This window comes from Micrococcus endophyticus (assembly GCF_014205115.1).
GTDB lineage: Bacteria > Actinomycetota > Actinomycetes > Actinomycetales > Micrococcaceae > Micrococcus > Micrococcus endophyticus.
The window spans coordinates 1,532,403-1,645,891 of record NZ_JACHMW010000001.1; the positions used below are offsets into that span (position 1 = coordinate 1,532,403).

General features: G+C 73.7%; 103 protein-coding genes and 1 tRNA gene (2 of these 104 cut by a window edge). 41 read left to right on the plus strand and 63 right to left on the minus strand.

Annotation, left to right across the window (positions count from 1 at the left end; all coding sequences use genetic code 11):
- Window positions 1–1,600 carry the 3' portion of a dolichyl-phosphate-mannose--protein mannosyltransferase gene (locus HDA33_RS06990; protein ID WP_184172103.1) on the plus strand. It extends 8 nt beyond the left edge of the window, so 1,600 of the gene's 1,608 nt are visible here — the last part of the coding sequence; its start codon lies beyond the left edge, outside the window; it ends in the stop codon at window positions 1,598–1,600.
- 55 nt (window positions 1,601–1,655) lie between these two features.
- Window positions 1,656–3,500, plus strand: coding sequence for an AMP-binding protein (locus HDA33_RS06995; protein WP_184172105.1), 1,845 nt, complete (start codon window positions 1,656–1,658; stop codon window positions 3,498–3,500).
- Window positions 3,501–3,630: 130 nt separating this feature from the next.
- Here HDA33_RS06995 and HDA33_RS07000 read toward each other — a convergent pair whose 3' ends face one another.
- Together HDA33_RS07000 and ahcY are read right to left on the minus strand one after the other, a co-directional pair.
- Window positions 3,631–4,866, minus strand: coding sequence for a TIGR01906 family membrane protein (locus HDA33_RS07000; RefSeq protein WP_184172107.1), 1,236 nt, complete (start codon window positions 4,864–4,866; stop codon window positions 3,631–3,633).
- Between the two features lie 43 nt (window positions 4,867–4,909).
- Window positions 4,910–6,469 carry an adenosylhomocysteinase gene (ahcY, locus tag HDA33_RS07005; protein ID WP_221432971.1) on the minus strand — a complete coding sequence of 520 codons (1,560 nt, stop codon included), beginning with the start codon at window positions 6,467–6,469 and terminating at the stop codon, window positions 4,910–4,912.
- A 203-nt stretch (window positions 6,470–6,672) separates the two neighbouring features.
- Between ahcY and HDA33_RS07010 the strand changes: the two genes are divergently transcribed.
- From HDA33_RS07010 to HDA33_RS07020, 3 genes are all read left to right on the plus strand, one after another.
- The gene (locus tag HDA33_RS07010) at window positions 6,673–7,914 is read left to right on the plus strand and encodes an ammonium transporter (protein WP_184172109.1); all 1,242 of its coding nucleotides are present in this window, start codon (window positions 6,673–6,675) and stop codon (window positions 7,912–7,914) included.
- 38 nt (window positions 7,915–7,952) lie between these two features.
- The gene (locus HDA33_RS07015; RefSeq protein ID WP_017487971.1) at window positions 7,953–8,300 is read left to right on the plus strand and encodes a P-II family nitrogen regulator; all 348 of its coding nucleotides are present in this window, start codon (window positions 7,953–7,955) and stop codon (window positions 8,298–8,300) included.
- A gap of 77 nt (window positions 8,301–8,377) precedes the next feature.
- Window positions 8,378–9,514, plus strand: coding sequence for a tyramine oxidase subunit B (locus HDA33_RS07020; protein ID WP_184172111.1), 1,137 nt, complete (start codon window positions 8,378–8,380; stop codon window positions 9,512–9,514).
- 59 nt (window positions 9,515–9,573) lie between these two features.
- Here HDA33_RS07020 and HDA33_RS07025 read toward each other — a convergent pair whose 3' ends face one another.
- Window positions 9,574–10,119, minus strand: coding sequence for a HutD family protein (locus tag HDA33_RS07025; RefSeq protein WP_184172113.1), 546 nt, complete (start codon window positions 10,117–10,119; stop codon window positions 9,574–9,576).
- Between the two features lie 37 nt (window positions 10,120–10,156).
- Window positions 10,157–11,056 (minus strand): LysR substrate-binding domain-containing protein, encoded by a 900-nt coding sequence (locus HDA33_RS07030; RefSeq protein ID WP_184172115.1) that lies wholly within the window; start codon window positions 11,054–11,056, stop codon window positions 10,157–10,159.
- 113 nt (window positions 11,057–11,169) lie between these two features.
- Here HDA33_RS07030 and HDA33_RS07035 point away from each other — a divergent pair, with 113 nt between their 5' ends.
- The 3 genes from HDA33_RS07035 to HDA33_RS07045 all read left to right on the plus strand — a co-directional run bounded on the left by HDA33_RS07035 (window position 11,170) and on the right by HDA33_RS07045 (window position 14,484).
- On the plus strand, window positions 11,170–12,330 hold the full coding sequence (locus HDA33_RS07035) for an FAD-dependent oxidoreductase (RefSeq protein WP_184172117.1): 1,161 nt from the start codon (window positions 11,170–11,172) through the stop codon (window positions 12,328–12,330).
- Window positions 12,327–13,559, plus strand: coding sequence for an allantoate amidohydrolase (locus HDA33_RS07040; protein WP_184172119.1), 1,233 nt, complete (start codon window positions 12,327–12,329; stop codon window positions 13,557–13,559). The genes HDA33_RS07035 and HDA33_RS07040 overlap by 4 nt, the downstream gene beginning before the upstream one ends.
- 106 nt (window positions 13,560–13,665) lie before the next feature.
- A complete protein-coding gene (locus HDA33_RS07045; protein WP_017487977.1) occupies window positions 13,666–14,484 on the plus strand; it encodes a FadR/GntR family transcriptional regulator in 819 nt (272 codons plus the stop codon).
- Window positions 14,485–14,508: 24 nt separating this feature from the next.
- Here HDA33_RS07045 and HDA33_RS07050 read toward each other — a convergent pair whose 3' ends face one another.
- A complete protein-coding gene (locus HDA33_RS07050; protein ID WP_221432972.1) occupies window positions 14,509–14,916 on the minus strand; it encodes a DUF3499 family protein in 408 nt (135 codons plus the stop codon).
- Between the two features lie 63 nt (window positions 14,917–14,979).
- Here HDA33_RS07050 and HDA33_RS07055 point away from each other — a divergent pair, with 63 nt between their 5' ends.
- Complete coding sequence (locus HDA33_RS07055; protein WP_246416903.1) at window positions 14,980–15,555, plus strand: hypothetical protein; 576 nt, start codon at window positions 14,980–14,982, stop codon at window positions 15,553–15,555.
- A 54-nt stretch (window positions 15,556–15,609) separates the two neighbouring features.
- On the opposite strand, the gene HDA33_RS07060 is transcribed toward HDA33_RS07055, so the two are convergent.
- Window positions 15,610–16,140, minus strand: a complete 531-nt coding sequence (locus HDA33_RS07060) for a WhiB family transcriptional regulator (RefSeq protein WP_184172125.1) — start codon at window positions 16,138–16,140, stop codon at window positions 15,610–15,612.
- Between the two features lie 242 nt (window positions 16,141–16,382).
- Here HDA33_RS07060 and HDA33_RS07065 point away from each other — a divergent pair, with 242 nt between their 5' ends.
- Window positions 16,383–17,036, plus strand: coding sequence for a TIGR03089 family protein (locus HDA33_RS07065; protein ID WP_184172127.1), 654 nt, complete (start codon window positions 16,383–16,385; stop codon window positions 17,034–17,036).
- A 32-nt stretch (window positions 17,037–17,068) separates the two neighbouring features.
- Here HDA33_RS07065 and HDA33_RS07070 read toward each other — a convergent pair whose 3' ends face one another.
- Entirely contained in the window at window positions 17,069–17,677 is a 609-nt protein-coding gene (locus HDA33_RS07070) for a GtrA family protein (RefSeq protein ID WP_158492217.1), read from the minus strand.
- A 191-nt stretch (window positions 17,678–17,868) separates the two neighbouring features.
- On the opposite strand from HDA33_RS07070, the gene HDA33_RS07075 reads away from it, so the two are divergent.
- The 4 genes from HDA33_RS07075 (at window position 17,869) to manA (ending at window position 22,706) form a co-directional block, all read left to right on the plus strand.
- Window positions 17,869–19,107: a 5-(carboxyamino)imidazole ribonucleotide synthase gene (locus HDA33_RS07075; protein WP_338104281.1), complete on the plus strand. Its 1,239-nt coding sequence runs from the start codon at window positions 17,869–17,871 to the stop codon at window positions 19,105–19,107.
- Entirely contained in the window at window positions 19,104–19,661 is a 558-nt protein-coding gene (gene purE, locus HDA33_RS07080) for a 5-(carboxyamino)imidazole ribonucleotide mutase (RefSeq protein WP_184172129.1), read from the plus strand. Before HDA33_RS07075 ends, purE begins: the two co-directional genes overlap by 4 nt.
- Entirely contained in the window at window positions 19,661–21,307 is a 1,647-nt protein-coding gene (locus HDA33_RS07085; protein ID WP_184172131.1) for an LCP family glycopolymer transferase, read from the plus strand. The genes purE and HDA33_RS07085 overlap by 1 nt, the downstream gene beginning before the upstream one ends.
- 154 nt (window positions 21,308–21,461) lie before the next feature.
- Window positions 21,462–22,706, plus strand: a complete 1,245-nt coding sequence (gene manA, locus HDA33_RS07090) for a mannose-6-phosphate isomerase, class I (protein WP_158492219.1) — start codon at window positions 21,462–21,464, stop codon at window positions 22,704–22,706.
- 123 nt (window positions 22,707–22,829) lie between these two features.
- On the opposite strand, the gene glpX is transcribed toward manA, so the two are convergent.
- A complete protein-coding gene (gene glpX / locus HDA33_RS07095; protein ID WP_184172133.1) occupies window positions 22,830–23,861 on the minus strand; it encodes a class II fructose-bisphosphatase in 1,032 nt (343 codons plus the stop codon).
- Between the two features lie 110 nt (window positions 23,862–23,971).
- Here glpX and HDA33_RS07100 point away from each other — a divergent pair, with 110 nt between their 5' ends.
- From HDA33_RS07100 to HDA33_RS07110, 3 genes are read left to right on the plus strand one after another with little or no spacing between them, the layout of a single operon-like run.
- Window positions 23,972–24,580 (plus strand): DUF4245 domain-containing protein, encoded by a 609-nt coding sequence (locus tag HDA33_RS07100; protein ID WP_158492221.1) that lies wholly within the window; start codon window positions 23,972–23,974, stop codon window positions 24,578–24,580.
- Entirely contained in the window at window positions 24,577–25,251 is a 675-nt protein-coding gene (locus tag HDA33_RS07105; protein ID WP_246416905.1) for a carbonic anhydrase, read from the plus strand. Before HDA33_RS07100 ends, HDA33_RS07105 begins: the two co-directional genes overlap by 4 nt.
- A 55-nt stretch (window positions 25,252–25,306) precedes the next feature.
- Entirely contained in the window at window positions 25,307–26,728 is a 1,422-nt protein-coding gene (locus HDA33_RS07110) for a class II fumarate hydratase (protein ID WP_158492223.1), read from the plus strand.
- Between the two features lie 120 nt (window positions 26,729–26,848).
- Here the strand turns inward: HDA33_RS07110 and HDA33_RS07115 are convergent, their stop codons facing one another.
- Window positions 26,849–27,364 carry a prepilin peptidase gene (locus tag HDA33_RS07115; protein ID WP_158492224.1) on the minus strand — a complete coding sequence of 172 codons (516 nt, stop codon included), beginning with the start codon at window positions 27,362–27,364 and terminating at the stop codon, window positions 26,849–26,851.
- A gap of 315 nt (window positions 27,365–27,679) precedes the next feature.
- On the minus strand, window positions 27,680–29,221 hold the full coding sequence (locus HDA33_RS07120) for a PhoH family protein (RefSeq protein ID WP_184172135.1): 1,542 nt from the start codon (window positions 29,219–29,221) through the stop codon (window positions 27,680–27,682).
- Window positions 29,222–29,445: 224 nt separating this feature from the next.
- Here HDA33_RS07120 and HDA33_RS07125 point away from each other — a divergent pair, with 224 nt between their 5' ends.
- Entirely contained in the window at window positions 29,446–30,102 is a 657-nt protein-coding gene (locus tag HDA33_RS07125; protein WP_184172137.1) for a rhomboid family intramembrane serine protease, read from the plus strand.
- Between the two features lie 41 nt (window positions 30,103–30,143).
- On the opposite strand, the gene HDA33_RS07130 is transcribed toward HDA33_RS07125, so the two are convergent.
- Window positions 30,144–30,917 carry an isoprenyl transferase gene (locus HDA33_RS07130; RefSeq protein WP_017488462.1) on the minus strand — a complete coding sequence of 258 codons (774 nt, stop codon included), beginning with the start codon at window positions 30,915–30,917 and terminating at the stop codon, window positions 30,144–30,146.
- Between the two features lie 104 nt (window positions 30,918–31,021).
- Here HDA33_RS07130 and trhA point away from each other — a divergent pair, with 104 nt between their 5' ends.
- A complete protein-coding gene (gene trhA, locus HDA33_RS07135; RefSeq protein ID WP_158492227.1) occupies window positions 31,022–31,741 on the plus strand; it encodes a PAQR family membrane homeostasis protein TrhA in 720 nt (239 codons plus the stop codon).
- A gap of 31 nt (window positions 31,742–31,772) precedes the next feature.
- Here the strand turns inward: trhA and HDA33_RS07140 are convergent, their stop codons facing one another.
- Both HDA33_RS07140 and mca read right to left on the minus strand, forming a co-directional pair.
- Window positions 31,773–32,180: a hypothetical protein gene (locus HDA33_RS07140; RefSeq protein ID WP_158492228.1), complete on the minus strand. Its 408-nt coding sequence runs from the start codon at window positions 32,178–32,180 to the stop codon at window positions 31,773–31,775.
- Window positions 32,181–32,229: 49 nt separating this feature from the next.
- Complete coding sequence (gene mca, locus HDA33_RS07145; RefSeq protein WP_158492229.1) at window positions 32,230–33,219, minus strand: mycothiol conjugate amidase Mca; 990 nt, start codon at window positions 33,217–33,219, stop codon at window positions 32,230–32,232.
- A gap of 99 nt (window positions 33,220–33,318) precedes the next feature.
- On the opposite strand from mca, the gene HDA33_RS07150 reads away from it, so the two are divergent.
- From HDA33_RS07150 to HDA33_RS07160, 3 genes are all read left to right on the plus strand, one after another.
- The gene (locus HDA33_RS07150) at window positions 33,319–33,765 is read left to right on the plus strand and encodes a DUF4307 domain-containing protein (protein ID WP_158495095.1); all 447 of its coding nucleotides are present in this window, start codon (window positions 33,319–33,321) and stop codon (window positions 33,763–33,765) included.
- 272 nt (window positions 33,766–34,037) lie between these two features.
- Entirely contained in the window at window positions 34,038–34,532 is a 495-nt protein-coding gene (gene greA, locus HDA33_RS07155; protein ID WP_158492231.1) for a transcription elongation factor GreA, read from the plus strand.
- Window positions 34,533–34,659: 127 nt separating this feature from the next.
- Window positions 34,660–35,298 carry a GPP34 family phosphoprotein gene (locus HDA33_RS07160; RefSeq protein WP_184172138.1) on the plus strand — a complete coding sequence of 213 codons (639 nt, stop codon included), beginning with the start codon at window positions 34,660–34,662 and terminating at the stop codon, window positions 35,296–35,298.
- Window positions 35,299–35,380: 82 nt separating this feature from the next.
- Here HDA33_RS07160 and ilvA read toward each other — a convergent pair whose 3' ends face one another.
- The 5 genes from ilvA to HDA33_RS07185 form a co-directional block, all read right to left on the minus strand.
- Window positions 35,381–36,730: a threonine ammonia-lyase gene (ilvA, locus tag HDA33_RS07165; RefSeq protein WP_246416908.1), complete on the minus strand. Its 1,350-nt coding sequence runs from the start codon at window positions 36,728–36,730 to the stop codon at window positions 35,381–35,383.
- Entirely contained in the window at window positions 36,727–37,941 is a 1,215-nt protein-coding gene (locus HDA33_RS07170) for an AI-2E family transporter (RefSeq protein ID WP_184172140.1), read from the minus strand. Before HDA33_RS07170 ends, ilvA begins: the two co-directional genes overlap by 4 nt.
- Window positions 37,938–38,909: an aldose epimerase family protein gene (locus HDA33_RS07175; protein ID WP_184172142.1), complete on the minus strand. Its 972-nt coding sequence runs from the start codon at window positions 38,907–38,909 to the stop codon at window positions 37,938–37,940. Before HDA33_RS07175 ends, HDA33_RS07170 begins: the two co-directional genes overlap by 4 nt.
- Window positions 38,910–39,034: 125 nt before the next feature.
- Window positions 39,035–39,910, minus strand: coding sequence for a Bax inhibitor-1/YccA family protein (locus tag HDA33_RS07180; protein WP_158492235.1), 876 nt, complete (start codon window positions 39,908–39,910; stop codon window positions 39,035–39,037).
- Between the two features lie 235 nt (window positions 39,911–40,145).
- Window positions 40,146–40,499 (minus strand): winged helix-turn-helix transcriptional regulator, encoded by a 354-nt coding sequence (locus tag HDA33_RS07185; protein WP_158492240.1) that lies wholly within the window; start codon window positions 40,497–40,499, stop codon window positions 40,146–40,148.
- Between the two features lie 107 nt (window positions 40,500–40,606).
- Here HDA33_RS07185 and HDA33_RS07190 point away from each other — a divergent pair, with 107 nt between their 5' ends.
- On the plus strand, window positions 40,607–41,242 hold the full coding sequence (locus HDA33_RS07190; RefSeq protein ID WP_184172144.1) for an NAD(P)-dependent oxidoreductase: 636 nt from the start codon (window positions 40,607–40,609) through the stop codon (window positions 41,240–41,242).
- Between the two features lie 123 nt (window positions 41,243–41,365).
- Here HDA33_RS07190 and HDA33_RS07195 read toward each other — a convergent pair.
- The 16 genes from HDA33_RS07195 to HDA33_RS07275 form a co-directional block, all read right to left on the minus strand.
- Window positions 41,366–41,439 (minus strand) — tRNA-Leu (locus tag HDA33_RS07195).
- Window positions 41,440–41,530: 91 nt separating this feature from the next.
- Window positions 41,531–42,946 (minus strand): NAD(P)/FAD-dependent oxidoreductase, encoded by a 1,416-nt coding sequence (locus HDA33_RS07200; RefSeq protein WP_184172146.1) that lies wholly within the window; start codon window positions 42,944–42,946, stop codon window positions 41,531–41,533.
- Between the two features lie 53 nt (window positions 42,947–42,999).
- On the minus strand, window positions 43,000–44,598 hold the full coding sequence (locus HDA33_RS12885) for a DUF501 domain-containing protein (protein WP_184172148.1): 1,599 nt from the start codon (window positions 44,596–44,598) through the stop codon (window positions 43,000–43,002).
- Window positions 44,599–44,671: 73 nt separating this feature from the next.
- Window positions 44,672–45,562, minus strand: coding sequence for a septum formation initiator family protein (locus HDA33_RS07210; protein ID WP_184172150.1), 891 nt, complete (start codon window positions 45,560–45,562; stop codon window positions 44,672–44,674).
- A gap of 137 nt (window positions 45,563–45,699) precedes the next feature.
- On the minus strand, window positions 45,700–46,977 hold the full coding sequence (eno, locus tag HDA33_RS07215) for a phosphopyruvate hydratase (protein WP_184172152.1): 1,278 nt from the start codon (window positions 46,975–46,977) through the stop codon (window positions 45,700–45,702).
- Window positions 46,978–47,172: 195 nt separating this feature from the next.
- A complete protein-coding gene (locus HDA33_RS12710) occupies window positions 47,173–48,147 on the minus strand; it encodes a MazG nucleotide pyrophosphohydrolase domain-containing protein (protein WP_338104283.1) in 975 nt (324 codons plus the stop codon).
- 7 nt (window positions 48,148–48,154) lie between these two features.
- Window positions 48,155–49,378: an adenosine deaminase gene (locus HDA33_RS07230; protein ID WP_184172154.1), complete on the minus strand. Its 1,224-nt coding sequence runs from the start codon at window positions 49,376–49,378 to the stop codon at window positions 48,155–48,157.
- A 24-nt stretch (window positions 49,379–49,402) separates the two neighbouring features.
- Window positions 49,403–50,050 carry a VTT domain-containing protein gene (locus HDA33_RS07235; RefSeq protein WP_184172156.1) on the minus strand — a complete coding sequence of 216 codons (648 nt, stop codon included), beginning with the start codon at window positions 50,048–50,050 and terminating at the stop codon, window positions 49,403–49,405.
- 4 nt (window positions 50,051–50,054) lie between these two features.
- Window positions 50,055–51,386 (minus strand): thymidine phosphorylase, encoded by a 1,332-nt coding sequence (locus HDA33_RS07240; protein ID WP_184172158.1) that lies wholly within the window; start codon window positions 51,384–51,386, stop codon window positions 50,055–50,057.
- 75 nt (window positions 51,387–51,461) lie between these two features.
- Window positions 51,462–51,890 (minus strand): cytidine deaminase, encoded by a 429-nt coding sequence (locus tag HDA33_RS07245; RefSeq protein WP_184172160.1) that lies wholly within the window; start codon window positions 51,888–51,890, stop codon window positions 51,462–51,464.
- Window positions 51,891–51,893: 3 nt separating this feature from the next.
- Window positions 51,894–53,228 carry an ABC transporter permease gene (locus HDA33_RS07250; RefSeq protein WP_184172162.1) on the minus strand — a complete coding sequence of 445 codons (1,335 nt, stop codon included), beginning with the start codon at window positions 53,226–53,228 and terminating at the stop codon, window positions 51,894–51,896.
- Entirely contained in the window at window positions 53,225–54,619 is a 1,395-nt protein-coding gene (locus tag HDA33_RS07255) for an ABC transporter permease (protein WP_420826914.1), read from the minus strand. Before HDA33_RS07255 ends, HDA33_RS07250 begins: the two co-directional genes overlap by 4 nt.
- On the minus strand, window positions 54,616–56,160 hold the full coding sequence (locus tag HDA33_RS07260; protein WP_184172164.1) for an ABC transporter ATP-binding protein: 1,545 nt from the start codon (window positions 56,158–56,160) through the stop codon (window positions 54,616–54,618). Before HDA33_RS07260 ends, HDA33_RS07255 begins: the two co-directional genes overlap by 4 nt.
- Before the next feature lie 126 nt (window positions 56,161–56,286).
- Entirely contained in the window at window positions 56,287–57,441 is a 1,155-nt protein-coding gene (locus HDA33_RS07265) for a BMP family lipoprotein (RefSeq protein WP_184172166.1), read from the minus strand.
- A 151-nt stretch (window positions 57,442–57,592) separates the two neighbouring features.
- The gene (locus tag HDA33_RS07270) at window positions 57,593–58,849 is read right to left on the minus strand and encodes an amidohydrolase (protein ID WP_184172168.1); all 1,257 of its coding nucleotides are present in this window, start codon (window positions 58,847–58,849) and stop codon (window positions 57,593–57,595) included.
- A 52-nt stretch (window positions 58,850–58,901) separates the two neighbouring features.
- Window positions 58,902–60,053, minus strand: a complete 1,152-nt coding sequence (locus HDA33_RS07275; RefSeq protein WP_017487999.1) for a mannose-1-phosphate guanylyltransferase — start codon at window positions 60,051–60,053, stop codon at window positions 58,902–58,904.
- A gap of 265 nt (window positions 60,054–60,318) precedes the next feature.
- Between HDA33_RS07275 and sdhC the strand changes: the two genes are divergently transcribed.
- The 4 genes from sdhC (at window position 60,319) to HDA33_RS07295 (ending at window position 63,864) form a co-directional block, all read left to right on the plus strand.
- Window positions 60,319–60,723, plus strand: a complete 405-nt coding sequence (sdhC, locus tag HDA33_RS07280; protein ID WP_017487998.1) for a succinate dehydrogenase, cytochrome b556 subunit — start codon at window positions 60,319–60,321, stop codon at window positions 60,721–60,723.
- Window positions 60,724–60,726: 3 nt separating this feature from the next.
- Complete coding sequence (locus HDA33_RS07285; RefSeq protein ID WP_017487997.1) at window positions 60,727–61,206, plus strand: succinate dehydrogenase hydrophobic membrane anchor subunit; 480 nt, start codon at window positions 60,727–60,729, stop codon at window positions 61,204–61,206.
- Between the two features lie 79 nt (window positions 61,207–61,285).
- The gene (gene sdhA, locus HDA33_RS07290) at window positions 61,286–63,073 is read left to right on the plus strand and encodes a succinate dehydrogenase flavoprotein subunit (RefSeq protein ID WP_184172170.1); all 1,788 of its coding nucleotides are present in this window, start codon (window positions 61,286–61,288) and stop codon (window positions 63,071–63,073) included.
- Window positions 63,073–63,864 carry a succinate dehydrogenase iron-sulfur subunit gene (locus HDA33_RS07295; RefSeq protein WP_184172172.1) on the plus strand — a complete coding sequence of 264 codons (792 nt, stop codon included), beginning with the start codon at window positions 63,073–63,075 and terminating at the stop codon, window positions 63,862–63,864. Before sdhA ends, HDA33_RS07295 begins: the two co-directional genes overlap by 1 nt.
- Window positions 63,865–63,991: 127 nt before the next feature.
- Here the strand turns inward: HDA33_RS07295 and HDA33_RS07300 are convergent, their stop codons facing one another.
- The 8 genes from HDA33_RS07300 to HDA33_RS07335 form a co-directional block, all read right to left on the minus strand.
- Complete coding sequence (locus HDA33_RS07300; protein WP_184172174.1) at window positions 63,992–64,528, minus strand: hypothetical protein; 537 nt, start codon at window positions 64,526–64,528, stop codon at window positions 63,992–63,994.
- 7 nt (window positions 64,529–64,535) lie between these two features.
- Window positions 64,536–65,162 carry a hypothetical protein gene (locus tag HDA33_RS07305; protein ID WP_184172175.1) on the minus strand — a complete coding sequence of 209 codons (627 nt, stop codon included), beginning with the start codon at window positions 65,160–65,162 and terminating at the stop codon, window positions 64,536–64,538.
- A gap of 61 nt (window positions 65,163–65,223) precedes the next feature.
- The gene (locus HDA33_RS07310; RefSeq protein ID WP_184172177.1) at window positions 65,224–65,949 is read right to left on the minus strand and encodes a hypothetical protein; all 726 of its coding nucleotides are present in this window, start codon (window positions 65,947–65,949) and stop codon (window positions 65,224–65,226) included.
- A gap of 58 nt (window positions 65,950–66,007) precedes the next feature.
- Window positions 66,008–67,288 (minus strand): ABC transporter permease, encoded by a 1,281-nt coding sequence (locus HDA33_RS07315; protein WP_184172179.1) that lies wholly within the window; start codon window positions 67,286–67,288, stop codon window positions 66,008–66,010.
- Window positions 67,285–68,031 carry an ABC transporter ATP-binding protein gene (locus tag HDA33_RS07320; RefSeq protein ID WP_184172181.1) on the minus strand — a complete coding sequence of 249 codons (747 nt, stop codon included), beginning with the start codon at window positions 68,029–68,031 and terminating at the stop codon, window positions 67,285–67,287. Before HDA33_RS07320 ends, HDA33_RS07315 begins: the two co-directional genes overlap by 4 nt.
- Before the next feature lie 204 nt (window positions 68,032–68,235).
- Window positions 68,236–69,312 (minus strand): tryptophan--tRNA ligase, encoded by a 1,077-nt coding sequence (gene trpS, locus HDA33_RS07325; protein WP_184172184.1) that lies wholly within the window; start codon window positions 69,310–69,312, stop codon window positions 68,236–68,238.
- A 32-nt stretch (window positions 69,313–69,344) separates the two neighbouring features.
- Entirely contained in the window at window positions 69,345–70,271 is a 927-nt protein-coding gene (locus HDA33_RS07330) for an exodeoxyribonuclease III (RefSeq protein ID WP_184172186.1), read from the minus strand.
- A complete protein-coding gene (locus tag HDA33_RS07335) occupies window positions 70,271–70,834 on the minus strand; it encodes a phage holin family protein (RefSeq protein WP_158493247.1) in 564 nt (187 codons plus the stop codon). Before HDA33_RS07335 ends, HDA33_RS07330 begins: the two co-directional genes overlap by 1 nt.
- Before the next feature lie 401 nt (window positions 70,835–71,235).
- Between HDA33_RS07335 and HDA33_RS07340 the strand changes: the two genes are divergently transcribed.
- Entirely contained in the window at window positions 71,236–72,741 is a 1,506-nt protein-coding gene (locus HDA33_RS07340; protein ID WP_338104284.1) for an MFS transporter, read from the plus strand.
- A gap of 16 nt (window positions 72,742–72,757) precedes the next feature.
- Here the strand turns inward: HDA33_RS07340 and HDA33_RS13010 are convergent, their stop codons facing one another.
- From HDA33_RS13010 to glyA, 5 genes are all read right to left on the minus strand, one after another.
- Window positions 72,758–74,686 (minus strand): ABC transporter permease, encoded by a 1,929-nt coding sequence (locus tag HDA33_RS13010; protein ID WP_184172188.1) that lies wholly within the window; start codon window positions 74,684–74,686, stop codon window positions 72,758–72,760.
- Window positions 74,687–74,689: 3 nt separating this feature from the next.
- Window positions 74,690–75,709, minus strand: coding sequence for an ABC transporter ATP-binding protein (locus HDA33_RS07350; protein WP_017489279.1), 1,020 nt, complete (start codon window positions 75,707–75,709; stop codon window positions 74,690–74,692).
- Window positions 75,710–75,749: 40 nt separating this feature from the next.
- Window positions 75,750–76,166 (minus strand): MmcQ/YjbR family DNA-binding protein, encoded by a 417-nt coding sequence (locus HDA33_RS07355; protein WP_017489280.1) that lies wholly within the window; start codon window positions 76,164–76,166, stop codon window positions 75,750–75,752.
- Between the two features lie 171 nt (window positions 76,167–76,337).
- On the minus strand, window positions 76,338–77,249 hold the full coding sequence (locus HDA33_RS07360; protein ID WP_017489281.1) for a bifunctional methylenetetrahydrofolate dehydrogenase/methenyltetrahydrofolate cyclohydrolase: 912 nt from the start codon (window positions 77,247–77,249) through the stop codon (window positions 76,338–76,340).
- Between the two features lie 7 nt (window positions 77,250–77,256).
- Window positions 77,257–78,537, minus strand: a complete 1,281-nt coding sequence (glyA, locus tag HDA33_RS07365) for a serine hydroxymethyltransferase (RefSeq protein WP_017489282.1) — start codon at window positions 78,535–78,537, stop codon at window positions 77,257–77,259.
- Window positions 78,538–78,749: 212 nt separating this feature from the next.
- Between glyA and HDA33_RS07370 the strand changes: the two genes are divergently transcribed.
- Entirely contained in the window at window positions 78,750–80,264 is a 1,515-nt protein-coding gene (locus HDA33_RS07370) for a catalase (RefSeq protein ID WP_184172190.1), read from the plus strand.
- Between the two features lie 208 nt (window positions 80,265–80,472).
- On the opposite strand, the gene HDA33_RS07375 is transcribed toward HDA33_RS07370, so the two are convergent.
- Window positions 80,473–82,317 carry a hypothetical protein gene (locus HDA33_RS07375; protein WP_184172192.1) on the minus strand — a complete coding sequence of 615 codons (1,845 nt, stop codon included), beginning with the start codon at window positions 82,315–82,317 and terminating at the stop codon, window positions 80,473–80,475.
- Window positions 82,318–82,501: 184 nt separating this feature from the next.
- Here HDA33_RS07375 and HDA33_RS07380 point away from each other — a divergent pair, with 184 nt between their 5' ends.
- The 3 genes from HDA33_RS07380 (at window position 82,502) to HDA33_RS07390 (ending at window position 85,019) form a co-directional block, all read left to right on the plus strand.
- Window positions 82,502–83,407: a formyltetrahydrofolate deformylase gene (locus HDA33_RS07380; RefSeq protein WP_184172194.1), complete on the plus strand. Its 906-nt coding sequence runs from the start codon at window positions 82,502–82,504 to the stop codon at window positions 83,405–83,407.
- Between the two features lie 61 nt (window positions 83,408–83,468).
- The gene (locus HDA33_RS07385) at window positions 83,469–83,990 is read left to right on the plus strand and encodes a gamma carbonic anhydrase family protein (RefSeq protein ID WP_184172196.1); all 522 of its coding nucleotides are present in this window, start codon (window positions 83,469–83,471) and stop codon (window positions 83,988–83,990) included.
- Window positions 83,991–84,023: 33 nt separating this feature from the next.
- Complete coding sequence (locus HDA33_RS07390) at window positions 84,024–85,019, plus strand: D-isomer specific 2-hydroxyacid dehydrogenase family protein (RefSeq protein ID WP_221432976.1); 996 nt, start codon at window positions 84,024–84,026, stop codon at window positions 85,017–85,019.
- Window positions 85,020–85,046: 27 nt separating this feature from the next.
- Here HDA33_RS07390 and HDA33_RS07395 read toward each other — a convergent pair whose 3' ends face one another.
- The 5 genes from HDA33_RS07395 to HDA33_RS07415 all read right to left on the minus strand — a co-directional run bounded on the left by HDA33_RS07395 (window position 85,047) and on the right by HDA33_RS07415 (window position 92,348).
- On the minus strand, window positions 85,047–86,342 hold the full coding sequence (locus HDA33_RS07395; protein ID WP_184172200.1) for an ABC transporter ATP-binding protein: 1,296 nt from the start codon (window positions 86,340–86,342) through the stop codon (window positions 85,047–85,049).
- 37 nt (window positions 86,343–86,379) lie between these two features.
- Window positions 86,380–87,297 carry a carbohydrate ABC transporter permease gene (locus tag HDA33_RS07400; RefSeq protein WP_420826915.1) on the minus strand — a complete coding sequence of 306 codons (918 nt, stop codon included), beginning with the start codon at window positions 87,295–87,297 and terminating at the stop codon, window positions 86,380–86,382.
- On the minus strand, window positions 87,294–88,265 hold the full coding sequence (locus tag HDA33_RS07405; RefSeq protein WP_184172202.1) for an ABC transporter permease subunit: 972 nt from the start codon (window positions 88,263–88,265) through the stop codon (window positions 87,294–87,296). Before HDA33_RS07405 ends, HDA33_RS07400 begins: the two co-directional genes overlap by 4 nt.
- Entirely contained in the window at window positions 88,262–89,566 is a 1,305-nt protein-coding gene (locus tag HDA33_RS07410; RefSeq protein ID WP_184172204.1) for an extracellular solute-binding protein, read from the minus strand. The genes HDA33_RS07405 and HDA33_RS07410 overlap by 4 nt, the downstream gene beginning before the upstream one ends.
- A gap of 88 nt (window positions 89,567–89,654) precedes the next feature.
- Window positions 89,655–92,348, minus strand: coding sequence for an ATP-dependent RNA helicase (locus HDA33_RS07415; protein WP_184172206.1), 2,694 nt, complete (start codon window positions 92,346–92,348; stop codon window positions 89,655–89,657).
- A gap of 118 nt (window positions 92,349–92,466) precedes the next feature.
- Here HDA33_RS07415 and HDA33_RS07420 point away from each other — a divergent pair, with 118 nt between their 5' ends.
- Entirely contained in the window at window positions 92,467–93,582 is a 1,116-nt protein-coding gene (locus HDA33_RS07420) for a hypothetical protein (protein ID WP_184172208.1), read from the plus strand.
- A gap of 62 nt (window positions 93,583–93,644) precedes the next feature.
- A complete protein-coding gene (locus HDA33_RS07425; protein WP_184172210.1) occupies window positions 93,645–95,492 on the plus strand; it encodes a glutaminase in 1,848 nt (615 codons plus the stop codon).
- A gap of 46 nt (window positions 95,493–95,538) precedes the next feature.
- Here HDA33_RS07425 and HDA33_RS07430 read toward each other — a convergent pair whose 3' ends face one another.
- Complete coding sequence (locus tag HDA33_RS07430) at window positions 95,539–97,137, minus strand: TIGR01777 family oxidoreductase (protein ID WP_184172212.1); 1,599 nt, start codon at window positions 97,135–97,137, stop codon at window positions 95,539–95,541.
- A 73-nt stretch (window positions 97,138–97,210) separates the two neighbouring features.
- Between HDA33_RS07430 and HDA33_RS12890 the strand changes: the two genes are divergently transcribed.
- Window positions 97,211–97,804 carry a methylated-DNA--[protein]-cysteine S-methyltransferase gene (locus HDA33_RS12890; RefSeq protein WP_184172213.1) on the plus strand — a complete coding sequence of 198 codons (594 nt, stop codon included), beginning with the start codon at window positions 97,211–97,213 and terminating at the stop codon, window positions 97,802–97,804.
- A 126-nt stretch (window positions 97,805–97,930) separates the two neighbouring features.
- On the opposite strand, the gene HDA33_RS07440 is transcribed toward HDA33_RS12890, so the two are convergent.
- From HDA33_RS07440 to purH, 3 genes are all read right to left on the minus strand, one after another.
- On the minus strand, window positions 97,931–100,153 hold the full coding sequence (locus HDA33_RS07440) for an NADP-dependent isocitrate dehydrogenase (RefSeq protein ID WP_184172215.1): 2,223 nt from the start codon (window positions 100,151–100,153) through the stop codon (window positions 97,931–97,933).
- A 137-nt stretch (window positions 100,154–100,290) separates the two neighbouring features.
- Window positions 100,291–100,746 carry a hypothetical protein gene (locus HDA33_RS07445; protein WP_184172217.1) on the minus strand — a complete coding sequence of 152 codons (456 nt, stop codon included), beginning with the start codon at window positions 100,744–100,746 and terminating at the stop codon, window positions 100,291–100,293.
- Between the two features lie 136 nt (window positions 100,747–100,882).
- On the minus strand, window positions 100,883–102,589 hold the full coding sequence (gene purH / locus HDA33_RS07450) for a bifunctional phosphoribosylaminoimidazolecarboxamide formyltransferase/IMP cyclohydrolase (RefSeq protein WP_184172219.1): 1,707 nt from the start codon (window positions 102,587–102,589) through the stop codon (window positions 100,883–100,885).
- Between the two features lie 136 nt (window positions 102,590–102,725).
- On the opposite strand from purH, the gene HDA33_RS07455 reads away from it, so the two are divergent.
- Entirely contained in the window at window positions 102,726–104,150 is a 1,425-nt protein-coding gene (locus HDA33_RS07455) for an MFS transporter (protein WP_184172221.1), read from the plus strand.
- On the opposite strand, the gene purN is transcribed toward HDA33_RS07455, so the two are convergent.
- The gene (gene purN, locus HDA33_RS07460; protein WP_184172223.1) at window positions 104,137–104,700 is read right to left on the minus strand and encodes a phosphoribosylglycinamide formyltransferase; all 564 of its coding nucleotides are present in this window, start codon (window positions 104,698–104,700) and stop codon (window positions 104,137–104,139) included. The genes HDA33_RS07455 and purN overlap by 14 nt on opposite strands.
- A gap of 22 nt (window positions 104,701–104,722) precedes the next feature.
- Here purN and HDA33_RS07465 point away from each other — a divergent pair, with 22 nt between their 5' ends.
- Window positions 104,723–105,163: a hypothetical protein gene (locus tag HDA33_RS07465; RefSeq protein ID WP_017488577.1), complete on the plus strand. Its 441-nt coding sequence runs from the start codon at window positions 104,723–104,725 to the stop codon at window positions 105,161–105,163.
- A gap of 98 nt (window positions 105,164–105,261) precedes the next feature.
- Here HDA33_RS07465 and HDA33_RS07475 read toward each other — a convergent pair whose 3' ends face one another.
- Complete coding sequence (locus tag HDA33_RS07475) at window positions 105,262–106,608, minus strand: cell division protein PerM (RefSeq protein WP_184172225.1); 1,347 nt, start codon at window positions 106,606–106,608, stop codon at window positions 105,262–105,264.
- A 130-nt stretch (window positions 106,609–106,738) separates the two neighbouring features.
- On the opposite strand from HDA33_RS07475, the gene HDA33_RS07480 reads away from it, so the two are divergent.
- Both HDA33_RS07480 and gdhA read left to right on the plus strand, forming a co-directional pair.
- Window positions 106,739–107,956 carry a glycosyltransferase gene (locus HDA33_RS07480; RefSeq protein ID WP_184172226.1) on the plus strand — a complete coding sequence of 406 codons (1,218 nt, stop codon included), beginning with the start codon at window positions 106,739–106,741 and terminating at the stop codon, window positions 107,954–107,956.
- A 247-nt stretch (window positions 107,957–108,203) separates the two neighbouring features.
- Window positions 108,204–109,544, plus strand: a complete 1,341-nt coding sequence (gene gdhA, locus HDA33_RS07485) for an NADP-specific glutamate dehydrogenase (protein ID WP_184172228.1) — start codon at window positions 108,204–108,206, stop codon at window positions 109,542–109,544.
- Between the two features lie 89 nt (window positions 109,545–109,633).
- On the opposite strand, the gene HDA33_RS07490 is transcribed toward gdhA, so the two are convergent.
- Window positions 109,634–110,050 (minus strand): hypothetical protein, encoded by a 417-nt coding sequence (locus HDA33_RS07490; RefSeq protein ID WP_184172230.1) that lies wholly within the window; start codon window positions 110,048–110,050, stop codon window positions 109,634–109,636.
- A 261-nt stretch (window positions 110,051–110,311) separates the two neighbouring features.
- Here HDA33_RS07490 and HDA33_RS12730 point away from each other — a divergent pair, with 261 nt between their 5' ends.
- Both HDA33_RS12730 and HDA33_RS12735 read left to right on the plus strand, forming a co-directional pair.
- The gene (locus HDA33_RS12730; RefSeq protein ID WP_246416909.1) at window positions 110,312–110,920 is read left to right on the plus strand and encodes a hypothetical protein; all 609 of its coding nucleotides are present in this window, start codon (window positions 110,312–110,314) and stop codon (window positions 110,918–110,920) included.
- A gap of 123 nt (window positions 110,921–111,043) precedes the next feature.
- Window positions 111,044–111,409 (plus strand): hypothetical protein, encoded by a 366-nt coding sequence (locus tag HDA33_RS12735; protein ID WP_246416910.1) that lies wholly within the window; start codon window positions 111,044–111,046, stop codon window positions 111,407–111,409.
- A 54-nt stretch (window positions 111,410–111,463) separates the two neighbouring features.
- Here HDA33_RS12735 and HDA33_RS07500 read toward each other — a convergent pair whose 3' ends face one another.
- The 3 genes in view from HDA33_RS07500 to HDA33_RS07510 are tightly spaced (at most 28 nt apart) and all read right to left on the minus strand, a layout consistent with a single transcriptional unit that may run on beyond the window.
- On the minus strand, window positions 111,464–111,910 hold the full coding sequence (locus HDA33_RS07500; RefSeq protein WP_184172232.1) for an acyl-CoA thioesterase: 447 nt from the start codon (window positions 111,908–111,910) through the stop codon (window positions 111,464–111,466).
- A complete protein-coding gene (locus tag HDA33_RS07505) occupies window positions 111,907–113,226 on the minus strand; it encodes an App1 family protein (RefSeq protein ID WP_221432978.1) in 1,320 nt (439 codons plus the stop codon). Before HDA33_RS07505 ends, HDA33_RS07500 begins: the two co-directional genes overlap by 4 nt.
- Window positions 113,227–113,254: 28 nt before the next feature.
- A protein-coding gene (locus HDA33_RS07510) for a DUF6508 domain-containing protein (protein WP_184172234.1) crosses the window boundary here: on the minus strand, window positions 113,255–113,489 show its 3' portion. 191 nt of this gene lie beyond the right edge of the window; only the last 235 of its 426 coding nucleotides appear in the window; the start codon falls outside the window, past its right edge; its stop codon occupies window positions 113,255–113,257.

Consider the following 113,489-nt stretch of genomic DNA (forward strand, 5'->3'; position numbering starts at 1 on the left):
CACCGCCCTCGCCACCCGCCCCGCCGCCGTCGACGACGGCCCCTACGGCGCGGCCACGCTGCGTGCGCGCCTGGGCGTGGCCACGGCGCCCCTCACGCGGTGGCACTGGATCCTGCCGCTGCTGGTCACCGCGCTGGCCGGCGTCCTGCGGTTCACGAACCTGGCCCACCCGGATCAGCTGATCTTCGACGAGACCTACTACCCCAAGGACGCCTACTCGCTCCTGCAGTCCGGCTACGAGCGCCGGTGGGAGGAGGACGTCAACGACGCGTTCGTCCGCGGCGAGGCGGAGCCGCTCGAGTCCGCCGCCTACGTGGTGCACCCGCCGCTGGGCAAGTGGCTGATCGGCCTGGGCATGCTCGCCTTCGGCACGGACAACGGGGTGGGCTGGCGGTTCAGCGCCGCCGTGGCCGGCACCCTGTCTGTGCTGCTGGTGGCCCTCGTGGCCCAGCACCTGCTGCGCTCCGTGTCCCTGGGCGCCGTCGCCGGACTGCTGCTGGCCGTGGAGGGCCACCACCTGGTGATGTCCCGCATCGGGCTGCTGGACATCTTCCTCTCGTTCTTCGTCCTCGCGGCCTTCGCCGCGCTCCTGGCGGACCGCGCCCACGGGCGGCGACTGCTGGCCGAACGCCTGGCCCGCGACGCCGCCCGGCGCGGCTACGACGCCCTGGCCACCGGGCCGTGGCTCGGCTGGCGGCCGTGGCGGCTGCTCGCCGGCGTGCTGCTCGGCGCCGGCTGCGCCGTGAAGCTCTCCGGGCTGGCCTTCATGGCGGCCTTCGGCCTGCTCACGGTGCTGTGGGACATGGCCGCGCGCCGGGACGCGGGCGTCCGCGACTGGGCGCGGGCCGGCGTCGTGAAGGACGGCCTGCTCGCCTTCGTGGCCGTGGTGGGCGGCGGCCTGGTCGCCTATCTCGCGTCCTGGACCGGCTGGTTCGCCACCGAGGGCGGCTACTACCGGATGTGGCACCGGGACAACCTGCCCGAGGGCCCGCTGGCGGGGCTCGTGCCCGGCCCCCTGCGGTCGCTGTGGCACTACCACGTGGAGTCCACGACCTTCCACGAGGGCCTCACCAGCCCCCACGACTACGCCGCCAGCCCGTGGACCTGGCCCTTCATGGGCCGGCCCGTGAGCTACTACTACCGCGGCGGCGAGCCCGGGCAGGAGGTCTGCCCCGCCGACGCCCCGAGCGCCTGCTCCGCCGCCATCACGGACATCGCCAACCCGCTGCTGTGGTGGACCGGCCTGATCGCGGTCCTCGTGTGCCTGTGGCTGCTGATCCGCCACCGGGACTGGCGCGCCGGCGCCCTCCTCGGCGCCTACCTCGCCGGGCAGGTCGTGTGGTTCCTGTGGCCCGAGCGCACCATGTTCTTCTTCTACACGGTCGCCTACGAGCCCTTCCTCATCCTGATGATCGTGCTGGCCCTGTCCCTGCTGCTGCGCCCCGGCCGCCGGCCCGGGCCCCGCTGGGGCTCGGCACTGGTGCTGGCGTACGCGGCCGCCGTCGTCGGGGTGTCCCTGTTCTTCCTGCCCGTGTGGATCGGGGACGTCATCCCCTACGACCAGTGGCGCTGGCGCATGTGGTTCAACAGCTGGATCTGAGCGCCCCGGGCCGCAGGGCCGCGCGTCTCGGCCACGTTCTCGATACGCTCAGGGAGTGCAGAACCAGATCCCCATCACCGAGTCCGCCACCGAGCTCGACTGGATGCCGCCCGCGGACTCCAACATCACGGACCTCATCCTGTCCTCCCTCCAGCAGGACCCGATGGCGCCCGTGTACGCCCTGCGCAACGGCACCGGGGGCTGGACGGACGTGCGCTTCGAGGCCTTCATCGACCAGGTCCGCGCCGCCGCGCGCGGCCTGATCGCCCACGGCGTGGCCCCCGGCGACCGCGTGGGCCTGTTCGCCGCCACCTCCTACGAGTGGGCCGTACTGGACCAGGCCGTGTGGTTCGCCGGGGCCGTCTCCGTGCCGATCTACGAGACCTCCTCCGTCCACCAGGTGGAGCACATCCTCACCGACTCCGGCGCCCGCGCGGTGGCCTGCGGGACCGAGGCGCTCGCCGCCCGCGTGAAGGAGGCCGCCGCGGCCCAGGGCCTGGACGTGGCCACGTTCCCCATGACCGCGGACGGGCTGGCCGAGCTCGCCGAGGCCGGTGCCTTCGTGGCCGAGGACGCGGTGGAGCACGCCCGCTCGCTGGCCACGCTCGCCGACCCCGCCTCGATCGTCTACACGTCCGGCACCACCGGCCGGCCCAAGGGCGCCGTCATCACCCACGGCAACCTCGCCGGCGCCTCGATCAACGTGCTCTCCTTCGCCCGCGAGGTGGTCCAGTGGACCCCCGCCGGCACCGCCTCCCGCACCCTGATGTTCCTCCCCCTGGCCCACGTGCTCGCGCACGCCGTCCAGGTCATCTGCCTGTACGCGCGGATCCAGGTGGCCCACGCCCCCTCCCCCGCCACCCTGCTGCGGGACCTGGCCTCCTTCCACCCCACCTGGCTGCTGGCCGTGCCGCGCGTGTTCGAGAAGGTCGAGTCCGGCGTCGCCACCAAGGCGCAGAAGGCCGGCACCGGCACGGTGTACCAGGCGGCCCGCAGCACCGCCATCGCCTGGTCCAAGGCCCTCGAGGAGAAGAAGTTCGGCTCCGGGCGCGGGCCCTCCCCCGCGCTGCGCGCCCGCCACGCCCTGTTCGACCGGCTCGTCTACCGCAAGATCCGCGAGGCCCTCGGCGGCGAGGTGCGCACCTGCGTGTCCGGCGCGTCCGCGCTCTCCGAGGAGCTCGTGCACTTCTTCCGCGGCGCCGGCGTGCCCATCGTGGAGGGCTACGGCCTCACCGAGAGCACCGCCCCCGCCACCGTGAACATCCCCGGCGCCCACCGCGTGGGCACCGTGGGCCTGCCCGTGCCCGGCGTCACCGTGAAGATCGCCGAGGACGGCGAGGTCCTGCTGCGCGGCCCCGTGATGTTCAGCGGCTACCACGGCATGCCCGAGGCCTCCGCCGAGTCCCACGCCGATGACGGGTTCTTCCGCACCGGGGACATCGGATCCCTGGACGAGCACGGCTACCTGCGCATCACCGGCCGCAAGAAGGACGTCATCATCACCGCCGGCGGCAAGAACGTGTACCCCACCCCCATGGAGGAGGCGCTGCGCCAGCACCGGCTGATCGAGCACGTGGTGGTGGTCGGTGAGAACCGCCCGTTCGTGGGCGCCCTCGTGACCCTGGACGAGGAGGAGCTCACCCGCTGGAGCCTGGACCGCGAGCGCAGCCTCACCCCCGCCGAGGCCGCCCAGGACCCCGCCGTGCTGGAGACCATCCAGGAGGCCGTGGACCGCGTGAACGAGGACGTCTCCCGCGCCGAGTCCATCCGCCGCATCCGCATCCTGGACCACGCCTTCACCGAGGACTCCGGCTACGTCACTCCGTCCCAGAAGCTCAAGCGCGCGAAGGTCATCGAGGACTACGCCGAGGACGTGGACGCGCTCTACCGCGGACGCTGACGAGGACGCGCCCCACCGCGGACGCGGACGACGACGGCCCGCCACCGTGGAGAGGTGGCGGGCCGTCGTGCTCCCGGCCGCAGGGCCGGCGCGGCTCGGCGCCGGTTCGGCTCGGCGCAGCGCGGTCGGATCAGCGCACCTGCGAGTCCTCCTCGCGGGCCCAGCGCAGGCGGGTGTCCAACAGCTGGCCGCGGCGGTCCGCGGACATCTCCCGACGCCGGCGGGTGGGCCACGTGAACACGAGCGTCACCAGCGAGGCGATCAGGGCGATCGCCCCGACCACGAGGGCCGCGTCCACCCAGAACTGCTCCGGGTAGAGGCGGATGAGGGCGTCGCGCGCGGAGAACGTCCAGGTGCCGTCCGCGAAGAACAGCGAGTGGAAGCCGGCGAAGAAGGTCTCCCAGCCGAGCACCGCCAGCACCGCGAGCGCGATCAGCGCGAGCGGCAGCCACAGGGCGCCGGCGAACAGGGCGCGGCGCACCCCGCCGGGGCTGGTCCGCAGCAGGTGGGCGATCAGCAGGGCGCAGACCACCACGAGCGCCACGAGCGCCGCCAGGGCGATCCACAGGACCACCTTGACGTCCGTCATGTGCGAGACCTCGGCCTCGGTGAACAGCGGCTCGCCCTGGTGGGTGAGGCTGCTCAGGTACCGCGACCCGGCCAGGTTGGTCACGTAGTCCAGCCCGGCGGAGCCGTAGTGCATGCGGTCGCCCGTGTCGAAGCCGAACCGGTCCGCGGGGAAGCCGGGCCGGTGGTACTCGAGCCACAGGAAGGCCGGGCTCGCCACGAACCGCACGGCGGTCAGCAGCAGGGCCAGCGGGGCCAGGATCGCCAGCAGCACCTGGGCGACGCGCGGGCCCGCCTTGGGCAGGCGCGCCCGCTCCTCGGGGGTGGGGCCCTGCAGGGCCACGGACGAGCTCGCCGCGTAGGCCGCCGAGGCGTCCTGCGGGTAGCGGTCCGCCGGGTCGGCCGCGCTGGAGCCCGAGGCGGAGCGGGCGCCCACGGCCGCGCTCAGCGGGCCGAGCTCGTCGGCCCCGGGCAGCGGGCGCCGGTCCGAGGACGGCACCGCGCGCGAGGCCACGATGTCCCGCTCCCGCGCGTCGGGCATCCCCCGCTCGGCCGGCCGCTCGGCGCGGCCGTCCGCCGCGGCGGCGTCCCCGCCGCGCAGCGCGGCGAGGTCCTCCGGACTGAGCGCGGAGGTGTGCTGCACCCCGGCGTCGTCGCGCCCGGAAGCGGGCAGCGCCTGGGTGCGGTTCGGGTCCTCCGCGGCGTCGTCCTCCGCGAACGCGCCGTAGTCCAGTCCGGACTCGAAGTCCTCTGCCCCGGCGCGCTCCTCGCGCCCGCGGCCGGCCTGATGCGAAGCCATGCTCGTCCCTCCTCGGGTGGGTCCGTCCGCGGGTGCGCGGCGGTCAGTAGCGGTAGTGGTCGGCCTTGTACGGGCCGGCCACGTCCACGCCGAGGTACTCGGCCTGGGACTTGGTCAGCTCGGTCAGGCCCACGCCCAGGGCGTCCAGGTGCAGGCGGGCGACCTTCTCGTCCAGCACCTTCGGCAGCGTGTAGACAAGCTTCTCGTAGTGCTCGCCGGTGAGGGCGCCGGTGCCGGTGGAGCCGCCGAACAGCTCGATCTGCGCCATCACCTGGTTGGTGAAGGACGCGCTCATCACGAACGACGGGTGGCCGGTGGCGTTGCCGAGGTTCAGCAGGCGGCCCTCGGAGAGCACGATGATGCTGCGCTCGGAGTCCGTGCCCGCATCCAGGGTCCACTCGTGGACCTGCGGCTTGATCTCCGTCTTCACCACGCCGGGGATGCGGGCGAGACCGGCCATGTCGATCTCGTTGTCGAAGTGGCCCACGTTGCCCACGATCGCCTTGTCCTTCATCGCGGCCATGTGCTCGGCCATGATGATGTCCTTGCCGCCGGTGGTGGTGACGAACAGGTCGCCCTGCCCCACGACGTCCTCGAGGCGGGCCACCTGGTAGCCGTCCATGGCGGCCTGCAGCGCGCAGATCGGGTCGATCTCGGTGACGATCACGCGGGCGCCCTGGCCGCGCAGCGCCTCGGCGGCGCCCTTGCCCACGTCCCCGTAGCCGCAGACCACGGCCACCTTGCCGCCGATCAGCACGTCCGTGGCGCGCATGATGCCGTCCGGCAGGGAGTGGCGGATGCCGTACTTGTTGTCGAACTTGGACTTGGTCACGGCGTCGTTGACGTTGATCGCGGGGAACAGCAGGCGGCCCTCCTGGGCCAGCTGGTAGAGGCGCAGCACGCCGGTGGTGGTCTCCTCGGAGACCCCGCGCAGGGTGGAGGCGGTGCGGGTCCAGCGTTGCGGATCCTCGGCGAGGGAGCGGCGCAGGGTCTCGAGGATGATCCGGTACTCCTCGGGATCGTCCTCGGTGGCGCTCGGCACGGCGCCGGCGGCCTCGAACTCCACGCCCTTGTGCACCAGCAGGGTGGCGTCGCCGCCGTCATCCAGGATCATGTTGGGGCCGAGCTCGGGGTCCTCGGCCGCGCCGGGCCAGGTGAGGATCTGCGAGGCGGTCCACCAGTAGTCCTCGAGGGTCTCGTTCTTCCACGCGAACACGGGCACGCCCTGCGGGTCCTCCGGGGTGCCGGAGCCCACGACGACGGCGGCCGCGGCCTCGTCCTGCGTGGAGAAGATGTTGCAGGAGGCCCAGCGGACCTCGGCGCCCAGGGCGGTGAGGGTCTCGATCAGCACGGCGGTCTGCACGGTCATGTGCAGCGAGCCGGCGATCCGGGCGCCCGCCAGCGGCTGGGACTCCCCGTACTCCTCGCGCAGGGACATCAGGCCCGGCATCTCGTGCTCGGCCAGGCGGATCTGGTGGCGGCCCGCCTCGGCCAGGGAGAGGTCCCGGACCGTGAAGTCGAACGCGGCGCCGGGCACGGTGGCGCGGTTGGCGTAGGCCGGGTCGACGTCGGGCGTGCGGGACTCTGCGGGGGTCTCAGTCATGCGCCCCAGCCTACCGATGCCGCCCGTCGGGAACGCGGCCCGCGGTCCCCGGGCGACCCGGTCCGGTCCCGGCCCCCGCTCGGCCGGGGTCCCGTAACGCGTGCGTCACGAACGTGGACACCCTCACGTCACCGTGCAATCTATCTTCTAGAGGTTAGGTGTTACCGATCCTCCCCCCATCCCCCCACACAGAGGAGACGCGCATGCAACCGGCAGACATCGCCTGGATACTCGCGGCGGCGGCCATGGTGCTGCTCATGTTCCCCGGACTGGCATTCCTGTACGGCGGAATGCTCGACGACCGCAACGTCCTCAACATGCTCATGATGGTGATGAGCGGCCTCGCGGTCGGCGGCGTGGCCTACGTCGTCCTGGGCCACGGCCTGGTGTTCGGCGACTCGGTGGGCGGGCTCCGCCTGATCGGCAACCCCGCGGAGTTCGCCTTCTTCGACGCCTTCGTCGCCGACGACGGGGCCGGCGGGACGATCTCCGCCGCCTTCTTCATCCTCTTCGCCGCCATCAGCGTCTCGCTCGTCGCCTCGGGCGCGGCCGGGCGCATGAAGTTCGGCGCCTGGCTCGTGTTCGCCGCCCTCTGGGTGCTCCTGGTCTACAGCCCGCTGGCCCACTGGGTGTTCGCGTTCGACGACGAGGAGACCGGCGTCGTCGGCGGCTGGATGGCCAACGTCCTCGGCCTGCACGACTACGCCGGCGGCACCGCCATCCACATGAACGCCGGCGCCGCGGGCCTCGCCCTGGCGATGGTGCTGGGCCGGCGGCACACGGGCACCGCGATGCGCCCGCACAACCTGCCGCTGATGCTCATCGGCGTCGGCATGCTCATGATGGGCTGGATCGGCTTCAACGGCGGCACCGCCGCCGGGGCGAACCACGTCGCGGAGTACGCCGTGATGACCACCATCCTCGCCACGTGCGGAGGCATGCTCGGCTTCATCGCCGTCGAACGGGTCCGTGACGGCCACGCCACCCTCCTGGGCATGGGCACCGGCATCATCGCCAGCCTCGTGGCCATCACCCCGGTGGCCGACGCCGTGCACCCCATCGGCGCGATCCTCGTCGGCTTCCTCGGCGCCGCGGCCGCCGCGTGGGCCATCACCTGGAAGCGCCGGCACCGGATCGACGACTCCATGGACGTGTTCGCCGTGCACGGGATCGCCGGCATCGCCGGGGCCATGTTCGCCGTCTTCTTCGCCACCGCGGCGGCCCCGGCCGGGATGGCGGGCGTCGTGTTCGGCGGCGATCCGAGCATGATCTGGCGCGAAGCGCTCGCGATCGTCGTGACGCTCGTGTACTCGTTCGGCATGACCTACGCCATCGCCTGGGTCATGGACCGGATCCACCCCATCCGCGTCCCCGAGGAGGGCGAGGAGCTCGGGCTCGACCGGGCCCTGCACGCCGAGTCCGCGTACGACGGCGGCATCATCTGACCACCCCGCACATCCGCGGCAGCAGCAGGAGGAACACCATGAAGCTCATCACCGCCGTCATCCGACCGAGCCGGCTCAAGAAGGTCGGCAACGCCCTCGAGGCCGCCGGCCTCACCGGCCTCACGGCCACCGAGGTCCAGGGACGGGGCGCCCAGGGCGGCCGCACCGAGTACTACCGCGGAGAGGCCCACGACGTCGTCTTCCGCACCAAGGTCCGCCTCGAGATGGTCGTCGCCGACGAACAGCTGGAGGACGCCATCGACGTGCTGGTCGCCGCGGCGCGCTCCGACGACGAGGGAACGATCGGCGACGGCAAGGTCTGGGTGACCGACGTCGTCCGCGTCGTCCGCGTCCGCACCGGCGAGACCGGCCCCGAGGCCGTCTGAGCCGGCCCCGAAGCCGTCCGACCCGACTCCGACCGCCCACCCCCGCGACCACCTCACCCCCAAGAAAGAGGAGCCCCATGTCCACCGAGATCAACTTCCGCTACCTCAGCGAGCCCGACATGATCGAGGCCGGCGTCGGCGACCTCGTGCGCTGCACCGACGTCATGGAGGAGGCCCTCGTGCTGATGCGCAAGGGCGACTACATGATGGCCGGAGAGAACGGCAACTCGCACGGCGCCATGATCACCTTCCCCGGCGATCCCGAGCACGAGGGCATGCCCAAGGACGGCCCGGACCGCCGCTTCATGGCCATGCCCGCCTACCTCGGCGGGCGCTTCGGCACCACCGGCGTGAAGTGGTACGGCTCGAACGCGGAGAACCGCGCCAAGGGCCTGCCCCGCTCCATCCACGTGTTCGTCCTCAACGACCGTGACACGGGCGCCCCGCTGGCGATCATGAGCGCGAACCTGCTCAGCGCGTACCGCACCGGCTCCGTGCCCGGCGTGGGGGTCAAGCACCTCGCCAAGGAGGACGCGAAGACCGTGGCGGTGGTGGGCCCCGGCGTCATCGCCCGCTCCACGCTGGAGACCACGCTCGCTCTGCGCCCGTCCATCGACACCCTCACCGTGAAGGGCCGGGGCGCGGCCAGCACCCAGGCGTTCGTCGACTGGGCCACCGCGACGTTCCCGCAGCTCACGAGCGCCACGGTCTGCGAGAGCATCGAGGAGGCCATCGCGGACGCCGACATCGTCATGGCGACCACCACCACCGACGCCGCCGGCAGCTCCGCCTTCCCCTACTTCCCGAAGTCGGCGATCAAGCCCGGCGCGCTGCTGCTGCTGCCCGCCGCGGCCCGCTTCGACGACGACTTCCTCGCCGGCGACGACGCCCGCCTCGTGATCGACGCCCAGGGCCTCTACGACGCGTGGCTCGAGGAGTACGGCGCGCAGGCGTACCAGATCCTCGGCATCCCCGGCTCGCACTGGTTCGGCCTGGTGGAGCAGGGCGTGCTACCCGCGGAGAAGATCGAGGAGATCGCGGACATCGCCACCGGCGCCCTGCCCGCCCGCCGGAACGACGAGGAGATCATCCTCTACTCCGTGGGCGGCATGCCGATCGAGGACGTCGCGTGGGCCACGGACCTCTACCGCACGGCCGAGGAGAAGGGCATCGGCACGGTGCTGAACCTCTGGGAGACCCCGGCCCTGGCCTGAGCCCTCCCGGGACGGGCCCCGCGCCCCAGGACGGCGCGCGGCCCGTCCGCGCGCCGGCGTCAGGACAGCACGAGCAGCGCCCACGTCCCCGCCCGCGCGGCCGTCCACGCGTCGGCCTCGGAGCACCTGAGCAGGTCGAAGGGCCCGACGTCGCCCGCCGGCTCGAGCGCCACCGCGAGCGTCTCGCCCGCGGGGGCGGGCGACCCGGACGTCGGCGACCACAGCCGAGGGAGCGGCGGGGCAGGCTCCCCGGTCCGCTCCACCATGAGGTTCACCGCGTGGCAGGGCGTCGGCAGGTCCACAAGGTCGACGGTCGCGCCGCCGTCGAACTCGCACACGGTCCCGGCCTGCACTGGGGTGCGCATCCCGTCCACGGTCAGGACCACGTCCCCGCCGACGGGCAGGAACCGGCGGTGGCGGCCGGGCAGTGGCGAGAACGGCGCCGCCCGCTCGAGCGAGGCCACGCTGAGGCGCCAGCGGGGCAGGCCCGGCGTGAGGATCGCGGACTCCTGAGGGGAGACCAGCTCCACCGTGGTGCCGGCTCCGTTCGCCCACCGCACCGACGGCCGGTCCCGGTGTCGCGCGATCAGCGTTCCGATGCCCATCGGCCCAGCGTAGCCAGGCCGCGCCGGCGGATCGGCATCACGTCGCCTCGCTCGGCGGGGGCTCCGCGCCGGCTTCGAGGACGTGGTCGGCGAAGGCGCGGGCCGCGGCGCCCATCGTCCCGTGCCAGACCACGGAGAGCTCCGTGGTCGGTCGGGCGTCCAGCGGCCGCGCGACCACGCCCGGCATGCGCAGGCGGGCGACGGACTCGGGCAGGATCGACAGCCCCACGCCCGCCGCGACGAGGCCCAGCACGGTCTCCTGGTGCACGGTGCGCTGCACCACGTCCATCGTCGCGCCGCCGGACTCGAGGGCCTCGGTGATCCGTGCGAGGTAGCCGGGCATGAGCTCGGCGGGGAAGAGGACGAGGGGCTCCCCCACGAGCTCGGCGATCGGCACCTCCGCGTGGGAGGCCAGCCGGTGCCGCTCCGGCAGCACCGCGACCAGCCCCTCGCTGAGGACGTGCTCGCGACGCACTCCGGGCGTGGGGACGAGGTCCCTGACGATCCCGACGTCGAGCCTCCCCTCCGCCAGCCCGGCCAGCTGCTCGGCGCTCGTGAGAGGGCTCAGCGTCAGCTCCACCTGCGGGAAGCGGCCCTGGAAGGCGTGGACGGCCCGCGGGAGGATCGAGTAGCTCGCGGAGCTGACGTAGCCGATCCGCAGCCGCCCCCGGATCCCCCGGTGCACCTCGGAGAGCTCCGCGACGGCCGCGTCGAGCCCCTCGAGCAGCTCCCGCACCTGGGCGCGGAACGCCTCGCCCTCGGGGGTGAGCCCGACCCGGCGCGAGGTGCGCTCGAACAGGGTGACGCCCAGCTCCTTCTCGAGGGACTTGACCGCCACGGACAGCGGGGGCTGGGAGACGTGGAGCCGAGCGGCGGCCCGGCCGAAGTGCAGCTCCTCGGCGACCGCGAGGAAGTAGCGCAGCTGACGCAGTTCCATAGGGCGACCCTATCGCTTCCCCCGCATTCGATATTGGACCGCACCACGGATCGCGGGTGGACTGGAGTCGTGCCGGACCCCGGGCACGCACCATCACGAACCCAGGAGCGCACATGTCTTCCTCCGACTTCATCGTCATCGGCGCCGGACTCGCCGGGGCGGCCGCCGCCTGGCACCTCGCCGAGGCCGGCCACCACGTGAGCGTCCTCGAGCGCACGACCCCCGGCAACCACGAGGGCAGCTCCCACGGCTCCGCCCGCATCTTCCGCTACGCCTACCCCGAGAAGGCCTACACGGACCTCGTGGTGCGCGCCCGGCAGGGCTGGGACCAGCTGGAGGCCGCGAGCGGCCGCCGGCTCATCACCCCCACCGGCTCCGTGGACTTCGGAGACCTGCGCGATCCCAGGGGCCTCGCCGCGGTGCTCGAGGCCTCGGGCGTGGCGCACGAGCTGCTCTCCGCCGACGCGGCCCGGGAGCGCTTCCCGCAGATCGCCTTCGACACCGAGGTGCTCTACCACCCCGACGCGGGGGTCCTCGACGCGCTGGGCACGATCGAAGCGATGCTCGAGCTCGCGCAGGCCACCGGCCGCGCCGAGGTCCACACCCACTGGGAGGCGGCCGGCATCCGCCGCACCGCCGGCGGCTTCGAGGTGCGCTCGGCGGACGGGCGCAGCGTGACCGGGGCGAAGGTCATCGTGGCCGCCGGCGGCTGGCTGCCGGCCCTGCTCGGCGACCTGGCCCTGCCCGCGGGCTTCCTGGAGTCCGTCCCCGCGTTCGAGGTGCGCGAGGAGCAGGCCTTCCACCTGCCGTGGCGCGAGGCCGACGAGTCCGGCGCCGCCTACCCGGCCTGGCCCACGTTCATCCACAAGCGCTCCGAGATGCAGACCTACGGCCTGCCCGGGGGCCGGGACGCGGGATTCAGCGGGCAGAAGATGGCGCAGTACAAGGGCGGGCCGGTCCTGCCCTCCGCCCGGGACCAGTCCGGGCTCATCACCGAGGAGATGCGCCGCAGGGTCCAGGACTACGCCATGCGGTACCTGCCCGGCGTCGTGCCCGAGCCCTACGCCGAGGCCACGTGCCTGTTCACCATGACCCCGAACGAGGACTTCGTGATCGACGAGGCCGACGGCGTCGTCCTCCTCTCCGCCTGCTCCGGCCACGGAGGCAAGTTCGCCCCGCTGCTGGGCGAGCTGGCCGCGGGCCTGGCCACGGGCGCGGGAACCGTGCCCGACCGGTTCCGCGTCGCCCACCACCGGGCGGAGGCCCAGCGGTGACCGCGCCCGCGACCCGCCGGGTCACCTCCCTGATGGCCGCCATCGCGGACACGGGCCGGGACAGGACGCGCGGCGGCTACACCCGCCCCGTCTACTCCACGGCCGAGCTCGACCTGCGCGGCTGGTTCGTCGCAGAGGCGCAGGCCCGCGGTCTGGACGTGGAGACCGACCGCAACGGCGTGATCTGGGCCTGGTGGGACCTGCCCTCGCGGGACCGTGCCGGGGCGATCGTCACCGGCAGCCACCTGGACTCGGTCCCCGGCGGCGGCGCCTTCGACGGGCCGCTGGGCGTGGCCTCGGCCCTGGCCGCCGTCGACGTGCTGCGCGAGCAGGGCCGCCGGCCGGACCGCGCGCTGGCGATCGCGGTCTTCCCCGAGGAGGAGGGCTCCCGCTACGGCATCGCCTGCCTCGGCTCCCGGATCCTCACGGGCGCCATCGCCGTCGAGAAGGCCCTGGCCCTCAAGGACGAGGACGGCGGCACCTTCGCCGAGCACTCGCGCGCGGCGGGCCTCGACCCGGAGCGCATGGGCCCGGACGCCGAGCGCCTGGCGCAGATCGGCGCGTTCATCGAGCTCCACGTCGAGCAAGGCCGGGGGCTGATCGACCTCGGGCAGCCGGTCGCCATCGGGTCATCGATCCTCGGCCACGGCCGGTGGCGGCTCACCTTCACCGGCCAGGGCAACCACGCCGGCACCACGCTCATGCGCGACCGGCACGACCCGCTCGTCGCCGCGGCGGGCGTGATCGCCCAGATCCCGGGCATCGCGGCCCGGCACGAGGGCGCCCGCGCCACCGTGGGGCGCCTGCAGCCGGTCCCCGGCGGCACCAACGTGATCGCCTCGCGCGTGGACGTGTGGCTGGACGTGCGCCACCCCGAGGACGCCGTCACGGCCCTCGTGGTGGAGCAGATCGCCGCGCTCGCCCGGGACCTGGCGGCAGGCCAGGGATGCGGGGTCGACCTCCGCGAGGAGTCGCTCTCCCCGACCACGCACTTCGACCCGGGGCTGCGCCGCCGCCTGGAGGACGCCCTGCCGGACGCCCCCGTGCTCGACACGGGCGCGGGACACGACGCCGGCATCCTCGCCGCGCACGTCCCGACGGCGATGCTGTTCGTGCGCAACCCCACCGGCGTCTCCCACGCACACGAGGAGCACGTCGAGGACGACGATGCGGAGACCGGCGCCGAGGTGCTGGCCGACGCGCTGATGGGCGACCTGGGCATCGCCTGACGAGGGGCCGCCGACGCCGGGAGGGACCCTCCCTCCCGGCCTCGGGGCGGTCGGACCGTCCGGGTCCGAGCAGGATCCCAAAAATACCTATAGGGTCTGCATGTATATGGACACCATCGATCTCCCCCTCCCCCCGGCCGCCCTGCGGATCGGCGCCGACGAGGTGTACGCCGCGCTCATCGAGGCCATCTCCACCGGGCGCATCCCGGCCGGCGAGCGGCTGCCCTCCGAGGAGGCGATGGCCGCGCACTTCAAGGTGGCCGCCATGACGCTGCGCCAGGCCCTGGCCCGGCTGCGCGGCGACGGATACGTGGCGACGAGCCGCGGGCGCCACGGCGGCACGCGCGTGGTCGCGGACATCGCGGAGAAGCTCGAGGCCGAGGCGCTGCGCCACCACGTCACCATCGACGAGCTGCGCGTCCTCACGGACTGGCGCCGGGCTGTCTCGGGCGAGGCCTCCCACCTCGCGGCGCTGCGCGCCCGCGAGACCGAGATCGCCGACCTGCGCCGCCTCGAGGACGAGTACCTGCAGGTCATCGAGAGCACCAGCGGCCGGCGGTTCGCCGACGCGCGGCTGCACATCCACGTGGCGAAGATGTCCGGCAATCCCCGGCTGGTCCAGGCCGAGCGCGAGATCCAGGAGCAGCTCACCCGGTTCATCCGCGTCACGTCCCTGCCGGAGGTCAAGGCCGCCCACGAGGACATGGACCACCGCGAGCTCCTGGGCGCGATCCTCGCCGGCGATGCCGAGGCGGCCCGGACCGCGCTCCTGCACCACGTGGAGGTCACGTACTTCTGGGGCACCCTGCAGCCACACATCGTGGGCGGGGACCACGGCGCCACCGTGCTGCGGATCGAGCCGGGGGCCCTGGAGGCCGGCGTGGCACGGCGCCCGGACCCCGACGCCGCGGCCTCCGGGAGCTGACGGCCGCGCAGGACCGGCGGCCCCTCAGTCGTCGTCGCGGACCAGGCGCAGGCCGGGGCGGGCCGGCGGACGGGGCACCGCGGGCTCGTCGTCTCCGGCGGCGGAGGCGGACAGGACGACGCGCGGCGCCGTGCGGGCGGGCCGGGGGGCGACGTCGGAGGGCTCCGCCGCCGGGACGGCGCGCGGAGCGGTGGGCACCGTGTGCACGGTGCCGTCCGGCGCGGTCGTCTCGTAGTGCTCGGGCAGCTCCAGGCGCAGCACCTCCCAGCCGCGGGGGGCCGTGGTGCGGCGCGCGTGCTCGGCGCAGAGGTCGTAGGTGTGCGGCTCGGCGCGCTGCGCCAGGGGGCCGATCACCACCTGGGAGTCGGCGTAGTTGTACGTCAGCGTGGCCAGGGCCGGGCTCTGGCATCCGGTCTTGCTGCAGCGTCGCATGGGTCCCACGGCAGACCACCCTACTCGGCCCTCCCGCCCGCGCGGTGGCCTACCATGGCGCGCATGACCGCGCCCGCCTCCCCCGACCCCCTCGCCCCCCTGCCCGCCGGGGAGGGCGACGCGGCGGGGGCCGAGCCGGGCGCGTCCGGCGGCCCGGCCGAGACGGGAGCCGCCAGGCCGGGCGCCGCCGCGTCCGGCGCGGGCGACCACGGCGCGCGGCGCACGCGCGACCGCCGGGGCCGCGGGCTGCGCCACCCCCGTCCCTTCGGGATGCGTTCGGAGCGGGGCCGCGGCGAGGCGCTGCTCACCGCCGTGGAGAAGGCCGTGGACCGGCTGGCCGCCCTCGAGGCGCCCGGGCTGCGGCACGTGACCGCGCGCGTGGAGCGGATCCCGGACCGCCTGGACGAGCGGCTGCATGCGCTGCGCGCCGGGGCGGAGCGGGACGAGGAGACGCTGTTCGCCCGGGCCGAGCGCCAGGGCGGGGACGGGGTGGTGATCACCCTCTTCGAGCGGCCCCTGCGGGAGGCCGCCGAGCCGGACGACCTCGAGGGGGCCGTCTACGGGGTCGCGCTGAGCCGCTGCGCCGACGCGCTCGGGGTGGACCCGCGCGTGCTGGACCCGGAATGGGGCCGCGGCTGAGCCGGGGCCGTTGACGCCGCCGTCGTCCCCCGCCGGGAGGGCAGGGCCGAGGCGTCAGGCGCGGGCGCGGCGCAGCCGGCGGCGCTCCCGCTCCGAGAGGCCGCCCCAGATGCCGAAGCGCTCGTCGTTCTCCATGGCGTACTCGAGGCACTGGTCCTTGACCACGCAGGCCTCGCACACGCGCTTGGCGTCCCGCGTGGAGCCGCCCTTCTCCGGGAAGAACGCCTCGGGGTCCGTCTGGGCGCACAGCGCGTCCACCTGCCAGGCCAGCTCGCCCTCGACGGGCTCGGTGACCAGGCCCGCGATCGCGACCCAGTCGTCCGCGACGGGCGCGGCCTCGACCGGCCGGCCGGCGTCGCCCGGGAAGAGGGCGGTGACGGTGGCGGACGGGGTGCCGGCCTCGTCCTCGAGGTCGTGGGCGGAGAGCAGGGCGGTGGCCTGGTCCTCCAGGGTGGCGGCGTCGGCGCCGGCCAGCGGATCGGCCGGGTCCAGGAACCAGTCACTGGGGACTCCGCGCGGGCGAGGCGCCGCCGCCTGCGCCGACTCGGCGCGGTGCGTGTCCTCGACTCGCTGCGTGTGCTCCATGTGAGACGCCTCTTCCCAGGCTCGACGTGGCTGACGCGGGATCCCGTTCTCCTGCCGGTCCGCGCGGGCCCCGGACAAGCCGGTGCGGCGCCTGTGAGAGGCCGCTGACCCGGCCTTCATTACATCGGTGTGATTCGTGTCCCGTCAAGCCGAGCACGGGCCCGCCGGGGCCCCGGACCTCGGCCCCGGGGCCGACCCCGGGGGGCCGCCGCGGCGCGGGATCGGGGTGCCAGACTGGGTGCATGGTCTCCCTCTCCGCGCCCCGCTCCACCGGCCCCCTCGTGCTGCGCCTGGCCTCCTCGCCGCGCCCCGCGCTCGTGCAGGAGCCGGGCGCCCCCGGCGAGCACGGCGCCGTGGACCAGCGCATCGAGCTCTCCGGTCGCGTCACCGTGAACTGGGCGGCCAAAACGGCCGGCCTGCTGGCGGACGAGGGCGTCGGCCCCGGCGACCCGGTGGCCCTGGACCTGCCCGCCCACTGGCTCTCCCACGCCCTGGCCCTCGGCGTACTCTGCGCCGGCGCCGAGCCCGCCGAGGACGGCGCCGCCCCCGCGGCCGTCCTGACCGACCGCCCGGAGCGCTGGACCGACCCGGCCACTGCGGTGTTCGTCGTCGCGCTGCCCCGCGGGCTCGAGCTCCCGACCGGCGGCGCCGTGGCCGACCCGCCCGCGGTGGACGTGGCCGCCGAGATCCTCGGCCAGCCCGACGCCCTGCCCGGCCCCGTGGACCACGTGCGCCCCGAGGCCCTGCCGGCCGCCGACGTCGCCGCGGCGGACGGGGACGCCCGAACTGACGAAGACCAGGACGACGACGGCCCGCGCCCCCGCCTCACGTGGGCGGGGATGCGGGCCGTGCTGGAGGCGTGGGACGCCGGGCGGGCGGTACAGGTGCGCCCCTGACCGGGCGCAGCCTGCGGACCCGCGAGCCGGGCTCAGGAGGCGCGGTGGCGGGCCGGGCCGTCGTCCCGGCGGACGTGGCGCTCGGCCGGGCGGCCCCGCGCCTCGTGGCGGCCGTGCGGGTGCAGCTGCTCGTCGCGCAGCACGGGCATCTGGCCGGTGATGATCGCGATGTCGTTGGCGAAGCCGGGCTCCACGTCCAGCTCCTCCTTGAACACCCAGAACCGGTAGGCGAAGTAGCGGAACACGGTGCCGAAGAACAGGCCCACCACGTTGCCGGCGATGAACAGGCCGCCCGGGTCAGTCACGCCCATGAAGTACTGCGCGATGAACACGCAGCCCGCCTGGATGCCCAGGCCGATCGCGTTCATCAGCAGGAACATGACGAGCTCGCGGGTCTTGTTGGACGAGCGCTTCTCGCGGAACGTCCAGTAGCGGTTGGCGACCCAGCTGAACAGGGTGGCCACCACGCCGGCCACGATCTTGGCCTTGACGTTCGAGCCCTCGAGCGGGCCCGTCATCATCCACCAGAACACCAGGGAGTCGATGACGAACGCGGCCGCGCCGACGGTGCCGAACTTGGCGACCTCACGCCACAGCATCGACACCAGGCCGGTCAGACGGCTCCAGAGATCGGACAGCATGGGCGGGAGACCTCGGTTCGGGACGGGAACGGGGACCGCGCGGACGCGGGGCGTGCGGGGCCGCCCGAAGGGGCCGGGCCCGCAACGGGCTGGGAACACTGTAGCCCCGGGGACCCCCGATTCCGGGCGGGTCCCGGGACTCGTCAGGGATCCGTGACCGAGTTCTCAGGCGACGCGACTAGCCTGGACCGGTGACTTCCCCTCGACTCGGTGTGATCGGCGGCGGGCAGCTGGCCCGCATGATGGCGGGCCCCGCCGCGGAGCTCGGCGTGCCCTTCCGCGTGCTCGCGGAGGCCCCGGACGCGTCCGCGGCCCAGGTGGCCCCGCATGTGGTCGGCGACCACACGGACCTGGCGGACCTGCGCGCCTTCGCCGCCACGGTGGACGTGGTGACCTTCGACCACGAGCACGTGCCCACCGAGCACCTGCGCGTGCTGCAGGAGGCCGGCGTCGCCGTGCGCCCCGGCCCCGAGGCCCTGCAGCACGCCCAGGACAAGCTGGTGATGCGCGCCGCCGTCGAGCGCCTCGGCCTGCCGAACCCGGCCTGGGCCGCGGTGCGGGACCTCGACGAGGTCCTCGCGTTCGGCGACGAGCACGGCTGGCCCATGATCCTGAAGACCCCGCGCGGCGGCTACGACGGCAAGGGCGTCCTGAAGCTCGACGACGCCGACGACGCCCGCGCCTCCGCCGCGGATGGCACCCTGGGCACGTGGCTGGGCGCCGGCATCGCCCCGCTGCTCGCCGAGGCCCTCGTGCCGTTCGCCCGCGAGCTCTCCGCTCAGGTGGCCCGCACCCCCTTCGGGCGGGTCGCGGCCTACCCCGTGGTGGACTCCGTGCAGGTGGCCGGGGTCTGCGACCTCGTGGTCGCCCCCGCCCGGGACCTGGACCCGGCCGTTGCCGAGGCCGCCACCGCCGCCGCCGTGCTGCTGGCCGAGGAGCTGGACGTCACCGGCATGCTCGCCGTCGAGCTCTTCGAGACCCCCGGCGTGGGCCCCGGCTTCCAGGTCAACGAGCTGGCCATGCGCCCGCACAACTCCGGGCACTGGTCCATGGACGGGGCCGTCACCGGACAGTTCGAGCAGCACGTGCGCGCCGTCCTGGACCTGCCGCTGGGCGAGACCGCCCCGCGCGGGGCCGGCGTCGTCATGAAGAACCTGCTCGGCGGCGCCCGCGAGGACCTGCACGCCGGCCTCTCCGACGCCCTCGCCGCCCACCCGCAGGCCAAGGTCCACCTCTACGGCAAGGCCGTGCGGCCCGGCCGCAAGGTGGGCCACGTCAACGTCGTCGCCGACCACGGACTCACCCTCGAGCAGGCCGTGCGGGCCGCCGAGTCCGCCGCCGCCGTGCTGCGCGACGGCGCCGCCCCGGACGCCGTCGGCGCGTCCCCCTCCTCCCCCGCCACCCCCACCCCGCCGGAGGCCCGCCCATGACCGCCACGCCCCAGAACCCCGCCCAGCCCCTGCAGGACGACGCGCCCGTCGTCTCCGTGGTGATGGGCTCCGACTCCGACTGGCCCGTGATGAGCGCCGCCGCCGAGGCGCTGCGCGAGCTCGACGTGCCCGTGGAGGTCGGCGTCGTCTCCGCCCACCGCATGCCCCACGAGATGGTGGAGTTCGGGGCCCGCGCCCACGAGCGCGGCATCCGGGTGATCGTGGCCGGCGCCGGCGGCGCCGCGCACCTGCCCGGCATGCTCGCCTCCGTCACGCCGCTGCCCGTGATCGGCGTGCCCGTGAAGCTCAAGAGCCTCGACGGCCTGGACTCCCTGCTCTCCATCGTGCAGATGCCCGCCGGCGTCCCCGTGGCCACCGTGTCCGTGGACGGCGCCCGCAACGCCGGCCTGCTGGCCGCCCGCATCCTCGCCTCCGCGGACACAGCGGAGGGCGAGCGCCTGCGCGCCGCCCTGACCGAGCACGCCGCCGAGCTCAACGCCCAGGCCCAGGCCAAGGGCGCCCGCCTGCGCGAGCGGATGGTCGCCGACCGCTGATGTCCCACGCTCCCGGCCCCTTCCCCGCCGCCGGCGCGCTGCGCGACCCCGTCCGGGACCCGCGCGTCGCCTCCCCCACCGAGCGCACCCGCCGCGCCCTGATCCTCACCCTGCTGACGCTGTTCGTGCCGGGCGGGGCCCAGGTGGTGGCCGGCAGCCGTCCGCTGGGCCGCGCGGCCCTGCGCGTGACCGTCGCCGTGTGGGGCGTGCTGCTGGCGGGGCTGCTGTGGTGGCTCGTCCACCGGGCCAGCCTCATCTCCCTGCTCGCCCGGGACGGCGTGCTGCTCGTGCTGGCGATCGCGCTGGGGCTGCTGGCCGTGGGCTGGGCGGTGCTGTGGATCGACACGCTCCGGCTGATCCGCCTGCACCTGCTGGCGCCCGGGGCGCGCAAGGCCACCGCCGTGGCCACCGTCCTGGCGCTCGTCCTCACCAGCGGAGCGCTGCTCTACGGCGGGTGGGCCACGAACGCGGGCCGCGGCGCCCTGGGCGACGTCTTCGGGGACGGCCCCGCCGTCGCCCGGACCGAGGGCCGGTACAACATCCTCGTGATGGGCGGCGACGCCGGCGAGGGCCGCGAGGGCCTGCGCCCGGACTCCATCCACGTGGCCTCCGTGGACGCCCGCAGCGGCGCCGTCGTGATGTTCTCCCTGCCCCGCAACCTCCAGAATGCGCCCTTCACCGAGGGCTCTCCGCTGTGGAGCGTCTACCCGGACGGCTTCTCCTGCGGCGACGAGTGCATCCTCAACGCCCTCTACACGGACGTGGAGACGCGCCACCCGGACCTCTACCCGGACGCCGAGGACCCCGGCGCCGAGGCCATGATGGACGCCGCCGGCGGCATCCTCGGCCTCGAGATCTCCGGCTACGCCCTCATGGACATGGGCGGCTTCGCCCAGCTGATCGACGCCATGGGCGGCGTGGACCTCGTCACCGGCGGCTACGTGGTGCACCGCGGCGTCCGCCCGGACGGCGAGTGGGGCAACATCTGGTGGGAGCCGGGCGAGCACCACTTCGACGGGGAGGACGCGCTCGCGTTCGCCCGCTCACGGCACTGGTCCACGGACTACGCCCGCATCCGCCGCCAGCAGTGCATGCAGGCGGCCATGCTCGCCCAGTTCAGCCCCGGCACCGTGCTCACCCGGTTCGAGCAGATCCTCGACGCCGGCCAGCAGATCGTCACCACGAGCCTGCCGCAGTCCCAGCTCGGCACCTTCGTGGACCTCGCCGAGCGCTCCCGCGGCCAGGAGATGCGCCGGCTCACCGTGGGCCCGCCCGACTTCGGCGACACCGGGGACCAGTTCACGACGTTCCCCGACTACGGGCTCGTCCACCAGCGCGTGGACGAGATGCTCGCCGAGGAGCCCGGGCAGGCCGGGGGTGCGACGGGCGGCGAGGCGGGCCACGCGGCCGGCGTCGGATCCGGGGCCTCGGCCCTGCCGCTGCTCACCGTGCTCGCCGTGGCGGCCCAGGAGGCCGTCCCCGACGAGGTGGACGAGGACGACCCGGCCACCTGGCCGGCCCCGCCCACCCGGCCCGACGGCGGCGCCTACACCGCCGAGGACCTCATGCTGGCCGAGGACCTCGGCCAGGAGGACCTGCTCAACCACGCCTCCTCGACCAACGGGCTCTGCGCGCCCGGCCGCTGACCCCGCCCCGGCACTTTCGTGCGGGAAACGGGAGGCTCGCCCGGTGCTTTCGTGCGGGAAACGGGAGGCTCCGGCCCCCGGACGCGCCCCGCGCACCCCGACGACGGCCCGCCAGGCCGCCGATCGGCGTCGCGCCTGGCCTAGGCTGGTCGGCATGCACGTCCTGAAGCCCGTCATCCGCGACTACGCGTGGGGCTCCCCCACGCTCCTGGCCCGCCTGCAGGGCCGGGAGCCCACCGGCCGCCCCGAGGCCGAGATGTGGCTGGGCGACCATCCGGGCGCCCCGTGCGGCGTCGTCGTGGGCGACGGCTCCGTGACCGGCCTCGACGAGCTCACCGCCGCGGACCGCGAGCGCTGCCTCGGCCCGAACGTGGACACGGACCGGCTGCCGTACCTGGCGAAGCTGCTCGCCGCGGGCGCGCCGCTGTCCATCCAGGCGCACCCCACGCTCGAGCAGGCCCGCGCCGGCTTCGCGGCCGAGGAGGCCGCCGGCGTGCCCGTCGACGCCCCGCACCGCAACTACAAGGACGCCAACCACAAGCCGGAGATGCTGGTCGCCCTGACCCACTTCTCGGCGATGTGCGGCTTCCGCTCCCCCGAGGTCTCCTCGGACAGCTTCGAGGCCCTCGCCCACGCGCTCACCGAGCACGCGGACGGGGACACGTCCGCCGTCGCCGTCGCCGCGGCCCGGATCAGCCAGACGCTCGCCGCCGGAGACCTCGAGGACGCGTTCACCGCGATCCTCGACCCCGAGTCCGTGTGGGCGGCTCCGGGCTCCGTGGCCCAGGTGGTGGAGGTCCTGCGCGCCGCCGAGGACCTCGCCGAGCGCGACCCCTCCCTCGCCACCGCCCTCGAGGTGGCCGAGCACTACCCGGACGACCCCGGCGTGATCGTGGCGATCCTCCTCAACCGCGTGGACCTCGCCCCCGGCCAGGCCCTGCACCTGCCCGCCGGCAACGTGCACGCGTACCTGCACGGGCTCGGCGTGGAGGTGATGGCCGCCTCGGACAACGTGCTGCGCGGCGGGCTCACGGCCAAGCACGTGGACGTCGAGGAGCTGCGCCGGGTGGTGACGTTCGAGGCGGTGCCCGTGCCCTCGACCGAGCCCGAGCGCGTGGCGGACTCCGTGGTGGCCTTCCGCCCGCCCTTCGACGAGTTCGAGCTGCTGCAGGCCACCCTCGAGGACGACGCCGTCCGTGAGCTCGACGTCCACGGGCCCGGCATCGCCGTGGTCACCCGGGGCAGTGCGCACCTGCGGCTGGCGGGCCAGGAGGTCACCCTCGGCCCGGGCGAGGCCGTGTTCCTGCCCGCCGCCGAGACCGCGACGGGGCCGCTGGCCGTCCGCGCCGCCGACGGCGCCCCCGCCACGGTCCACGTCACGGGCCTGCCCCGCCGCTGACCCTCCCCCGGGGCCTCCCCAGCCCCTCCCCAGAGACGACTTTCGCTCGGGAAATCGTCGTCACCATCCCGGGATTCCGGGGCGGTGGCGACGATTTCCCGAGCGAAAGCGCGGGGGGGTGGGTCAGCGGCCGGTGCGGGTGCCGCGGTCCTCGAGCCACTTGGACCACTTGCGCACGTCGTGCTCGGCGTCCACGGTGCGGACGGTGCCGGACCAGGAGCGCATCACGATCGACTGGGTGACCACGCGGCCGTCCACGAAGCGCACGCCGCGCAGCAGGTCGCCGTCGGTGATGCCGGTGGCGGCGAAGTAGCAGTGGTCCGAGGTGACCAGGTCGTTCGTGGACAGGACGGCGTCCAGGTCCAGGCCGGCGTCGAGGGCCCTCTGCTTCTCGGTTTCGTCCGTGGGGGCCAGGCGGCCCTGGATCACGCCGCCGGTGGCCTTGATGGCGCACGCGGTGACGATGCCCTCGGGGGTGCCGCCGATGCCCATCATCATGTCCACGCCGGTGTCCGGGCGGGCGGCGGCGATCGCGGCGGCGACGTCGCCGTCGAGGATGAACTTCACGCGGGCGCCGGCCTCGCGGATCTCCTTGACCAGGCCCTCGTGACGGGGGCGGTCCAGCACGCACACGGTCACCTGGGAGGCCGGCTTGTCCAGCGCCTTGGCCACGAGCGCGACGTTCTGCTTCACCGGCAGGCGCAAGTCCACGAAGTCCGCGGCCTCCGGGCCCACCACGAGCTTGTCCATGTAGAACACGGCGGAGGGGTCGAACATGGTGCCGCGCTCGGCCACCGCGAAGACGGACAGGGCGTTGTTGTAGCCCATGGCGGTCAGGCGGGTGCCGTCGATCGGGTCCACGGCCACGTCCACGGGAGCGCCGGAGCCGTCGCCGACCTCCTCGCCGTTGAACAGCATGGGGGCCTCGTCCTTCTCGCCCTCGCCGATCACCACGGTGCCGGCCATGCTCACGGTGTCCATGAACGCGCGCATCGCGTCCACCGCGGCGCCGTCGGCCTTGTTCTTGTCGCCGTAGCCGACCCAGGGGCTCGCGGCGATGGCCGCCGCCTCGGTCACGCGGACCAGCTCCATGGCCAGGTTGCGGTCCGGGACGTGGTTCTCGTAGCCGGTCTTCTCCGAGGACGCGCTCGTCATCGCTGCTCCGATCCTTGCTCGCGGCGCACCGTCCGCGAAGGGGACGGGGCGTGGGGGCGACTCTGCCCTCTCCCTCATCCTACGGTGGGCGGTCCGGAGGGGGTGGCACAATGCTCACCGTGAGCTCCACCCATCCCACGGATCCGACCGATCCGAACGCCCCCGCCCCCCGCCCCGTCCTGACCGCCAAGCAGGCGCAGCGGGCCCGGCAGCCGTGGATCGGGATGGTGCTCTCTGTCGTCGCGCTCCTGGCCCTGGTGGCCGTGGTGCTGATCCTCAACCCGGAGCCGCCGCAGCGGCCCCGCGAGGACCGCGTGGACGTGGCGGCCGCCGCCGCCACCGTGCCCCACGACGACGGCGTCCTCCCGGCCCTCGCCCCCGAGGTCCCGGAGTCCTGGTACGCGAACTTCGCCCGCCTGCAGACCATGGACGGCGTCTCCACGTGGGACGTAGGCTGGGTGGTCACGGACACCGTGTTCGCCGGCATGCAGCAGGCCCACGACGTGGACCCCACCTGGGTGACCCTGCGCGTGGACAGCGTCCCCGCCACGGAGACGCTCGAGATCGACGGGCTCGCGTGGGACCTCCACGCGGACCCCCGCGCCCCGGAGAAGCGCCTCGTGACGGAGGTGGAGGACACCACCGTGGTGCTCACCACCACCGGCGACCGCGCCGTCCTCGAGGACCTGGCCCGCGGCGTCGCGAAGGAGACCCGATGAGCACCGAGAACACCGCCACCGCCGCTGCCGCGGCCCACGACGACGGCGCCGCCGGCTCCCGGCCCACGCCCCAGGAGGCGTGGGAGACGCTGGCCGAGGGCAACCGGCGCTTCGTGGCCGGCGACCCCGGCCACCCCAACCAGAACGCGGAGCGCCGCAGCACGCTGACGTCCGGCCAGGAGCCGATCGCCGTCATCTTCGGCTGCTCCGACTCCCGCCTGGCCGCGGAGATCATCTTCGACGTCGGCCTGGGTGACGTGTTCGTCATCCGCACGGCCGGCCAGGTGATCGACGACGCCGTTCTCGGCTCCCTCGAGTACTCCGTGGACGTCCTCAAGATCCCGCTGATCGTGGTGCTCGGCCACGACTCCTGCGGCGCCGTCACCGCCACCGTGGAGTCCTACATCTCCGGGGACATGCCCCCGGGCTTCATCCGCTCGCTCGTGGAGCGCATCACCCCCTCCGTGCTGGCCGGGCGCCGCCGCGGCCTGGAGGAGATCGACGACTTCGTGGCCGAGCACGTGGACCAGACCTGCGACCGCCTCGTGGAGACGAGCCAGGCCGTGCGCGACGCCGTCGAGGCGGGCCGGACGGCCGTCGTCGGGCTGACCTACTCGCTGGCCGGCGGCACCGCCCAGCCCGGCCGCGTGCTGGGCGCGCTGCAGGTGTGACGACGCCGGGCGTCCGGTTCGGGTCCGGAGCCCCGGCGCGCCCTAGGATGTGGCCATGACCGCACAGAACCCCGAGCAGCAGTTCCGCATCGAGCACGACACCATGGGCGAGGTGAAGGTGCCGATCGACGCCCTCTACCGTGCCCAGACCCAGCGCGCCGTGGAGAACTTCCCGATCTCCGGCAAGGGCCTCGAGCCGGCGCACATCCACGCCCTCGCCCAGGTCAAGAAGGCCGCCGCCAAGGCCAACGCCGAGCTCGGCGTCATCTCCCAGGAGCGCGCGGACGCCATCGTGGCCGCCGCGGACCAGGTCATCGCCGGCGAGCACGACGACCAGTACCCGATCGACGTCTTCCAGACCGGCTCGGGCACCTCCTCCAACATGAACACCAACGAGGTGCTCGCCACCCTCGCCACCCGCGCCCTCAAGGACGCCGGCTCCGAGGACGAGGTCCACCCCAACGACCACGTCAACGCCTCACAGTCCTCCAACGACGTGTTCCCCACCTCCGTGCACGTGGCCGTCACCGGCGCCCTGATCAACGAGCTGATCCCCGCCCTGGACCACCTGGCCGTCTCCCTCGAGAAGAAGGAGGAGGCCTTCGCGAACATCGTGAAGTCCGGCCGCACCCACCTCATGGACGCCACCCCGGTGACCCTGGGCCAGGAGTTCGGCGGCTACGCCGCACAGGTCCGCTACGGCATCGAGCGCGTCGAGTCCTCCCTGCCGCGCGTCGCAGAGGTCCCGCTCGGCGGCACCGCCGTGGGCACCGGCATCAACACCCCCAAGGGCTTCTCCGCCCGCGTGATCGAGCTGCTCGCCGAGGAGACCGGCCTGCCGCTGACCGAGGCCCGCAACCACTTCGAGGCGCAGGCCAACCGCGACGGCCTCGTGGAGGCCTCCGGCCAGCTGCGCAACGTGGCCTACTCGATCATGAAGATCAACAACGACCTGCGCTGGATGGGCTCCGGCCCGAACACCGGCCTCGGCGAGATCTTCATCCCGGACCTGCAGCCGGGCTCCTCGATCATGCCGGGCAAGGTCAACCCCGTGATCTGCGAGGCCGCGATCATGGTGTGCGCCCAGGTGATCGGCAACGACACCACCGTGTCCCTGTCCTCCACCAACGGCGCCTTCGAACTGAACGTGGGCATCCCGGTGATGGCCGCCAACCTGCTCGAGTCCATCCGCCTGCTCGCCAACACCTCCCGCGTGATGGCGGACAAGATGATCGACGGCATCGAGGCCAACGAGGAGCGCTGCGCGTTCCTGGCCGGCGCCTCCCCGTCCATCGTGACCCCGCTGAACAAGGTGATCGGCTACGAGGCCGCGGCGAAGATCGCCAAGCACGCCGTGGCCAACAAGATGACCGTGCGCGAGGCCGTGGTGGACCTCGGCTACGTCGAGCGCGGCGAGATCACCGAGGAGCAGCTGGACACCGCCCTGGACACCATGTCCATGACGCACCCGGAGTGATCCGGGGCTGAGCCCGGGGCGCGGCGGGGATCCGCCTCGCCCCCGGGTCCAGGAGCATGACGACGGCGGCCGCCTTCCGCGAGGAGGGCGGCCGCCGTCGTCTCTTGAGCTGTCGCCCGTTCAGCCGCCCGCGGGGGCGAACGCCAGGACGGCCGCCGCCGCAAGGATCATGGGCGGGCCGAAGGGCAGGGCCGTGGAGCGGCTCGCCCGCCGCGCCGCCACGAGGACGGCGGCCACTGCTCCCCCGAGCAGGATCGCACCGAGTCCCGCGGCCACGACGGCCGAGCCTCCCAGCACCCCCGTGTACGCCCCGAGGCCGGCGGCCAGCTTCACGTCCCCCATGCCGAGGCTGCCCCGGCTGAGCACGTGCAGCACGAGCATCGCCGCGGCGTAGCCGAGCCCGCCGAGCACGCTCGAGAGCACGAGGTCGGCCCGGCCCGCGAGCGCGGCGCCCCCGGCCATCGCGGCCAGCCCGCCGAGGGCCAGCCGCAGCGTCCACCGGTTGGGCAGCCGGTGCTCGCGCAGGTCGACGCGCACGAGCACCGCCGCGCACACCGCGAACCACGCCAGCCCCGCGGACCAGAGCACCGCCGTCGCCGGCAGCCCCTGCGCCCAGGCCCATCCCACCCCGTCCATGCGCCCAGCCTAGGCGCGTCGCCGTCAGCCGGAGGCCCCCGTCCACAGGCCCGCGAGCGCCCGGGCCCGTCCGCCCACAGCTCAACCTGAAATGACCATTGCTTCAGGGCGCAACCGGGGCTACTCTTGAGTCACGAGCTTCCGCCCGTCTCATGGGATGTCCGGAGCTCGGACTGACCCCATGGCCTCAATCCCGTTTCAAGGGGCCATGGTGGCGGGCTTCCTCGGTCCCCCATCCCCCCTCCGCGGGGCCGAGCACCCCCGCCGGGGGCCGCTGCTTCGGCAGCGGCCCCATTTTCTTTCCCCGGCCGGCGCTCAGCCGCGGCCGTCCTCCAGCATCTCCGTCACGAGCGCGGCGATCGGCGAGCGCTCCGACCGGGTCAGCGTCACGTGCCCGAACAGCGGGTGCCCCTTGAGCCGCTCCACCACGGCCGCGATCCCGTCGTGCCGGCCCACGCGCAGGTTGTCCCGCTGGGCGACGTCATGGGTGAGCACCACCTTCGAGTTGCGCCCCATGCGGCTGAGCACGGTGAGCAGCACGTTCCGCTCGAGGGACTGCGCCTCGTCCACGATCACCCAGGCGTCGTGCAGGGAGCGCCCTCGGATGTGGGTCAGCGGCAGGACCTCGAGCATGCCGCGGTCCACCACCTCGTCGATCACGGACGGGGAGACGAGCGCGCCGAGCGTGTCGAACACCGCCTGCGCCCACGGCCCCATCTTCTCGCCCTCGGAGCCCGGCAGATAGCCCAGCTCCTGGCCCCCTACGGCGTACAGCGGCCGGAACACGACCACCTTGCGGTGCTCGCGGCGCTCCATCACGGCGTCCAGGCCGGCGCACAGCGCGAGGGCGGACTTGCCCGTGCCCGCGCGGCCGCCGAGGGACACGATGCCCACGGCCGGGTCCGTGAGCAGGTCGATCGCCAGCCGCTGCTCCGCGGAGCGCCCGTGCAGGCCGAACACGTCCTGGTCCCCGCGCACCAGCAGCGCCCGCCCGCCCTCGGCCACGCGGGCCAGGGCGGAGCCGCGCGGGGCGAGGAGCACCAGCCCCGTGTTCACCGGCAGGACCGCGGCCCCGGGCCCTTCGGCACCGGTCCTATCGACCCCGGATCCTCCTGCCCCGGTCCCGTCCGCCTCCGCCTCCACACCCGCACCCACGCCGTCCGTCCCGTCCACCGGCACGCCGGCCAGGGACGCCTCGCCGTCGTCGTAGAGGGCGTCCAGCAGCTCCTGCTCCACGGTGAGGGTCACGGTGCCCCGCCACCCGGAGTCCCGCACCAGCTCGTGCCGGTACTCGTCCGCGCTCAGCCCCATGGCGGCCGCCTTCACGCGCATGGGCAGGTCCTTGGACACCACGGTCACGTCCCGGCCCTCGTCCGCGAACGCCTTCGCGACGGCGAGGATGCGGGAGTCGTTGTCCGTGCCGCGGATGCCCAGCGGCAGGACGTCCGTGGACACGTGGTTGAGCTCGACCCGCAGGGTGCCGCCCTCGGGGCTGATCGGCACCGCCCGGTCGAGGGCGCCGTGCCGGCCGCGCAGGTCGTCGAGCAGCCGCAGCGCGGTCCGGGCGAAGTAGCCCAGGTCCGGGTCGGCCCGCTTGGCCTCCAGCTCGGAGACCACCACGAGCGGCAGGATCACCTCGTGCTCGGCGAAGCGCAGCAAGGCGCGCGGGTCGGAGAGCAGCACGGAGGTGTCCACCACGTAGGTGCGCAGCCCGGTCTCCCGCGCGTCCGGGGCGACGACGGCGTCCGCGGCTCCGGTGCGCGCCGCGGCGGCGTGCCCCGCAGCACCGGCGGCATCCGGCCGCGCCTCCGTCGTCCCCGTGAGTGCCCGCCCGTGCTCCACGCGCTCTGCCACCATGCCAGCCTCCTGTGCCGCTGCCTCGGACGGGGCGGACGCCCGCGTCCGCCGCCCACGCTAGGAAGCCCGGGCGTCGCCGGGGCGGCCGAGAGGATGAACCGCGGATGAAGTCGACGTGACGGTCCCGGGCCGCCCCGCTCCGCATCCCGTCCGCGGCCCCGCCTAGACTGGGCGCACGCGGACGCGCCCGCACCCGGCCGCCGTCGTCGGACTCAGGAGGGACCATGAGCATGCACCGCCCCACGCCCCGCCTGCCCGAGCGCGGCGCCGTCCCGGCCGCCCGGCCGGCCCCCTCGCTCGCCGAGCGCGTGAGCGGCCGCCTCGTGGCCGTCATCGCGCCCACGCTGCTGCTCGTGGCCGCCCTGTGGGTCGTCCAGATCGCCCTCGTGTTCTTCGGCCGGCTCGTGATCCCCAGCCTCGGCCTGATCCCCCGCAGCGTGACCGGACTGGACGGCATCCTGTTCTCCCCGCTGCTGCACGCCGGCTGGGGACACCTGATCGGCAACTCCACGGCGCTGATCCTGCTCGGCCCGCTCGCCGCGCTCATCTCGGGGCGGCCGTTGGCCCTGCTCGCGGCCGCCTGGCTGGGCTCGGGTGTGCTCACGTGGGTGATCGGCTCCCCCGGCGTGCACATCGGCGCCTCGGGGATCGTGTACGCGCTCGTCGCGTTCCTGGTGGTCTACGGCATCGCCGTGCGCCGCGTGGTGCCCGTGGTGGTCTCGGTGCTCGTGGCGCTCACGCACCTGGGCTCGAGCCTCATCGGCCTGCTGCCGGCCCCCGGGGTCTCGTGGACGGGGCACCTGGCGGGCGCCGTCGTTGGGGTGCTGCTGGGCCTGTGGTGGGGCCGCGGCGACCGCCGCCCCCGCCACGCCGACATCTGACCGGCGCCGCGAGGCTCCGCCCGCCGCCGCGCCGACCGGCCTCAGGCGCCGAAGCGGCGCTGCCGGCTGCCGTAGTCGCGCAGGGCGCGCAGGAAGTCGACCTTGCGGAACGCGGGCCACATGGCCTCGCAGAAGTAGAACTCCGAGTAGGCGGACTGCCACAGCAGGAACCCGGAGAGCCGCTGCTCCCCCGAGGTGCGGATGACCAGGTCCGGGTCCGGCTGGCCGCGCGTGTAGAGGCGGTCGGCGATCTGCTCGACGGTCATCGCGTCGGCGATCTCCGCGGCGGTGCGCCCCCGGCCGTGCTCGTCGCGCAGCAGCTCGCGCACGGCGTCGAGGATCTCCTGGCGGCCGCCGTAGCCCACGGCCACGTTCACGTGCACGCCGTCGTTGTCCCGGGTGCGCTCCTCCACCGCGCGCAGGCGGCGGGCCATCTCCTCCGGCAGCATGTCCACGGCGCCCACCGTCTGCACGCGCACGGGCCGGCGGCCCTCGCGCGGCTCGGCGAGGCGCTCCGCGGTGGCCAGGATGATCCCGAGCAGGGCCTCCAGCTCCTCCGGCGGGCGACCCAGGTTCTCCGTGGAGAGCATGTAGAGCGTGACCACGGGGATGCCGGTCTCGTCGCACCAGTCGATGAACTCGAGGATCCGCTCGGCGCCGGCCTGATGCCCCTCCTGGGTGGTGGCGCCGAACGCGCGGGCCCACCGGCGGTTGCCGTCCACGAGCACGCCGACGTGCCGGGGCAGCCGCTCCGGGTCCAGGCCACGGGCGAGCCTCCGCTCGTACAGCCGGTAGAAGGCCTCGGGTCGCTGCACGTCACACCTGCCTCTCACGGCGTCCGGGCCGGCCGGGGACGGCCGGGCCACCAGGATACGCGGCGGCGCGCGATCGGCCCCGTGCAGGGAGGACAATGGAGGCCATGGACCCCCTTACCCCCGCTCGCGAGCCCGAGGCCGCCCGGCGCCTGCGCTGGCGAATCGAACGCATCCGAGACCCGGAGCACCCGCTGTTCAAGCCGCGGCTGCGCGGCTGGATCCACGCCGCCATGGCGCCGCTGACGCTGGCCGCGGGCATCGTGCTGATCGTGCTCGCCCCCACGGCGACGCTGCGCTGGGCCTCGGCCGTCTACGCGGTCACGGGCCTGCTGCTGTTCGGGGTCTCGGCCACCTACCACCTGGTGCAGTGGAACGAGGTGGTCTCGCGCGTGCTCAAGCGCCTGGACCACACGAACATCATGCTCGTGATCGCCGGCACCTACACGCCGCTGTCCCTGGCCCTGCTCCCGCCGGGGAAGGCCCATCTGCTGCTCACGCTGGTCTGGGCGGGCGCGGTGGCCGGCGTCGCCTTCCGCCTGCTGTGGACGGACGCCCCGCGCTGGCTCTACACGCCCGTGTACGTGGTGCTGGGGCTGGCCGCGCTGCTGTACATCGGGGACTTCTTCGCCGCCGACGTCGCGGCCGGCTGGCTGATCGTGGCCGGCGGCGCGGCGTACATCGTGGGGGCGGTGTTCTACGCGCTGCGGGCGCCCACCATCCACCGGGAGTGGTTCGGCTTCCACGAGCTCTTCCACGTGTTCACCGTGGGCGGCTTCGTGTGCCACGCCGTGGCCATCTACCGGGCCGTGCTCGTCGTCGCCTGAGGCCCGACGCCGGCCCGCGGCCGGGCGGCGGTCAGGACCGGCCGTCGTCGGGCGACTGCGGCCGGGGCGCGGGCTCCTGCAGGTACCCCGGGTACTTCTCCTGGAGGTGGCGCAGACGGTCCTGCGCGTCCCGCTCCTCGTCCTCCGGCGCGAGCTCGCGGACGTCCTCGGGCAGGTGCTGCTGGTGGCGGTCCACGAGCATGGCCTCGGCCTCCGGGGAGCGCTGCTGCACGCGACGCACGGAGCGCACCATGACGCGTAAGACGATGATCGCCATCACCACCATGAGGGCGGTGAACAGGAACCCCTCGATGCCGGGGGTGACCTCGGCCTCCTCGAGGCCCGGGCGCAGGGTGGGCTCCGGGACGGCGGGCACCGGCGCGGGGCTCGCGGCCGCGAGCGCGGTGAGGACGAGGGGAAGGCCAGAGAGGGGACTCACGCTGCCCCACTCTACCGGGCCGCCACGCGGGCGGGCGGCCCGGCCCCGGTCAGCGCAGGCCGGCGAAGAGGTCGTGCTCGGGCAGCTCGACGGGCACCCGCGCGTCGATGAGCGCGTAGTCCTCCCACGGCCACGAGGTGCGCAGCAGCTCGTTGGGGGCGGCGAAGAAGAAGCCCACGGGGTCCACCTGGGTGCGGTGGGCGCGCAGGGCGGCGTCGCGGTGCTCGAGGAAGTCCGCCACGGGCACCTGGGTGGTGACGGCGTGGTCCGGGATGATCCAGCCCGGGGCGTCCTCCGGGTCCGGCACGTCCTCCCCCGCCTCCTGGCGGCGGCGCGCCTCGCGCAGCGCGTCCATCTGGGCGTACATGGACAGCCGCGCCTCGAACGGGGACTCGTCCCCGGCGGCGATGAACGCCTCGTGGAGGCTGCGGAACTTCTCCGGGTTGAAGGCCCGGTCGTAGTAGAGCTTGGAGACCTCCCAGGCCGGCCCGGTCTCCGGGTAGGCGTCCGGGTCGCCGGCGGCGCGATACGCCTCGACGGCCACGTGGTGGGCCTGGATGTGGTCCGGATGCGGGTAGCCGCCGGCCTCGTCGTAGGCGATGAGCACGTGCGGGCGGAACCGGCGCACGAGGGCCACGAGCGGGGCCGCGGCGGTGCGCAGCGGGATCTCCGCGAAGCAGTTGGCGGGCAGCGCCGGCAGGGGGTCGCCCTCCGGCAGGCCCGAGTCCAGGAAGCCCAGCCACGAGTGCTGGATGCCGAGCGCCCGCACCGCCTCGGCCATCTCCTCGCGGCGCACGGCCGTGATGTCCCGATCCGTGGCCACGACGTTCTCGTAGGAGGGGTTGAGCAGGTCGCCCGCCTCGCCGCCGGTGCAGGTGACCACCATGACCTCGGCCCCGGCCTGCGCGTAGGCGGCCATCATGGCGGCGCCCTTCGAGGACTCGTCGTCCGGGTGGGCGTGCACGGCCAGCAGCCGCAGGCCCGCCGAGGCGGGCACGGCGTCGGTCGGGCGGATGGGGGCGGTGGACTGCTCGGTCACGTGGATCGCACGCTCCTGATCGGATCGCGGGGAGGGGGGGTGGGGCCGGCGACGACGACGTCGGCGCGCGGGGGGCGCGCTGCGGATAGGGTGGAGGGGATGTCTCACCACGCCCACGCCGTCCACGCGCAGGACCCCACCCTAGCCAACCGCTACGGGACCGACCAGGATCGTCCGTCCCGCCGTCGGCTGTGGGTCGGCCTCGGGGTGCTCGGGCTCCTCGGCGCCGTGCTGCTGGCCGTGTGGCTCGGCCTGAACCTGTCCGTGGGCAACATCGAGTACAAGGACGTCGGCTACACCATCGAGGACGACGGCAACGCGACCGTCACCTTCCAGGTGCTCGTCCCCGAGGGCGTGCAGGCCGAGTGCGACGTCCTCGTGATGGACTCGCACGCCGCGCCCGTGGGCTTCCGCACCGTGCGCCTGGTGTCCGTGCCCCAGGACCAGCGGGACACCCCCTCGGACGCCCAGCAGGTCTACACGGTGGACGTGCGCACCGTGGTCCGCGGCGACTCCGGCGTGGTCGAGGCCTGCCGGAAGCTCTGAGGTGCTCCGCCGCTCCCCCGCCGGGCTCCGCACCGGCCGCTGACCGGCCCCGACGCGTCACGGCGCGGCGCGATTCTTGGTGTGACCCACGTCCCGCGGATAGACTGCTCTGAGCATTCCCGCCCCGCCGGTGAGTCAGGCAGGCGTCGCACGGAGCCCCCGCGGCCCGCGCGTCCTCCTGATCGGCGGGGTCTTTCGCATGCGGCCTCGTGCCGCCCCGGCGCCCCGGGCCCCCAGGATTCCGCACCACCGACACAGAAAGGCGGAACATCATGACCACCAGCCAGTCCGACGCCCCGTGGCTGACCCAGGAGGCCTTCGACCGCCTCTCCAAGGAGCTCGAGCACATCTCCGGCCCCGGCCGCCAGGAGATCATCGAGCGCATCGAGGCCGCCCGCGACGAGGGCGACCTCAAGGAGAACGGCGGCTACCACGCCGCCCGCGAGGAGCAGTCCAAGAACGAGGGCCGCATCGCCGAGCTCAAGCACCTCCTCGAGACCGCCCGCGTGGGCGAGGCCGCCGAGAACGACGGCGCCGTGCACCCGGGCACCGTGGTGACCGCCGTCGTCGCCGGCGACGAGATGACTTTCCTCTTCGGCAACCGCGAGATCGCCGAGGACGACGAGCACCTCGAGGTCTACTCCGAGCGCTCCCCGCTGGGCGAGGCCATCAACGGCGCCGCCAAGGGCGACAAGGTGACCTACACCGCGCCCAACGGCAAGGAGATCAAGGTCGAGATCAAGGACGTCAAGCCCTACTCGGGCTGACGCTCCCCCGCCGACCGCGCCACGGCCGCGGCGCCCCGCCCGGGGCGTCGCGGCCGTTCCGCGTCCCGGGCCCTGCGCCGCGACCGAGGCCCGGGCCGACGCCGCGCCCCGTTGCTAGGCTGGGCGCATGCTGACCGCCGAGAAGACGCACCTGCTGCTCACCCGCGAGGACGGGCGCTCCGAGAGCCCCTCCCACCATGGCGTCGCCCTGGCGGCGGCCGCCCTCGCGGACTACCGCGCCGCGGGCATCGTCACCGTCGAGGACGCCCCCGTGGACCGCGCCCGGGTGCTCGTCACCGCCGCCGGCGTCACCGGCCACCCCGTCCTGGACGCCCGACTGGGCAAGGTCGACGCCCTCGCGGGCACCCCGGTGACCGCCGCCGTCGCCGCGGGCCGTCCGAACCTGCGCAAGGCCGTCATCGCCCGCCTCACCGAGACCGGGGACCTGGCCGAGCAGAAGGCCTTCATGGCCACCCGCCACCTCCCCCGCGGGGGCACCCGGGCCGAGCTGCTCGACCGCCTGACCGCCGTGGTCCTGGACGAGCGCGAGGCCACGGACGAGGACGTGCTCCTGCTCGGCGTCCTGCAGCACCTCAACCTGGCCTGGCGCCTGCTGCCCGGCATACACGAGCGCTACGGCCGCCGCGAGCTGGTCCGTCGCGTCGAGTCCCTGACCCGCTCGGACCTGCTGGTGCAGGCCGTGCGCCGCGCCGTGGGCGGCACCGCCGCGGCCGTCACCGCGGCCGCCGCCGGCTCGCTGGCCTGAGCCTGCGCGCCGGGCCCCCGACGACGAGCGGCCTCCCCGACGCAGGACGCGTCGAGGAGGCCGCTGCGGCGTGCGGTGCCGGTCAGTGGATCGGCACCGGGCTGTAGCCCGCCTCCCGGAGGGCCTCGAGGACGGCCGCCGAGTGCTCGGGGCCGCGCGTCTCCATGTCGATGGTGATGTGCACGCCGCCCATGGACAGCTCCGGGCCCACCCGGGTGTGGTCCACGCGCACCACGTTGGCGTCCGAGTCCGCGATGATCCGCGAGATGGTCGCGAGCTCGCCCGGGCGGTCCCGCAGCGGGATCCGCACCGTCATGTAGCGGCCCGCGGCCGAGAGGCCGGACTGGACGGACTTCAGCAGCAGCATCGGGTCGATGTTGCCGCCGGAGAGCACGGCCACGGTGGAGCCCAGCTCGAAGCCGAGGTCCGCCGTGCGGCCGGCCAGCAGCGCGGCCACGCCGACGGCGCCCGCCGGCTCCACCACGAGCTTGGCGCGCTCGAGCAGGTGCACGAGGGCGGCGGCGATCTCGTCGTCCGTCACCGTGACGACGGCGTCCACCAGCTCGGCCGTGATCCGCAGGGGCAGGTTGCCCGGCTTGCCGACCGCGATGCCGTCCGCGATGGTGGACACGCTCTCCAGCACCTGGACGCGGCCCTCCTCGAGGGAGCCCGGGAACGCGGCGGCCGTGGCCGCCTGCACCCCGATGACCCGCACCGTGCGGCCGCGGCGCCGGGCCGCCTCCTTCAGGGCCACGGCGGTGCCGGCGATCAGCCCGCCGCCACCGATGCCCATGATCACGGTGTCCACGTCCGGCAGCGTGTCCAGGATCTCCAGGCCCACGGTGCCCTGGCCGGCGATGATCGCGGGGTCGTCGAACGGCGGGATGAACACGGCGCCGGTCTCGGCGGCCCACCGCTGGGCCTCGGCGAGGGACTCGTCCACGGTGGAGCCGTGCAGCACGACCTCGGCGCCGTGGTCCTTGGTGGCCTGCAGCTTGGGCAGGGCCACGCCGCGGGGCATGTAGATCCGGGCGCTGATCCCCAGCTTGGCCGCGGCCAGCGCCACGCCCTGCGCGTGGTTGCCGGCCGAGGCCGCCACCACGCCCCGCACGCGCTCCGCCTCGCTCAGCCCGGCCATGCGCACGTAGGCGCCCCGGATCTTGAACGAGCCCGCCCGCTGGAGGTTCTCGCACTTGAGGTGGACGTCCGTGCCCACCGCCCGGCTCAGCGAGCGCGACAGCTGCAGCGGCGAGACCTCCGAGACGCCCCGCAGGGTCTCCCGGGCCGCCTCGACGTCCTCGTAGGACACCGGCAGACCCTCCCAGGCCGGCTCCGCGTCGGCCGGGCGCACCCACCGGGGCCCGGCCACGGGCGCCGCGTCGGCGGCGGTCTGCACGCTCTCCTGCTCCTGCGCGACATCGCCCGCCGTCATCGCAGGTCCCCGCTGGTGCCGGCGTCGTCCTCGGAGGCGAGGGCCGCGTCGTCGTGCTTCGTGGGCTCGAACACGTGCGAGCCCACCGCCTCGTCCGCCGCGCCCCCCGGCGCCAGCGCCTGGTCCGAGCGGTCCGTCAGCTGCTCGGGCGGGTCCGCCGTGAGGGCCCGGATGAAGCTGTTCACGAAGGCCAGCACGGGCACCGCGAACACGGCGCCGGCCAGGCCGAGCACGGCGGAGCCGGCGGCCACCGCGAGGAACACGGCCAGCGGGTGGAGCGCGACCGCCTTGCCCATCACGAGCGGCTGGAGCACGTTGGACTCGATCTGCTGCACCAGCAGCACCACGCCCAGCATGAGCAGGGCGTTGACCAGGCCGTTGGACATGAGCGCGAAGAGCACCGCGATCGCGCCGGTCACGGTGGCGCCGATCATGGGGATGAACGAGGCCAGGAACACCAGCACCGCCAGCGGGATGGCCAGCGGCACCCCGAGGATCAGCGCGCCCAGGCCGATGCCGACGGCGTCCACGAACGCCACGAAGATCTGCACCCGCACGTAGTTGCCCAGCGCGCGCCAGCCGGTCTGGCCGGCCCGGCCCACGGTGGCCCGGTGGGCCTTGGGCACGAAGATGAGGATGAAGCGCCAGATGCGGTCGCCGTCGTACAGGAAGAAGATCAGCGAGAAGAGGGCGATGAAGAAGCCCGCGCCGATGTTCACGGCAGTGGAGCCGAAGGTCATGGCGCTGTTGAGCAGCGTGCCCGAGTTGTCCTGGACGGTCTTCCACAGCCCCTCGAGGCCGCCGCCCGAGGTGGGGATCTCCACGCCCATGCCGGCGAGCCAGGCGATCGCGCCGTACACGGCCGTGGTCAGCTTCTCCCCCAGGTCCGAGAAGCCCTGGACGATCTGCTGACCGGCGAGGACCACGAGGCCGACCACCACCACGACCAGCAGCAGCACGCACAGCAGCGACGCCGCGATCCCGGGGAGCCCGATGCGGCGCATGCCCTCGAAGAGCGGCGCCAGCAGGGTGGCGAGGAGTGCGGCCACGAGGACGGGGATGAGCACGAGGCTCACGAAGCTGAGCAGCCACCAGAGGACGCCGAGGCCCACCAGGACCGCCACGAGCCGCCAGGACCAGGCGGCGGCCACCGTCAGCCCGTACGGGACGTCCTTGTTGATCTTCGTCTGGGCCGCGAGGGTGGAGCTCACGAGCGGTTCTCCTCGTCTGCGTGCGGGGGGACATGCGGGGTCAGGCCCCACTGGGCGGACCAGCGGGTGCGGGGCGCGAGCCGGTGCAGGCCCTCCCCCGTGTTCAGCGCGTCCGCGGGGGCCGTCAGGGGCTCCACCGCGACGGCGACGTCGCGGCCGGGCAGCCGGTCCGTGACGAAGACGTGCGTGTACGCGAACGCGTGATCCGACCAGAGTGTCACAGCGCGCCCGTCCCCGGCGAGGAGGGTCTGACGATGACGTCCGTCCGCGTCCGGGGCGAGCCCGGTCAGGCACACGTCCAGCGCGTCCTCACCCACGGGGCGGCCGCGGCGGAAGTCCCGGTCCGTGCCCTCCACGGGCAGGGTCTCCACCGGGATGAGGTCCTCCCCCGTGCGGATCCAGGCGTCCGCGGGCACGCGCAGGCTCAGCTCGGGGACGGGGACGTCGCCGATCCGCAGGAACGGGTGGGCGCCGAACGCCACGGGCGCGGGCGCGTCCGCGTGGTTCTCGAGCTCCTGGGTGACGGTGAGGCCGCCGTCCGCGTCCAGCTCGTACGTGACGCGGTGCGTGAGGCGGAAGGGCCAGCCGTGCTGGGGGTGGATCTCCCCGCGCAGGGTGACCGCGTGCTCCGAGGACGCCTCGGCGACGAAGTGGGTGTTGCGCAGCAGGCCGTGGATGGCGTGGCCGCGCGCGGGCTCGGTGACGTCGAGGCCCTGCTCCGCGCCACCCAGTTCCCAGCGGGCCCCGGCCACCCGGTTGGGCCACGGGCTCATCTGGATGCCGTTGCCGGCGGGCGGGATCGACTCGGGGCCGTACGGCTCGGTGAGGTCCACCCCGTGGACCCGGTAGGTGCGCAGGGCGCCGGCGAGGCCCACGGCGACGGCCTCGGCCCCGGCGCGGCGCAGGCGGTGCTGGGTGCCGGTGGCGTGCGGGGCCCCGAAGGCCTCAGCGGCGCTGGTCTCGGACACGGGTGCTCCTTCGGTCGCGGAGACGGACCCCCTCAATCTACGCCCTGGCAGACGCACGCCGCCCCGGCCCTGTGGAAGGGCCGGGGCGGCGTGTGCGGGGCTCCCGTCCTCGGACGGGGCGCCGGTCAGTCGTTGCCGCGCAGGATGGCGACGATGCGCAGGATCTCGATGTACAGCCAGATCAGGGTCACGGTCAGGCCGAAGGCCACGGACCAGGAGTACTTCTGCGGGGCGCCGTTCTTCACGCCCACGGCGGCCATCTCGAAGTCCATCGTCAGCGAGTACGCGGCGAGCAGCACGGCGATCGCGCCGATGATCAGGCCCAGGCCGCCCTCACGCATGTTGCCGATGCCGGTCCAGGTGAGGACCATGTTGACGAGCATGAAGACGAGGTAGCCGATCATAGCGCCCATGACGATCTTCGTCATGCGCGGGGTCGGGCGGAACTTGCCCGAGGTGTAGAGCGCCAGCATCACCGCGAACACGGAGAAGGTGCCGAGCACGGCCTGCACCACGATGCCCGGGTAGGCGCCCTCGAAGAACGCCGAGATGCCGCCCAGGAACAGGCCCTGCGCCACGGCGTAGGCCATGATCAGCACGGGCGAGGGCTCGCGCTTGAACGCGTTGACCAGGCCCAGCACGAGGCCGGCGATCGCGCCGATGATCATCAGGCCCGGCGAGAACCAGCCCACGGCGCCCGCCACCACGACGAGCACGAGCATCAGGCCGGTCTTGCCGACGACGTCGTTGAAGGTCATCCGGCCGGTCTGCTCCGGGCCGGCGGAGGGCGCGCGGAAGGCGTCCTCCATGGACTGCTGGTGCGCGTACTGCTGGGCCGCCTGGCCGGCGCCGAACGCCTGGGCCTGGCCGTACGGGCTCTGCTGCTGGCCGTACGGGGACTGCGCGGACTGCGTCCCGCCCTGGTACCAGCCGGGCTGCGCCTGTCCGCCGCCCTGCATCTGCTGCTGGAAGTTCTGAGAGTTCATGACCGGATTCGCCACGGCTCGCTCCTTCGGGTCGCGTCGGCCCGGTCGCACGCCGCCGCAGTGAGCCGCGCTCGTGCCCCGGGGTTCAGCACGATTCTATCGGGACATCTGCGTCCGCGCGCGGGGCCGGAGCGTGAATCCGCGCCGGTTCACCGGCTGTTCACGGTGGGCGCAGAGGTGAAGCGCCCTCCTCCGCACCACAGGCCCCACCCCGTCCGGTTGACCGACGCCTCCGGCAGGGCGGCGCGCGTCAGGTCTGGTAGTGGGTGCGAGCGTGCAGCACATCGGCGAGGTGCGTGATCGACCATTTCTCCAGCGCCTCCAGCGGGGCCCGGAGGCTGTGCCCGGCCTCGGTGAGCCGGTATTCCACCCGCGCTGGGACCTCCGCGTAGACCGTGCGCATCACCAGGCCGTCCTCCTCGAGGGCGCGCAGGGTCTGGGTGAGCATCTTCTGCGAGATCCCCTCGATCCGTCGGCGCAGCTCTGAGAACCGGAGACTCTCCTCCCCCAGCGCCCCGACGATCAGGACCGTCCACTTGTCACCGATCCGGTCGAGGATATGGCGCGTCGGGCACCCCTGCTCGTAGGGATTCCCGCGCTTCACTTCTGTCTGACTCCTGGTTACCAAAAGGTGCCTACTTCCCGAACGTCGCCTGGTCTCCTACAGTAACCACCACCCACTGATCTCACCAGGGATGGAGAAGCACCGAGATGACTGCAATCACTGTTGTCGGAGGAACGGGATACGCGGGAGCCGCGATCGTCACCGAGGCCGCGCGGCGCGGCCACACCGTCACGGCCATCAGTCGAACGGCCCCCGGAACACAGGCCGAGGGCGTCGACTACGTCACCGGCGACCTCACCCAGTCCGTCCCCGACATCGCGGGTGCGGAGGTCGTCGTCGCCGCGCTCTCACCGCGAGGGGACAATGCGGGCAGGCTACGGGACGCCTACCGTTCGCTCGCCCAGGCGGCGGCCACGAACGGCGCCCGGTTCGTCGCGATCGGGGGATTCAGCTCTCTCCGCCCGGCGGAGGGCGCCCCGCGATTCGTCGAGGGCGGTGACCTGCCCCCGGAGTTCGCCGCCGAAGCACGGGAGATGAACGACATCCTCGCAGACCTCGCCACGGGCTCAGTCGACGTGGACTGGCTGTTCGTCAGCCCAGCCGCAGAGTTCGGCTCCCACGTGCCCGGGGAAGCGCTCGGACGCTACCGCGTCTCCGGCGAGGTCGCGCTGTTCGACCAGGACGGGAAGTCCGCGATCAGCGGCGCCGACTTCGCCCGCGCCGTCCTCGATGAGATCGAGACGCCCACCCACCACCGGGCGCAGATCCACTTCGCGTATTGACGTCCCCGGGGCCTCTCCGCACGGATGAGGCGCAGGAGGCACTCACCGGGGCCGCGAACGCCGACACGTCTCGAACCGCAGCCCGTGATCCTCTGGACTGCGGTTCGAGCCGTGCGCGTGGCGTGCCCCCGGCGGGACTCGAACCCGCAACACGCCGATTTTAAGTCGGCCGCCTCTGCCAGTTGGGCCACGGGGGCGTGGCGGGCCCGTGGACGCGGGCCCGGGTGCGGACGACGCCGGCCCCGTCCGATGCGCTCGGACGGGGCCGGCGGCCCGCTGGCTGCAGGATCAGCCCTTCGAGGACTCGAGGGCCCGCTTCCGCTCGAAGCGGCCGGGCTCGAGCTCGACGCCGGCGGCACGACGGAACGCGTTGAACGGGCGGTCCTGGCCCTCCACCGAGGTGGAGTCGCGGCCGAACAGGGTCTCGGCGACCCAGCCCGCGAAGATCCGGAAGCGGCGGTCCAGGGTGGGCATCGCGTAGGCGTGGTAGCCGCGGTGCGCCAGGAAGGCGGCCGGGCCGGAGATCTTCACGCCGAGGGGGTTGCCCACGCCCTTGAAGAAGCCCAGGCCGGCGACGGTGCCGAGGGACTTGTGCACGTACTCCTGCACCTCGCCCTCGCCGTGGCGCACGGCCAGGTAGTTGGCGGCCAGCTGCTTGGCCTGACGGCCGGCGTGCTGGGCGTTGGGGACGCAGAAGCCGCCGGGGCCGGCGCCCGTGAGGTCCGGCACGGCGCAGACGTCGCCGCAGCCCCAGGCGCCCTCGAGCACGCCGCCCTGGCCGTCCTTGACCTGCAGGGTGGCGGTGACCTCGATGCGGCCGCGCTCCTCCACCGGGAAGTCGGTCTGCTTGGCCACGGAGTTGGCGGCCACGCCGGCGGTCCACACGAGGGTGTCGGCGCCGAAGCGCTCCTTCTCGGACTTGTCCTTCATGTCCACGAGGGTCATGATCCCGTCCGTGGCGTCGCCCAGCGAGGTGTTCAGCAGGACCTCGATGCCGCGGTCCTTCAGGTGCTCCACCACGCCGGCGGCCTGGTCCTCGGAGACCTCGGGCATGATGCGGCCCATGGCCTCGACGAGGGCGATGCGCACCTCGGACTGGGACACGCGCGGGTCGCGAGAGACGGCGGTGCGGATCAGGTGCTCCATCTCGCCGACGGTCTCGACGCCGGCGAAGCCGCCGCCGACGACCACGAAGGTCAGGGCGCGACGGCGGGCCTCGGCGTCCACCATCAGGGAGGCGGCGTCCAGGCGCTCGAGGATCTGGTTGCGCAGGGCCTCGGCCTCCTCGACGGTCTTCAGGCCGATGCCGTGCTCGCCCAGGCCGGCGATCGGGAAGACGCGGGTGGTGGCGCCGGCGGTCATCACGACGTCCTGGTAGGGCACCTCGAACTCGTGGCCGTCCTCGCCGCGCACGGTGGCCACGCGGCGGGCGTGCTCCACCTTCACGACCGCGCCGCGCAGCACCTCGGAGTCCTTGAGGTGGGTGGCGAGGTCCACAACGACGTTGCGGCCGTCGATGTGGCCGCCCACGACCTCGGGGAGGAAGGGCTGGTACGTCATGTACGGCAGCGGGTCCACCACGGTCACGACGCCGCCGGCGTCCTTGACCTTCTTCTGCAGCTCCTTGGCGATGTGGAACCCGGCGTAGCCGCCGCCGACGATCAGCAGGCGCGGCTTGGGGGACAGTTCAGGGGTGAGAGACATACGGCCAGTCTACGCACGCACCGGCCCAGCCCCTCCACTCTCTGCCGTCGTGGTCAGGACCGCAGCGAGAGCACGATCCCGTCCAGGATGTCGTGCTCGCTCGCCCAGGCCTCGGTGACGCCCGCGGTCTCGGCCACTCGCTCCAGGACGGTGCTCCACAGCAGCGCACCCGCGCCGATCACGTCCACCCGGCCCGGGTGCATGAACCCCCGCTCGGAGCGCTCGGCCCGGGTCGCCGCCACGAGGCCCTGCGCCGCCGCGCGGAACTCCGTGATCGGCAGGCGCGCGCCGTGGATGGCCGCGGGCTCGTACGCGCTGAGCCCGAGGGCCTCGGCGGTCACGGTGGTCACCGAGCCGGCCACGCCGACCACGCGGGCCACGCGTTCCAGCGGCAGGCGCGCGGCGGCGTCGTCCAGGAGGCGGCGGGCGTCCGCGCGGGCCGCGGCGACCTCGTCCGACGTCGGGGGGTCGGAGTGCAGATGACGCTCGGTGAACCGCACGCAGCCCATGTCCAGGCTGACCGCGCCCACGACCTCGCCGGCGGGCGTGCCCACCACCAGCTCGGTGGAGCCGCCGCCGAGGTCCACGACGAGCACGAGGTCCTCCGGACCCAGGTCCGCGGTCTCGACGGCGGAGACGGCGCCCGTGAAGGACAGGGCGGCCTCCTCGGCGCCCGAGACGACCTCCAGCTCGACGCCGAGCCGCTCCCGGACTCCGTCGACGAACGCGGCCCGGTTGGAGACGTCCCGGCTGGCGGAGGTGGCCACGAACCGGACCCGGCCAGCGTGGTGGCGCTGGACCAGGCGGGCGTACTCCTCGACCGCCGCGAAGGTGCGCTCGAGCGCGGCGTCGGAGAACGCGCCGGTGGCGTCCACGCCCTCGCCCAGGCGCACCACGCGCATCTTCCGGACGACGTCGGCCAGCGGCGCCGCCGGGTCGGCCCCGGCCCCGGTGGTCTCATCCGTCCCGGCCGGCCGGGAGATCAGCAGGCGGATGGAGTTCGTGCCGCAGTCCACGCCGGCCACCGTGACCTCCTTGAGCGCGGCGACGCGCTCGAGGTGCTTCACGTGCCGGGAGAGGTCCTTCGTGGGCACCGCCGCGGCCTCGTCCCACGCGCCCTCGCACGCGCAGACCTCGGGCGTCCACCACGGGGCCACCAGGGCGATCGTCTCGTCGCCGAGCGGGTTCACGCCCGGGCCCGCCGCGAGCGCGTGCCCCACGAGGGCGTGCAGGCACTTGACGCGCTCCGGCATGCCGCCGGCGGACACCCCCGCGATCTCGGGGACCGGGCCGGTGCCGGCGTCGGCGCCCACGCGGTCCCGCTCGGCGATGTAGGCCTCGTGCGCGGCCCGGTGTGCGGCGGCGAGCTCCGCGTCCTGCTCGAGCCGCTCGTTCATGCGGGCCATCTCCCCGTCCGCCTCCACGCGCGAGACCGCCGCGGTGAGGGCGGGGTGCGTGAGGTAGAAGGTCGTGGGGAACGGGATGCCGTTCGTCAGCCGCGGCGCCGTGGTGGCCACCAACGGGTTGCCGCAGACGCAGCGGGCGCCGATCTCCACCACGTCGCGGACGGGGCGGCCGAGCTGGCGGGAGAGGGTGTCCAGGTCCGCCTCGGTGACGGCGCGGTCGTGGGCGGGGCGGGTGCTGGCGGTCATGGGCGTCCTCGTCGGTGGGTTCTCGGGTGGTCGATCGGGGCGGTGCGCGCGCTCGGGGCGGTCAGGGCCGGGCTCACTCGAGGCCGGCGCGGACGGCGGAGTCCCAGAGGCCCTCGGCCCACGGCAGGCGCGTGTTCACGGGCTCGCCCGCGGGGGCCTCGGGGCGCGGGTCCCGGGGGGCCTCCTCGGGCACCCCGGTGACGGAGTAGAGGGTCTCCCCCGGCATGACGAGCTCGAGGCGCTCGCGCGCCTGCTGGGTCACGTACCCGGGGTCGTCCCAGAGCCGGATCCGCTCCTCGTAGTCCTCGCGCTGGGCCTGCATGGCCGCGATCTCCTCCTCGGCGGCGGCGATCTCCAGCTGCTGGTTCAGGAACGCGCGCAGCGTGGGGGCCACGAGCACGGCGGCCACCAGCAGCACGGCGACGACGAGCAACGAGCGGCCGGTGATCTGCCGGGCGGGCACGGGGTCGGGCAGCGGGGCGCGGCGGCGGGCGGCCATGGCGGCCGGCGACAGGGCGCGCCGCGGCGCGGGCCGGGGTCGACGCGCGGCCGGGCGGGCCGGGCTCGACGCGGCGGGCCGGGCGGCGTTCGCGCCCGCGCGCCGGTCCTCGGCCGGGCGGGTTCCGGCGGCGTGGGAGCCGGCCGCGTGCTCGGGGGCGGCCGGGCCCCCCTGGCGGCGGTCCTGGGCGCGCTGCAGGTCGATGACCTCCGCCGTGGCCGGGCGCTCGGGCTCGGCGGACGGCGCGGAACCGTCCCCCTGTCCCGTCCCCGGCGCGGCGGGCGGGCTCGGGGCGGCGGGTGCGCCGGCGGCCTCGGCCGGGGCGGGCCGGGAGTCCGCGCGCGGCGGCTCGGCCGCGGGGTCCTGCGGCGCCGTCGTCGGCTCGACCGCGGCATCCTGGGCCGCCCGACGCGGGGCGCCCGTCGCCGGGTCGACACGGGGCACGCGGGGACGACGCGGACTCATCGCGGACTCCTTCGCAGCTCGGGGCGGGGACCCCCACAGCGTACTGCCCTCCCCTGGCAGGACCCTGGCCTCCGCCGGACGCGGACGGGCCCGCCCGGAGCGATCCGGACGGGCCCGTGCGTCGTCGTGGGGGACGCTCAGCCGCGGTAGCGCGGGAAGGCGGAGCGGCCGGCGTACACGGCGGCGTCGGCCAGGTCCTCCTCGATGCGCAGCAGCTGGTTGTACTTGGCCACGCGGTCCGAGCGGGCCGGGGCGCCGGTCTTGATCTGGCCGGCGTTGGTGGCCACGGCGAGGTCGGCGATGAAGGTGTCCTCGGTCTCGCCCGAGCGGTGCGAGATCATGCAGTTGAACATGTGGCGCTGGGCCAGGGCGATCGCGTCGAAGGTCTCGGTCAGCGAGCCGATCTGGTTCACCTTCACGAGCAGGGCGTTGCCGGCCTTGTCGTCGATGCCGCGCTGCAGGCGCTCCACGTTGGTGACGAACAGGTCGTCGCCCACGAGCTGGACGCGGTCGCCCAGCTTCTCGGTGAGCAGACGCCAGCCGTCCCAGTCGTTCTCGTCCAGCGGGTCCTCGATGGAGACGATCGGGTAGTTGTCCGCCAGCTCGGTGTAGTACGCCACCATGTCCTCGGCGGAGCGCTTCTGGCCCTCGAAGGTGTAGGCGCCCTTCTCGCAGAACTCGGAGGAGGCCACGTCCAGGGCCAGCGCGATGTCCTCGCCCAGGGTGTAGCCGGCCTTCTCCACGGCCTCCGCGATCAGGTCCAGCGCGGCGCGGTTGGACTCGAGGGACGGGGCGAAGCCGCCCTCGTCGCCCAGGCCGGTGGACAGGCCCTTCTCCTGCAGCACCTTCTTGAGGGAGTGGTACACCTCGGTGCCCCAGCGCAGCGCCTCGCGGAACGAGGGGGCGCCGATCGGGGCGATCATGAACTCCTGGATGTCCACGTTGGAGTCCGCGTGGGCGCCGCCGTTGAGGATGTTCATCATCGGCACGGGCAGCACGTGGGCGTTCGGGCCGCCCAGGTACTTGTAGAGCATCAGGTCGGAGGACTGCGCGGCGGCGGCGGCCACGGCCATGGACACGCCGAGGATCGCGTTGGCGCCCAGCTTGCCCTTGTTGGGGGTGCCGTCCAGGTCCAGCATCAGGCGGTCGACGGCGCGCTGGTCCACGGCGAACTCGTCCTCGAGCTCGTCCGCGATCTCCTCCACGGCGGCGACGGCGTCCAGGACGCCCTTGCCCAGGTAGCGCTTCGTGTCCCCGTCGCGGCGCTCGACGGCCTCGAACTCGCCGGTGGAGGCGCCCGAGGGCACGGCCGCGCGGCCCAGCGAGCCGTCGGTCAGGAGGACCTCCACCTCGACGGTCGGGTTGCCGCGGGAGTCGAGGATCTCGCGGGCGTGGATGGCGTCGATCAGGGCCATGGACGGGTCTCCTTCAATCGAAATCGGAAGTCGTGCACGTCGGCGAGCACGGGGCCAGCCTAGCGGGGCGGCGGACGCCGCAGACGTCCTGGGCGCCCGACGACGTCGCACCCGGTCCGGCGCCTCGGCGCGGCGGGTGTGGGGCGGAGGCGGGTGTGGGGCGGAGGCGGGTGTGGGGCGAGGGTGCCGCGGGCGTCAGCCCGCGGTCGGCGGGCGCAGGGCGTCCCAGTCGCCGGAGCGCACCCGGGCGACGGTGCCGCGCAGGGCCCGCTCGGGGTCGAGGCCGGCGGCCCGGGCCCGGCGCACGAGGGCGAACAGCTCGGCGCCCAGGGCGGCCTCGTCGCCCCAGCCGGGGTCGCCGTCGTCGGGAGCGGCGTGGCCGGCGCGGTGGCCGGAGTCGGGGTCGCCGGACAGGGGGGCGTGCCGGGCCAGCGGGTCCGCGGGCTGCCGGGCGGCCCGGTCCACGACCTTGGCCGCCGCCGCGAGCGCGGGCAAGCGCGCGGGGATCCCGCCGAAGCCGGGGTCGGAGGCAGGCCCTCCCGCCTGCCCCGCCGTTTCCCCCGCAACCTCTCGCACCCCGCGTTGCGCGCGAGACTCGCCGTGCGAGGTCTCCACATGCGGCGAGTCGTGAGCGCAACGTTCCGAGGCCTGGTCTGCGGCCGCCCCCACCGCGCCCGCCTGCGCCGCCTCGCCTGACGCCGTCTCCCCCGCCGCGGCGCGCTCCTGCGCCTTGACCTCTTCCCAGGCCAGCTCCACGGCCTCCGGGGTGACCCGCGCCAGCTCCTCGGCCGAGCGCGGGGCGCCCTCGGGGGTGAGCACGAGCGGGTTGCGGCGGATCATCTTGGCGGTGAGGGCGTCGGCGGCGTCCGCCACGCGGAAGCCCGCGCTCGACACGGGGGCGCCCGGCGGCCGGGACACGGCCGCGTGCAGCACCACCTGGAACAGCACGTCGCCGAGCTCCGCGGCGAGCGCCGAGTAGGCGCCGTCGGCCCGCCGCGCGGGCACGTCCGCCCACGCCGCGGCGTCGCGGGCCTCGATCTCGGCCACCGCCTCGTAGGCCTCCTCCACGAGGTACTCGGCGAGGTCCCCGTGGGTGAGCGCGGCCGTCCAGGGGCAGTGGTCGCGCAGGGCCTCGACCACCGCCACCAGACGGTCCACGCTCTCGCTCACGGGAGGATCAGGCGTCCTCGTCCTCGTCCTCGTCGTCCTCGTCCAGCTCCTCCAGGACGGGGCCGGCGTCGTCGCCGGAGATGACCTCGCCCCAGCCGGCCACGAGGATCTCCGCGAGGTCCTCGCGCTCGTCCACGGCCAGGAACGCGGCCTCGGCGGCGTTGAGCTGCAGGTCCAGCAGCTCCGCGAGCGAGTAGCCGAAGGTCTCGGCGAGCAGGTACAGCTCGTCGGTGAGGGACACGTCCGAGACCAGGCGGTTGTCCGTGTTCACGGTGACGCGGAAGCCCAGCTGCACGAGCAGGTCGATCGGGTGGCCGGCGATCCCGGCCTCGGCGTCCACGGCGCCGGTCTGCAGGTTCGAGGACGGGCAGACCTCGAGGGCGATCTGGCGGTCGCGCACCCAGGCGGCGGTCTCCCCCAGGTCGACGAGGCCGGTCAGCTCGTCCAGCTGCTCGCCGTCCTCGTCCACCCCGCCGAACTCCACGGAGATGTCCTCGGCCAGGCGCACGCCGTGGCCCAGGCGCAGGGCGCGGCCGTCCACGAGGGCGGAGCGCACGGAGTCCAGGCCGTCGCCCTCGCCGGCGTGCACGGTGACGGGCAGGTGGTGGGCGGCCAGCCAGGTGAAGGTCTCGGCGAAGCGCGAGGGCGGGAAGCCGGCCTCGGCGCCGGCGATGTCGAAGCCCACCACGCCGCGCCCACGATGGCGCACGGCGAGCTCGGCGATCTCCTGGGCGCGGTCCGCGTGGCGCATCGCGGTGATCAGCTGGCCCACGCGGATCAGCTTGCCCTGGGCGTCGGCGGCGTCCACGGCCTCGTCCAGGCCCTCCTGGACGGCCTCGACGGCCTCGTCCAGGCTCAACCCGCCGGCCAGGTGCTGCTCGGGGGCCCAGCGGATCTCGCCGTAGACGACGCCGTCCGCGACGAGGTCCTCGACGAACTCGCGGGCCACGCGGCGCAGCTGCTCGCGGGTCTGCATCACGGCGGTGGTCAGGGCGAACACCTGCAGGTACTTCTCGAGGGACTCGCCGTTGGCGTGCTCGGCGATCCACTCGGCCAGGCCCTCCACGGTGTCCGCGGGGACGTCGACGCCGGCCTCGGTGGCCAGCTCCAGCACGGTGCCGACGCGCAGGCCGCCGTCGAGGTGGTCGTGGAGGGAGACCTTGGGCAGGGCGGCCAGGTCGACCTCGAGCGGGGAGGGGGATGCGGTGTCCGGAAGCTGAGTGGCAGTCACGCGCGCCACTCTACGGCAGGGCGCTCAGCGCAGCGCCTCGTCCTCGGCCTGCCGCAGGCCCTTCACCCCGGTCCCCAGGCGGCGGCGCAGCACGGTCTTGAGCGCCCGGTCCAGCAGCACGCCCACGAGGGCCGCGCCGGTGACGGAGACGGCGATCTGCAGCAGGGCGTTGTCCAGCCAGCCGGTGGTCAGGCGCGCGATCATGATCGAGTACGCGGACCACGTGGCGGTGGCGAGCAGGTCCAGGGCCACGAACCGGTGCAGCGGGTACCTGATGGCGCCCGCCGTGAGGTTGATGGCCACGCGGCCGCCCGGGATGAACCGGCCGGTGAACAGCAGCAGGGCGCCGTGCCCGTTGAGGTGGTGGCGGGCGACGGCGACCGATGCCCGCACCCGGGGGGTGCGCATCCAGCGGAACCGGTCCACGCCCACCGCGCGCCCGATGGCGTACGCCAGGATGTCCCCGAGGAACGCCCCGGCGAAGCCGACGGCCCACAGCGCCCACAGGGAGAACGGCTGCCCGTCGCGCACGATCGCGGCCAGGGCCACGATCACCGACTCCGAGGGGAAGACGGGGACGATGCCGTCCAGCAGGCACAGCGCCAGGGTCAGCGGCAGCATCCACCACTGCGCCGCCGCGTGGAGGACCGTCTCCTCGATCCACTCGAGCACGGGATCAGCCGATCCGGTCCAGGATTACCGACCGGTCGCGCAGGGCGGCCGCCTCGGCCTCGCCCTTCTCCGCCACGGCCCAGCCGCCCTCCAGGGCCGCCTTCGCGCGGGCGAACCGCTCGGGGGTGTCCGTGTGCAGGGTCATCACCTTCTGCCCGCGGGCCACCCGCTCGCCCGGGCGCACGTGCAGCTCGACGCCGGCGCCCGCCTGGACGGGCTGGCCCTGGCGTTCGCGCCCGGCGCCGAGGCGCCAGGCGGCCAGGCCCACGGCCATCGCGTCCAGCTCGGCGAGCACGCCGTCGGCCTCCGCGACGACGTCCTCGGTGTGGGCCGCCGTCGGCAGGTCCGCGCGCGGGTCGCCGCCCTGCGCCTCGATCATGCGGTGCCACACGTCCATCGCCTTGCCGTTGGCCAGGTTCTGCGCCGGGTCCACGTCCGTGACCCCCGCACCGGCGAGCATGGCGCGGGCCAGCTCCACGGTGAGCTCCACGACGTCGGCCGGGCCGCCGCCGGCGAGCACCTCGACGGACTCCCTCACCTCGAGGGCGTTGCCCGCGGTCAGGCCCAGGGGCACGGACATGTCCGTGAGCAGGGCGACGGTGTCCACGCCGGCGTCCCGGCCGAGGTCCACCATGGTGCGGGCCAGCTCACGCGCGGAGGCCTCGTCCTTCATGAACGCACCGGAGCCGCACTTCACGTCGAGCACGAGCGCGCCGGTGCCCTCGGCGATCTTCTTGGACATGATCGAGGAGGCGATCAGCGGGATGGCCTCCACCGTGCCGGTGACGTCGCGCAGCGCGTACAGCCGCTTGTCCGCCGGGGCCAGGCCGGAGCCGGCGGCGCAGATCACGGCGCCCACCTCGGAGAGCTGGCGCATCATCTGCTCGTTGGTCAGGTCCGCGCGCCAACCGGGGATGGCCTCGAGCTTGTCCAGGGTGCCGCCGGTGTGGCCCAGGCCGCGGCCGGAGAGCTGCGGCACGGCCACGCCGTAGGAGGCCACGAGGGGGGCCAGGGGCAGGGTGATCTTGTCCCCCACGCCGCCGGTGGAGTGCTTGTCCGCGGTGGGCAGCACCCGCCCGTCCGGGGCGGTGAGGCCGGAGAAGTCCATGCGCTCGCCCGAGGCGATCATCGCGTCCGTCCACCGGGAGATCTCCGCGCGGTCCATGCCGTTGAGCAGGATGGCCATGGCCAGGGCGGACATCTGCTCGTCCGCCACCACGCCGCGCGTGTAGGCGTCCACCACCCAGTCGATCTGCTCGGGGCTCAGCGTCTGACGGTCCCGCTTGGCGCGGATCACCTCGACGGCGTCGAACGGCTCGGCCTGCTGCGCGGTCATTCCTGCTCCTCGTGGGTCGCTCTCGGGTGGGTCGCCGCCCGGGCGGGATGGTCCAGGGCGGCGGGGCCTCCGACTCTATCGAGCGGCGGCGCGCTCCAGGTCCTCCGGCCCGAACGCATCGGGCAGCACCTGCCCCATGGTCCGCTCCCCCGCCGGGGTGAGCAGCACCATGTCCGGGGCGCGGAACTCGTGGAGCAGCTGGCGGCAGCGGCCGCACGGCATGGTGAGCACGCCCTGCCCGTCCACGCACACGAACGCGGCCAGCCGGCCGCCGCCGCCCATGCGGAGGTCCGCCAGCAGGGCGCACTCGGCGCACAGCGTCAGCCCGTAGGAGGCGTTCTCGATGTTGCAGCCGGTCACGAGCCGGCCGTCCTCGGTGAGCGCCGCGGCGCCCACCCGGAACCCTGAGTACGGCACGTAGGCGTGCTCCGTGGCGGCGAGCGCCGCGGCCCGCAGCCGGTCCCAGTCCACGCCGGGCGCCGTCGTCGTCCCCTCCGCGGCCATCGACTACTCCTTCACGTACGGCACGCCGCTGGCGGCGGGGGCCCGAGAGCGCCCCACGAGGCCGGCGACGGCGAAGATCGTCACGAGGTACGGCAGCATCGCCATGAACTGGCTCGGCACGGGGGTGCCGAGGATCGCCAGCACGTACTGCATGTTGGTGGCGAAGCCGAACAGCAGCGCCGCGAAGAACGCGCCGATCGGGTTCCAGCGGCCGAAGATCACGGCGGCCAGGGCGATGAAGCCCATGCCGGCGGTCATCTCGCGGGAGAACGAGGACGACTGCACGAGCGTGAAGAACGCGCCGCCCATGCCCGCCACCGCGCCGCCGAGCAGGACGTTGACGTACCGGGTGCGGAGGACGTTGATGCCGAGGGTGTCCGCGGCCTTCGGATGCTCGCCGACGGCGCGCACGCGCAGGCCCCAGCGGGTGTGGAACAGGCCGAAGTAGATCACGGCGACGATCAGGTACATCCCGTAGCCCAGCAGCGTCTGCTCGAACAGGATCGGCCCGATCACGGGGATGTCCGCGAGGCCAGGGATGCGCAGCGTCTCGAACCGGGGCGGGGAGTTCAGCCCGGACGAGTTCTCCGAGAGCACGGTGGAGAACAGGAAGCCGGTGAGCCCGGCCACGAGCACGTTCAGCACCACGCCCACGATCACCTGGTTCACGAGGTACTTGATCGAGAAGACCGCGAGGATCACGCTGACCAGCACGCCGGCGACGACGGCCGCGGCCAGTCCGGCCCACGGGGAGCCGGTCATGGAGCCCACGAGGGCCGCGGTGAACGCGCCCGCGAGCAGCTGGCCCTCGATGGCGATGTTCACCACGCCAGCGCGCTCGGAGAGGATGCCCGCCATGGAGCCGAAGATCAGGGGCACGGCCAGGGCGAAGGAGCCGGCGATCAGGCCGGTCAGGAACACGGAGGTGTTCGCCGCGGAGCCCACGACCCAGATCAGGAAGCCCGCCACGAACACGAGCGCGAACGAGATGCCGAGCACCGCGCCCACGGCGCGTCCGCGCGCGGCGCGCATCCAGGCGAGGACGGTGAGCACGGCGAGGATCGCGGTCACGATCCAGCCGCCGACGGCGCCGTCGGCGACCAGGTCCGGGATGCGGAACGCGTCCGCCTCCGTGGAGACGCGGAAGGTGGCCGCGGCGTCCGGCGCGTTGAGGCCGAAGACGACCAGGGCGAGCACGGTGAAGACCGTGAACACGATGGGCGTGGTCCAGGAGCGGACCACCACCGTCCCGCCCTCGCGGGGGGCCTCGGCGGACGGCGCGCGGCCGGTGTCGGCCGGCGTGGGCTGGACGGGGTTCGTCTGCGCGGCGGTGCTCATCGGCCCTCCCCCTTCGAGGTGGTCGCGGATCCGGTCTCGGCCGGGACGGCTTCGGCGGCCGCGCCCGGGACGGCGGCGCCGGCCAGCACCGGCTGGGTGACGACGTCCGCGTTCGCGCGGGCGCGGACGCTGCCGGGCGCGGGCAGGCGGAAGATCGCCCGGACCAGCGGCGGTGCGGCGATGAGCAGCACGATGAAGGACTGGACCACGAGCACGATGTCGATCGGCACGCCGGTCTGGGTCTGCATGGTGACGCCGCCGGCACGCAGGGCGCCGAAGAGCAGGCCCGCGAAGAGCACCCCCACCGGGTGGGAGCGGCCCAGCAGGGCCACGGTGATCGCGTCGAAGCCGAACTGGCCGGCGATGCCGGAGGTCAGCACCTTCTCCGTGCCGGAGATGTGGGCCACGCCGCCGAGGCCGGCCAGGGCGCCGGCGATCGCCATCGCGGCCACGTAGCCGCCCTTGACGCTGATGCCGGCGGTGCGGGCAGCCGCCGGGTTGGCGCCCACGGCGCGCAGCCGGAAGCCGAGGGTGGAGCGCTCGAGCATCCACCACGCCAGGAAGGTCAGCACCAGCGCCATGACGAAGCCCCAGTGGAGGCGGAACCCGTCGCCGAGCAGGGCCGGGAAGGCGGCCGAGTCGGGGAACTGCTCGGAGATCGGGTTGTTCGTGCCCGCGCGGCGCAGGAACGGGGTGTTCAGCAGGTAGGAGACCAGGTGGAGCGCCACGTAGTTGAGCATGATCGTGAGGATCACCTCGTGCGCGCCGGTGTAGGCCTTCAGCAGGCCGACCACGGCGCCCCACAGCAGGCCGCCGAGCGCGCCCATGACGATCACGAGCAGCAGGTGCACGCCGAGCGGCAGGTCGAGGTAGACGCCGCCCACCGTGGCGAACGCGGCGCCGATCAGGAACTGGCCCTGGCCGCCGATGTTGAACAGGCCGGTGCGGAAGGCGATCGCCACGCCCAGCGAGGTGATGATCAGCGGCGTGGCCACCGTCAGGGTCTCGGTGAGGGGGCGGATCATGTCCGCGAACGAGTCCGCCCGGTAGTTCACGATCGAGCCGCGGAACAGGGCCAGGTAGGCGTCCGAGACGACCGTCCACGCCGCGGAGAGCGTGTCCATGGGCCGGGCGAAGAAGTAGCCCGCGGCGTCGATCACGTCCGGGCTGGTCACGATGATCAGCACCGCGGAGATCACGAGGGACAGGACGATCGCCAGGGCGGTGACCATGGCGTTGCCCGAGAGGATCTCGCGGAGCACGGACTCCTGGGAGCCGCGCTCGGGCGCGGGAGGCGCGTCGGCGCCGGTCACGCCGGCGGCCGGCGCCGGGGCGCCGCCGGGCGGCTGGACGGGCTCACTGGCCGGGGTCTGGGGAGGGTTCTGGCTCACGCCCGGGGTCCTTCCTCGGTGGTGGCGATCTCGGTGGCGGGCGACTCGGGAGTCTGGCCGGCCATCATGAGGCCCAGAGTCTCGCGGGAGGCGTCGCCGTCCACGATGCCCACGATCCTGCCGTGGTACATCACGGCGATCCTGTCCGAGAGCTCGAGGATCTCGTCCAGCTCGGTGGAGACGATCATGACGGGCGTCCCGTTGTCCCGCTCGCGGACGATCCGCTCGTGCAGGAACTCGATGGAGCCGACGTCGACGCCGCGGGTGGGCTGGGAGGCGATGAAGAGCCGGAGCTCGTCCACGAGCTCGCGGGCCATGACGACCTTCTGCTGGTTGCCGCCGGAGAGCGAGGACACGGGCGAGTCCACGCCCTGCGTGCGCACGTCGAACTCCTGCACGCGGGCCTCGGCCAGCTCGCGCACAGCGCGGGGCCGCAGCTGCAGGGCGGACCCGGCGGGCTCCCGGTCGAAGCGGTTGAGCACCATGTTCTCGGCCACGGTGAAGGAGCCGACCAGGCCGTCCGTGGAGCGGTCCTCGGGAACGTACCCGACGCCGGCCCGGATGATCTCGCGGGTGGAGCGGCCGACGAGCTCGCGGCCATCCAGGGTGACGGAGCCGGTGGCCTTGTGCAGGCCCATGATCGCCTCGGTCAGCTCGGTCTGGCCGTTGCCCTGCACGCCGGCCACGCCCAGGATCTCGCCCTGGCGGATGGCGAAGGAGACGTGGTCCACCAGCACCTGGCCGGTGGGCGAGACCACCGTCAGGTCCTGAACCTTGAAGGTCTCCTCGCCGAGGGTCGGGGCGGCCTTCGCGCGGTTGAGCGAGACCTGGCGCCCCACCATGAGGGCGGCCAGCTCCGCGGCGGAGGCGCTGGGCTCGGCGGTGCCGACCACCTTGCCGCGCCGCAGCACGGTGATGTGGTCCGAGATCGCCTTGACCTCGCGCAGCTTGTGGGAGATGAAGACGATCGCCGTCCCGTCCTGGCGCAGCCGGTCGATGATCGCCAGCAGCTCGTCCGTCTCCTGCGGGGTGAGCACGGCCGTGGGCTCGTCCAGGATGAGGACCTTCGCGTCGCGCACGAGGGCCTTGATGATCTCGACGCGCTGCTGCACGCCCACCGGCAGGTCCTCGACGACCGCGTCCGGGTCCACCGCGAAGCCGTACTCGTCCGAGATGGCGCGGATCTTCCGGCGGGTGGCCTCCAGGTCCAGCACGCCGGCGGCGCGGGTGTGCTCGTCGCCGAGCGCGATGTTCTCGGCGACCGTGAACACCGGCACGAGCATGAAGTGCTGGTGGACCATGCCGATGCCCGCGCGCATGGCCTCGCCGGGTCCGGCGAACCGGACGGGCCGGTCGTCCACGAGGATCTCGCCCTCGGTCGGGTCGTAGAGCCCGAACAGCACGTTCATGAGCGTCGACTTGCCGGCCCCGTTCTCTCCGAGCAGCGTGTGGACCTCACCGGAGCGGACGACGAAGTCCACGGAGTCGTTGGCGGTGAACGTCCCGAAGCGCTTGGTGATCCCCCGCAGCTCGAGTTTCATCCGGTCTCTCCCCTTGTCAGGTGGTCGGCGCCGCGGCGGTCGCGGCGGGCAGGGACCGGGCCCCGTCTGGTCGACGGGGCCCGGTCCTCGGGTGGCCGGCGGCTCGCGTGGCCGCCGGCGGGCGGATCAGGCCTCCGGGGAGTCCTCGGAGCCGACCTCGATCTCGCCCGAGACGATGTCCTCCTCGAGCGCCTCGAGCTCGTCCTTGAGCTCCTGCGGCACGGCGTCCTCGAAGTCGTGGAACGGCGCGAGGGCCACGCCGTCGTTCTCCAGGGTGCCGACGTAGGCCTCCGACGTGAACTCGTCGTTGATGTCCTCGGCGATGACCTGCTTCACCGCGTCGCCCATGCGCTTCATGACGGAGGTGAGGATGACCTCGCCGTCCTGGGTGGTCTCGTAGCCGTCGGAGTCGACCCAGATGACCTTGACGTCCTTGCCGCCGCCGTTGGCCTCCTTGACGGCGTCGATGGTGCCCAGGCCCACGGGGCCGGCCACCGGCATGATGATGTCCGCGCCCTCGTTGATGAAGTTGGCGGTGTTCGTCTTGCCGGCGTTCTGGTTGGAGAAGTCGCCGATGAAGGAGCCCGTGCGGTTCTCGGTGTCCCAGCCGAGCACGCGCACGTCCTCGCCCTTGACCTCGTTGTAGTGCTCCACGCCGCGCGCGAAGCCGTCCATGAAGATGGACACGGTGGGGATCTCCATGCCGCCGTAGGTGGCGACGGTGCCGGTCTCGGTCATGCCCGCGGCCAGGTAGCCGGCCAGGAAGGCGCCCTGGGCTGTGTCGTAGATGATGTTGCGGACGTTCTCCGGGAAGCCGGGGGCGGTGACGTCCACGCCCACGAACTTCGTCTCGGCGTTCTCCTCGGCGATGGGCTTCATGGTGTCGCCCAGCTGGAAGCCCACGGCCACGACGAGGTTGCAGTCCGCGTCGAGCATCGCGTTCAGGTTCGGCACGTACTCGCCCACCGAGTTGGACTCGGCCTCGCGGATCTCGATCCCGAACTCCTCCTCCGCGGCCTTCAGGCCCTCGTAGGAGGACTGGTTGAACGAGCGGTCGTCGAAGCCGCCCTCGTCCGAGACGATGCAGCCGGTGTAGTCGGAGTTGTCCGAGCCGACCTCGGCCGCGGCCCCCGTGGCGGACGCCGAGCCGGCGGACTCGGAGGAGTTCGAGGCCTCCGGAGCCTGGCCGCACGCGGTCAGCAGCAGGGCGGAGGCGCCGAGCACGGCGGCGGGGAGCAGGAGACGACGGCGGCCCTCGGCCGACGGAGTGGCGGTGCCCATGGGGGTCCTCATTTCGGTGACACGGTGCGGGATGCGCGGCCGAGGCGGCCGGAGGGACGAGTCGGCCCCTCGAGGCACGCCTGGACCCTGCTACTCGGGAGTTTACCCAATGTTGCGTTGGGTCACACCGTGCCGTCGGGAACCCGCGGGGTCAGTGGCCCTCCTCGCCCACGAGCGCCTGCAGGGCCGCGGCGGCGAACACCCGCATGCCCACCCCGATGGCCCGCTCGTCCGGGGTGAAGTCACCGCGGTGCAGGTCGTAGACCGGCCCGCCGGGGGTGCGCGTGCCCAGGCGCAGCATCGAGCCGGGCACCCGCTGCGTCATCCACGCGAAGTCCTCGCCGCCCATGGACTGCGGGGTGAGCTGGATGGCGCGCGCGCCGAGCTCGCGGCGGGCCGCGGTCTCGATCAGGGCCGTCTCCGCGTCCGTGTTGTGCACGGGCGGCACGCCGCGCACGTGCTCGAGCTGCACCTGGACGCCGTAGGGGGCCGCCACCTGGGTGACCACCTCGTCGAGCAGCTCGCCGGCCTCCTCCCACACGTCCGCGTCGAGGCAGCGCATGGTGCCGGCCAGGTAGCCGGTGTTGTCGATGGCGTTGGGGGCACTGCCGGCGGCGATCTGGCCCCACACCACGGACACCGCCGAGCGCACGTCGATCCGGCGCGAGAGCACGGCCGGGACGTTCACGGCGATCTGGGACAGGGCGAAGACCATGTCCTCCGTCAGGTGCGGGCGCGAGGTGTGGCCGCCGCGGCCCGTGAGGGTGATGCGGATGGTGTCCGCCGCGGAGGTGATCGCGCCGATGCGCGTGCCGATCGAGCCGACGTCGACCGCGGGGTCGCAGTGCGCGGCGAGGATGCGGGGCACGCCGTCGAGGATGCCCTGGCGCAGCACGGAGAGGGAGCCGCCGGGCAGCCGCTCCTCGGCGGGCTGGAAGATCACGCGCACGGAGCCGCGGGCCCGCTCCCCCGCCGCGCGCAGGGCCGGGTCCGGGGTGGCGCCGCGCAGGATCCGCCCGATCACGAGCGCCGCACCCGCCATCACGGCGGTGTGCATGTCGTGGCCGCACGCGTGGGTCACGCCGTCGTTGACGGAGACGTACGGCAGCCCGGTCTCCTCCTCGAGCGGCAGGGCGTCGATGTCCGCGCGCAGGGCGAGCACCACCGGGCCCTCGCCGATGTCCACGTACGCGCCGGTGGACTCCATCCGCACCGGGGAGAGCCCGTAGCCGGTGAGCAGCTCCATGATGCGGTCGGTGGTGCGGTACTCCTCGTAGGAGAGCTCCGGGTGCCGGTGCAGGTCCCGGCGGAACGCCACGACCTCGGCCTCCAGCTCGGCCACCACGGAGGCCACGGAGGGCAGGGAGGCCGGACGCTGGTCGGAGAGCACGGAGTCGGAGGTGGTCATGGCCCAGCACCCTACTCCGCGGGCACCCTCCGCGACGCGACGGTGACGGCGGTCAGAGGACCTCGTCCACGCCCTCGGCCTTGAGCGCCTCCACGGCCTTCTTGACCTCCTGGGCGTGGTCCGTGGTGGTCACCAGCAGCGCGTCCTCGGTGTCCACCACCACGACGTCCTCGATGCCGATCAGCGCGATGACGCGCCTCGTGTCCGTGACCACGACGCCGGACGCGTCGTCCGAGTACACGCGGGGGGTGTCCCCGATGACGGTGATGCCCGAGGCGTCCTTGACCGGGTTCAGGCGGGCGATGGCGGCGAAGTCCCCCACGTCGTCCCACGTGAAGGCGCCGGGGATGACGGCGACGTCGCCGACGGCGGCGGCCGGCTCGGCCACGGCATAGTCGATGGCGGTCTTGGTCAGCTCGGGCCAGACGCGCTCCATGACCTCGTCCCGCCGCTCGGTCTCCCACGCGTGCGCGATCTCCATGAGGCCGGCGTGCAGCGCGGGCTCGTTCTCCTCGAGGTGGGCGAGCATGAGGCCCACCGGCGCCACGAACATGCCGGCGTTCCAGAGGTAGCGGCCCGACTTCACGTACTGCTGGGCGACCTTGAGGTCCGGCTTCTCCACGAACGCCGCGACGTCGTGCGCGTCCGGGGCGCCGGGCACGGCCAGTCGGCGGCCCCGGCGGATGTAGCCGAAGCCCGTTGCGGCGTGCGTCGGCTCGATGCCGATGGTCACGATGCGCCCCGTGGCCGCGGTCTCCACGGCCTGGCGCACGGCGTCCTGGAACACCTCCACGGGGGCGATGACCTGGTCCGCCGCGAAGGAGCCCATGATCGTGTCCGGGTCCCGCAGGGACAGGATGGCCGCGGCGAGGCCGATGGCGGCCGCGGAGTCCTTCGGGGAGGGCTCGAGCACCAGGTCCGCCGTGTCCAGGTCCGGCAGCTGGCCGCACACCGCGTCGCGGTGGGCCGCGCCGGTGACCACGAGCATGCCCGCGGCCAGGGGGGCCAGCCGGTCCCACGTGGCGCGGATCAGCGTCTGGCCCGAGCCCGTGAGGTCGTGCAGGAACTTCGGCGCCGCCGCGCGGGACAGCGGCCACAGCCGGGTGCCCACGCCTCCGGCGGGGATCACGACGTGGAAGCGGGACAGGGCCGAGCCCGGCGCGTCCTCGCGCCCGGCCTCGGTCAGGTTCGGATCGGTGCTCACCGGCTCAGAGTACGGAACCCCCCGGACGGGGGACCACTCCGGCGGTCCCAGGCGTGGCACAGCCCACACCGAGGAGGCGGGGAGGCCGCGACGCTCGCGTCACAGTGCTCCACCCTGGTCACAGTGCTCCACCCTGAGGGTCCGGACGGGCGCGAAGGGCGGGGAGGGTCTACCCTGGGTCGGAGGAATCCACTCGCACACGCCCCCGCCCGTCGCCGCCCCCGGCACAGGAAGGGAACGTGCATTCCCCCTGGAGGTATCAACCGTGTCTAGCGCCACTGCGCAGGCCCCGGCCAAGAACGGCCGCGGAACCCTGTACCGGGGCCACGGAGGCATGTGGTCCTGGGTGGGCCACCGCGTCACCGGCGTCGTCATCTTCTTCTACCTGCTCGTCCACGTGCTTGACACGGCGATGGTCCGGGTCTCCCCCGAGGCCTACGACGCCGTGATCGGCGCCTACAAAACCTGGTACTTCGCCCTCGGCGAGGCCGGCCTGGTCGCGGCGATCATCTTCCACGCCCTCAACGGCCTGCGCATCATCCTGGTCGACTTCTGGAAGGGCGGCACCCAGCACCACAAGACCCTGCTGTGGATCGTGCTGGCGCTGTGGGCCGTGCTGACCATCGGCTTCTGCATCCGTCACTTCAGCCTCGCCTTCGGAGGTCACTGAGCCATGAGCACCACCGCTGAGACCACCATCGCGGCCCCCCGCACCGGCCGCATCGACCCCAAGTACACCCGCGACAAGGGCGGGCGCGGCAACTTCGAGATGCTCGCCTGGCTCTTCATGCGCGTCTCGGGCGTCTTCCTCGTCGTGCTCATCGCCGTGCACCTGACCAGCAACCTGCTCGTGGGCGACGGCATCAAGGGCATCGACTTCGGCTTCGTGGCCGGCAAGTGGGCCCACCCGCTGTGGCAGTTCTGGGACCTGGCCCTGCTGTGGCTGGCCATGCTGCACGGCGCCAACGGCGTCCGCACGATCATCAACGACTACACCGAGCGCGGCAACGCCCGCTTCTGGCTCACGATGATCCTCTACATCGCCACCGCCGTGATCATCATCCTCGGCACCCTGGTGATCTTCACCTTCGATCCCTGCATGGTCGACGCCTCCGGCGCCCTGCTCGAGGGCTCCCCGGCCTTCTGCGGCTGACCCAGGACACGCTCCCCCGCGGCGCGGCCGGCCTTGATGCGGCCGCCGCGCCCCGGACACCCAGAAAGAGAGAACCTGAATGCAGGTGCACAAGTACGACGTGGTGATCGTCGGCGCCGGCGGCGCCGGCATGCGCGCGGCCATCGAGGCCGGCCAGCGCGCCCACACCGCCGTCCTCACCAAGATCTACCCCACCCGCTCCCACACCGGCGCGGCCCAGGGCGGCATGTGCGCCGCCCTCGCCAACGTCGAGGAGGACAACTGGGAGTGGCACACGTTCGACACCGTCAAGGGCGGTGACTACCTCGTGGACCAGGACGCCGCCGAGGTGATGGCCAAGGAGGCCATCGACGCGGTGCTCGACCTGGAGAAGATGGGCCTGCCCTTCAACCGCACCCCCGAGGGCAAGATCGACCAGCGCCGCTTCGGCGGCCACACCCGCGACCACGGCAAGGCGCCCGTGCGCCGCGCCTGCTACGCCGCGGACCGCACCGGCCACATGATCCTGCAGACGCTCTACCAGAACTGCGTCAAGCACAACGTGGAGTTCTACAACGAGTTCTACGTGCTCGACCTGCTGCTGGTGGAGGAGGACGCCGTGCGCGAGGACGGCACCCCCTACAAGCAGAAGCGCACCGCCGGCGTCGTCTCCTACGAGCTCGCCACCGGCGAGATCCACGTCTTCCAGGCCAAGTCGGTCGTCTTCGCCACCGGCGGCGCCGGCAAGGTGTACAAGACCACCTCGAACGCCCACACCCTCACCGGCGACGGCATGGCCATCGCCTACCGTGCGGGCCTGCCCCTCGAGGACATGGAGTTCGTGCAGTTCCACCCGACCGGCCTGGCCGGCCTGGGCATCCTCCTCTCCGAGGCGGCCCGCGGCGAGGGCGGCATCCTGCGCAACTCGGACGGCGAGCGCTTCATGGAGCGCTACGCCCCCACCATCAAGGACCTCGCCCCGCGCGACATCGTGGCCCGGTCCATGGCCGAGGAGGTCCGCCAGGGCCGCGGCGCCGGTCCGAACAAGGACTACGTGCTGCTCGACCTGACGCACCTGGAGCCCTCGCACATCGACGAGAAGCTCCCGGACATCACCGAGTTCGCCCGCACCTACCTGGGCGTCGAGCCCTACACGGAGCCGGTGCCGGTGTTCCCCACGTGCCACTACTTCATGGGCGGCGTGCCCACGAACATCAAGGCCGAGGTGCTGCAGGACAACGACACCGTGGTGCCGGGCCTGTACGCCGCCGGCGAGGTGGCCTGCGTGTCCGTGCACGGCTCCAACCGCCTGGGCACCAACTCGCTGCTGGACATCAACGTGTTCGGCCGCCGTGCCGGCATCTACGCCGCCGAGTACGCGCAGACCGCCGACTTCGTGGAGCTGCCCGAGGGCGGCGAGCTGCCGACCGTGGAGCACATCGAGAACCTCCGCTCCGCCACCGGCTCCGAGCGCGTCGCGGACATCCGCGCCGAGCTGCAGGAGTCCATGGACGCCGACATGCAGGTGTTCCGTGACGAGGACTCGATCCGTCGCGCTCTCTCCAAGATCGAGGAGCTGCGCGGCCGCTACGAGAACGTGTCCGTCCAGGACAAGGGCAAGCGCTTCAACCTCGACCTGCTCGAGGGCATGGAGCTCGGCTACCTCCTCGACATCGCCGAGGCGATGACCCTCGCGGCCCTGGGCCGCAAGGAGTCCCGCGGCGGCCACTACCGCGAGGACTACCCGGACCGCGACGACGCGAACTTCATGGCCCACACCATGATCTACCGTGACGAGACCGCCGAGATGGAGGGCGTCAAGGGCATCCGCTTCGAGACCAAGCCCGTCGTCGTCACCCGTTACCAGCCGATGGAGCGCAAGTACTGATGAGCCACGCAGCAACCGAGACCGAGGCCCCCGTGGCCCAGGATCAGACCCAGGCCGCCGGCGGCGGCATGGGCGCGATCGAGTCCTTCGACATCGTCCTCAAGGTCCGCCGCTACCTCCCGGAGTCCTCCGAGGAGTCCTACTGGGACGAGTGGCGCCTGACCATGTACGGCACGGACCGCGTGCTGGACGCCCTGCACAAGGTGAAGTGGGACCACGACGGCACCCTGTCGTTCCGTCGCTCCTGCGCCCACGGTATCTGCGGCTCCGACGCCATGCGCATCAACGGCCGCAACCGCCTGGCCTGCAAGACCCTGCTCAAGGACCTGGACCTGTCCAAGCCCATCCTGGTGGAGCCCATCAAGGGCCTGCCGGTGGAGAAGGACCTGATCGTGGACATGGACCCGTTCTTCCAGTCCTACCGCGAGGTCATGCCGTTCCTCGTCGCCGAGGGCCACGAGCCCTCCCAGGAGCGCTACCAGTCCCAGGCCGACCGCGCCCGGTACGACGACACCACCAAGTGCATCCTCTGCGCCGCGTGCACCTCGTCCTGCCCCGTGTTCTGGACCGACGGCCAGTACTTCGGCCCGGCCGCCATCGTCAACGCGCACCGCTTCATCTTCGACTCGCGCGACGACGCCGGCGACATGCGTCTGGAGATCCTGAACGACAAGGAGGGCGTGTGGCGCTGCCGCACGACCTTCAACTGCACCGACGCGTGCCCCCGCGGCATCCAGGTGACCAAGGCGATCGCCGAGGTGAAGCAGGCCATCCTGGCCCGCCAGTTCTGATCCTCGGCACGCCGCACGACGGCGGCCCGTCTCCCTTCGAGGGGAGGCGGGCCGCCGTCGTCTGTCGTCCGGTCGGCGGGTCGCTCGGTCGTTCGCGGGGTGGGCGGGCTCGGCGCGCCCGCGGCGCTCAGCCGTCGAACGCGTCGCGCGTGGCGCGCAGGTGCGCCGTGAGCAGCCACACCGCGCAGGCGACGAACATCGCCACCACGGCGGCCAGCACGACCGGCCCCGCTCCCCCGGCGGCGACCATCCGGCCGCCGTCGACCATCCAGAAGGCCGCCGAGAGCAGGCCCAGGCCGACGGCCACGGTGCCCACGGGCCGCACGGCCCGGACGCGCCGGGCGACGCCCAGCATCAGCAGCGCGGCGACGGCGAGCACGCCGAGGACGGCCGCGGGCACGCCCCAGGGCGGGGTGAGGAACGAGGCGACGTCCGCGTCCGTGACCGCCGCCTGGCCCCACGAGCGCGCCTCGAGGACGGCACGGGCGTAGCCGGGCGCACCCTGCAGGGCCAGGACCCCGGCGGTCCCGAGGGCGCTCAGCGCGCCGGTGACGGCCGTGAGCGTCAGGAGGCGCCGCAGCGGGCGGCGGACCACGCGGTCGTGGAGCGCCGCGCGGGCCGCAGCGTCGTCGGCGTCCGCGGCGGCGTCGTCGGGGGTGTGCATGCCCCCATCATGCCGGGCGGCGCGGGCCGGCGTCGCGCCGGACGAAGGTGGTGGCCAGGCCCGGGTTGAAGGCGCACACGAGCCACGCGGCGTTCACGAGGGCGAACAGCAGACCGAGCAGCAGCGGCGCCACCACCGACTCCGCCGGGAAGACGAACAGCCGGATGGCGCCCAGCAGGGTGACGAAGACGGCCAGGGCGGCCACGATGGCACCGACGATGCGCGCCGTGTTGCTGCGCCGCAGCAGGCCCACGAGGACGAGTGCATAGACGCCCAGGCCGAGCAGCACCGCGACCCAGACGCTGCCGGTCAGCGCTGCCTGGATGGACTCCGCCGTCATGGCGGGCGAGCGGGGGGCGTCCGCGGGCAGGGTGGCGGCGATCTCCTCGGCCGCACCGGGGCGCAGGCCCGGCAGGAGCGAGACGACGTAGACCGCGGCCGAGGCGACGGTGAGGCCGATCAGGGCGCGGAACACCCCGGGGGTGCGCTCGTTCGGCCGGATCAGGGGGCGCGCGTGCGGGCCGGAGTGGCCCGCGATGCGGCGGCGGGCGTCCTCCGGCCCGACGACCGGGCGGCCGTCGCCGGGCCGGCCGTCGGGGGACGCGGGGTTCGGGGGGCGAGGATCGGAGGCCATGCCGCCATGGTGTCCCCCCGACTCACGCCGGGGCGAGGGCTGGCGGCCCGATCGGCCCAGGTCAGGCGGCGGCCGGGCGGCCCTGGCGGAACCACTCCGCCACGTCCGAGCGGAAGGCGGTGATGACCCAGATGATGTTCACCACCGCGTAGGCGAGGGTGAGCGCCCCGGACAGGATCAGCATCGTGCTGCCGCTGAACAGGAACCCGATCCCGGAGAAGATCGCGAGCGCCCCGAGGATGGCGAACACGATGCCCAGGATGCGCGCCCAGTTCTTCACGCCGCGCAGGTTGAAGTAGACGAGCGCGTACAGGCCCAGCCCGATGATCAGCGAGATCACGATGCTCGTGATGCCGGCGGTGCGCATGAACGAGGACACCATCTCTATGTCCTCGGCGGTCACGCCGGGCTGGGACGCCGCGTCCCGCATGACGACGTCCATCATGTCGTCCATGGTGAACATGGCCGGGAGCGAGGACAGCACCCACAGCGCGGCCGAGACCAGGGTGAGGGTGAGCAGGGTGCGGAAGCCGCGCGGCTCCGGCACGGTGCCGTACCGGCCGTCGACGCCGTAGGGCTGGGTCCCGTAGCGGGTCCCGGGGGCCGGGTACTGTCCGGGCTGCCCGTACTGCGGGGCCTGGCCGTAGGGGTCGGGCTGGCCGTACTGCGGCGCCTGGCCGTACTGGCCCTGCTGGGGCGCCTGGCCCGCCTGGCCGGACTCGCCCTCGAAGGGAGGGTTGGCCGGGTTGTAGGCCGGGTTGGTGAAGTCGGGGTTCTGGTTGCTCATGGGAGCTCCTCTCGGGTCAGGGGGCGCGGACGGGACGGGCGGTCACGGCGAGGGGGCCTCACTCGTAGCGCAGGGCCTCGATGGGGTCCTTGCGGGCGGCGCGGGCCGCCGGCAGGGTGCCGGCGAGGAAGGCGATGGCCACGATCAGCAGCACGATCAGCGCCAGGGACAGCGGCTCCACGGCGTAGAGCACCAGCCCCGTCACGCCGCTCAGGGCGCCCTCGGTGAGCACCTGGTTGGCCACCACGCCGACGGCCACGCCGAGGCCGACGCCGATCAGCGAGCCGAGCAGGCCGATGACCACCGCCTCCATGGTGAACAGGCCGAAGATCTTGCGGCCGGTCATGCCGAGCGCCTTCATCAGGCCGATCTCGCGGGTGCGCTCCTGCACCGCCATGAGCAGGGTGTTGATGATGCCGAAGCTCGCGGCGAGCAGGGCGATCAGGGCGAAGCCGTTGAGCACCCAGGTCACGGCGTCGATGATCCCGCGGATCGGGCCGAGCTGGTCCTCGAGGGTCTGCGCGGAGTAGCCCTCGTCGGCGAGGGCGGCCTTCACCGCCGCCTCGTTCGCGGCCATGTCCGCCACCGTCACCGAGGCGGAGAAGAACGTGTCCCGCTGCGCCTCCGGCAGGCCGGCGGTCTGGATCTCGTGCAGGCGCGTCTCCACCTCGCCGGAGGGCACGGGGCCGGAACCGGAGCCGGAGGCCATCGGCTCGGTCACCCCGACCACCTCGGCCTCCACCCCGTCCTGCTTCCCCAGCGGGTCGGCGGCCACGAGGGTCACGGTCTGGCCGAGCACGTCTTCGGGCGCCTGGCCGCCGAGGGCCTCCACCCAGTCCTGAGGCACCGTCACCTCGGCGGCGTCCGCGGCCGGCTCGCGCCCCGCGGCGAGCGAGAGCGCCCCGATCTCGAAGGAGCTGCCCATGAACGGGACCTGCCACTGCCGGCCGTCCTCGCCCTCGATGTACTCGGGCTCCACGAGTCGCGCGGTCTCGACCTCGGTGACGTGCTCCGTGTCCCGGATGCGGTCCAGGTCCGCGGCGGTCAGCAGGGGCAGGCCGAACATTTCCCCGGCCGCGGCCTCATCGGGCTCGTACTCCTGCGGCGCCCCGCCCGCGGCGAACGAGGTCGGGTCCGCCTGCTTCATCACGGTGAGCTGGTCCGGGCTGCCGAAGCCCTCCACCATGTTGTCCACGAACTTGTTGATGCCGGCGCCGAGGCCGGAGGTCAGCGTGAGGGTGAAAGCGCCGATCACGATCGCCACCACCGTCAGGAACGTGCGCAGCTTCGCGCGCATCGTGTTCGCCAGGGCGGTGCCCGCCAGGTCCGTCGCCTTCATGCCTGCGCCCCCGCCGTCGTCGTCTCGTCCACGATCATGCCGTCCTGCATCACGAGGCGCCGGTCGCACCGGGCCGCGAGGTCGTCGTCGTGCGTGACCACCACGAGGGTGATGCCCTCGTCCCGGTGCAGGCCGAAGAGGATGTCCTCCACGGCCGCCGAAGTGGCCGAGTCCAGGTTGCCGGTGGGCTCGTCCGCGAACAGCACGGTGGGGCGGTTCACCAGCGCGCGGGCGATGCACACGCGCTGCTTCTGGCCGCCGGAGAGGTCCGTGGCCTTGTTGCCGGCCTTGTCCGCGAGCTCGAGGCGCTCCAGCACGGCCATCCCGCGCTCGCGTCGCTCGGCGCGGGGCACGCCGGAGATCTTCAGGGGCAGCACGGTGTTCTCCAGCACCGTCTGCGCCGGGTTGAGGAAGAACTGCTGGAACACGAAGCCGAAGGTCTCGTTGCGCAGCCGCGCCACCTCGGCCGGGGAGACGTCCTGGACCGGGCGCCCGTCCATCGCCACGACGCCGGCGCTCGGCCGGTCCAGCAGCGCCAGCAGGTGCATGAGCGTGGACTTGCCCGAGCCGGACTTGCCCACGATCGCCACGGACTCCCCCGCCTGGATCTGCAGGGTGACCCCCTTGAGCGCGTCGAAGCGGGACTCCCCCCGCCCGTACACCTTCACGAGGTTCTCGGTCTCCAGGACCGGCTCCCTCCCCGCCGACGCGTGCGCCCCGGCGGCCTGCTGGACCGTGTGCATCCTCGTCCTCACCCTCGTCCGTGCCCCCGTGCCCGTCCGCGCCCGGTCGGCGGGACGGGCGGAGGCGATGTCCACGCACCATGCTGGCACGCGCGGGCGGGGGCGGGCCTCCCCCTCAGGGATGAGATTCGGGGGCGGGCGGGCGGGGCCGACACCGCGGGCGGCCCGGCTCAACGAGCGGGCCGGCTCAACGAGCGGGCCGGGTCAGCGCAGCGGCGGCAGGAAGCCCACCTTGGCGTAGACGTCCTCGAGCACGGGGGTGGCCACGGCGCGGGCCTTCGCGGCGCCGGCGGCGAGGATCCGGTCCAGCTCGGCCGGGTCGGCGAGCAGCTCCTCGGTCCGGGCCTTGACCGGGGCGAGGCGCTCGACCACGGCGTCGGCCACGTCCACCTTGAGGTGGCCGTACATCCTGCCCACGTAGCGCTCCTCGAGCTCGGCCACCGGCACGTCCGTCATGGCGGAGAGGATGGTGAGCAGGTTGGAGACGCCCGGCTTGGCCTCGCGGTCGAAGCGGACCTCGGTGCCGTCGTCGGTCACGGCGGACTTGATCTTCTTCGCCGTGCGCTTGGGGTCGTCCATGACGTTGATGAGCCCGTTCGGGGAGGCCGCGGACTTGGACATCTTCGACGTCGGGTCCTGCAGGTCGTAGATGCGCGCCCCGGTCTCCGGGTAGAAGCCGGTGGGCACCACGAACGTCTCCCCGTGGCGGTGGTTGAACCGTTGTGCGAGGTCGCGGGTGAGCTCCACGTGCTGGCGCTGGTCGTCGCCCACGGGCACGCCGTGCGGCTGGTACAGCAGGATGTCCGCGGCCATCAGCATGGGGTAGGCGAGCAGGCCGACGCCGGCCGCCTCCGCGCCCTGCTTGGCGGACTTGTCCTTGAACTGGGTCATGCGCATGGCCTCGCCCATGCCCGTCATGCAGGTGAGCACCCACGCCAGCTGGGCGTGCTCGGGCACCTGGGACTGCACGAACAGGGTGGAGCGCTCCGGGTCGATCCCGGCCGCGATGAACTGGGCGGCCGCCACGCGGGTGCGCTGGGCGAGGGCCGCGGGGTCCTGCGGCACCGTGATGGCGTGCAGGTCCGGGATGAAGAAGAACGCCTCGAAGTCGTCCTGGGTGCGGACCCAGTTGGTGAGGGCCCCGAGGTAGTTGCCCAGGTGCAGGGAGTCCGCGGAGGGCTGCATGCCGGAGAGCACGCGGTGGCGGTCGGACGCGCCGGCCAGGTGGGCGGTGGCGGAGACGTCCTGGGCGAGGACGTCCTGCACGGAGTTCTTCTTCATTCTCTTCGTCAGCCTCGTGGTCTCGTGGGCGGTCAGAACCGGTAGTCGACCACGAGCGGGGCGTGGTCGGAGAAGCGGGTGCCCCAGCTGGGGGCGCGGTCCACGACGGCGGAGCTCGCCTTCTCGGCGAGGGCCGCGGTGGCCATCTGGTAGTCGATGCGCCAGCCGGCGTCGTTGTCGAACGCCTTGCCGCGCATGGACCACCACGTGTACGGGCCGGGCACCTGGCCCGCGAGGGAGCGGTGCACGTCGGTGAAGCCGAGCTCGCCGAAGAACCGGTCGAAGTAGGCGCGTTCCTCGGGGAGGAACCCGGCCTTCTTCTGGTTGCCCTTCCAGTTCTTGATGTCCAGCTCGGTGTGGCCCACGTTGAGGTCGCCGGTCACGAGCGCGTGGTCCGGGCCGGCGGACAGCTCGCCGAGGCGGCGGACCATCTCGTCGAGGAACCGGTACTTGTCCACCTGCTTCGGGGTGTCGGCCTCGCCGGAGTGCACGTACGCGGAGACCACGGTCAGCGCGGAGCCGTCCGGCAGGCGCAGGTCGGCCTCGATCCAGCGGCCGGCGTCGTCGAAGTACGCGTCGGCGTCGGCGATGCCGGTGCGGACCGCCTCGATCGGGAACCTCGAGGCGATGGCGACGCCGGCGCGCCCCTTGGCGGCGGCCTCGGCGTCCGCCAGGTGCACCTCGTCCCAGTCCTCGCCCACGACCTCGCGGACGAGCTTCGCGGTGATGTCCGCGGGGGCGCGCACCTCCTGGAGGGTGAGCACGTCCACGCCGCGGCCGGCGAACCATTCGCGCATGCCCTTGCGGTGCGAGGCGCGGATGCCGTTGACGTTCACGGTGGCCACGCGCAGCGCGCCGTCCTCCTTGGGGGCGCCGGCGTTCGCGTGCACCACGGGCTCGCCCTCGGCGGGCTCGGGGTACTTCCCGGTGACCGGGTCCTTCTCGGGCAGGACGGTCATCAGCCGATCACCGTCCCGCTGACGGGGCCCTCGGACCCGCCCTGGCCGCGGGACTCCTTGATCATGTCCCGGGCGTTGGCGGCGGTGATGTCGATGGTCTCCAGCGCGCGGTCCACCATCTCGCGGTCCATGGCGCCGCCGGCGGCGAGCTGCTCGCGCACGACCTTGACCTGCACCTGGGCGATCTTGAAGGAGTGGTCCAGCTTGGTGTCCCGCATCGGGTCGCCGGCGGGGGCGTGGGCGGCGGCCTGCGGGGCCGCGGCGGCGCCCTGGCCGCGCAGGGCGGCGACGTCGGCGCGGGCGTTCTCCATGGCGGCGTCCACCTTGCGCCCGGCGGCCTGCACGCCGCGCCGCATCTGCAGGAACACCACCAGGGCGAACACCAGCCAGCCGGCGGCCACGGCGACCACGAGCCACCCGATGACGTCGTTCTGGTTCGCGGCGAACATGATCGCCACGATCAGGATGACGATCATCGCGGCGAAACCGACGGATCCCACGCGCAGGCCCGCGCGGGGGCCGCGGCGCGTCTCGCCGGAACCGGTGGTCAGGGACTGGGACATGGATGCTCCTCCGAAGGGGCTCGTGGGGTCTGACCCCCATCATCCCGCATCGCGGGGCGCGGCTCCGAATCGGGCGGGGCCGGTGGCGGCGATGCGCGGACGTGGCGGGGCTGGGCCGGGGGGGCGGCGCGTCCGGCCCAGCGGAGCCCTCCCGTCGGATCGACGGAAGCGGCCGGGATCGACGGGCGTTCCGTCGATCCCAGCCGTTTCCGTCGATCCGCCCGAATACGGCTGGGGGGCGGACCGGGGTTGGTGCCGCTCGGGCAGCTGGCGGGCAGGCCGGGGGCGGTGCCGCGGTGGCGGTGCCGCGCGGGCGAGTGGGCGGGCCGGTGGCGGCGACGGCGAGACGCCCGGCGAATCGCGGGGCCGGGCCCGTCGTCGTGCGCGCCTATCCTGAGGCGGTGACCCCTCGCCCCCGGAGCGCCGCCGGCGACGCCGCGCCCGCCGCCTTCACGCCCGAGCAGCGCCGCATCCTCACCGCGCTCCTGATGCCGCTGTTCCTGGCCCTGATGAGCGTGTCGGTGGTGAACGTGGCCCTGCCGGCCATCGAGTCCGGGCTGCACGCCACGAGCGCGGACCTGCAGTGGGTGCTGGCCGGCTACACGCTCACCTTCGGCACGGTGCTGGTGGCCTCCGGCCGCGCGGGCGACCTGTGGGGGCGCAAGTCCCTGTTCCTGGTGGGCATCGGCCTCTACGTGGCGGGCGCGCTGGTCTCCGGCTTCGCCGTGGACCCCCTCATGCTCAACGCGGGCCGGCTCGTCACCGGCGTCGGCGCGGGCGTGTTCAACCCGCAGGTGGTCGGGTTCATCCAGTCGAACTTCTCCGGGCGCGCCCGCGGCCGCGCCTACGGCCTGTTCGGGACCGTGATCGGCCTGGGCGTGGCCGTGGGCCCGATGCTCGGCGGCCTGCTGCTCGGCGCGCTCGGCCCCGAGTGGGGGTGGCGCTCCACCTTCCTGATGAACGCCCCCGTGGGCCTGGCCGCGATCGTCATGGGCGTCCTGTGGCTGCCCGCGCCCACCCGCGTGCACGGCCTGCCCGCCGCCCCCGGCCCGCGCGGTATCGCCGCGCTCGACCCGGTGGGCGCCCTGCTGCTGGGCCTGGGCGCGGTGTGCCTCATGGTGCCGTTCATCGTCCCGGGCACCGCCGGGCTGCTGGTGCTCGCCGCCGCCCTCGTGACGGCGTGGTGGCTGTGGGAGAAGCGCGTGAAGGCCCGGGCCTCGGCCACCGGCGTACAGCCCATGGTGGACCCGGCCCTGTTCCGGCGGCTGTCCTTCACGATCGGCGCGCTCGAGTCCACCATCTACCTGGCCACGATGCCGGCGGTGTTCGCGATCGTGGCGATCTTCCTGCAGCGCGGCATGGGGTTCACGCCGCTCGAGGCCGGCCTCGTGGGTCTGCCCGGCGCCGTCGTCGTGGCCTCCCTGTCCCCGTGGGTGGGCTCGATGGTGCAGCGGCGCGGGCCCGTGCTCGTGCTGCTCGGCGCCCTCGTGGGCCTCGTGTCGCTGGGGGTGCTCGCGCTCGCGTTCGAGCGCAGCGCGGCCGGCGCGTGGTCGCCGTGGATCGTGGGGGTGGGGCTGATCGTGCAGTCGGCCTCGCAGGCCCTGCTGCTCACCAGCACGCAGGTGCTGATGATGGACGACGTCGCCGGCCACGAGGCGGGGGCGGCCGGCGGCGTCGCCCAGACGGCGCAGCGCCTCGGCACCGCCCTGGGCCTGTCCGTGGTGACGGGCGCGTTCTTCGCGGCCCTGGCCGGCGCCGCAGCCGAGGGCGCCGGGCCGCCGTCGGCCGCGGCGTACGCACACGCGGCATCGACCGCCATGGGCATGGTGGCCGTGTGCTGGGCGCTCACCGCCGTGGTCGCGGCCCTGGACGTGGTCCGGCGGCGCCGCGCGGTGCGCGCGGCCTGACCGGCCCGCGGGGGCCTCAGCGCAGGAACAGCGCGCCGAGCCGGCGCGAGGTGAACCAGATCCCGACGGCGGACATCGCCACGAAGTACAGGATGTGGCCGGCGGTCCCCCACGTCACCACGCCCACCGCGAGCGCGCGCATCAGCTCCACGGCGTGCCACAGCGGGAGCACCTGGATGACCCACTGGATGGCCTGCGGGTAGACGCTCAGCGGGAAGAACGTGGCGGAGAACAGGAACATCGGCATCAGCACGATCTGGATCCAGTCCATGTGCTGGAACGTCTTGAGGTAGCTCGTCACCGCCATGCCCAGGGACGCGAAGCCCAGGGCCACCAGCAGCGCGCCCGGGACCATGAGCACCGCCGTCCACGAGGTGACCAGTCCCCCGACCGTCATCACGATGAGGAAGCCCACCGCGTAGATCAGCCCGCGCAGCAGCGCCATGGCGATCTCCCCGAGAGCCACGTCCAGCGGGCCGAGCTTCGTGGAGAGCATGGTCTGGTACGTCTTGGCGTGACGCAGCTTGAAGAACACGTTCCACGTGGAGTCGTAGATGGCCCCGTTCATGGCCGAGACCGCCAGCAGCGCCGGGGCGATGAACATGCCGTACGGGATCGGCGTGCCGTCCGGACCCGCGACGTCCCCGACCAGCGCGCCCAGCCCGATCCCCATCGAGGCGAGGTAGAGCACCGGCTCGAAGAACCCGGAGCCGAACACCACCCAGTTGTTGGACTTCAGCGTGAGGAACGCGCGCTCCATCACGGCGCGCACGTTGCCGGCGTACATCCCGGCCAGCGGGCCGCGGCGCAGGGTGATCTCCGGCATCGGGGGCACGGCGGCGGTGTGCTCGCGCACCACGGACGACGACGGCGCGGCCGGCTCGGCGCCGGCGGCGGCGGCGGTCACGGCGGGGTCGGCCTCGGCGCGGGCGACGGGGTCGGCGGGGGCGTCCGCCGCGGCCGGGGCGTCGGCCTCCCGCCCGCGGCGGCCCAGGCGGGACGCGCGGACGGGCTTGGGGCGGGCGAGGGCGTCCCGGTCCGGGGTGCCGCGGCGCCAGCCCAGGCGGCGGGTGTAGATCCGCACCGCCAGCCACGTGCCGACGGCGGCCATGGCCACGAGCACCACCACGTGCAGCACGGTCAGCCACACCGGCTCCGCCATGCCGTAGGAGAGCACGCGGCCCAGCTGGGCGGCGTGCCACTGCGGGGAGATCCAGCCGATCCAGCGCAGCCACACCGGCAGCGCCTCGAGCGGGTAGAACGTGGCGGAGAACAGGAACAGCGGCATGATCACGAGCCGCTGCACCGTGGCGAACTGCCCCTTGTCCTCGGTCAGGGAGGCCGCGAACGCCATGATGGGCGCGCCGATGGCCAGCCCGCCGAGGGTGGCGGTGAGGATCTGCAGCCAGCCCCACGGGCTGTGCACCACCCCGAACGCGAGCATCACCAGGAAGAACACGAGCCCCTGGAACAGGAAGCGCAGGCTCACCGCCCCCAGGTGGCCCACGGCGATCTGCGCCGGCGTGAGCGGCGTGGCCTGTGCGGCGTAGTACGTCTTCTGCCACTGGAACCCGCCCATGACGGGGTAGGAGAACTCGACCGCCGCCGTCATCAGGGCGCCCGAGGCCAGCAGCGCGGGTGCGAGGAACGCGACGTAGGAGACGCCGCCGAGCCCCTCCTGTGCGGCGCCGCCGCCCATGAGCTGGGCCAGGCCCAGCCCCATGGCCAGCAGGTACACGATCGGCTCGCCGAGGGCGCCCACGATCAGCACCGAGCCGTAGCGGCGCATGTTCCGCAGCTGGTGCTCGGCGTAGTAGAGCGCGCCGCGGCGCGTGACGCGCTCGGCGGACTCCGCGGCCGAGATCGGCGGGCTCAGCGGGGCGGGTGACGCAGAGGCGCGGGGCGCGGCGGGGCCGGGGGCCGTCGTCGTGGTGGAGGCGTCCACGGCTCAGTCCACCAGGGTGCGGCCGGTGAGGATGAGGAAGACGTCCTCGAGGCTCGCTCGGCGGGTCAGCGTGGTGACGGGGGCGGGCAGGGCGCCGTCGTCGACGAGGCCCTGGACCACGGCGTGCAGGTCGTCCGCGTGCGCCGCATAGACGAGCACGCGGTCCGGCAGGACCTCCACCCGGTGCACGACGCCGTCGCCGGCGCGCGCCTGGATCGTGCGCGCGGCGGCCTCGTTGCGGTCCGCGCCGAAGCGGGCCTCGAGGACCTCGCGCGAGGCGTGCTCGCGGATCAGCGCGGCCGGGGTGCCGGCGGCCATGATCTGCCCGCCGTCCACCACCACGAGCCGGTCGCACAGCTGCTCGGCCTCGTCCATGTAGTGGGTGGTGAGCAGCAGCGTGGTGCCGCGCTCCTTGAGCCGGTAGAGGCGGTCCCAGAGGATGTGGCGCGCCTGCGGGTCCAGGCCCGTGGTGGGCTCGTCCAGGAGGAACAGGGCCGGCTCGTTGACGAGGGCGCGGGCGATCACCAGGCGCCGCTTCATGCCGCCGGAGAGGTCGGTGACCTTCGCGTCCGCCTTCTCCGTGAGCTGGGCGAAGGCGAGCAGCTCGTCCGCCTTGGGGCGCAGGTACGAGTAGGGCAGGCCGAAGTAGCGGCCGTAGATCAGGATGTTCTCCCGGGCCGTGAGCTCCTCGTCCAGGTTGTCCTGCTGCGGGACCACGCCGAGGCGGGCGCGCACGGCGGGGCCGTCCTCCTCCGGGTCGATGCCCAGGATGCTCAGCTCCCCGGCCGTGCGCTGCGACGTGCCGGCCAGCATCCGCATGGTGGTGGACTTGCCGGCGCCGTTGGGGCCGAGCAGGCCGAAGCACTCCCCCGGGCGCACGTCCAGGTCGATGCCCTTGACCGCGTGGAAGTCGCCGTACTGCTTGCGCAGCCCGCGGGCGCGGATGACCGGGGCGGGGCCGGCGTCGGGGGCGTCGGCGGGTGACTGCGAAGGCGAGGGCGAAGCGGGGATGGCGTGGCTCACAACTGCTCATCGTACGACCACGCGCGCGGTGCCGGGCCGCTCAGCCGCGGCCGAACGTCGCCGGGTCCACCGGCCAGTCGCGCCGCGGCACGCTGCGCTCGAGCACCAGCAGGTAGGACTCGGTGACCAGGTCCCTCACGAGCGCCGCGTCGAGGCGGGCCGGGGCGTCGTCGTCGCGCGGGTCCGCCGAGGGCGGTCCGAGCGAGATCCAGTGCCGCTTGCTCATGTGGTAGCCGGGGGTGACCTGCGCGGGGTAGGCCTCGCGCAGGGCCGCGCCGTCCTCGGGCACGGCCTTGAGGTTCACGAGCATCGCCCCTTGGGCCTCCAGCACGAGCATGAAGACCCTGCCGCGGACCTTGTACACGTCCGCCTCCGGCCCGAACGGGTGGGTGAGCTCCGAGCCCGGCAGCTCCAGGGCGCGGGCGGCGGCGAGGGCGGGCAGGTCGAGGGCGTCCATGGACCGCAGGCTAGGCGCCCGCCGCGCGGCCGGTCACCGGCCGGGGTTCCAGCCCGTGGCCCCCGGATATGACCCCCGGACGCGACGGACCCTGCGGCATGGCTCCCGTCTCGCGCGAGACGGGGGCCAGGCCGCAGGGTCCGGTCAGCCGGGCGGGGTGCGACGGGCCGGTCAGGCCTCGGCGCGCTCCCCCGCCCAGTCCTCGGCGTCGGCCGCGCGCTCGGCGGCCTCCACCACGTTGGACAGGAGCATCACGCGGGTCATCGGCCCCACGCCGCCCGGGTTCGGCGCCATCCAGGCCGCCTTCTCCTTCACGGCCGGGTCCACGTCGCCCAGGACGCGCGACGTGCCGTCCTCCCCGGTGACGCGGGAGACGCCCACGTCCAGGACGATCACGCCGTCCTTGACCTGCTCCGGCCGCACCATGTGGGCGGAGCCGGCGGCGGCGATCACGACGTCGGCCTGGCCGAGCAGCTCGTCCAGGTTCTGCGTGCCCGTGTGGGCCAGGGTCACGGTGGCGTTGACCTCGCGGCGGGTGAGCACCAGGCCGGCGGGGCGGCCGATGGTCACGCCGCGGCCGATCACCAGCACGTGCTTCCCGGCCAGCTCCACGCCGTGGCGGCGCAGCAGCTCCACGCAGCCGGCGGGGGTGCACGGCAGCGGGGAGTCCAGCTCCCCGCCCACCGAGGCCACGAGCCGGCCCAGGTTCATGGGATGCAGGCCGTCGGCGTCCTTGTCCGGGTCGATGGCCTCGAGCACCTTCTGGGTGTCCACGTGCTTGGGCAGGGGCAGCTGGACGATGTACCCGGTGCAGGCCGGGTCCTCGTTCAGCTCGCGCACCACCGCGAGGATCTCCTCCTCGGTGGCGTCCGCGGGCAGTTCGCGCTGGATGGACTCGATGCCCACCTCGGCGCAGTCGCGGTGCTTGCCGGCCACGTACTTCTGCGAGCCGGCGTCCTCGCCCACGAGCACGGTGCCCAGGCCGGGGGTGTGCCCGCGCTCGGTGAGAGCGGACACCCGCTCGCGCAGCTCCTCCTTGAGGGCGGCGGCCGTGGCCTTGCCGTCCAGGACCTTCGCGGTCATCGGCGCCTCACCAGCCCTCGAGGCCGTCGTACAGCGGGAAGTCCTCGGTGAGCTTCACGACGCGGGCACGCAGCGCCTGCACGTCCGGGCTCGGCTTGAGGGCCGCGGCGACGATCTCGGCGACCTCGCGGAACTCGGCCTCGCCGAAGCCCCGGGAGGCCAGGGCGGGGGTGCCGATGCGCAGGCCGGAGGTGGTCATCGGCGGGCGCGGGTCCCACGGCACCGAGTTCCGGTTCACGGTGATGCCCACCTCGTGCAGGATGTCCTCGCCCTGCTTGCCGTCCAGCTGGGACTCGCGCAGGTCTACGAGGACCAGGTGCACGTCGGTGCCGCCGGTGAGCACGGAGATGCCCAGCTCGGTCATGTCCGGGGCGGTGAGGCGCTCGGCCAGGATCTGGGCGCCCTGCAGGGTGCGCTCCTGCTTCTCCTTGAAGTCGGCCGAGCCGGCGATCTTGAAGGCCACGGCCTTGCCCGCGATCGCGTGCATCAGCGGGCCGCCCTGCTGGCCCGGGAACACGGCGGAGTCGATCTTCTTCTTGAACTCCTCGGTGGAGAGGATGAAGCCCGAGCGGGGGCCGGCGAGGGTCTTGTGCACGGTGGAGGTGACGACGTCGGCGTGCGGCACCGGGTTCGGGTGCAGACCGGCGGCCACGAGGCCGGCGAAGTGGGCCATGTCCACCCACAGCTTGGCGCCGACCTCGTCCGCGATGGAGCGGAAGGCGGCGAAGTCCAGCTGACGGGGGTAGGCGGACCAGCCGGCGACGATCACCTTCGGCTGGGCCTCGAGGGCCTTCTCACGGACCTTGTCCATGTCGATCCGGTAGGTGTCCGGCTCCACCTCGTAGGCGGCGATCTTGTAGTTCTTGCCGGAGAAGTTGATCTTCATGCCGTGGGTGAGGTGGCCGCCGTGGGCCAGGGACAGGCCCATCAGGGTGTCCCCGTGGTCCATCAGCGCGGTCATCACGGCCACGTTGGCCTGCGCGCCGGCGTGCGGCTGGACGTTGGCGTGCTCGGCGCCGAACAGGTCCTTGGCGCGCTGGATCGCGAGGTTCTCGGCGACGTCCACGAACTCGCAGCCGCCGTAGTAGCGACGGCCCGGGTAGCCCTCCGCGTACTTGTTGGTGAGCACCGAGCCCTGGGTCTCGAGGATGGCGCGCGGCACGAAGTTCTCCGAGGCGATCATCTCCAGCGTGCCCCGCTGGCGGCCGAGCTCGTCCGCGAGCGCCGCGGCGATCTCCGGGTCCACCTCGGACAGTGGCTGGGTGTTGATGTCGGGCGTCTGCGTCACGGGGGATTCCCTTCGAAGCGGGGGTCTGTGCGGCCGGAAGGCTCCGGTGCCGCCCATCCTAGTGACCGGGACGCACGCGGGCCCTCGTGCATCGCACGACGTCGAGGCCGGGCGGTTCTTTTGACTGATTCAGAAATGTGCCAAGATCGGGGGCGAGGCCGCGCCCCGGCCATTCGGTGTGCGGTCGACGTCGATCGACGAAGGAGAGTTCCATGACGGAGAACCAGAAGACAACCCCGCACGCCACCGGCTCGACGCGCCAGAACGGCGCGCCCGCCGTCAGCGACCGCCAGTCCCTGACCGTGGGCAGCGAGGGCCCCATCGTCCTCCATGACACCCACCTGGTGGAGACCCACCAGCACTTCAACCGCATGAACATCCCCGAGCGCCGCCCGCACGCCAAGGGCTCCGGCGCGTTCGGCGAGTTCGAGGTGACCGAGGACGTCTCGAAGTACACCAAGGCCCTGGTCTTCCAGCCGGGCGCCAAGACCGAGACCCTCCTGCGCTTCTCCACCGTGGCCGGCGAGCTGGGCTCCCCGGACACCTGGCGCGACGTGCGCGGCTTCGCGCTGCGCTTCTACACGGACGAGGGCAACCTCGACGTGGTCGGCAACAACACCCCGATCTTCTTCCTGCGCGACCCCATGAAGTTCACCCACTTCATCCGCTCGCAGAAGCGCCTGCCGGACTCCGGCCTGCGCGACGCCACCATGCAGTGGGACTTCTGGACCAACACCCCGGAGTCCGCGCACCAGGTGACCTACCTGATGGGCCCGCGCGGCCTGCCGCGCACCTGGCGCGAGATGAACGGCTACGGCTCCCACACCTACCTGTGGGTCAACGCCCAGGGTGAGAAGCACTGGGTGAAGTACCACTTCATCTCCCAGCAGGGCGTGCACAACTTCTCGAACGAGGAGGCCGAGGCGATGGCCGGCAAGAACGCCGACCACCACCGCCAGGACCTGTTCGAGTCCATCGCCAAGGGCGACTACCCCAAGTGGGACCTGTACATCCAGGCGATCCCCTACGAGGAGGGCAAGACCTACCGGTTCAACCCCTTCGACCTCACGAAGACGATCTCCAAGAAGGACTACCCGCGCATCAAGGTCGGCACGCTGACCCTGAACCGCAACCCGGAGAACCACTTCGCGCAGATCGAGTCCGCCGCGTTCAACCCGGGCAACATGGTCCCCGGCGTGGGCCTGTCCCCGGACCGCATGCTCCTGGGCCGCTCCTTCGCGTACCACGACGCCCAGCTGTACCGCGTGGGCGCCCACGTGAACCAGCTGCCGGTGAACCGCCCGAAGAACGAGGTCCACAACTACGCGTTCGACGGCCAGATGTGGTACGACCACACCGGCTCCCGCTCCACCTACGCGCCCAACTCCAACGGCGACTCCTGGTCCGACGAGACCGGCCCCGTGGACGACGGCTGGGAGGCGGACGGCACCCTGACCCGCGAGGCCCAGGCCCTGCGCAAGGACGACGACGACTTCGGCCAGGCCGGCACACTGGTCCGCGAGGTCTTCACCGACGCCGAGCGCGACGCCTTCGTGGAGACCGTGGTCGGTGCCCTGGACGGCGTCCGCGAGGACGTCCAGGCCCGCGCCTTCCAGTACTGGAAGAACGTGGACGCCACGATCGGCCAGCGCATCGAGGACGAGGTCAAGAAGGGCCAGGGCGACGACATCCCCGGCGCCGCCGGCGGCGGCGAGGCCCGCATCTGATCGACCGGACCTGACCGGCGCCCGCGCGGCGTCGGCGAGTCCACGGCGGCCGCTCCCTCTCACGAGGGGGCGGCCGCCGTCGTCGTGTCAGGTGGGCGCGCAGAGCCGTGCGGGAGTGCAGAGCCGATCACGCACCCCCGCAGCGCAGAGACGGCGAGGGCCGCGGGGAGATCCTCCCCGCGGCCCTCGCCGGCTCTGCGGTGTCAGGTCAGCGCTTGTTCCGGCGGCGCTCCTGCGCCTCGGCCAGCTTCGCCTTGAGCACCTTCACGGCCTTGTCCTTGGCCGGGATCGCGACGTTGTCGCGCAGCGGGATGGCCACCTTGTCGCGCACGGTCTCGAGGACGGTGCCCGCGGCCGCGCCGGCCTGGGCCAGCTTCGAGTCCCCGGCGGAGGCGTCCGTGCGGGCAGTGCCCGGGCGCACGGCGTCCGCGCGGGTGGCGTCCTGGACCGGCAGGGCGGCGCCCTCGGTGTCGTCGGCGGCCGGCTCCGCGTCCGTGGGCACGGACGAGGTGGAGGTGTCCGGAGACGTGGACGTCGCCGGGGCGGCCGGCGTCGTGGAGACCGGCGTCATGTCCTCGCGGCGGTGCGGCGGGGTCACGGCGCCGGGACGGTGCGCCGCGGCGGGCGTGGCCGGGGCCGCGTCGACGTCGGCCTCCGGCGCGGCCGGCGCCGGGGCGACGTCCTCGCGGCGGTGTGGCGGGGTCACGACCTCGTCCTTGCGGGAGTCCGCGGCGGCCGCGCCGGGGTCCAGCTCCGGCGCGCCGCCCAGGGGCGTCGCGGGGGTGGTGCCGGCGTGCGTCTCCGGGGCGTCGGCGCGGCGGGCGGGCGGGGCGGTCTCCGTCTCGTCCTCGGCCGGCACCTCGTAGGCGACGCGGCCGGGCATGCCCGGCGTGCCGTCGATCTTGGAGGAGGCGGGCACCTCCGCACGCGGGGTCGAGGCGGCGGCCGCGATCCCGGCGGCGCCGGCTGCACCGGCGGCGGAGGCGGCACCTGCGGCGGAGGCCGGGGCGCCCTGGGTCGCGGCGCCCTCGGCCACGGCCTTCTGGTCCACGGTCACGCCGGTCCCGCCGGCGACGCCCTCAGCCACGGCGCGCTCGGCGTCCCGGTCCTGGCCGGCGTCGTCGCCGCGCGAGTCGTCGGTCTCGGGGGAGGACTCGCGGGAGGCCGCGGTGGCCTGGTCGTCCTCGTCCTGCTCGGCCGTCACCACGACGACCGAGCCGTGCTCGGTGGTGGCCACGGTGTGGGCCTCGAGGTGCGCGTCGTCGGCCACGGCGTCGCCACCCGAGGGCAGGTCCGCGGCCGGCGGGACGGCGTGGGCGTCCTCGCTCAGCGGCACGGTGCCGTTCACGGGCTCGGCGCCGGCGGCGTCCTGGGCGGTGCGGTCCGCCCGGTCGTCCTGCACGGTGGTCGCGCCGGCCGACGACGGCGCGGCGGGCGTCTGCGCGACCGGGGACGGCGAGGCCGGGGTGGACGGGACGTCGGCGGCGGCGTCCTCCTGGTCCACGGTCACGCCGCGGCCGCCCGCGACGCCGGCGGCGCCCAGGCCCACGGCGGCAGCGGCGGCGCCGGCCGCTTTGACGGAGGCGTTCGGGCCGCGGGTGTCGGCACCGGCCGGGGCCACGGGCGCCGCGGGCCGGGCCGGCTGATCGGACGCGTCCTGCTGGTCCACCGTCACGCCGGAGCCGGCGGCCACGCCGTCGGCGGGCAGGGAGTCGGCGTCCGAGGCAGCGGCGACCGGGGCGACGTCGTCGAGCTGGGAGAGCCGGGTCGTGCCGGCAGCCGCGCCGGCCGCGGCGGCCGGGGCGGCGTCGTCACCCGTGGACGCGACGGTGTGGGGGCGGGCGTCGGCGTCGTGGGTCTCCTCGAGTGCGTCCTCGTGCGAGGCCTCCGCGCCCGCGGCGGTCGGCGTCACGCGGCGGCGCTCCAGCTGCGCCTCCGCCGCCTCAGCCTCCGCGGCCCGACGGCGACGCGAGGCCACCACCGAGAGGATGATCAGGATCAACAGGACCACGATGATCGCGCCGATGATCCAGTAGAGGGTGGACTCTCCCATGGGGTGCTCCTCGGTCGTCTGGGGCGACCGGCCTTCCCGGGCGCCTCGTCTCGCCCTCCCGTGCCGCCGCACGACGGGCGGGGGGACGTGGAGACGAGGATGCCACACGCCCGGGCGCCACGACCATGGATCAGGCCCGTCATCCTGCGGATGTGCGCGGGTCCGACCCCCTACGATCGACGCCATGGACACGGCGACCCTCTCCCCCAGCCCGACCCCCGCCTCCGGCGCCGAGCACGCCCACGTGCTCACGCTCGCCTGCACCAACCGGATGGGCATCGTGCACGCCGTCTCCGGCGCCCTCCTGCAGGTCGGCGCGGACATCACGGAGTCCCAGCAGTACGACTCCCCCGAGTCCGGGGACTTCTTCATGCGCGTCGAGTTCGTCACGCCCGCCCGCCGCGAGGAGGTCGCCGCGGCCCTCGAGCCCGTGCGTGAGGAGTTCGGCATGCGGATGGGCCTCTGGGACGCCGGGCACCGCATGCGCACCCTCGTGATGTGCTCCAAGGACGGGCACACCCTCAACGACCTGCTCTTCCAGCAGCGCGCCGGGACCCTGCCCATCGAGATCCCCGTGGTGGTCTCCAACCACCTCGAGCTGCAGTCGCTGGCCTCCTTCTACGGCGTCCCGTTCATCCACGTGCCCGTCTCCGCGGACCCGGACAGCCGGGACTCCAAGGCCGCCGCCGAGGACCGGCTGCGGGGCCTGATCGCGGAGTACGACATCGAGCTCGTGGTCCTGGCCCGCTACATGCAGATCCTCTCGGACGAGCTGTGCCGGGACCTGGCCGGGATGGCCATCAACATCCACCACTCGTTCCTGCCCTCGTTCAAGGGCGCCCGCCCCTACCACCAGGCCCACGAGCGCGGCGTGAAGCTGATCGGCGCCACCGCCCACTACGTGACCGCCGACCTGGACGAGGGCCCGATCATCGCGCAGTCCGTGCAGCCGGTGACCCACGCGCAGACCGCGGCCGACTTCGTGGCCCGCGGCCGCGACGTCGAGGGCTCCACCCTGGTGCAGGCCGTCCGCTGGCACGCCCAGCACCGCGTGCTCGCCGACGGGCGCCGGACCGTGGTGTTCAGCTGAGCCGACGACGGCGCCCCGCCGGGCCCTGACCGCGCGCGTCCCCGAGGCCTAGGCTGGGCCCATGGCCCACATCATCACCGTCGCGGGCGCCGGACCGCGCATCCACGAGTCCGTCTTCCTCGCCCCGACCGCCGCGATCACCGGCGACGTCGAGATGGCCGAGCGCTCCTCCGCGTTCTACGGGGTCTCCGCCCGCGGCGACTCCGCGCCCATCCGCGTGGGCGAGCGCACCAACCTCCAGGACAACGTGGTGCTCCACGCGGACGAGGGCTTCCCGTGCACCCTGGGCGCCGGCGTCTCCGTGGGCCACTCCGCCGTGGTGCACGGCGCCACCGTGGAGGACGACTGCCTGATCGGCATGTCCGCGACCGTCATGAACGGGGCCGTGATCGGCGCCGGCTCCCTCGTGGCCGCCGGCGCCCTCGTCCTGGAGGGCACGCAGGTCCCGGCCGGCTCGCTCGTGGCGGGCGTGCCCGCGAAGGTCCGCCGCCCCCTCACGGACGAGGAGCGGGAGGGCCTGAAGAAGAACGCGGCCACTTACCTGCGGCTCTCCGCCGCGCACCGGGACGCCGTCACCGGCTGAACCGGGTCCGGAGGATGTGGGACGGTGGGCGCCATGCCCACCTCTTCCGCTCTCCCCCGCACCCGACCCGACGACGCCTCCGAACGCCTGCTTGTCCTCCCCGCAGCCGAGGACCTCGCCGGCACCCCCTACGCCCTCGCCCGTCAGCTGGCCGAGCAGGCCGTGGCCGACGTCGGCGGCGCCGCCGTGACCGAGGGCGACGCCTCCGCCACTGCCCTGCTGATGGTCCGCCCGATCCCGGTCGACGCGCTCGCCGCGGCCCTGGCCGCCCACCCCCGTGTGAGCTGGGTGCAGCTCCCGTTCGCCGGGATCGAGCGGTTCGTCCCCCTTGTGCGCAGCCACCCGGACATCGTGTGGACGTCCGCCAAGGGCACCTACGCGCCGCCGGTGGCCGAACACGCGCTGCTGCTCACCCTGGCCCTGCTGCGGGACCTGCCCGCGCGCGTGCGCGCCACCACGTGGGGCCCCTCCTCCGGCCGCACCCTGAACGGCTTGAACGCCGTGGTCGTGGGCGGCGGCGGGATCGCCCAGGAGTACATCCGCCTGCTGAAGACCTGGGACGTGCACGTCACCGCGGTCCGCCGACGCGCGGGCGAGGTCCCCGGCGCGGACCGCACCGTCACGACCGACCGCCTCGACGAGGTCCTGCCCGGTGCGCAGGTCGTGATGATCGCCGCGGCCGCCACGGACGAGACCCGCGGCCTGTTCGACGCCGACCGCCTCGCCCTCCTGGACGAGGACGCCGTGCTCGTGAACATCGCCCGCGGGACGCTGGTGGACACGGACGCCGTCGTCCGGGCGCTCGCGGCGGGCCGGCTGCACGGCTACGGCACGGACGTCACCGACCCCGAGCCGCTCCCGGACGGCCACCCGCTCTGGACCGAGGAGCGCGCCCTCATCACGCCGCACACGGCGGACACCCCGGAGATGTGCGTCCCGCTGCTTCACGCGCGGGTCGAGCGGAACCTGCGGGCCCGCGCGGCCGGGACGGAGCTGGAGGGCTTGGTGGACGCCGAGGGCGGGTACTGACCCGCCCCCGGCGTCCGCGGCGCCGGCTCAGCGACGGGTGGCGGCGGCCTCGCGGTCGGCGGCGGCGTCGCGCTCGGCGGCCACCTCGATCTGACGACGGCGCTCCTCGGCGGCCCGGCGGGTCAGCTCGGCGCCGGCCTCCGGGTCGCGGGTGAGGTTCTCACCGGTCTTCGGGTCGAACAGGTGCACGCGCGTGGTGTCCACCCACAGGCGGGTCGGCGTGCCCGGGCGGGCCCGGGACTCCCCGGAGAGGGTGGCGACGACGACGGGCCGCAGCTCGTCCGCGTCCAGGTCCTTCGCCAGGGAGGAGAGCATCTCGGCCACCTCCGGGTCCGGCTCGAACTCGATGTAGCCGTACTGCTCGTGACCGAGCCACTCCAGGTGCGTGAGGGTCGCCTCGAACGTGGAACCCTGGCCCAGGCGGTGGTCCTCCACGAGGTCCGCGTCCTCGAAGAACTCGGGGCGCAGCCCCAGGAACACGACGTCGCGGCCCTCGGCGGCGCGCGCCTTCTCGGCGGGCACGGGGATCTCGCCGATCGGCGAGGACAGCACGTGGCCGCCGTCCTTCTCCTTGAGGGAGGCGGGCAGGAAGTTCATCGACGGGGAGCCGATGAAGCCGGCCACGAACAGGTTCAGCGGCTGCTCGTAGAGCTCGCGGGGGCTGGCCACCTGCTGCAGCACGCCCTTCTTGAGCACGGCCACGCGGTCGCCGAGGGTCATGGCCTCGGTCTGGTCGTGGGTCACGTACACGGACGTGGTGGCCAGGCGGCGCTGCAGCTGCGAGATCTCGGCGCGCATCTGGCCGCGCAGCTTGGCGTCCAGGTTGGACAGCGGCTCGTCGAACAGGAATGCGTCGGCCTCGCGGACGATCGCGCGTCCCATGGCCACGCGCTGGCGCTGGCCGCCAGAGAGGTTGCCGGGCTTGCGCTCGAGGTGGTCGTTCAGCTCGAGCACCCGGGCGGCGTGGCGCACCTTGCGGTCGATCTCCTCGTCCGAGGGCTTGCCGTCCTTGATCAGGCGCAGCGGGAACGCGATGTTCTCGTACACCGTCAGGTGCGGGTACAGCGCGTAGTTCTGGAACACCATGGCGAGGTTGCGGTCCTTGGGCGCCGCCTCGTTGACGCGCCGCCCGTCGATCAGCATCTCGCCGTCGGAGATGTCCTCGAGGCCCACGATCATGCGCAGCAGCGTGGACTTGCCGGAGCCGGAGGGGCCCACGAGGATGACGAACTCGCCGTCCTCGATCTCGAGGTTGACGTCCTTGATGGCGTGGAAGCCGTCGTCGTAGGTCTTGTCGATGTGGTTCAGGGTGATGGAGGCCATTGGTGGGGGTCCTTTCAGGAGGTCTCGTGCGGGGGCCTCAGCCCTTGACCGCGCCGTTGGTCAGGCCGGCCACGATCTGGCGCTGGAACAGCAGCACCAGGACCACGATCGGGATGGTGACGATGATGGCCGCCGCCGAGATCGCGCCGGTGGGCGACTCGAACTGCGAGGCGCCCGTGAAGAACGCCAGCGCCGCCGGCACGGTGCGCGCCGTCTCGGTGGAGGTCAGCGAGATGCCGAACACGAAGTCGTTCCAGGCGATGAAGAAGGCGATAATCGCCGTCGTGAAGACGCCGGGGGCGGCCAGCGGGACGATCACCTTGCGGAACGCCTCCAGGGGCGTGGCCCCGTCCACCTGCGCGGCCTGGTCGAGCTCCCACGGGATCTGGCGGAAGAACGCGGCCAGGGTCCAGATGGAGATCGGCAGGGTCAGGGACAGGTAGGGGATGATCAGGCCGATCCACGTGTCGTACAGCCCGAGGGTGCGCCACATGTTGAACAGCGGCGTCACCAGGGAGATGACGGGGAACATCGAGACCATCAGGGACACCGTGAGCACGAGCCGCTTGCCCGGGAAGTCCAGGCGGGCGATCGCGTAGGCGCACAGCGTGGCCAGGATGACGGCGATGATCGTGGCGATCACGGTGATGCCGATCGAGTTGCGCAGCGCCGTGAGGAACAGCTCGCGTGAGCCGCCCACGAAGATCTCCTCGTAGTTCACGGTGGACCACTGGGAGGGCAGCAGCTTGCCGTTGGCGAGGTCGGCGGGCGTCTTGAAGCTGGTCGCGAAGATCGAGAACAGCGGGAAGAGGCACCAGACGCCGATCACGACGGTGAGGATCCACCACAGTGCGGTGGACTTCCCGGTGCCGCGACGGTGGGGCGCGCGGCCCTCGGGCCCGCGGCCTTCGGGGGCGCGGCCCTCGGTGGCGGGAGCGGATGCGGCGGTGCTCACTTGGAACCTCCTCGGTCGGCCAGGTCCACCTTGAAGCCCTTGACGGCGATGACCGCCATGAGGGCCACGCACAGGAACAGGATCACGGAGACCGCCGAACCCATGCCGATCTCGAGCCGGCCGATGGACGTGCGGTAGGCCAGCAGCGAGAGGACCTCGGTGCCGTAGGCGCCGTTGGTCATGATGTAGATGGAGTCGAAGATGCGGAACGCGTCCATCGCGCGGAACAGGACGGCCACCATGATCGAGGCCTTCATGTTCGGCAGGATGACCAGCTTCATCCGCTGCCACCACGAGGCGCCGTCGACGGCGGCGGCCTCCGTGAGGTCACCCGGCACCTGGGCCAGACCGGCCAGCAGGAGCAGGGAGATGAACGGCGTGGTCTTCCAGATCTCGGAGAGCATGATCACGGACAGCGCGGTGCTGCTCTGCGCGAACCAGTTCAGGTCCGCGTCGACGCCCGGCAGCCACTCGAACCAGGCGTTGATGTAGCCCGAGTCGATCGAGAACATGTAGAACCACGCGAACGCGGAGACCACGGTGATGATGCCGTACGGCACCAGGATGATCGTGCGGATCAGGCCGCGGGTCTGCTTGATGGCGTGGTGCATGGCCAGAGCCAGCAGGAAGCCGAGGATGAGCTCGACCACCACGGTCACCACGGTGATCAGCAGGGTCACCCCGAGGTCCTTCCAGAACACGGAGTCCGAGAGGATCACGCCGTAGTTGCCCAGGCCCACGAACTCGCGGTCGTCCGGGGCGGTGAGCCGGTACTTGAACAGCGAGTCGTAGAGGGCCTGCAGGATCGGGTACAGGACCACGAACAGCATCACGAAGAACGCGGGGCCGGCCAGGAGCCAACCGAGACGCACCTCGGACTTCGCGCGCTGGGACTTCACCCGGCGGGGGCGGCGACCCTCGGCGGTGCGCGGGGTGGATGCGGCGGGTGCGGTGTCGACGTGGCTCACAGCAGACGCTCCCCTCTCAGGACTTCCTCGATGAAGTCGTCGGTCTCGGCGGGGGTGGACTCGGAGACGCCCGACGGCGGCGCGTAGCGCTGCTGGATCGCGGTGGAGACCTCGTTGTAGTACGGGGTCTGCGGCCGCGGGGCGCCGAGGTCGAGGGACTCCCGGATGGTGTCCGCCATGGGGAACTTCTCGGCGACCTCGGGGGCGTCGTAGGCCGCCGGGTCGGCGGGCGGGTTGCCGTTCTCGACGAAGTACTGGCTCTGATGCTCGGTGGTGGTGATGCAGGAGATCGCGTCCCACGCGAGGTCCTGGTGCTCGGACTTCGCGCCCACGCCCAGGTTGATGCCGCCCACGGGCGGCGCGGCGTCCTTGTCCTCGACGGTGCGGGGGTAGACGGCCCAGCCGATGTCCTCGGGCAGGTCCTCCGGCAGCGAACCCTCCTCCACGGAGCCGAGGGTGGCCGGCCAGACGAACGGCCAGTTGACCATGAACGAGCCGTCCTGGCCCTGGAAGAGCAGCATGGAGGCGTTCTCGTCCTGGGTCGGCAGGCCGGCGCTTCCGAGGCCCTCCTTGCCGATCGTGGAGATGATCCGCGCGGCCGTGCGGCCGGCCTCGGAGTCGAGGTTCGTGGTGACTTCCTCCGTGGGCGCCTCGGCGTTGGGGATGATCTGCTCCCCGCCGCCCTCGATGAGCGCGTTGAGCCACACGGTCATGGACTCGGCACGGGCGCCCTGGACGCCCAGGTCCTTGTCCTGGCTGCGGGCGACCTCGATCAGCTGGTCCCACGTGACGGGCTGGGACATGTCCAGCCCCGCGGCCTCGGCGACCGACTTGCGGTACCAGAGCAGCTGCGTGTTGGCCCAGAACGGGACCGTGACGAGCTCGTCCTTCCAGCTGGCGGCCGCGAGGGCGCCCTCCAGGGCGTTGTCCTTCGCGTAGGCCTGCATCTCCTCCGGCACGGGGGCCAGGAAGCCGGGCTCGGCGAGCTCGGGGACGAACGGCGGGTCGAGGGACATGATGTCCATCGACGTGTCGCCCGCGGCGAGGCGGCGGGTCAGCTGCTCGCGCTGGGAGGCGGCGTCCGTCGGGAGCATGGACGTTTCGATTCTGTACCGGCCGTTCGCGGCGTCGGTGCACTGGGCGGCGATCTTCGCCTGCCCGCCGTCGTCGGGGTTGGTGTACCAGGTCAGGGTGGGCGTCTGCTCGGCCGGGGCACACCCGGCCAGGATGAGCGCGCCCGCAGCGACGGCGCCGGCCAGCGTGGCCCGGCGTCGTTGACGTACCCGCGTGTCGTGTCTCACAAGTGGAACCTCATTCGATGCGATTCGGATGTGACGGCCATCATCACGCATCGGAGCGATTCCTGCACGTTTCGCGGGCCCCTTTTTTTCAGCGGACGCGGCGGTTCGTCCGGGCGGTCGGCTCCGCGACGGCGGGATCCTCGGGCCACGGGTGCTTGGGGTACCGCCCGCGGTTCTCGGCACGGACCTGCCCGTAGGGGCCGGCCCAGAAGGACGGCAGGTCGGCGGTCACGGCGAGCGGGCGGCCTGCCGGGGAGAGCAGGTGCAGGACCACCGGCTCACGACCGTCCGCCACAGCGGGGGTGACACGCGCCCCGAAGAACTCCTGCAGCTTGGCGGCGACCACGGGCGGGGTGTCATCGTGGACGGCCGGATAGTCCACGACGACGCCGCGCCCGCTCGGCACGGACAGGCGCTCGGGGGCGAGCTCGTCCAGCCGGCCCGCCTCCGGCCAGGGCAGGGCGCCGCGCAGCAGCGCCTCGGCGTCCAGGCGCGCGAGGGGCCGTCCCGCGGCCAGGTCGGCGGCGAGGCCGCCGACCAGCGCGTCCAGGCCGGGCAGCGCCGTGTCCGAGAGGTCCGGCCACGGCGCGCCGAGGACGCGGTGGAGCAGGTGCACCCGGCGGCGCAGGTGTTCGGCCCGGCCGCGCGGGTCGAACCGGGCGAGGCCGTCGGCGGCGAGTGCGGCGCGCACGGTCTGCGCGGCGGCGTCGGGGGCGACGGGTGCCGGCGTCTCCGCCAGCACGAGCGCGCCCAGCCGGTCCACGCGGCGGCCGGTGAGCCGGTCCCCGCGCCAGTCGGCGGTGTCCTCGGTGCGCCGCAGGCCCGCGCCGGCGAGTTCGGCGAGCGGCCGGTCGATCGGCGCGGCCGCGCGGATCGCGGCACCCGTGCCGGCCGCGTCCCCGGCCACGCGGGCGACCTCGGCCACGGCCAGCCACTCCTGCCCCGCCAGGCCGCCGCCGACGGCGTCACGGGGCAGGGCCGCGCGGGTGCCGGAGGCGAGCAGGTATGCCCCCTCCTCCCCCGCGCGTCGGGCGATCCACGCGGGGAAGGCCAGGGCGGCCACGAGGCCGGCGGGGTGCCGCCGCGCGGTGGCGGCCTCGAGCCCGGGCCCGTCCGGCTCCCGCGTCTCCGGGGCGTGGTGCGCGCGCCGACGGGCCAGGCGCTCGAGCCGATCCGCCTCCCGGCGCCACCGCCCGGCCTCCGGGTGCCGGCCGTCCCGCAGGGCCGCGACCAGCGCCTCGAGGTCGGCACCGGAGGCGCGCAGGTCCAGGGCGAGGGCCGCCGTCGCCTCGGCCGCGGGGCGGGGCCCCGCCAGCGGTGCCGCCCGCAAGAGGGCGTGGCCGAGCGGCGGGTCCAGGGGCAGCTCGGCCAGGACGGCGCCGTGCGGGGTGATGCGCCCGTCCGTGTCCACCGCGCCTAGGGAGGCGAGCGTCCGCTCGGCGGCGGCCATCGCGTCGGCCGGCGGGTCCTCGGGCAGGGTCAGCCCACGGCCGCCCGGGGCGCCCCACGCCGCGAACGCCAGGGCCACCGGCGCGAGGTCGACGACGGCGAGGGCCGGCGTCGGGGCTGCGGGCGCGGTGCCCAGGGCCGCGGCGGTGTGGCAGCGGACCACGGTGCCGGGGCCGAGGCGGGCGGAGCGGCCCGCACGCTGGCCGGCGGCCGCACGCGAGGCCTGGACGGTGACGAGCCCGGCCATGCCCCGCCCCCGGTCCCGGCGCGGCTCGCGGGCCAGACCCGAGTCGATGACGAGGCGCACCCCCGGCACGGTCAGCGAGGACTCGGCGACCGCCGTCGCGACGACGACGCGCGGCACGGTGGGGTCGGCGCGGCCGGCGAGCGCGGCGTCCTGGTCGGCGGGTTCCTGGCGGCCGTGCAAGACGCGGACCTCGGTGTCCGGGGCGAGCGCGGCGAGACGACCCGCGACGGCCTCGACCTCGGCCACGCCGGGCAGGAAGGCGAGGGCGTCCACGGTCGGGTCGGCCTCGAGCGCCTCGGCGTGGGCGCGCGCGGCCGTGGCCGCGACGTGGTCGAGGAAGGCCCGGTCCACGCGGCCCTCGGCGGTGAGGCGGTGGCCGCGGAAGGGGGCGTGCTCCTCGCGCAGCGGGTGCAGCACGGCCGGAGCGGAGACCACGGGCAGGGGCGCCTCCTCCCCCATGCCGCGGGCCCAGCGGGCGGCCAGGGCCGCCGCGTCCACGGTGGCGGACATGGCCACGAGCGCGAGTTCGGGACGCAGCTGCCGCAGATCGGCGAGGAGGGCGAAGAGCACGTCCGTGTCCAGGTCCCGCTCGTGGACCTCGTCCAGGACCACCGCGCCCACGCCGTCGAGCCCGGGGTCGGCCAGGAGGCGGCGCAGCAGCAGGCCCGGGGTCACGAACTCGACGGCCGAGTCCCCGCCGCCCGCCGCGTCGCCGCGCACGGCGTAGCCGACGGCGGCGTCCGCGAGCCGAGCCCGCGCGTCGGAGTCGGCGCCGGGCTGCGCGTCGGCCGCCGCGGCCAGCACAGCCGTGCGCAGCCGCCGCCACGCCGCGCGCACCGCGACCCGCCGCGGCTGCGTGACCAGGACCCGCCCACCGCCGTGGTCCGCGAGCCGGACCGCGAGCGCGGGCGGGACCACGGTGGTCTTGCCCGTGCCCGGGGGCGCCTCGACGACGGCCGCCCCGCGCGCGCCCAGCGCCGCCTCGAGGTCCGGCAGGGCGGCGGTGAACGTCAGGCCGGCGCCGAGGCGGTCGAGGGCGGCGGAGAGGGCGGAGGGGACGGCGACGGGATCGACGGGGGTGGGCATCGGGACCATTGTGCCCGTGCGGCGGAGTCGGCCGGTGGCTGAGCCGGGACCCGGGGGTAGGGTCAGATTCCCACGGCGACAGCAGCGAAACAGGGGCCGCAGGATCGCGTTCACGGACGTGGACGTCTCGAACGACGGTGTCATCACCTGCGCCGTCCATCGCGACGGGGAGGCTCAGGAGCTCTGGTTCCGTCTGCCCTACGCCTTCACCCCGGTCCCGGATCTCATCGCCGCGGTGTACGCCGGTCTGTGCGGCGAGGTGTTCGACGAGGTCCAGATCGACCTGCCGATCGGTCCGCGGCTGAGCGCCGCCATGGACAAGATGACGGGCGCCCGCGTGGAGCACGCTCCGGGCACGGACCGCAGCCGCGAGCCTGGCACGGCGCAGGCGTTGAACTTCTCCGGCGGTTTCGACTCGCTAGCGGCCCGGCTCATCATGCCGGAGGCCCATCTCGTCTCCCTGGACTTCGGCGGACGGTTCGCCCGGGAGCGCCCCGTGTACTCACGGTTCCCCATGCACATCGTGGAGACCAACCTGGTGGATCTCGGCCTGAACCTGCACGGCAACGAGGCGTTCATGTCCTCGGCCGGCCTCCTGCTGCGGGACGAACTGGACCTGGCCGTGCTGGGCTCCGGCGACATCCAGGCCTCGTCCCTTCCCTCGGCGTTCACCGGGCCGGTACCTCAACGGGCGACCCCGGTGGCCGAGGTCCTGGGGCTCGGGCCGGCCTCCCCCGTGGCCGGCGTCTCGGAGGCGGGCACGATGCTCGTCTGCGCGCGGCGCCGGCCGGAACTGCTGCTGGACGTGCTGGCCTCCGTGGCCCACCGCGGAGAGGTGAAATACCACCGCAAGCGGCTGCTCCTCGAGGCAGTCGCGCGGCGCGCAGGGCTCGATCTCGCCCTGCCGGACCTACCCGTGCTGGGGCAGCCGCGAAGGTGGGGCGCCGTGTTCGCCGACGACCTCGCGGCCCTGTATGTGCTGCGCATCCTCGGGCCGGAGGCCGCATCCCTCCTCTACAACGAGGAAGGCATCCCCGGTCCCGTGCTGGAGCGCGTTCCGGCCACGTCTCTGGCCTTCATGGAGCGGTTCAATCCGCAGGCCTACGCGGGACTGCCCCCGGAGCTGCTCGGCGAGTGGTACGCGCGGCTGCTCCGCCTCGGCGTGCCCCCCTATGAGCGTCAGGACTGGTTCGACGCGGCCACGGCCATGAAGGCCGTGCGCAACCAGCTCTGAGGCCGCCGTCACCGCCTCCGCCACGCTGTCCCGGGACTGCCCCACTGACTAGGCTGTGACCCATGACCACACCCGTCCAGGAGCACCTCGATCGCCTCACGTCGGCCCACACGGGCGAGGGGGAGGTCCCGGACGGGCTGGGCGTCGCGATGCTCATGGTGGACGGGCACCGCTACGTCTCCGGATCCATGACGTCCGTGCCTCTGGCCACGCTCGCCTCTCCCCTGTTCCATGCGCAGGCCCTCGAGGACCTCGGTGCGGTGCGGGTGGGCGAGCGCGTGGGGGCCGCCCCCGTGCGCGACCTGGACCACCGGGTCGAGGTGGACGCCGTCACGGGCCTGCCCCACAACCCGCTGCAGAACGCGGGCGCGGTGGCCACCGCCTCCCTGGTGAAGGGCCGCGGCGGCCGCGACCGCACCGCACGCATGATGCAGCTGCTCTCCGCACTGTTCGACCGCGAGGTCACCGTCACGGAGACGTCCGCGCGCGCGGAGAACCGCGCCCAGCATCACACCCGGTCCGCTGCGTGGCTGATGAAGTCCCTCGACACGCTGGACGCCGACCCCGAGACGCTGCTCGAGGACATCGCCACGGTGCGTGCCGCCGCCGTGACCGTGGAGGACCTCGCCCTGCTCGCCGGCACCCTCGCGCACGGCGGTGTCCACCCCGTCACCGGAGACCGCGTGCTGAGCGAGGAGACGGTCCGCGGTGTGCTCTCCGTGATGGACTCCTGCGGCATGGACACCCGGGACTCCCGGTGGGCGTACGACGTCGGCCAGCCCGGCTGGGCGTCCACGCGCGGCGGCACGGTGCTCGTGGTGGTGCCGGGCCATCTCGGTCTGGCGCTGCAGTCGGACACGACGGACGAGAACGGGCTCGGCGCCGCGGCGATGGCCGCCCTGCGGACCATCGTCGAGGACTTCGAGCTGCACCCGTCGGTGGTCACCGGCTCCCCGCGCGCGGCCCTGCGCACCCACTACCGGATCGACCAGGCGCCCTCGGGCACCGTGCGCAGCGCCGTCGTCCTCGAGGCGCTCGGGCGCTTCGCGGACACCGTGCACGTCCTCGAGCTGGGCGGTCACCTCGGCTTCAGCCAGGTGGACGCGATCGCCCGCGTCAGCCGCGGGTTGCCGGAGGCCCTCGAGACGCTCGTGGTGGACATGCGCTCGGTCAGCTCCATCTCCCGTCCGGCCCGGCTGCTGGTGGCCCAGTGGTTCGCCCGCGCGCTGGGCAACGGGCTCGACGTCGTCGTCGTGGACCGGGACGCCGCGGAGATCAAGGAGCTGATGGCGGCCGTCGAGGAGTCCGTGGAGGTCGACCTGCCCGAGCCGCTGCAGGATGAGGCCGAGGGGGTGGACCCCGCCACCGAGGGCGCGCAGTTCGTGTTCTTCGACTCCCGCTCGCGTGCTGCCCAGTGGGCCGAGCAGCGGCTGCTCTCCCTGCACGCCCCCCACCTGCTGCCGCGGGACGCCCAGGAGGCGGCCGTGGCACCCCTGCTGCAGCACCTCTCCGCGGACGACGCGCGCCTGCTCGAGTCCATGATGGACGAGCGGGTCTATTCGGACGGCCAGATCATCCGCCGTGCCGGCCAGCCGTTCGGCGGCATCTACGTGATCGTCTCCGGCACCGTGGAGCTCTCGGGCCAGGGCACGGGCAGCCGCCGCGTGCGCCGCACCCTGCTCACCCCGGGGATGACGTTCGGCGAGATGGCCCTCGGCCAGCCCGGCCGCCAGCCCTCCACCGTCCGCGCGCGCGGGCCGGTCACGGCGCGCGTCCTCACCGCCCAGGTGATGGTCGCGCTCCAGGAGGGCTTCCCCCAGCTGGCCCTTGCCCTGTGGGAGGCGCTGGCCCGCGACGCGTTCACCGCGCTGAGCCAGCTCATCCGCGAGACCGGCGCACTGCAGGATTGACAACCCACGGGGGCAGCGTCCCGTCGGACGCTGCCCCGCGGGCGGCTCACCGCCCCAGCACGTGCCGCAGCGCGCCCTCCAGTTCGGGGTCGCGCATGGCGTATCCGGAGGCGAGCAGCCGGTCGGCTACGGCCTTCTGGTCCGCCCGGACGGTCTCCTCGGCGCCCTCGGCCCCGAGCAGCAGGCGCGGGCCGAAGCCCGGCGTCGGCACCGCGGCGGGACGGCGCAGCACGCGGCCCAGGATCGCGGCGAACTCCTTTGCCGTGACCGGCTCGGGCGCCACGGCGTTCAGCGGGCCGGTGACGCCGTCGTCGAGCACCGCGTGGGCGAAGGCGCCGGCGATGTCGTCCACCCCGATCCAGCTCAGCCACGGGCTGCCGTCGTGGCTCTCGCCGCCGGAGGACGCGATCGGCCCGCCCACGCCCGCCAGGAACAGCGGCAGCACCTGCTGCAGCATGCCCCCGGCCGGGCTCAGCACCACGCCGGTCCGCAGCATCGCCACCCGCGTGCCGGACGTCTCGGCGCGCCGGGCCTCCGCCTCCCAGTCCGCGACGACCTCGGCGAGGAAGTCGCCCCCAGGCTCCAGATCCTCCACGAGGCCGCCGCCGAACGGGCCCGTGCCCGCGTCCGCCCCGTAGTACCCGATCGCCGAGCCGTTCACGAGCGCCCGCGCCCGCGCGTCGTCCCCCTCCCGTGCGGTGATCCGGGCGAGCGCGTCGACGAGGGTGCGCGTGCCGCGCACGCGCGAGTCATGCACGGCCTCCTTGTGCGCGTCCGAGAACCGGCCGGCGATGGGCTCGCCCGCCAGGTTCACCACGACGTCGGCCTCGGCCAGGGCCTCCTCGTCCACGGTCTCCCGGCCGGGGTCCCACAGCGCCGCATCCAGCGCACCGGCCTTCTTCGGGCTCCGTACGAGCCGGACGACCCGGTGCCCGCCGCCGCTGAGCAGGGCACAGAGCTGCCGGCCGATCAGTCCGCCGGACCCCGTCACCGCGACCGTGCGGGCCGGTCCGCCGACGAGGGGGCCGGGGTGGGCGGCATGGAAGTCCAGGTCATCGGCCATCACGCGGGCGCGGTAGGCGAACTGGCGTCCCAGCTCCGCCTCGAAGGCCTCATGTGTGCGGCGCGAGGCCGCCGTGCCGAGACCGGGCACGCGGGACATGAGGGACTCCCCCGGAAGCGCGTACTCGATGTGGTCCGTGACCACCGTGCCGCGCCGCCCGTCCGCCGTGTCCGCCTCACCGGGCGCGGCTTCGTCGAGCAGGTGGGTATGCCTCCAGGAGGCCAGTGGTCCGGAGACCATCTCGTCCCGGAACATGCGGCCCTCCTCGTAGGCCGTGTGGCGGGCCCTCCACGGCACCGCAGGCGCGGCACCGCCGGGGAGGCGAGAGGCGACAGCGTCCGGCAGCAGGCCGGTGAGCATCCCGTGGGCCGCACCGGCGAACAGGCCGGCCGCCCCGGGGGCCTGGATGCGCAGCCGCGACTCGGAGCCCACACGGAGGCCGTCCGAGGGCCCCTGGACCACCTCGCCGGCGAAGGGCGGGGTGAGCCGCTCCAGCGCGCCGGGGTTCTCCAGCCAGCGGAAGACGACCTCACGCGGGTGGCGCAGGAGGGTGCGGTGCTCGAAGACGCGGATCTCGGTCATGCAGGCCAGCGTGGCACAGATGGTGGAGGCGCGAACACCTGCCCGGGCCGGAGCCGTGGAGGACAATGACGGGATGGACCTGCTTCCCGAGCTGCGCTGGACCGCCGCCGCCCTGCCAGCCACCGACCTCACCCTCGTGGCCGTGTACTCCCCCGAGGACGACGCGGTCCGCGCCTCCGGCGTGGCCGTCCCCGAGGCCGCCGAGCCGCACGCCGCGGCCATCGGGCGCCTCCTCGAGACGCTCATGGACCGGCTCGAGGCCCTGGACCCGGCGACCGCCGACCGCGAGATGAACCCGCGGCCGGTGGAGCCGCGCGAGGGCGTGGACCAGCCCGTCGCCGACGCCCTCGCCGCCTACGCCGCCGGGGACGTTGCCGCGCTCGACGCGCTGGCCGTCGTCCAGCCCGGCACGGCGTTCCGGCGCCGGGCCTGGGACGCGCTGCGCGCCGTCGCCCCCGGCTCGCCCGTCACCTACGCGGGCCTGGCCGAGCGCTGCGGCGCCCCCAAGGCCGTGCGCGCGGCCGGCGGCGCGTGCGCCGCCAACCTGACCGCCGTCGTCGTGCCCTGCCACCGCGTGGTCCGCTCCGACGGCGGCCCCGGGCAGTACCTCTACGGGACGGCCGCCAAGGAGGCGCTGCTGACCCACGAGGCCGCGCACGCCGGCTGAGGCCCGCCCGCGCTCACGGCGCCGAAGCCTCCCGTTCCCCGCACGAAAGTGCCGCCCGGATGCCCGAGGGCCCCGCCCCGGAAGCGACGGATCGCTCCGGGACGGGGCCCTCGGTGGCTCGGCCGATCAGACGGAGAGCTTGTCCACGATCGCGTTGAGCGTCGCGGACGGACGCATCACGGAGGTGACCTTCTCCAGCTCCGGCCAGTAGTAGCCGCCCAGGTCCACCGGGGAACCCTGCACGCCGTTGAGCTCGGCCAGGATGGTCTCCTCCTGGGCCTCCAGCTCCTCGGCGACCGGCTTCGCCGCGGCCGCCAGCTCGGCGTCCTCGGTCTGCTTCGCCAGCTCGCGGGCCCAGTACAGCGCCAGGTAGAAGTGGCTGCCGCGGTTGTCCAGCTCGCCGACCTTGCGCTGCGGGGACTTGCCCTCGATCAGCAGGGTGCCCGTGGCGGCGTCCAGGGTGTCCGCCAGGACCTGCGCGCGGTGGTTCTCGTTCGCGACCGCCTCGTGCTCGAAGGACACGGCCAGCGCGAGGAACTCGCCGAGGGAGTCCCAGCGCAGGTGGTTCTCCTCCACCAGCTGCTGCACGTGCTTCGGAGCGGAGCCGCCCGCACCGGTCTCGAACAGGCCACCGCCGTTGAGCAGCGGGACGACCGAGAGCATCTTCGCGGAGGTGCCCAGCTCGAGGATCGGGAACAGGTCCGTGTTGTAGTCACGCAGCACGTTGCCGGTCACGGAGATGGTGTCCTCGCCGCGGCGGATGCGCTCCACCGAGAGCTTGGCGGCCTCCACCGGGGAGAGGATGCGCAGATCCAGGCCCTCGGTGTCGTGCTCCTTGAGGTACTCCTCCACCTTGGCGATGAGCTCGCGGTCGTGCGCGCGGGTCTCGTCCAGCCAGAACACGGCGGGGGTCTGGGAGGCGCGGGCGCGGGTCACGGCCAGCTTCACCCAGTCGCGCACCGCCACGTCCTTGGTCTGGCAGGCGCGCCAGATGTCGCCGGCCTCAACCTCGTGGGAGAGCAGGGTCTCCCCGGCGGAGTTCTTCACGGCCACGGTGCCCGCGGACTCGAGGATGAACGTCTTGTCGTGCGAGCCGTACTCCTCGGCCTTCTGCGCCATGAGGCCCACGTTCGGGACGGTGCCCATGGTGGTGGGGTCGTAGGCGCCGTGCTTCTTGCAGTCCTCGATCACGGCCTGGTAGATGCCGGCATAGGAGGAGTCCGGGATGACCGCCAGGGTGTCCTGGGTCTGGTCGTCTTTGTTCCACATGCGACCGGAGGTGCGGATCATGGCCGGCATGGAGGCGTCCACGATCACGTCGGAGGGCACGTGGAGGTTGGTGATGCCCTTGGCGGAGTTCACCATGGCCACGTCCGGGCCGTCCTCGTAGGCGGCGGCGATGGCCTTCTTCACGCCCTCGGCGGTCTCGGCGTCGAGCTTGTCCAGGCCGCCCTCGATGGCGGCGAGGCCGTTGTTCGGGTTCAGGCCGGCGGCCTCGAGCTGCTCGCCGTACTTCTCGAACAGCTCGGAGAAGTACGCCTTCACGACGTGGCCGAAGATCACCGGGTCGGAGACCTTCATCATGGTGGCCTTGAGGTGGGCGGAGAAGAGGATGCCCTCGTCCTTGGCGCGCTTGACCTGCTCGGCCAGGAACGCGTCCAGGGCCTTGGCGGACATGAAGGTGCCGTCCACGACCTCGCCCTTGAGGACCTTCAGGCCCTCCTTGAGCACGGTGGTCTCGCCGTCGGCGCCGGTGAACTCGATGGTCAGGGTGTCGTCCGCCGGCATGGTCACGGACTTCTCATTGGAGCGGAAGTCGTCGGCGCCCATGGTGGCGACGGCGGTCTTGGAGTCCGGGGTCCACTCGCCCATCGAGTGGGGGAACTTCTTGGCGTAGTTCTTCACGGCATTGGGGGCGCGGCGGTCCGAGTTGCCCTCGCGCAGCACCGGGTTCACGGCGGAGCCCTTGACGGAGTCGTAGCGCGCCTTCGCGTCCTTCTCCTCATCGGTCTTCGGCTCGTCCGGGTACTCCGGCAGCGCGTAGCCGTCCTCCTGCAGCTCCTTGATCGCGGCGCGCAGCTGCGGCACGGAGGCGGAGATGTTCGGCAGCTTGATGACGTTCGCCTCGGGGGACTTCACGAGCTCGCCGAGCTCGGCGAGGGCGTCCGCGGTGCGCTGGTCCTCGGGCAGGACGTCGCGGAACGCGGCGAGGATGCGGCCGGCCAGGGAGATGTCACGCGTCTCCAGCTCCACGCCCGCGGTGCCCGCGTAGGCTCGCACGATGGGCAGCAGGGAGGCGGTGGCCAGCATGGGGGCCTCGTCCGTCAGCGTGTAGATGATCTTCGACATGCGTGAACGTCACTCCTTCTGGCCGCGCTCGTGGCGCGGCCCTGATGGGCATGGGACTGGTGTCTCGTCGCCAATCTACCGTCCGTGCCGGACGCGTCACACCGTGTGGAGACACGCGACGACGTCGGCCGCCCGCCTCAGCCGCGCCGCTCGTCCCCGTCCTCGCGCGGGTACCAGGCCGGCGACGGGTCGGCCGGGGGCGCTCCCTCGGGCCCGGGGCCCGAGCCGGCGCCGGTGGGTCCGCGGAAGGCCTCCCCCAGCCGGGCCGCGTGGTCGACCTCCGCCTGGCGGCGTCGTCGGGCCCGCTCCCCCGCGGTGAAGGCCTGCACGCCGCCGACCGCCATGAAGGCGGCGAAGGCGATGCCCATGAAGCCGAAGAAGGAGCCCAGCGCCGAGAGCGCGGCCAGCAGGGCCAGTCCGAGCAGGCCGAATCCGAGCACGCCCTGCACCGCCCACGGGCGGCCCTCGGCCCGGCGCGTCCCGGCGGCCGCGAGCGGCAGCCGGGCGATCCCGCCCAGCACCATGCAGGCCAGCAGGCCGAGCCAGCCGGAGCCCACCATCAGGTCGCGCATCATGTCGCCGCCGAACATCATGGCCTCAGACTAGGGCGCACCCTGCACCCGATCCACGACGACGACGGCGCCCGGGGCCGCGTCGGGACCGGGCAGGACAGCTCCACCCGGGGACGGCGCCTTCCACGACCGCTCGCCCCCGCCGTGGACCCCTCGGTCAGCCGTGGAAGAAGTGGCGCGCGCCGGTGAGGTACATCGTGATCCCGGCGGCCTCGGCCGCGGCCACGACCTCCTCGTCCCGGACGGAGCCGCCCGGCTGGACCACGGCGCGCACACCGGCGTCGATGAGGATCTGCAGGCCGTCCGCGAACGGGAAGAACGCGTCGGAGGCGGCCACCGCGCCGCGGGCGCGCTCCGGGGCGCCCTCGCCGGAGACGTTCTCCGCGCCGCCGGCGGTCGTGACCTCGGACGTCGTCACGTCCTGCCCGCCGGTCTGCGCGGCGCCCAGGGTGTTGGCGCGCTCGACGGCCAGGCGGCAGGAGTCGAGGCGGTTGACCTGGCCCATGCCCACGCCGACCGTGGCGCCGTCGTGGGCCAGCAGCACGGCGTTGGACTTGGCCGCGCGCACGGCGCGCCACGCGAAGGCCAGGTCGGCGAGGGTGGCCTCGTCGGCGGCCGGGCCGGCGGCGAGGGTCCAGGTCGCGGGGTCGTCGCCGTCCGCGTCCACCGCGTCCGAGATCTGCAGCAGCATGCCGCCAGAGACCTGCTTGGCCTCCACCGCGTCCCGCAGGAAGCCCTCGGGCAGGCTCAGCAGGCGCAGGTTCTTCTTGGCGGAGAGGATTTCCAGGGCCTCGGGCTCGAACGCCGGGGCCACGACCACCTCCGTGAACACGTCCTTCACCTGGGCGGCCATGGCGGCGGTGACGGGGCGGTTGGCCGCGATCACGCCGCCGAACGCGGAGACCGGGTCGCACGCGTGGGCCTTGGCGTGCGCCTGCGCGATGTCCGTGCCCTCGCCCGTGACGGCCAGACCGCACGGGTTGGCGTGCTTGACGATCGCCACGGCCGGGACCGGGTGGTCGAAGGCGGCGCGCACCGCGGCGTCGGCGTCCACGTAGTTGTTGTAGCTCATCGGCTTGCCGTGCAGCAGCTCGGCCTGCGCGATGCCGGGGGCCGCCGAGGAGTCCAGGTACAGTGCCGCGGGCTGGTGCGGGTTCTCGCCGTAGCGCAGGATCTGCGCTCGCTCGAGGGACAAGCCGGCGTAGGGCGGGAACACGGAGATCTCGTCCGCGTCCGTGTCCTCGCCGAAGTGGGCGGCGGTCCAGGCGGCCACGGCGTTGTCGTACCCGGCGGTGTGGGCGAAGGCCAGGGCGGCCAGGCGCCGGCGGGCGCGCAGGTCGAAGCCGCCGGACTGGGCGGCCTGGACCACCTCTCCATAGCGGGCCGGGTCCACGACGATCGCCACGGACGCGTGGTTCTTCGCGGCCGCGCGCACCATGGACGGCCCGCCGATGTCGATCTGCTCGACGACGGCGTCCTCCGCGGCGCCCGAGTTCACGGTGTCCACGAACGGGTAGAGGTTCACGACGACGAGGTCGAACGGCTCCACCTCGAGATCGCGCAGCTGGGTCACGTGGTCCTCGCGACGACGGTCCGCCAGGATGCCCGCGTGCACGCGCGGGTGCAGCGTCTTCACCCGGCCGTCCAGGCACTCCTGGAACCCGGTGACCTCGGCGACCTCGGTGACGGGCACGCCGGCGGCGGCGATGCGCTGGGCGGTGGAGCCGGTCGAGACGATCTGCACGCCCGCGGCGTGGAGCCCGGTGGCGAGCTCCTCGAGGCCGGTCTTGTCGTACACGGAGATCAGGGCCCGCTTCAGGGGCACCGTGTCCAGGACGGTGGTGGTGGGCTGGGCAGAGGTCACGAGGGGCGCTCCTTCGAGGGGGTCCGGGTGCGTCCTCCAGCATAGGCCGGGCCGCATAATGGCCCTGGGTCCGCGCACGAGTGCGACGCGCCTCTCCCAGCACCCGAGCACCGCACCGATCGAACGGGAACCGACCATGGCCTCCTCCACTCCGCCCCGCCCCGGCGACGCCGACGCGCACCCCGCGCCCGCCGTCGTCGCCCCCGCCCGCTCCGGGGACGCCCCGCCCACCGGCGAGGCCATCGTCCAGGACCTGCCCTGGCGCTGGTCCGTGCAGGGCCGGATCTTCTTGATCGGCGGCCTCGGGTTCATGTTCGACGCGTGGGACGTGGCCCTCAACGGCGTGATGATCCCGCTGCTGCGCGAGGAGTGGGCCCTGGCGCCGGCGGACGCCGCGTGGATCGGCACGGCCAACCTGATCGGCATGGCCGTCGGTGCGTTCCTGTGGGGCACGATCGCGGACCGGATCGGGCGCAAGGCGGCCTTCGCGTGGACGCTGGCGATCTTCTCCGTGTTCACCCTCGCGGGCGCGCTGACGGACTCGCTGCTGTGGTTCGCCGTGTTCCGCTTCGTGGCCGGCGTCGGCCTGGGCGGCACCATCCCCGTGGACTACGCGCTCGTGGGCGAGTTCACCCCGCGCCGCCTGCGCGGCCGCGTCCTGGCCGCGATGGACGGCTGGTGGCCCGTGGGCGCCGCGCTGTGCGGCCTCGTCTCCGCGTGGCTCGTGGGCACGTGGGGCGACTGGCGCCTGCCGCTGCTGGCCATGGTGCTGCCGGCTCTGCTCGCGTTCGTGGTGCGCCTGGGCATCCCCGAGTCCCCGCTGTTCCTCATGAGCCGCGGCCGCGAGGCCGAGGCCCGCAAGGTCATCGACCGCATGGTCGAGGCCACCGGCGCCGAGCGCCGCGAGTACGTCATGCCCCCGGTGGAGCAGGAGCGCGCCGGCGGCGTCCTCGCCCAGCTGGCCGCCGTCTGGCGGTTCTCCCCGCGCATCACCGCGGTGACCTGGGCCCTGTTCGTGGCCATCATGGTCGTCTACTACATCGCCCTGCAGTGGCTGCCGACGTTCCTCATCGACGCCGGCTACGCCGAGGGCCGCGCCTTCATCATGACCTCCGGCATGGCCGCCGCCGGCCTGCTGGGCGTCGTGGTGGCCACCGTGCTGATCGAGGTCACCGGCCGCCGCTGGCTGCTGGGGGTGAGCGCCGTCGTCGCCAGCGCCCTTCTGGTGTGGCTGGCGAGCGTGCTGGGCGTGCCCTCCGCGGTGCTGCCGCTCGTGCTGGCCTTCGGGTTCGTGGTGCAGATCGCGATCCCGGTGCTCTACACGTACGTCTCCGAGCTCTACCCGACGACGCTGCGCGCCTCCGGCTTCGGCTGGGCCTCGGCGGCGTCCCGGGTGGGCGCGGGCCTCGGCCCGCTGTTCTTCGTGGGCACGCTGGTGCCGGCGATGGGGCTGCCGGCCGCGTTCGCCGTCACCGGCGGCCTGGTGCTGCTCGCGTGCGTCGCGATGCTCGCGCTGGCCCCTGAGACCCGGGGCCGCGCCCTCGAGGTCAGCGCCGACTGAGCTCGCCGAGCACGCGCAGCAGCAGGGCCCGCTCCTGGACCTTGATGCGCTCGTGCAGCTCGGACTCGGTGTCCGTGTCCAGCACGGGCACCGCGGCCTGGGCGAGGATCGGGCCGGTGTCCACGCCGGCGTCCACCACGTGCACGGTGCAGCCGCTGACCTTCACCCCGTGGGCGAGGGCGTCGCGCACGCCGTGGGCCCCCGGGAACGAGGGCAGCAGCGCCGGGTGGGTGTTGAGGATGCGGCCCTCGAAGCGCTCGAGCAGGGGCGCGCCGAGGATGCGCATGAACCCGGAGCACAGCACCCAGTCGGGCTCGTGGGCGGCCACCGCGTCGGCGAGCGCCACGTCCCACGCGTGCCGGTCGGCGTGGTCCCGCGGGGAGACCACGAACGTCTCGATGCCGTGGGCGCGGGCGCGGTCGAGGCCGCCGGCGTCGGCGACGTCGGCGCCCACCGCCGCGATCTCGACGTCGAGGGCCCCGGACGCGACGGCGTCCAGGACGGCCTGCAGGTTGGTGCCGGAACCGGAGACGAGGGCCACGATGCGCATGCGCCCATCGTAGGGTGAGGGGGTGTCCGCACCGCTCCCCTCGACCCCGCCCCGCCCGCCGCAGGACGACGCCCCGGACCCGGGTCGCGCCCGCACCGGCCGCATCCTGCTGTGGCAGTCCGTGGCGCTGCTGGGCATGGTGCTCAGCCTCTCCCTCGTGCTGCCGTGGAAGCTCGCGGCGCTGGTCCTCGGGCTCGTCGCCCTCGTGCTGGGCGTGCGCGTCTGGCTCACGAGCCGTGGCGAGCGGCGCGCCGGGCTGCCCCGCGCGGTCGCGGCCGGCGGCATGGCGCTGGCGCTCTTCGGCACGACGACGGCGGCGCTGCCGCTGCTGGCCTGGGACGCGACGGTCGAGCTGGAGCGGTGCACCTCCTCGGCCCTGACCGTCCGGGCGCAGCAGGCGTGCGCGGACGCCTTCACCCGCGCCGTGGAGGAGCGCACGGGCGTGCCGCAGCTGCGGCCCTGAACCGGAGTGCGGGCTGCCGGAGCCCGGACTGCCGGAGCCCGGACTGCCGGAGCCCGGACTGCCGGCGTCCTGGCCTCCGGCGTCGGAGGCGGTCCGGCTCAGTCCCGGGACCGGCGCGGCCGGGGGCGCTCCGCCGCCACGGCGGCCTCGGCCGGCGGAATGAAGCGGCGTCCCGCGAGCGCGAGCGCCACGAGGTAGCCGGCGGCGCACCCCAGCGCGACCCACCCGGCCACGGCCGCGCACACGGCCCACACGTTCGCCCCGATGTCCGTCAGCGTGCCGACCCCGAGCGTGCCCGAGGTGAGGGCCAGCGGCACCAGCAGCAGCAGGCCCGCGAGCAGCCCGGTCAGCACGGCCAGGGCCAGCGTGGACAGCGCGAGGGACACGGCGCGGTGGCCGGTGCGGGCGTCCAGCCAGTCGTCCAGGTGGTTCTCCCCCTCGCGCAGCAGCCACACGCCGGCGGCCACGCCGGCGGCGATCGGCACGGCCAGGAACAGGGGGTGCCACGGCGCCCAGGCGGCGGGCAGCGCCCCCAGCGCGGGCAGGGCGGGGGCGGCGGCCGGCGTCGCCCCGAACACCGAGTAGAGGCTGTCCGAGCCCACGGAGAACCCCGGGCCCGCGGTCCACGCGATCGCCCAGCCCGTGAGCGTGGGCAGCCAGCCGATCTGCAGGACCGCCAGCAGCAGGCCGCCGAACGGGCCGGCGTCGATCGCCTGGGCCAGGGTGACCACCGCCGGCCACTCCACCGCCAGACGCACCGCCACGAGCAGGGCGCTCAGCGCCGCCAGCACCAGCAGGGCGACGACGGCGGCCCGGACCACGGACCACGCGTAGGACCCGGCCCAGCGCTCGTACTGGGAGCGGCGGGCGATCCGCTCCGTCAGGTCCAGGCCGATCAGGTGCGCCCACGTGCCCGCCTCGCGCCGGGCGCCGGCGAGCGCCGCGATCCCGAACAGCAGGGCCGGCAGCAGGGCGGCGGCCCACGGGCTCACGCGCAGCTCTGGGGTGCCCGGCAGGAAGGCCACCGTCAGGCCCGCGAGCGCGTAGCCGACCACGGCCCCCGCGAACGCCTGCCACGCCTGGTCCCGGTAGGAGGCGCGGGCCAGGCGGCGGCCGGCCCGCCAGGAGAGCAGGAGCGGGATCAGGGTCAGGCCCCACGGGACCAGCCACGCGGTCCCCGAGAGCACGTGGCCCTCGGCCGTCGGGAGGAGGGTGGCCACCGTGACGGGCACCGCGTGCAGCGCCAGCCACAGGGTGCCGCCCACCTGGAGGGCGCCCTCGATCGTGGGCCGCTGGAACCCGCCGGTGGCCCACACGGCCAGGGTCGGGATCATCACGGCCAGCAGGCTCAGCAGCGCGGTCACGAGCGCCTCGACCACCCCCTGCAGCCACAGGGGCAGGGGGACGGGGCGCAACAGGCGGGGCGCGGCGGGGCGGGAGCTCACCCGTCCATGGTGCCACCCGAGTCCGGGTGCCCCCTGGACGGGGCGCGGGCCCCGAAGGTTCACCCCCCGGCCACCGCCGCGTCGCCGACCGGTGCCCGGGGCGTGGCCGTGGCCGCCTAGCGTCCGGAGCGTGCGTGTTGCCGTGGTCGCCGAATCGTTCCTGCCCCACATGAACGGGGTCACCCACTCGATCCTCCAGGTGCTGCGTCACCTGCGGGAGCGGGGCGACGAGGCGATCGTGATCGCCCCCGCCGCTTCGTGGTCCGCCGGCTGGACGCAGCGGGCGGGCGAGGGCCAGGCCCCCCGCGAGGTCGAGGGCTTCCCCGTGCACGCCCTGCCCTCCGTGCCCCTCTCCGGCTACTCCTCCGTGCGCGTGGCCGCCGGCACCGTGGGCCGGCTGCGCGGGATCCTCACCGCGTTCGGCCCGGACGTGGTGCACATCGCCTCCCCCTTCGTGCTCGGCTGGCGCGCGGTGCAGGCGGCCGAGGAGCTGGGCATCCCCTCCGTGGCCGTCTACCAGACGGAGGTCCCCGGCTACGCGGCCCGCTACGGCGCCCCGTGGCTCGAGGACGTCCTGTGGGGCCACGTGGCCCGCCTGCACAATACGGCCACGCTGACGCTCGCGCCGTCGTCGTTCACCGTGCGCCAGCTGCACGCCGCCGGCGTGCGCCGCGTGCACTTGTGGGGGCGCGGCGTGGACACGCGCCGCTTCCACCCCGCCAAGCGTGATGACGCGCTGCGCGCCGAGCTCGCCCCCCACGGGGAGCGGCTCATCGGCTTCGTGGGGCGCCTCGCGCACGAGAAGCAGGTCGAGGACCTGCGCGTGCTCTCCGACCTGCCGGGCACCCGCCTGGTGGTCATCGGCTCGGGCCCGCTGCGCGAGCAGCTCGAGCGCCGTCTGCCCGGCGCGCACTTCGCCGGCTTCCAGGGCGGGGAGGACCTCGCCCGGCACGTGGCCAGCCTGGACCTGTTCGTGCACCCCGGCGAGTCGGACACCTTCGGCCAGACCCTGCAGGAGGCCATGGCCTCGGGCGTGCCCGTCGTCGCCGTGGGCCGCGGCGGCCCCCTGGACATCGTGGACCCCTCGCGCACCGGCTGGCTCTACCCGCCGGGCGAGCTCGACGAGCTGCGCCGTCACGTGGCGGACCTGGCCCACGACGACGTCAAGCGGTCCGCCTTCGCGGAGGCCGCCTGGGCGTCCGTGCAGGGCCGGACCTGGCCGGTGCTGTGCGAGCAGCTGGTGGGGTACTACGAGAAGGCCGTCGCCGTGCAGGACCGCCGCCGCACGGAGCTGGCCCGCCGCCTGCTGGCCATGCCCTCCCAGCTGACCGCGCGCGTCTTCGGCTGACGCCGGCCGGGGCCGGGCGCCGGACGTGTGTGCGGCGTGGCGGGCGAGCGGCGTGGCGTTGCGTGCGGCGGAGGGGCATGGCGGAGAGGCGTGGCGCCCGTATCAATGTGGTAATGCAGCCCGGGGCCTGCCAGGATGGCGGGCAGGCACCGTGGCCGCTCCTGCGATCGCGGCTGCCCTCCGACGGCGACACGCGACGGCGCGAGCACCGCGGGGCACCACGACCCCCACGTCCGAGGAGGACATCATGAACCACGCCCTCGAGACCCTGCGCGACGAGGTGTTCGCGCGCAATCCCGGCGAGGCCGAGTTCCACCAGGCCGTGTCCGAGGTGTTCGAGGCCCTGGACCCCGTGATGGAGCGCCACCCCCAGTACGTCGAGGCCGGCGTCCTGCACCGCCTCTGCGAGCCGGAGCGCCAGATCATCTTCCGCGTGCCGTGGATCGACGACAACGGCGTGGTCCAGGTCAACCGCGGCTTCCGCGTGGAGTTCAACTCCGCCCTCGGCCCCTACAAGGGCGGCCTGCGCTTCCACCCCTCCGTGTACCTGGGCATCATCAAGTTCCTGGGCTTCGAGCAGATCTTCAAGAACTCCCTGACCGGCATGCCCATCGGCGGCGGCAAGGGCGGCTCCGACTTCGACCCGGCCGGCAAGTCCGACCGCGAGATCATGCGCTTCTGCCAGTCATTCATGACCGAGCTGCACCGCCACATCGGCGAGCACACGGACGTCCCGGCCGGCGACATCGGCGTGGGCGGCCGTGAGATCGGCTACATGTTCGGCCAGTACAAGCGCCTGACCAACCGCTTCGAGGCCGGCGTGCTCACCGGCAAGGGCCTGACCTGGGGCGGCTCGCTCGTGCGCACCGAGGCCACCGGCTACGGCGCCGTCATGTTCGCGGACTCCATGCTCAAGACCCGCGGCGAGTCCATGGACGGCCAGCAGGTGCTGATCTCCGGCTCCGGCAACGTGGCCATCTACGCCGCCGAGAAGGCCGCGTCCCTGGGCGCCACCGTGCTCACCGCCTCCGACTCGGCCGGCTACATCGTGGACCCGGACGGCCTGGACCTGGACCTGCTCAAGCAGATCAAGGAGGTCGAGCGCGCCCGCGTCTCCGAGTACGTCGAGCGCAAGGGCGGCCGCGCCCGCTACGTGGCCGGCGGCTCCGTGTGGGACGTCGAGGGCACCGTGGCCCTGCCGTGCGCCACCCAGAACGAGCTGGACGAGTCCGCCGCCAAGACCCTGCTGGGCAACGGAGTGAAGGCCGTGGCCGAGGGCGCCAACATGCCCTGCACCGAGGCCGCCACCCGCCTGTTCCTGGACGCGAAGACGCTCTTCGGCCCGGGCAAGGCCGCCAACGCCGGCGGCGTGGCCACCTCCGCACTGGAGATGCAGCAGAACGCCTCGCGCGACTCGTGGAACTTCGAGTACACGCACGACCGCCTCGAGGCGATCATGCGCGACATCCACGACCGCTGCGTCGAGACCGCCGAGGAGTACGGCACCCCCGGCAACTACGTGGCGGGCGCGAACATCGCCGGCTTCATCAAGGTGGCCGACGCGATGATCGCCCAGGGCGTGGTCTGACCCCTCGCCGGGGCTCCCTCCCTTCGACCGACGCGCAGCGACATCACCGCCGTTCCGAACGGCGGTGATGTCGCTGCGCGTCGGTCCTTTCAGGAGGGCAGCGCGGCGCGGCGCAGGGCGACGACGCCGCACGCCAGCAGCGCCAGCTCGCCCGCCCACTGGATCCACACCAGCCCGATCCCGTCCGGCGGCACCCCGGACATCACCCGCCCGGCGGAGGCGACGGCCTGGGCGAGCAGCGCCGCGACGATCAGGCCCGTGACGCTTCGCCGGTCCGGACGCGAGCCGATCATCAGCGCCGCGACCGCTCCCAGCAGCGGCAGCGCCGTCAGCACCCCCTGGGCCAGGACGAAGGGGACGGCGTCGGCGGCCAGCCGGTCCGGCGGGATCAGCAGGGGCGCGAGCAGCCCGCCCGGGAACACGGCCGCCCAGCTCAGGCTTGCCACCATCAGGAGGATGCGGTCCCGCGATGCGCGGCCGGACGGGGACGGCGATTCGGGCGTCATGGCCGAACAGTACCGCCGGCCTCACACCGGGCGGGGCGGCCCCGCCCGAGTTCGCCCGACCGACGCGCAGCGACATCACCGCCGTTCCGACCGGCGGTGATGTCGCTGCGCGTCGGTCTTTCCAGGAGGGCAGCGCATGGGCACGACGGGGACGCTGCGCGGTCGTCGTCGGCTCCTGCACAGGGGCGCTCTCCCGGCGCGTCGACCACGGGCGCCGTTCCCCACGACGACGGCGGCCCACCGGGTCCGCACACTGGCGGCATGACCGCGCTCGCCGACGTCGCCGACCTCCGCCCCGGGACCGGGCCGCTGCTGTGCGCGGCCCGCCGGGAGGACCTGGCCGCCCGACGCCGACTCGAGCGCGCCTGGACCCGCGGCGACCTCGTCCGCCTCGCCGCGGGCGTGTACCTGCCGGCGCCCACCTGGACGGCGCTGAGCCCGTGGGACCGGTCGACCGCGTCCGCGGCCGCCCTGGCGCTCGCCCGGCCGGCCACCGTGTTCACCGGGCTGACCGCCGCCCGACTGCGGGGGCTGCCCGTCGCCCTCGAGCTGCCCGCCCTCGACCTGCGGGCCACCTCGCCCGGGCACCGCGGCGCCGCCCCGCTCACGTCCCGGCCTTTCTCTCCCGCACTGCTCGCCACGGGTGGTCGACTCCCCCGCCCGCCGCGACGTCGTCCCCGGTGGGGCCTCCCGCAGGCGCCGAGCACGGCGCCGGAACCGGTGGAGATCCGCCTCTCGGACGGCACCGGCCTCGGCTGGGGCCTGGCCGACGCGTCGGCCACGCTGCTCCTGGTGCTGGGCGCGGCGACGCCGTTCCGCGATGCCGTCGCGCCCCTGGACGTCCTGCTCGCCACCCACCCGGAGGCGTAGTCCTGGGCGCAGGCCGCCGAGGAGGCCCTGCCGACCCGGGCCGCGCGGGAGAGGCTCGAGCGCACCTGGTCCTTCGCGGCGGCCGGGTCCGAGTCCGCCGGGGAGTCCTACAGCCGCGCCCTGATGCACGAGCTCGGGTTCGCGGCGCCGACGGCACTGCAGCACCGGGACGCGACGGGCCGGGAGGTGGCCCGAACCGACTTCTGGTGGGCGGACGCGCGCGTGGCCGGGGAGTTCGACGGGATCGGCAAGTACGATCTCGGCCTGCACCGCGGGGACGACGCCGCCCGCCGCGCGAGCATCCGGAGGGAGAAGGAGCGGGAGGTCGCCCTGCAGCTGGTCACGCGCGCAGTCGCGCACTGGACCTGGGAGGACCTCAGGGCGCCCGAGCGGCTGGCCCGGATCCTCACCGCGGCGGGCGTGCCGCGAACGGTTCGCCCCGAACCGACCGACGCCCAGCGACATCACCGTCGGGCAGAACGGCGGTGATGTCGCTGGGCGTCGGTTGTTCCTCGGGTGCGGGAGGGGACCGCGCGGCCCCGATCAGCCCTGCAGCGCCGCCCGCTGCTCGGGGGTCACCCGCACGGGCCGTCCGGTCGCGCCGTCCACGAACACCATCACGGAGGAGGCGGTGGCGCAGAGGGTGTCGTCCACGCCGTCGTGCAGGGCGTAGCCCACGTGCACGGAGGCCGCCTTCACGGCCTCCACGCTCACGACGACGCGCAGCGGCACCGGCCGGTACGGCATCTGGGCGCGGTACTTCACGGTGTGCTCGGAGATGAACGTGCGCACGCCGGGGGCCACGCCCTCCAGCAGGTCGATCGGCGGGGCCTCTCCCCCGCCGGCGCCCGTGTTGGCGGGCACGCCGAAGGCCGCCACGCGGGCCTCCTCGAGCAGCTGCACCACGGCGATGTTGTTGATGTGGCCGTACGCGTCCATGTCCGCCCAGCGCAGGGGGATGCGGACCTCGACGGCGCGGGGCCCGGTCATCGGGAGCCGCCCGCCTCGGCCGCCTCCGCCTCGTCCGCCTCCGCCTCGTCCGCAGCGCCGTCCCCCACGGCCGCCTCGCCCGCCGGCACGCGCGGCTCGGCGGCCGTGTCCGGGGCGTCGGCCTCGTCGCCCAGGGCGGCGGCGCCGTGCTCGGCGGCGGAGAGCACCTCGTCGTCGCCGAGGATGTCCTCCTTCCAGCCCTCGGGCTGGACGTCCACGAAGCCCACGGGCAGGATGCCGAGGTCCTCGAGCTGGTTGGACAGCGAGGCGCCGTCCGGGCCGTAGCACCACGGGATGCCCGGGGTGGACCGGCGGGTGTCCTCCGCGCGGCCGCCGGCGAGGAGCGCCTCGGAGGGGGTGAGCTGGCGGATCACGATCGCCGCGACCCGGTCCGGGTGACGCTGCGCGAAGTCGGCGTAGATCTCGGGGTCGTGCTGGCCGTCGTCGCCCACGAGGATCCACTTGATGTCCGGGAACTGCTCGGCGAGCCGCTCGAGCTGGGTCTTCTTGTGCTCCTGGCCGGAGCGGAACCAGCGGTCCTTGGTGGGGCCCCAGCTGGTCAGCAGCAGCGCGCCCAGCGGGTAGAGGTTGCGCCCGAGGAAGCGGGTGAGGGTCTGGGCCACGTTCCACGCGCCGGTGGAGAGGTAGAGCACGGGGGCCTTGGGCTCGAGCTCGGCGACCCGGCGCAGCAGCACCGCCATGCCCGGGGTGGGCGTGCGGGCGTGCTCGTCGATCACGAAGGAGTTCCAGGCCGCCAGCAGGGGGCGCGGCAGGGAGGTGACCACCACGGTGTCGTCGATGTCCGAGACGAGGCCGATGCGCGCGTCGGGATGGCAGATGTAGAGGTCCATGGTGACGTGCTCGTCGTCGCCCACGTGCAGGGTGGCGGTCCGCCAGCCGGGCTCCATCTCCACGTCCAGGACGGCGTCCACCACGCCCATGCGGTCCGTGCGGACCGTGGTGCGGGTGCCGCCCACCTCGACCTCGACCTCGGCGTAGGCCATGGGCGGGGCCACGAAGTTGCGCCAGCCGCGCACCCCGTCCGCGACCATCTTGGAGATGCGGCGGCCGTTGAGGAACTCCTCGTCCGGGGCGATCACCACGCGGGAGAGGATCCGCACCCAGCTGGTGCTGCCGTAGCCGGTGAACGCCATGATGGTGGGCACGTGGCCGGCGCGCAGAGCGCGGGAGCGGTGCCACCGGTTCCACCCCTCCTGCAGGTGCGTGGCGACGTTCTCCACGGGGGTGGGGTCCCCCGGGGCGGCCAGGCGCGTGCGGCGCGGGAAGACGGGGGCGGCGTCGGATGCTGCGGACATGACCCCCAGTATCCCGCACGCCCCGCCGTCAGCGGACCTGCGGGACCAGCTCGGCAAGGCGGTCCAGCATGCGGCCCACCTTGCCGTTGGCGAGGGCGGCGCCGATGTGCCCCTCGGAGAACCGCTCGCCGCGCAGCACGTAGGTGAACAGGGTGCCGAGGTCGGCGAGGGAGGCGGCGGCGATCCCGGCGTCGCTGACGCGGTCCACGTGGCGCAGGTAGTCGACGTCGACGCCGGCCAGCTCCTGGGCGGCGGCGAGGCCG

Coding starts and splice junctions, on each gene's coding strand:
- HDA33_RS07000 (WP_184172107.1), bottom strand. CDS start 4,866: ATGGCTTCGCATCAGGCCGGCCGCGGGCGCGAGGAGCGCGCCGGGGCA.
- ahcY (WP_221432971.1), bottom strand. CDS start 6,469: ATGACTGAGACCCCCGCAGAGTCCCGCACGCCCGACGTCGACCCGGCC.
- HDA33_RS07010 (WP_184172109.1), top strand. CDS start 6,673: ATGCAACCGGCAGACATCGCCTGGATACTCGCGGCGGCGGCCATGGTG.
- HDA33_RS07015 (WP_017487971.1), top strand. CDS start 7,953: ATGAAGCTCATCACCGCCGTCATCCGACCGAGCCGGCTCAAGAAGGTC.
- HDA33_RS07020 (WP_184172111.1), top strand. CDS start 8,378: ATGTCCACCGAGATCAACTTCCGCTACCTCAGCGAGCCCGACATGATC.
- HDA33_RS07025 (WP_184172113.1), bottom strand. CDS start 10,119: ATGGGCATCGGAACGCTGATCGCGCGACACCGGGACCGGCCGTCGGTG.
- HDA33_RS07030 (WP_184172115.1), bottom strand. CDS start 11,056: ATGGAACTGCGTCAGCTGCGCTACTTCCTCGCGGTCGCCGAGGAGCTG.
- HDA33_RS07035 (WP_184172117.1), top strand. CDS start 11,170: ATGTCTTCCTCCGACTTCATCGTCATCGGCGCCGGACTCGCCGGGGCG.
- HDA33_RS07045 (WP_017487977.1), top strand. CDS start 13,666: ATGGACACCATCGATCTCCCCCTCCCCCCGGCCGCCCTGCGGATCGGC.
- HDA33_RS07050 (WP_221432972.1), bottom strand. CDS start 14,916: ATGCGACGCTGCAGCAAGACCGGATGCCAGAGCCCGGCCCTGGCCACG.
- HDA33_RS07055 (WP_246416903.1), top strand. CDS start 14,980: ATGACCGCGCCCGCCTCCCCCGACCCCCTCGCCCCCCTGCCCGCCGGG.
- HDA33_RS07060 (WP_184172125.1), bottom strand. CDS start 16,140: ATGGAGCACACGCAGCGAGTCGAGGACACGCACCGCGCCGAGTCGGCG.
- HDA33_RS07065 (WP_184172127.1), top strand. CDS start 16,383: ATGGTCTCCCTCTCCGCGCCCCGCTCCACCGGCCCCCTCGTGCTGCGC.
- HDA33_RS07070 (WP_158492217.1), bottom strand. CDS start 17,677: ATGCTGTCCGATCTCTGGAGCCGTCTGACCGGCCTGGTGTCGATGCTG.
- purE (WP_184172129.1), top strand. CDS start 19,104: ATGACCGCCACGCCCCAGAACCCCGCCCAGCCCCTGCAGGACGACGCG.
- HDA33_RS07085 (WP_184172131.1), top strand. CDS start 19,661: ATGTCCCACGCTCCCGGCCCCTTCCCCGCCGCCGGCGCGCTGCGCGAC.
- manA (WP_158492219.1), top strand. CDS start 21,462: ATGCACGTCCTGAAGCCCGTCATCCGCGACTACGCGTGGGGCTCCCCC.
- glpX (WP_184172133.1), bottom strand. CDS start 23,861: ATGACGAGCGCGTCCTCGGAGAAGACCGGCTACGAGAACCACGTCCCG.
- HDA33_RS07100 (WP_158492221.1), top strand. CDS start 23,972: ATGCTCACCGTGAGCTCCACCCATCCCACGGATCCGACCGATCCGAAC.
- HDA33_RS07105 (WP_246416905.1), top strand. CDS start 24,577: ATGAGCACCGAGAACACCGCCACCGCCGCTGCCGCGGCCCACGACGAC.
- HDA33_RS07110 (WP_158492223.1), top strand. CDS start 25,307: ATGACCGCACAGAACCCCGAGCAGCAGTTCCGCATCGAGCACGACACC.
- HDA33_RS07115 (WP_158492224.1), bottom strand. CDS start 27,364: ATGGACGGGGTGGGATGGGCCTGGGCGCAGGGGCTGCCGGCGACGGCG.
- HDA33_RS07120 (WP_184172135.1), bottom strand. CDS start 29,221: ATGGTGGCAGAGCGCGTGGAGCACGGGCGGGCACTCACGGGGACGACG.
- HDA33_RS07125 (WP_184172137.1), top strand. CDS start 29,446: ATGAGCATGCACCGCCCCACGCCCCGCCTGCCCGAGCGCGGCGCCGTC.
- trhA (WP_158492227.1), top strand. CDS start 31,022: ATGGACCCCCTTACCCCCGCTCGCGAGCCCGAGGCCGCCCGGCGCCTG.
- HDA33_RS07150 (WP_158495095.1), top strand. CDS start 33,319: ATGTCTCACCACGCCCACGCCGTCCACGCGCAGGACCCCACCCTAGCC.
- greA (WP_158492231.1), top strand. CDS start 34,038: ATGACCACCAGCCAGTCCGACGCCCCGTGGCTGACCCAGGAGGCCTTC.
- HDA33_RS07160 (WP_184172138.1), top strand. CDS start 34,660: ATGCTGACCGCCGAGAAGACGCACCTGCTGCTCACCCGCGAGGACGGG.
- ilvA (WP_246416908.1), bottom strand. CDS start 36,730: ATGACGGCGGGCGATGTCGCGCAGGAGCAGGAGAGCGTGCAGACCGCC.
- HDA33_RS07190 (WP_184172144.1), top strand. CDS start 40,607: ATGACTGCAATCACTGTTGTCGGAGGAACGGGATACGCGGGAGCCGCG.
- HDA33_RS07200 (WP_184172146.1), bottom strand. CDS start 42,946: ATGTCTCTCACCCCTGAACTGTCCCCCAAGCCGCGCCTGCTGATCGTC.
- HDA33_RS12885 (WP_184172148.1), bottom strand. CDS start 44,598: ATGACCGCCAGCACCCGCCCCGCCCACGACCGCGCCGTCACCGAGGCG.
- HDA33_RS07210 (WP_184172150.1), bottom strand. CDS start 45,562: ATGAGTCCGCGTCGTCCCCGCGTGCCCCGTGTCGACCCGGCGACGGGC.
- eno (WP_184172152.1), bottom strand. CDS start 46,977: ATGGCCCTGATCGACGCCATCCACGCCCGCGAGATCCTCGACTCCCGC.
- HDA33_RS07240 (WP_184172158.1), bottom strand. CDS start 51,386: ATGACCGCGCAGCAGGCCGAGCCGTTCGACGCCGTCGAGGTGATCCGC.
- HDA33_RS07245 (WP_184172160.1), bottom strand. CDS start 51,890: ATGGCCGCGGAGGGGACGACGACGGCGCCCGGCGTGGACTGGGACCGG.
- HDA33_RS07250 (WP_184172162.1), bottom strand. CDS start 53,228: ATGAGCACCGCCGCGCAGACGAACCCCGTCCAGCCCACGCCGGCCGAC.
- HDA33_RS07260 (WP_184172164.1), bottom strand. CDS start 56,160: ATGAAACTCGAGCTGCGGGGGATCACCAAGCGCTTCGGGACGTTCACC.
- HDA33_RS07265 (WP_184172166.1), bottom strand. CDS start 57,441: ATGGGCACCGCCACTCCGTCGGCCGAGGGCCGCCGTCGTCTCCTGCTC.
- HDA33_RS07270 (WP_184172168.1), bottom strand. CDS start 58,849: ATGACCACCTCCGACTCCGTGCTCTCCGACCAGCGTCCGGCCTCCCTG.
- HDA33_RS07285 (WP_017487997.1), top strand. CDS start 60,727: ATGAGCACCACCGCTGAGACCACCATCGCGGCCCCCCGCACCGGCCGC.
- sdhA (WP_184172170.1), top strand. CDS start 61,286: ATGCAGGTGCACAAGTACGACGTGGTGATCGTCGGCGCCGGCGGCGCC.
- HDA33_RS07295 (WP_184172172.1), top strand. CDS start 63,073: ATGAGCCACGCAGCAACCGAGACCGAGGCCCCCGTGGCCCAGGATCAG.
- HDA33_RS07300 (WP_184172174.1), bottom strand. CDS start 64,528: ATGCACACCCCCGACGACGCCGCCGCGGACGCCGACGACGCTGCGGCC.
- HDA33_RS07305 (WP_184172175.1), bottom strand. CDS start 65,162: ATGGCCTCCGATCCTCGCCCCCCGAACCCCGCGTCCCCCGACGGCCGG.
- HDA33_RS07310 (WP_184172177.1), bottom strand. CDS start 65,949: ATGAGCAACCAGAACCCCGACTTCACCAACCCGGCCTACAACCCGGCC.
- HDA33_RS07315 (WP_184172179.1), bottom strand. CDS start 67,288: ATGAAGGCGACGGACCTGGCGGGCACCGCCCTGGCGAACACGATGCGC.
- HDA33_RS07320 (WP_184172181.1), bottom strand. CDS start 68,031: ATGCACACGGTCCAGCAGGCCGCCGGGGCGCACGCGTCGGCGGGGAGG.
- trpS (WP_184172184.1), bottom strand. CDS start 69,312: ATGAAGAAGAACTCCGTGCAGGACGTCCTCGCCCAGGACGTCTCCGCC.
- HDA33_RS07330 (WP_184172186.1), bottom strand. CDS start 70,271: ATGACCGTCCTGCCCGAGAAGGACCCGGTCACCGGGAAGTACCCCGAG.
- HDA33_RS07335 (WP_158493247.1), bottom strand. CDS start 70,834: ATGTCCCAGTCCCTGACCACCGGTTCCGGCGAGACGCGCCGCGGCCCC.
- HDA33_RS07355 (WP_017489280.1), bottom strand. CDS start 76,166: ATGGACGCCCTCGACCTGCCCGCCCTCGCCGCCGCCCGCGCCCTGGAG.
- HDA33_RS07360 (WP_017489281.1), bottom strand. CDS start 77,249: ATGACCGCGAAGGTCCTGGACGGCAAGGCCACGGCCGCCGCCCTCAAG.
- HDA33_RS07370 (WP_184172190.1), top strand. CDS start 78,750: ATGACGGAGAACCAGAAGACAACCCCGCACGCCACCGGCTCGACGCGC.
- HDA33_RS07375 (WP_184172192.1), bottom strand. CDS start 82,317: ATGGGAGAGTCCACCCTCTACTGGATCATCGGCGCGATCATCGTGGTC.
- HDA33_RS07380 (WP_184172194.1), top strand. CDS start 82,502: ATGGACACGGCGACCCTCTCCCCCAGCCCGACCCCCGCCTCCGGCGCC.
- HDA33_RS07385 (WP_184172196.1), top strand. CDS start 83,469: ATGGCCCACATCATCACCGTCGCGGGCGCCGGACCGCGCATCCACGAG.
- HDA33_RS07390 (WP_221432976.1), top strand. CDS start 84,024: ATGCCCACCTCTTCCGCTCTCCCCCGCACCCGACCCGACGACGCCTCC.
- HDA33_RS07395 (WP_184172200.1), bottom strand. CDS start 86,342: ATGGCCTCCATCACCCTGAACCACATCGACAAGACCTACGACGACGGC.
- HDA33_RS07415 (WP_184172206.1), bottom strand. CDS start 92,348: ATGCCCACCCCCGTCGATCCCGTCGCCGTCCCCTCCGCCCTCTCCGCC.
- HDA33_RS07425 (WP_184172210.1), top strand. CDS start 93,645: ATGACCACACCCGTCCAGGAGCACCTCGATCGCCTCACGTCGGCCCAC.
- HDA33_RS07430 (WP_184172212.1), bottom strand. CDS start 97,137: ATGACCGAGATCCGCGTCTTCGAGCACCGCACCCTCCTGCGCCACCCG.
- HDA33_RS12890 (WP_184172213.1), top strand. CDS start 97,211: ATGGACCTGCTTCCCGAGCTGCGCTGGACCGCCGCCGCCCTGCCAGCC.
- HDA33_RS07440 (WP_184172215.1), bottom strand. CDS start 100,153: ATGTCGAAGATCATCTACACGCTGACGGACGAGGCCCCCATGCTGGCC.
- HDA33_RS07445 (WP_184172217.1), bottom strand. CDS start 100,746: ATGATGTTCGGCGGCGACATGATGCGCGACCTGATGGTGGGCTCCGGC.
- HDA33_RS07455 (WP_184172221.1), top strand. CDS start 102,726: ATGGCCTCCTCCACTCCGCCCCGCCCCGGCGACGCCGACGCGCACCCC.
- purN (WP_184172223.1), bottom strand. CDS start 104,700: ATGCGCATCGTGGCCCTCGTCTCCGGTTCCGGCACCAACCTGCAGGCC.
- gdhA (WP_184172228.1), top strand. CDS start 108,204: ATGAACCACGCCCTCGAGACCCTGCGCGACGAGGTGTTCGCGCGCAAT.
- HDA33_RS07490 (WP_184172230.1), bottom strand. CDS start 110,050: ATGACGCCCGAATCGCCGTCCCCGTCCGGCCGCGCATCGCGGGACCGC.
- HDA33_RS12730 (WP_246416909.1), top strand. CDS start 110,312: ATGACCGCGCTCGCCGACGTCGCCGACCTCCGCCCCGGGACCGGGCCG.
- HDA33_RS12735 (WP_246416910.1), top strand. CDS start 111,044: ATGCACGAGCTCGGGTTCGCGGCGCCGACGGCACTGCAGCACCGGGAC.
- HDA33_RS07500 (WP_184172232.1), bottom strand. CDS start 111,910: ATGACCGGGCCCCGCGCCGTCGAGGTCCGCATCCCCCTGCGCTGGGCG.
- HDA33_RS07505 (WP_221432978.1), bottom strand. CDS start 113,226: ATGTCCGCAGCATCCGACGCCGCCCCCGTCTTCCCGCGCCGCACGCGC.